A 115,343-nucleotide genomic window follows, 5' to 3' on the forward strand; every position below is an offset into this window, starting at 1 on the left:
CCAGGGTGATCAACGGGGTCTCGTACCACCTCGATCCCGGCGAGACGCTCGCCGTGCTCGGCGAGTCGGGCTCCGGCAAGTCGGTCACCGCCCAGGCGATCATGGGCATCCTCGACACTCCCCCGGCCGTGATCCGCTCCGGCGAGATCCTCTACCAGGGGCGGGACCTGCTCAAGCTGCCGGAGGAGCAGCGCCGGCAGGTACGCGGCAAGGAGATCGCGATGATCTTCCAGGACGCCCTCTCCGCGCTGAACCCCGTCTTCGGAGTGGGCTGGCAGATCGGCGAGACGCTGCGCCAGCGCGAGGGCATGTCGAAGGCGGACGCCCGTGCCCGGGTCGTCGAGCTGATGGACCTGGTACGGATCCCCGGCGCCGCCAGCCGGCTCGGCGACTACCCGCACCAGTTCTCCGGCGGCATGCGGCAGCGCGTCATGATCGCGATGGCGCTGGCCATGAACCCGAAGGTGCTGATCGCCGACGAGCCGACCACGGCCCTGGACGTCACCGTCCAAGCCCAGATCATGGACCTGCTGGCCGACCTGCGCCGCGGCCTCGACATGGCGATGATCCTGATCACGCACGACCTGGGTGTGGTCGCCGACGTCGCGGACCGGATCGCCGTCATGTACGCCGGCCGGATCGTCGAGCACGCCGACGTCCGCTCGCTGTACCGGGCGCCGGCCCACCCGTACACGAAGGGGTTGCTGGAGTCGATCCCGCGGATGGACGTCCGGGGTCAGGAGCTCTCCACGATCAGAGGGCTGCCGCCCAACCTGATGCGGATCCCGTCCGGCTGCCCGTTCCACCCCCGGTGCCCGTACGTGCAGCAGGTCTGCGTCGACGTGGTGCCGCACGACCTGGTCCTGGGCGACGGCCGGACCAGCGCGTGCCACTTCGCCCAGGAGGTCCGTGATGACAGCGCCCGCTAGCCCGACCAAGGTGCGCGGCGAGACGATCCTCGCCGTCGACAACGTGGTCAAGCACTTCCCGATCCGCCAGGGCGTGCTCTTCCAGCGGCAGGTCGGCGCCGTCAAGGCCGTCGACGGGGTCAGCTTCGAGCTGCGCCGGGGCGAGACCCTCGGGGTGGTCGGCGAGTCCGGCTGCGGCAAGTCGACGTTGGCCCGGCTGCTGATGCGGCTGGAGACGCCGACCGCCGGCCGGGCCACCCTGGAGGGCCGGGACCTGTTCTCCGCCTCCGGTGCCGAACTGCGCCGGCTGCGGCGCAACATGCAGATGGTGATGCAGGACCCGTACACCTCACTGAACCCGCGCATGACGGTCGGCGACATCATCGGCGAGCCGTTCGAGATCCACCCGGACGCCGCGCCGAAGGGCAGCCGGCGGGGCCGGGTGCGGGAGCTGCTCGACGTGGTCGGCCTGAACCCCGAGCACATCAACCGGTACCCGCACCAGTTCTCCGGCGGCCAGCGGCAGCGCATCGGCATCGCCCGCGCGCTCGCCCTGCGGCCCGAGATCATCGTCTGCGACGAGCCGGTCAGCGCCCTGGACGTGTCGATCCAGGCCCAGGTGATCAACCTGCTGGAGAAGCTCCAGGACGAGTTCGGCCTGTCGTACATCTTCATCGCGCACGACCTGTCGGTGGTCCGCCACATCTCGGACCGCGTCGCGGTCATGTACCTCGGCAAGATCGTGGAGATCGGCACCGAGGACGAGATCTACGAGCGCGCCACCCACCCGTACACCCAGGCGCTGCTCTCGGCCGTGCCGGTGCCGGACCCGGAGGCCCGCGACCGGCGCACCATGATCCGGCTCACCGGCGACGTGCCGAGCCCGGCCGACCCGCCGAGCGGCTGCCACTTCCGCACCCGCTGCTGGAAGGCCCAGGAGGTCTGCGCCACCCAGGAGCCCCACACGGTCCTCCGCGCGGCGGACCCCCACCCCTCGGCCTGCCACTTCGCCGAACTCCGCCCCACCCCCTGACCCTCCCCGGGAGGTCAGTGGAAGAAGTGGCGGGTGGAGGTCAGGTACATGGTGACGCCGGCCTGCTTGGCGGCGGCGATGACCTCCTCGTCGCGGATCGAGCCGCCCGGCTGCACGATCGCGCGGACGCCGGCGTCGATGAGGATCTGCGGGCCGTCGGCGAAGGGGAAGAAGGCGTCCGAGGCGCAGACCGCGCCCCGGGCCCGGTCCGCTCCGGCCCGGCTGACCGCGAGCTGCGCCGAGTCGACCCGGTTGACCTGGCCCATCCCGACGCCGACCGTCGCGCCGTCGGAGGCCAGCAGGATCGCGTTGCTCTTCACCGCGCGTACCGCCCGCCAGGCGAAGGCCAGGTCGCGCAGGGTCGCCTCGTCCGCCGGCTCGCCGGTGGCCAGCCGCCAGTTGGCCGGGTCGTCGCCCTCGGCGTCGATCCGGTCGGCCATCTGCACCAGTACGCCGCCGGTGACCTGCCGCCACTCGGCCGGCAGCGGGGCGTAGGCCGGCGCGTGCAGCAGCCGGATGTTCTTCTTCGCCTGGAGGACCTCCACCGCGCCCTCGTCGAAGCCGGGCGCCACCAGCACCTCGGTGAAGATCTCCGACACCTGCCGGGCCAGCTCGACCGAGACCGGCCGGTTGACCGCGATCACCCCGCCGTACGCGGACACCGGGTCGCAGGCGTGCGCCTTGCGGTGCGCCTCGGCCACGTCGGCGCCGACCGCGATGCCGCACGGGTTGGCGTGCTTGATGATCGCCACCGCCGGCTGGTCGGCGAAGTCGTTGGCCGCCCGCCACGCCGCGTCCGCGTCGACGTAGTTGTTGTAGGACATCTCCTTGCCGTGCAGCTGCTCGGCCTGGGCGAGCCCGGCCGGGCTGGACGGGTCGACGTAGAGCGCGGCCGGCTGGTGCGGGTTCTCGCCGTAGCGCAGCACCGCCTGCCGGCGCAGCGACAGCCCGGCGAAGTCCGGCCAGCCGTCCTCCTCGGGCGCCAGCGTGGCGGCGCACCACTCGGCCACCGCCACGTCGTACTCGGCGATGACGGCGAAGGCACGGGCGGCCAGCACGCGCCGCTGGGCCAGCGTGAAGCCGCCCTCGCCGAGCGCGGCGAGCAGGGCCGGGTACGCGGCCGGGTCGGTCACCACGGCGACCGAGGCGTGGTTCTTGGCGGCCGCCCGGACCATCGCCGGGCCGCCGATGTCGATCTGCTCGACGCACTCCTCGACGCCCGCGCCGGAGGCGACAGTGGCCTGGAACGGGTAGAGGTTGGACACCAGCAGGTCGACACCGGCGATGCCGTGCTCGTCGAGCTGGGCGACGTGGGAGTCCTTGCGCAGGTCGGCGAGGAGTCCGCCGTGCACCTTCGGGTGTAGCGTCTTGACCCGCCCGTCGAGGATCTCCGGGAAGCCCGTCACCGTCTCCACCGGGGTCACCGGCACCCCCGCGCCGGCGATGGCCGAGGCCGTGCTGCCGGTCGAGACGAGCTCCACCCCGGCCGTGTGCAGCGCCCGGGCCAGCTCGACCAGGCCGGTCTTGTCGTAGACGCTGACCAGCGCCCGCCTGATCGGGCGGCGTTCGTCCTGAGTGGAACTCACGGGACCGTGACCTTTCTTCCGGTGATCGTCCAACCTTCGCGGACCAGGCGGCCCACCTGCTCGACGAGCTGGCGCCGCTCGGCTTCCTTGATGCGCTCGGTGAGCGTCTCGACGTCGTCGTCGTCGTGCACCGGCACGGCGACCTGCGCGACGATCGGGCCGGTGTCCATGCCGGCGTCGACGAAGAAGAGCGTGGCCCCGGTGACCTTCACGCCGTAGGCGAGGGCGTCGCGCGGGCCGTGGATGCCGGGGAACGCCGGCAGCAGCGTGTTGTGCGTGTTCAGGTAGCGGTCGCCGAAGGCGGCCAGGAAGCGCGGGCCGACCAGCTTGAGGAAGCCGGCGGAGACGACCAGGTCGGGCCGGTGCTCGGCGACGCGCGCGGTCAGCGCGGCGTCCCAGTCCTCGCGGCCGGGGTGGTCGGCGACCCGCTCGACGAAGGTCGGCACACCTGCCGCGCCGGCCCGGTCCAGACCCGCGATGCCGTCGCGGTCGGCGCCGACGGCCACCACCCGGGCCCCGTACGCCGGATCGGCGCTCGCATCGAGCAGGGCCTGGAGGTTGCTCCCGGAGCCGGAGACGAGGACGACGATGCGGGCGACGGGCGCGGGCTCGGTCACCGGGCCACCCTATCGGGCCTGCCGCCGCTTCCATCCGCTGGGCATTGCGACATTCACCGACGACGCGAATGGTCCGGACCAGGTACGCTGCCGGTCGCTCGGGCCCGGCGCGCGTCGGCCCGCACCCGTCAGTGATCCGACGCCCCGCGGGGGTGTCGAGTGGAATGAGGAGTACGCCGAAATGCAGCCCGGATACCAGCCGCAGCAGCCGCAGGTCAACAACAACATGACGATGTCGATCGTCGCCATCTTCCTCTTCTGGCCGCTGGCCATCCCGGCGATCATCAACGCCTCCAAGGTGAACCCGCTGCTCCAGCAGGGCGACTACGCCGGGGCCCAGGCCGCCGCCGCCGAGTCGAAGAAGTGGTCCAAGTGGGCGCTCATCGTCGGCATCAGCTGGTACGTGATCGTGCTGGTGTGCTGCCTGCTCGGTGGGCTCGCCGGTGTGGTGGGCGGCGGCAGCTCCACCAGCAGCTACTGACAGATCGGACGAGGAGTCGCATGCAGCCCGGTTACCCCGGACAGGATCCGTACGGCCAGCAGCCGCACCACGATCCGACCGCCCCGCCGCCCCACGACCCGTACGCCCCGCCGCCGGCGGCGCCGTACGGTCAGCAGCCCGTCTCCGGGCAGCCGAACGACCCGTACGCCGCGCCGCAGGATCCGTATGGCCAGCAGAACCCGTACGGCCAGCAGGACCCCTACGGGCAGCCGCCCACCTCGGGCCAGCCCTACGGGCATCCGGCGCCGGGTCAGCCGTACGGGCAGCAGCCGTACCAGGACCCGTACGGCCAGCAGGGGTACCCGCAGCCGCCCATGTACCCCAACGCGGGGTTCGCCGCGAAGGGGCCGGGGCAGCAGCAGAACACCCTCGGTCTGGTGTCCATGATCCTCGGCATCGCCTCGATCCCGCTGGTCTGCTGCTACCTCGGCATCCCGCTGGGCATCGGTGCGCTGGTGACCGGGTGGATGGGCAAGCAGAAGGCCGCCCAGGGGCTGGCCGACAACAACGGTCAGGCCCTCGCCGGCCTGATCTGCGGCGCCATCGGCGTCGTGCTCGGCCTGCTCCAGATCGTCTTCCTGGGCTTCAGTCTGACGCTGCCCAACCAGCCCTGACCGTCATGCGACAGGGGCGTCCCGGCCCGTCCGGGGCGCCCCTTCGGCGTCTTCCGGCCCCTCAGTGGGGCGCGCGGGACAGCACCCGGGTCGCGGCGGCGCCGATCAGCGCCCCGACCGCGACGACCCCGGTCGCCACCGCCGCCACCTGCCAGGCGACGGGCCCCACCTGGACCAGCCGGCCGCCACCGAGCGATCCGGCGGAGGCCGCCGCGGCGGCGCCCAGCAGCAGGCCGGCCACCGGGCCGGCGAGCGCTGCCGCCCCGAGCAGCGGCCCCCAGCGCAGCGGTGCCCGGTCGTCGGCGGCGTGTCGGAGCAGCCGGCGGGCCAGCAGCCAGCCCGCGGCCATCCCGGCGAGGACCGGCACCGCGAGCAGCCCGGCGCCGAGCCCGTCGACCGGCCCGCGCGGCAGCCCGGCCAGCAGCGGTACGGCCGGCAGCGCCCCCACGGAGACCTCGCTGGTGCGTACCGCCGTGTCGGTGCCGACGGCGAAACCCGGGCCGAGCAGGTAGCTGACCGACCAGACCGTGGCGTTGGGCGCGTAGGCGAGGCTGACCAGCGTGATCCCGGCCTGGCCGGCGACCCCGGTGCGGTAGGCCCCGATCAGGTCGGCGGCGTCCCCGCCCCCGGTGGCCACGGCGAGCCCCGCCGCGCCGGCCCCCGCGCCGAACAGCAGCAGGCCGGCGACGAGCCCGGTGCGGATCCCGTCGCGCAGCGCCTCCGGGGACCGCGCGGCGAGCAGGCCGGCGACGCGCGTGGTCCGGGCCGAGCCCACCAGGGCCCCGAGCGTGCCGAGCACCACGAGGGTCAGCCCGGCACGCACCGGTGACGCGCCGGCCAGCACCGCGGCGAGCACCCCGAGCAGCGCGTACGCGACGCCGACCGCACCGGCGGCGAGGAGCGCCTGCCGGGGTGACCGGCCGCCCCGCGCGCCGATGGCCCGGCTGGCGTGCACGCCCGCCCGGGTCAGCCGCCAGACGACCAGGGCGGTCAGCGCCAGCGGGGCCAGCCCGAGCGGGCCGGCGGCGGTGTCCAGCGGCACGCCGTGCCCGAGCAGCCAGCCGGCCAGCCCGGCGCGCAGCGCGCCCGGCACGGAGGCGGCACCCTCGCTGAGCTGGAAGAGCCAGAGCACGACCACGACCGGCAGCCAGGAGGTGAGCGCCGCCCACCCGGCGGCGACCCCGGCGGCGACGGCGAGCGGGGCGCGGCTGCGGCGCGGCTCGCCGGCGCGCGGCGCGGGCACCCGCCGGCTCCGCCCGACGGGCGCGGCCGGCCGGGTGCCGGGGCCGACGTCGGCGCCGGGACGGCTGGGCTGATCAGGGGTGACGGAGGACATCGCGTCTACTCTGGCATGCCGGGCCGGCGGTGGCAGTCCGATACCGCCCCGCAGCGGCGACGAGTTCCGTGATCCACCATCTCGGGCCCCCGATCCGGTCTAGCCTCGGGCGCAGGGACGCGACCGCAGGGTCGCGGCACCGACGTCCTGAGGAGAGCCGTGAACACTCCGTATCCGCCGCCTCCGCCGGCGCCGTCCGCGGCCGGTCGCGACCGCACGACACTGTGGGGCGTGCTCGGCATCATCCTCGGCCTGCTCTGCTGCGGCATCCTGGGGATCGTCTTCGGTTACCTGTCGATCCGGGACGCCAAGCGCTTCGGCCAGTCGCCCGTGCTCGGCTACCTGGCGATCGCGTTCGGCGTGCTCAACATCATCGGCAGCGGTGTCCTCTGGGCCGGCGGCAACTACCCGCTCTACAACGACTGAGGCCACCCGCGCCACGGCGACCGGGGCCGCCGCGTCACGACGGCGGAGGGCCGACCGCGAACGGTCGGCCCTCCGGTCGTACGTCGGTCGGGCTCAGCCCGCGGACATGATCTCCCGCATGAGCTTGGCGGTCTCGGTCGGGGTCTTGCCGACCTTGACGCCGACCGCCTCCAGCGCGTCCTTCTTGGCCTCGGCGGTGCCCGCCGAGCCGGAGATGATCGCACCGGCGTGGCCCATGGTCTTGCCGGGCGGCGCGGTGAAGCCGGCGATGTAGCCGACCACCGGCTTGGTCACGTTCGCCTTGATGAACTCGGCGGCCCGCTCCTCGGCGTCGCCACCGATCTCACCGATCATGACGATCGCGTCGGTCTCCGGGTCGGCCTCGAACGCGGCGAGCGCGTCGATGTGGGTGGTGCCGATGATCGGGTCACCGCCGATGCCGACGCAGGTCGAGAAGCCGATGTCACGCAGCTCGTACATCATCTGGTAGGTCAGCGTGCCGCTCTTGCTGACCAGGCCGATGCGGCCGGTGCCGGTGATGTCGGCCGGGATGATGCCGGCGTTGGAGGCGCCCGGCGAGGCGATGCCCGGGCAGTTCGGACCGATGATCCGGGTCCGCTCCCCCTTGGCGACGTTGTACGCCCAGAACGCGGCGGTGTCGTGCACCGGCACGCCCTCGGTGATCACCACGGCCAGGTCGATCCCGGCGTCGATCGCCTCGACGACCGCGCCCTTGGTGAACTGCGGCGGTACGAAGATCACGGTCACGTCCGCACCGGTCTGCGCCATCGCGTCCGCGACGCTGGCGAAGACCGGCAGCTCGGTGCCGTCGAAGTCGACCGTCTGGCCCGCCTTGCGCGGGTTGACGCCGCCGACGACGTTGGTGCCCGCGGCGAGCATCCGCCGGGTGTGCTTGGAACCCTCGGAACCGGTCATCCCCTGGACGATGACCTTCGAGTCCTTGGTCAGCCAGATAGCCATTGTCAGACCCCCGCAGCCGCCAGCTCGGCGGCCCGCTCGGCCGCGCCATCCATCGTGTCGACCCGCTGGACCAGCGGGTTGTTCGCGCCGTCGAGGATCGCCCGGCCGGCCTCGGCGTTGTTGCCGTCGAGGCGGACGACCAGCGGCTTGGTGACCTGCTCGCCGCGCTGCTCGAGCAGGGCCAGCGCCTGCACGATGCCGTTGGCGACCTCGTCGCAGGCGGTGATGCCGCCGAAGACGTTGACGAAGACGCTCTTCACCGACGGGTCGGACAGGACGATCTCCAGCCCGTTCGCCATCACGGCGGCGCTCGCGCCACCGCCGATGTCGAGGAAGTTGGCCGGCTTGACGCCGCCGTGCCGCTCACCGGCGTACGCGACCACGTCGAGGGTCGACATGACCAGGCCGGCGCCGTTGCCGATGATCCCGACCTCGCCGTCGAGCTTGACGTAGTTGAGGTCCTTCTCCTTGGCGGCCTGCTCCAGCGGGTCCACCGCGGCCTGGTCGACCAGCGCCTCGTGGTCCGGGTGCCGGAACCCGGCGTTCTCGTCGAGGGTGACCTTGGCGTCGAGCAGCAGCAGCCTGCCCTCGCCGGTCTTGGCCAGCGGGTTCACCTCGACCAGCGTGGCGTCCTCGGCGACGAAGGCCTTCCACAGCCCCACGGCGGCCTCGACGACCTGGTCGGCGACCTCGGCCGGGAAGTTGGCGGCGGTGACGATCTCGCGCGCCTTCGCCTCGTCGACGCCGGTGTTGGCGTCGATCGGGGCCTTGACGACCTTCTCCGGGGTCTCGGCGGCGACCTGCTCGATGTCCATGCCGCCGGCGACGCTGGCGATGCAGAGGAAGGTGCGGTTCGCCCGGTCGAGCAGGTAGGAGAAGTAGTACTCCTCGGCCACGTCCGCGGTCACCGTGATCATGACCTTGTGGACGGTGTGGCCCTTGATGTCCATGCCCAGGATGTCGGTGGCGCGGGCCACCGTCTCCTCGGCGCCCTCGGCCAGCTTCACGCCGCCGGCCTTGCCTCGGCCACCGACCTTCACCTGCGCCTTGACGACCACCCGACCGCCGAGGCGTTCGGCGATCGCGCGGGCCTCCTCCGGGGTCGTGGCGACGCCGCCGGCGAGCACGGGCAAGCCGTGCCGCTCGAACAGGTCCCGCCCCTGGTACTCGTACAGGTCCACGTTTGCGCGTCCCGTCCCGTCTCCGCGGCGCGCCGTCGCGCCGCCACCAGCGTTATGGAAAACAGTTTGACGCCTGTCATCACTCGAAACAGGCCATTGGGCGCAGCCTAGCGAGGTGGACACCGCCGGCAACCGAGCGGGTGCACGTTGTGTGGTAATGCACAATCGGCGGCTTCCCGCGGCCTTTCCGCGACTTCGGCCCGATGTCAGCCGTCCGGGCGATGTTGCCGGGGGCGCGTAACCCGTCCGTGGGGGCGTCGTTGAGTCAGGTGTCGGAGCGCTGATGCAGCGCGGCGACGGGAGCGGCCGATGCCCTGTCGGTCGAGGGGTGGCGGCGGGGCATCGTGCATAGAGGGGCCGGACGTGTGAGGGGTGCGTCCGGCCCCTCCCCCTGTCCGGATTCGGCCGCCGAGCGGCCCCGAGCCCGCGACCGCCGTCAGGCGACCGGCTGGGCGACGTTCTGCCGGACCCACTCGACGATCGACTGGGTCGTCGCGCCCGGCGTGAAGATCTTGGCGACCCCGAGCCGCTGGAGCTCCGGGATGTCGGCGTCGGGAATGATGCCGCCGCCGAACACGACGATGTCGCGGGCGTCGCGCTCACCGAGCAGCTCCACCACCCGCCGGAACAGCGTCATGTGCGCCCCGGACAGCACGGAGAGCCCGACCGCGTCGGCGTCCTCCTGGATCGCGGTCTCCACGATCTGCTCCGGGGTCTGGTGCAGGCCGGTGTAGATGACCTCCATGCCGGCGTCCCGCAGGGCACGCGCGACGACCTTTGCACCACGGTCGTGGCCGTCCAGGCCCGGCTTGGCGACGACGACCCGTACACGAGAGCTCATCAGCGCATCCCTTTCACCGGCTCCGCGGCTTCACTGAACGAACGGTAACCCGCCCGACCCTGCCCGGGAAATCCGGGCGGCGAACCTCACGCGCGAACCCGGCCGGACTCCCGTCGGTGCCGGTACGGCGGACCGCGCCAGCCCTCGTCGTCAAGCCGGACGACTCCGCCGTTCGGTCACCCTGCGCGACGAACGGGCAGTTAAGGGGGCACCGTTCGAGGGGTACGACCCATGACAATCACGGACGGAAAGGGACAGAACGCGGTAGCAGTTCGGCGCTTCGGCTTGTGACGGGCCTGGTGGTTGGCTAACGTGTCCACGGTTGTCATCAGGTCCACGGACGGGTGACGACGCGGCCAGCCGGCGTTCACCCGAGCTTCACGGGCGTCGAGGAAGCCGCTTCGGATCCCCGACAACGGAGGGTGTGCGTGCGCCAGCGCCTGTCGTCTGAGCCCGATCGATATCGCGGTCGCCGCCGCGTACCCACCCCCCCGCGTAGCCGCTACGCAGCGGTGGTCACCACCGCGTTCGTCGGCGCCGGCATCGTCGCGATCGGCGCCGGCGCCCTGCCGGACGCCAAGAGCGTCAGCCCGTCGGTCCTCGACGAGCTCAAGGCCGCCTCGACCGTCAACCAGGACGCCGCGGCCCGTGGCGACAACGCCGACCGCGCCAGCCGCGACAGCGACCGCGCCGGAGGCACCGAGTCCGCCGAGCCCGAGGTCTGGCTGCTCCCCCTCCAGGGCTACGAGTTCAACTCGCCCTACGGCATGCGCTGGGGCAAGCTGCACACCGGCGTGGACCTGGTCGCCCCCGAGGGCACCCCCTACGTCGCCATCCACGGCGGCACCGTCACCAAGGCAGGCTGGTTCGGCGGCTACGGCCACACCGTGATCGTCCAGCACGCCGACGGCAGCGAGGCGATCTACGGCCACTCCTCGGCGCTGAGCGTCAAGGAGGGCCAGCAGGTGAAGGCGGGCGACCAGCTCGGCCTCGTGGGCAACACCGGCCACTCCTACGGCTCCCACCTGCACCTGGAGGTGCATGTCAAGGGCGAGCCGCTCGACCCGGTGCCGTGGCTCAAGGAGCGCGGAGTGGACATCAAGCTACAAGTCGAGGCGTACTACAGCGAGGTAGCCGCGTCCTGACGCTGCGCATCGCCCGTCAACCGCCCGGATCTACCGATCCGGGCGGTTTTTCGTGTGCCACCGGAGTCGAAAGTGAGCCGGGCCACAGGAGCGACTGTGACCGGCGCCATCTCCACACATGATCACTTTTACGGTCGAACAACCCCGAACGGGGACGCAAGGGGCGGACGAGACCGTCGCCGGTCCGCCCGGACCCCGTCCCACTACCCGTCACGCCGCGTGTCGACACCAGTATTTCGAGGTCAAGTGCCCCCTCGATCAGTGAAGGTCCGCCGTGCAGGAAGACATTCGGAACGAGAACACCCCCGACGCCCCCGTCCGGCCCCGGAGGCGGATCGGCGGCCGCACCCGCGTGATCATCGCCGCGGCGGCCCTGACCGGCCTCGGCCTCGGCGGCGCCGCCTTCGCGGCCACCGGGAACGACGAGCCCTCCGTCCCGGCCGCCGCCGTGGACGCGCAGGCCCGCGCGGAGGCCGCCGACCGCGCCGACCGCTCCGCCCGCGAGACGATCGCCCCGGCCACCCCGTCGGCGAGCCCGACGCCCAGCCCGGCGAAGGCCAGCCCGGCGGCGAAGCCCAGCCCGAAGGCGACCGCCGCCAAGCCGAAGCCGAAGCCGAAGCCGAAGAAGACCAGCAAGCCGAAGCCCAGTTGGGTCATCCCGATGAAGGGAGCGGCGATCACCTCCTGCTACGGCCCACGCTGGGGCACCCAGCACGCCGGCATCGACTTCGCGCTGCCCGCCGGCACCCCGGTCCGCGCGGCCTTCGGCGGCACCGTCACCAAGGCCGGCGACGTCGGCGACGGGTACGGCATCTCCGTCTTCGTCGACCACGGCAACGGCTACCTGACCCACTACGCCCACCTGAGCACCGCCAAGGTGGGCGTGGGCGACAAGGTCGCCGCCGGGGAGACCATCGGCCTGGAGGGCTCCACCGGCGACTCCACCGGCCCGCACCTGCACTTCGAGGTACACCAGGGTCAGATGTGGAACCAGATCGACCCCGCGCCGTTCCTGCGCGCCCGGGGCATCGACGTGGCCTGCTGACCCGCACCGACCGGTACGGCCCGGTCCGGCGTGCTGCCGGGCCGGGCCGCGCCGCCGCTCAGAGCTTGTCGATCGGGGCGTGCCGGAGCACCAGCCACATCGTCTGGTCGCCGAAGTCGATCTGCGCCCGCGCTCCCGGGCCGTGCCCCTCGACGGCGAGCACCCGGCCCAGGCCGTAGCGCTGGTGGTTGACCCGGTCGCCGGCGGACACCTTCGGCCCCTGCGGCAGCTCGCTCGCCGTGGTCAGGCGGCTCGCGTCGACCCCCAGCCGCTTCGCCAGCTGCGCCGCCTTGGGCGTGCCGCCGTTGAAGGCCCCACGCCCGCCGGACACCCGGTCCGCGCGGCCACCCACGCCGCCGCCCCCGCCGGCCCACGAGGTGTACGACCCCTCGGTGCGCTCCCAGCGGACCAGCTCCGGCGGCAGCTCCTCCAGGAACCGCGACGGCGGGTTGTAGGCCGGCTGCCCCCACGCCGAGCGGGTGACCGCCCGGGAAAGGTGGAGACGCTGGCGGGCCCGGGTGATGCCCACGTACGCCAGGCGACGCTCCTCCTCCAGCTCCCGGGTGTCGCCCAGCGAGCGCAGGTGCGGGAAGACGCCGTCCTCCAGGCCCGTCAGGAAGACCACCGGGAACTCCAGGCCCTTCGCGGTGTGTAGCGTCATCAGGGTGACCACGCCCTGGTGGTCGGGGTCGTCAGTGGGCACCTGGTCGGCGTCGGCGACCAGCGCGACCTGCTCCAGGAAACCGGCCAGGGTGGCCCGCTCGCCCTCCTCGCCGACCGCCTCGATCCGCTCGGTGTACTCCCGGGCGACGCTGACCAGCTCCTGGAGGTTGTCGACGCGCCCCGCGTCCTGCGGGTCGAGGCTCTCCTCCAGCTCGGTGAGGTAGCCCGAGCGGGTCAGCAGCGCCTCCAGCACCTCCTCCGGGGCACCCGTCTCGGCCAGCTCGCGGGCGCCGTCGAGCAGGGCGACGAAGTCGCCGATGCCGTTGGCCGCCCGGCTGGAGATGCCCGGGGCGTCCTTCGCCCGCCGCAGCGCCGCCCCGAAGGAGATCCGGTCCCGGCTGGACAGCGCCTCCACGCACGCCTCGGCCCGGTCGCCGATGCCCCGGCGCGGGGTGTTGAGGATCCGGCGCAGGCTGACCGTGTCGTCGTCGTTGACCACCGCGCGCAGGTAGGCCAGCGCGTCGCGGACCTCCTTGCGCTCGTAGAAGCGCACCCCGCCGACCACCTTGTAGGGCAGACCGACGCGGATGAACACCTCCTCGAAGACCCGGGACTGGGCGTTGGTGCGGTAGAAGACGGCCACGTCGCCGGGACGGGTCTCGTCGGCGTCGACCAGCCGGTCGATCTCGCGGGCCACCCAGTCGGCCTCGGCGTGCTCGGTGTCGGCCACGTAGCCGACGATCGGCTCACCGGCGCCCGCCTCGCTCCACAGCCGCTTCGGCTTGCGCGAGGTGTTCCGGTCGATCACCGCGTTGGCCGCGTTGAGGATGGTCTGGGTGGAGCGGTAGTTCTGCTCCAGCAGGATCGTCCGGGCGTCGCTGAAGTCGCGCTCGAACTCCAGGATGTTGCGGATCGTGGCGCCCCGGAACGCGTAGATCGACTGGTCGGCGTCACCGACCACGCAGAGCTCCGCCGGCTCGATCCCCTCCGTGCCGGAGACCAGCTCCTTGATCAGCGTGTACTGGGCGTGGTTGGTGTCCTGGTATTCGTCGACCAGCACGTGCCGGAACCGCCGGCGGTAGCTCTCCGCGACGTGCGGGTGGGACTGGAGCAGGTGCACCGTCGTCATGATCAGGTCGTCGAAGTCCAGCGCGTGCGCCTCGCGCAGCCGGCGCTGGTAGAGCGTGTAGGCCTCCGCCAGCGCCCGCTCGTTGGGGCCCTTGGCACGGCCCGCGAACGCCTCGGGGTCGACCAGCTCGTTCTTCAGGTTGGAGACCTGGGCGGCCAACCCGCGCGCCGGGTAGCGCTTCGGGTCGAGGTCCAGCTCCCTGGCGACCATCTGCATCAGCCGGCGGGAGTCGTCGGCGTCGTAGATCGAGAAGGTGGACTTCAGCCCGGCATGCTCGTGCTCGGCGCGCAGGATGCGCACGCACGCGGAGTGGAACGTCGACACCCACATCAGCCGGGCGCGGGGACCCACCAGGTGGGCCACCCGCTCCTTCATCTCGCCGGCGGCCTTGTTGGTGAAGGTGATCGCGATGATCTCGCCGGGGTGCACGTCCCGGGCGGCCAGCAGGTAGGCGATCCGGTGGGTGAGCACCCGGGTCTTGCCCGAGCCGGCACCGGCCACGATCAGCAGCGGCGAGCCGGCGTGGGTGACGGCGTCGCGCTGCGGCCCGTTCAGGCCCTCGACCAGGGCCTGCGGATCGAGATGGACGGCCGCCGGCCTGGGCCGGTGCGGCGAGGCCGGGGCGGACGCCGGCGCGGGCGGGGACGCGGGGATGTCGAAGAGAGGATGCATCGCACGGCGAGTCTATGCCGCCGGACGGACACTTCCCCCGCCGCGCACCGTCGAGATGTAAGGAAGGGCCCCTTCCTAACGCTAAGCGTTAGGAAGGGGCCCTTCCTTACATCCAGGTCGAGACGAAGATGTCACCCTGTCGTGTCTGGTGCCGCCGTCCCCCGTGCAGAACGATGACGGTGAAAATCCGGCTCCTCCCCCGTACACGACTGGGAGAACGACCATGACTCAGCCGCGTTCGCGCGGTCGGGCGGCGCTGCGCCACCTCGCCGCGCCCACCCTCGCGTTGGCCGTCGTCGCCACGCTGACCACCGCTTCCCGGCCCGCGCCGGCCCCCGCCGACGACCAGCAGGCCGGCCTCACCCCCGTCTCGGTCTCCTACGCCGTCCCCAGCGGCGGGGAGGTCAAGGGCAACTTCCTGAGCTACAACGACTTCCACGGCGCCATCGACCCGCCCGGCGGCAGCGGCGCGGCGGTCAACGGCACGCCCGCCGGCGGCGTGGAGTACCTCGCCACCTGGCTGAAGAAGCTGCGCGCCGAGGCCAGGGCCGAGGGGCGCGCCACGACCACCGTCGGGGCCGGCGACCTGATCGGCGCCACCCCGCTCGTCAGCGCCGCCTTCCACGACGAGCCGACCATCGAGCTGATGGACGAGATCGGCCTGGACGTCAGCTCCGTCGGCAACCACGAGTTCGACGAGGGCGTCGACGAGCTGATCCGGATCAACAAGGGCGGCTGCCACCCCGTCGACGGCTGCCAGGACGGGGACGGCTTCGCCGGCGCGAAGTTCACCTACCTGGCCGCCAACACGGTCAGCCGCAAGACCGGCCTGCCGATCCTGCCCCCGGTCGACGTGAAGTTCGTCGGCGGAGTGCCCGTCGGCTTCGTCGGCGTGACCCTGGAGGGCACCCCGGGCATCGTCAACCCGGCCGGCATCGCCTCCGTGCGCTTCACCGACGAGGTGCAGACCGCCAACAAGTGGGCCGGCGTGCTCAAGCTCTTCGGCGTCAAGGCGATGGTGCTGCTCGTGCACGAGGGCGGCGCCCAGTCGCCGCCGCCGGCCACCCCGGGCGTCTCGGACTGCGCCAACTTCTCCGGCCCGATCGTGGACATCGTCAAGGGCCTGCGGCCGGAGTTCGGGCTGGTCGTCTCCGGCCACACCCACCGCTTCTACTCCTGCTCCCTGCCGAACTCCTCGGGTGCCCACAGCGTGGTCACCAGCGCCGGCAACAACGGCCAGCTGATCACGGACGTGGACTACTCGCTGGACCGGCGTACCGGCCGGTTCACCGGGATCTCCGCCCGCAACGTGGTGGTCGAGAACGGCGTACGCAACCCGGACGGCAGCTGGCGGGAGAGCGCGCCGGGCACGTACGTGCGCAACCCCGACCTGGTGGACCCGGGCGCGAAGGCACTGGCCGACAAGTACCGGGCGGCCGTCGCGCCCATCGCCAACCGGGTGGTGGGCCGGATCTCGGCCGACATCGTCCGCGAAGTCCGGCCGAACGGGGAGAGCCCGCTCGGTGACGTGATCGCCGACGCGCAGCTCGCGTACACCCGCTCCAGCGGGGCACAGATCGCGCTGATGAACCCGGGCGGCGTCCGGGCGTCCCTGTCGTACGCGGCCTCCCCCGGCGACGAGGACCCTGGCGAGATCACCTACGGCGAGGCGTTCACCGTCCAGCCGTTCAACAACCTGGTGGTCACCCAGACGCTCACCGGCGCGCAGCTGCGCAACGTGCTCGAGCAGCAGTTCGTCGGCTTCAACGGGCAGACCACCCAGCGCATCCTCCAGGTCTCCGCCGGGCTGACGTACTCCTACGACAGCACCGCCCCGGCAGGCTCCCGGGTCAGCGCCCTGACGTTCGACGGCGCCCCGGTCGACCCGGCCGCCAGCTACCGGGTCACCACGAACGACTTCCTGGCCAACGGCGGGGACGGCTTCACCGAGCTGCGGGCCGGCACGGACCGGGCCACCGCCCCCGGCTTCGACGTCGACGCGCTGATCGTCTACCTGGGCGCCGGCGAGCCCGTCGCTCCCGGACCCGCGAACCGGATCACCCGCCTCGGCTGAGGCGGGGGCGGTCCCGGCGTCAGGACGGCACCGGGATCGCCCGTCCGGGCACGGGTCGCGCCGAATCCTTGCGCCGGCCGGTCCGAGGTCGGCATACTCGACGACATGTTCGGGCAGCGCTTCTACTTTTACTACGGCACCGGGAGTCCGGCAGCCGTAGGTCGCGCCTGATCGATCAGACCTACGAGAAAGCCCCGGGCTCCTGGAGCCCGGGGCTTTCTTCCGTCCCGGGATCCGGGCACCGGGCACCTGACGGCGAGGGGTACCCGATGATGACAGACGTGGTGGAGTCCAGCGGCAGCGTGACGCGACCCGAGGCGGGCCGGCCCGGCCCCGGTGTCCCCAGCTTCCCGGCCGACGTGCCGGGCGGTGACGACGGCGCGAAGCCGGCGGCGGGAACCGGCACCCCGGAGCCGGCCGCCGCCGCCCGGATCGTCGAGATCCGGGAGCGGATCGACGAGATCGACCGGGCGCTGATCGAGCTGTGGCAGGAACGGGCCCGACTCTCCCAGGAGGTCGGCGTGACGAGGATGGCCTCCGGCGGCACCCGGCTGGTGCTGTCCCGGGAACGGGCGATCCTGGAGCGTTTCCGGGTCGCGCTGGGCGCCGACGGCACGCAACTCGCGCTGCTGCTGCTCCGCGCCGGCCGCGGCCCTCTGTGAGGCGTACGCCGGCAACGGTCCCCCGCGCGGTCCACGCCCGGCACCGGCCCCCTGCGCGGGCGGGGGCCGGGCCGGGCGGAAACGACGGAACCGCCTGCCGTCGTCGCGATGACGTCGGCAGGCGGCTCCGTGGGGGTCACGCCTCGTGCGTCTGCACGATCTCGCGCTTCTCCGCGAAGTGGCAGGCGCTCGGGTGGTCCGAGCCCGAGCGGATCTCCAGCAGCGGGACCTGCTCGGCGCAGACGTCCTGCGCCTTCCAGCACCGGGTCCGGAACCGGCAGCCCGACGGCGGGCTGACCGGCGACGGTACGTCACCGGTGAGGCGGATGATCGCCTTGTTGTCCCGCACGGTCGGGTCCGGCACCGGCACGGCCGAGAGCAGCGCCTGGGTGTACGGGTGGGTCGGCCGCTCGTAGATCTCGTCCTCGGTGCCGATCTCGGCGATCTTGCCGAGGTACATCACCGCGACCCGGTCCGACAGGTGCCGGACCACCGACAGGTCGTGCGCGATGAAGATGTACGACAGGCCGAGCTCGCCCTGGAGCTTCTCCAGCAGGTTCATCACCTGGGCCTGGATCGACACGTCCAGGGCGCTGACCGGCTCGTCGCAGACGATGATCTCGGGCCGCAGCGCGAGCGCCCGCGCGATGCCGATGCGCTGCCGCTGACCGCCGGAGAACTGGTGCGGGTACCGGTGGATGTGCTCCGGGTTGAGGCCCACCAGGTCGAGCAGTTCCCTGACCTTCTCCCGGCGGCTGCCCTTCGGCGCCACCTCCGGGTGGATCTCGAACGGCTCGCCGATCAGGTCGCCGACCGTCATCCGCGGGTTCAGCGAGGTGTACGGGTCCTGCATCACCAGCTGGATCTGCCGACGCAGCCGACGCAGCGCCGGGCCGGAGAACTTCGAGATGTCCTGGCCCTTGTAGTGGACGCTGCCACCCGTCGGCTTCTCCAGGTTCATCAGGACCCGGGCCAGCGTCGACTTGCCGCAGCCCGACTCGCCGACCACACCCAGGGTCTCGCCGGCCTTGAGCTCGAAGGAGACCCCGTCGACCGCCTTGACGTGACCGATGGTCTTCTTGAACACCACGCCCCGGGTCACGGGATAGTGCTTGACCAGGTCACGGACCTCGAGGATGTTCTCAGTCACGGTTCACCAGCTCCTCGGCGAAGTGGCAGGCGCTGGCCCGGCCGGCGCCGACCTGCAGCAGCGGCGGGACCTTCTCCCGGCAGACCGGCTGCGCCATGGGGCAGCGCGGGTTGAACGGGCAGCCCGGCGGGATGTTCATGAGGTTCGGCGGGAGACCCTTGATCGTCCGGAGCTCCTGCCCCTTCTCGTCGAGCCGCGGGATCGAGTTGATCAGGCCGATCGTGTACGGGTGCGCCGGCTTGGCGTACAGGTCGTAGACGTTGGCTTCCTCGACGATCCGGCCCGCGTACATCACCGCGATCCGGTCCGCGACGTCGGCGACCACGCCGAGGTCGTGGGTGATCAGGATCATGCCCATCTGCCGCTCGCGCTGGAGTTCGGCGAGCAGGTCCATGATCTGCGCCTGCACCGTCACGTCGAGCGCGGTGGTCGGCTCGTCCGCGATCAGCACCTCCGGGTCCAGGGCGAGCGACATCGCGATCATCGCGCGCTGCCGCATGCCGCCCGAGAACTGGTGCGGGTAGCTGCTGAACCGGCCCTTGGCGTTCGGGATCTTGACCTGGTCGAGCATCTCGATCGCGCGCTTCTTGGCGTCGGAGCGGCTCATCCCGCGCCGCACCCGGAACTGCTCGGCGATCTGGAACCCGACGGTGAAGACCGGGTTCAGCGCCGAGAGCGCGTCCTGGAAGATCATCGCGATGCCCTCGCCGCGGATGCGGCGCCGCTCCTCGAAGGACATGCCGAGCATGTCCTTGCCCTGGAAGCGGACCTGACCGCCGGTGACGAAGCCGGGCGGCGTGTCGAGGATGCCCATGATGGTCTGCGCGGTGACGCTCTTACCGGAGCCGGACTCGCCGAGCACGGCGAGGGTCTCCCCCGCGTCGACGTGGTACGTGACCCCGTTGATGACCTTGGCGACGCCGTCCCGGGTGCGGAACTCCACCCGGAGGTCGTCCACCTCGAGCAACCTGCCCGAGGGGCGGCCGGACGCGCCGGCCGCGGACTGCTCGGACACCAGAATGTCGGACAACTGAATCTCCCCTAGCGGAGTTTCGGATCGAGGGCCTCGCGGACCGCCTCACCGAGCATCACGAAGCTCAGTACGGCGGCGACGAGGAACGCGGCGGGGAAGAAGAGCAGGTAGGGCGCGACGCGGAGGAGGTTCTGCGCCTCGTTGATCATGATGCCCCAGGAGACCACCGGGCTCTTCAGGCCGACGCCCAGGAAGGACAGCGTCGCCTCGGCGCCGATGTACGAGCCGACCAGGATCGTCCCGTAGACCAGCAGCGGCGCGAGGCAGTTCGGCAGCAGGTGCTTGAGGATGATCCGGCCGGTGCCGGCGCCCAACGCGCGGGCGGCGACGATGTAGTCCGCCTCCTTGGTGGCCAGCACCGAGGAGCGCATCAGCCGCATCACGACCGGCCAGCCCAGCACGATCAGCGAGATGCTCACCAGCGCCATGATCTCGGCCTTGCTGTTGCTCGTGCCCGACCCGTTGAAGGTCGTCAGGATGACGATGGCACCCAGCACGAACGGCAGCCCGAAGAAGACGTCGGCGATGCGGGAGAGCAGTGCGTCCACCCAGCCGCCCCGGTAGCCCGCCACGATGCCCATCGCGCCGCCGAAGAGCAGCACGCCGAGCACGGAGAGCAGGGAGACCACGATCGACGCGCGGGCGCCGTAGATCACCCGGGCGAAGACGTCCCGGCCCTGGAAGTCGTAGCCGAACCAGGCGTCCGACGACGGGCCGACGAGGCTGTTCTGCAGGTTGCCGTTCTCCGGGTCGCCGGAGGTGAACAGCGAGGGGAAGGCGGTCATCAGCATGAAGAGGACGATGAACCCTGCGGAGATCCAGAACAGCGGCTTGCGGCGCAGGTCACGCCAGGCGTCGCCGAGCAGACCGCGCGGCTTCTCCTTGCGGGCGTTCTCCGGCAGGCCCGCGTTGCTCGGCGCGCCGATCTCGTCGGGGGCGTGCGCGGGCGGGGTGCTGACGATCGAGGCGGCACTCGGGTCACTCATAGCGGATCCTCGGGTCCAGGGCGGCGTAGAGCAGGTCGACCAGCAGGTTCATCAGCAGGTAGACGAGCACCAGGACCACCACGATGGAGACAACGGTAGCGCTCTCCTTGGTGATGATCGCGCGGTAGACCTGTCGGCCGATTCCGTTGATCTGGAAGATGCCCTCGGTGACGATCGCGCCGCCCATCAGGGCGCCGAGGTCGGTCCCGAGCAGCGTGACCACCGGGATGAGCGAGTTGCGCAGCAGGTGGATCCCGACCACCCGGCGCATCGGCAGACCCTTGGCGATCGCCGTACGCACGTAGTCGGCCCGCCGGTTCTCCGCGATGCTCGTGCGGGCCAACCGGGCGATGTACGCCATCGAGGCGCTGCCGAGCACGAAGCCGGGCACGATCAGCTCGGAGAGCCGCATCTCGCTGGAGACCGTCGGCTTGACGATGCCCCACTGCACGCCGAGCAGCCACTGGGCCACGAAGCCGATGACGAAGATCGGCAGCGCGATCAGGAAGAGGCTGGAGACCAGGACCAGGTTGTCCAGGAAGCCGTTGCGGCGCAGGCCCGTCAGCACGCCCGCGGTGAGGCCGATGACCGCCTCGATGGCCAGCGCCACCAGGGCCAGCTTCAGGGTGTTCGGGTACGCGGTGGCGATGATGTCACCGATCTCCCGGCCACCGAACGTCTGCCCGAAGTCACCCTGGAAGAGGTTCTTCATGTAGTTGCCGTACTGCACGATGAGCGGCTCGTCGAGCTTGAACTTGTCGGTCATCATGTTGACGAAGCTGTCGGGGCAGGGACGCTCGCCACACTTGCCCGCGAACGGGTCACCGGGCACCGACCACACGAGCCAGTAGATCAGGAACGTCGTCCCGATGAAGACCGGGATGAGTTGGAGCAGCCGTCTCAACAGATAACGGCCCATGGGGTGGTCCTCCAGACAGGGGGCGCGCGTCGGACGGCCGACACGGGGATGACAGACGTGGCGAGGCGGCGTGGTGACACCACCTCACGGAACGGCCCGGGTCGGGCTCACCGGTAGGTGAGCCCGACCCGGGGTCAGACCGTTCGGATCAGAGCTCGACCGAGGTGAGGTCGAGTTCACCGACGTTGGAGAGCTCGATCTTCTTGATCTTCTCCGAGTGGCCGGACTGCTGACCACCGAAGTAGACCGGGATCGAGGGAACGTCCTGGTCGATGAGGGCGACAGCCTCGGCGTACTTGGCGTGCGACGCCTCCAGGCTCGGCGCGGAGGCGGCTTCCTTGGCCAGCGCGTCGACCTGCGGGTTGCTGTACTTGCCGTCGTTCGAGGAACCGCCGGTCACGTAGAGCGGGCCGACCCAGTTCTCCACGTCCGGGTAGTCCTGCTGCCAGCCGGCGCGGTACATGCCGGTCATCTTGCCGGCGTTGATGTTCTGGCGGAACACCGCGAAGGTCGGCACGCCCTCGGCGCGAGCGTTGATGCCGAGGTTCGTCTTGACCTGCTGCGCGACGGCCTCCATCCACTCCTTGTGGCTGGCGTCGGCGTTGTAGAACATGACCAGCTCACCGGTGAAGCCACCGGCCTCGGCGAGGAGCTTCTTGGCCTCGTCGACGTTGAACTGGCAGGCGGTGCAGTTGCCGGCCTTGGCGCCCGGGGTCAGCGGGTTGGCCCAGCTGTCGGCCGGCTTGCGCGAACCGAAGAAGATCTTGTCGCTGATCTCCTGGCGGTTGATCGACATCGAGATCGCGCGACGCAGCTTCGGGTTCTGGAAGCGCTTGTCGTAGATCGGGAAGGCGATGATGCCGGTCGACGGGGTGGTGGAGGAGATCGCCCGCTCGCCCAGGTCGTTCTTCCACTTGTCGCCCGCGATGGCGGAGACCGGAACCTGCTGCTGGAAGTCCAGGTTGCCGGCGAGCAGGTCGTTGTACGCCGCCGTGTCGTCCTGGTACAGCTTGATGTTGACGTCCTTGATCTTCATCTTGTCGTTCAAGGAGTAGTCATCGAAGCGCGTCAGCTTGATCTGGACGTCGTCTTCCCACGACACGAACTTGATCGGGCCGTTGCCGATCGGCTTCTTGCCGAACGCCTCGGCGCCCTGGGTGAAGAACGCGTCCGGCAGCGGCATGAAGGTGCTGTAGCCGAGCTTGGTCGGGAACACCGCGGTCGGCGCGGCCAGGGTGACCTCGAAGGTCCAGTCGTCGACGACCTTCAGGCCGGACATCTCCTTGGCGGCGGGCTCGGGGGCCTTCTTCGGGCCCTCGGCGCCGTCCGGGTCCTCGGTGTGGACCTGGTCGAAGCCCTGGATGTCGGCGAAGAAGCTGCCGTTCTGCGCGCCGTTGGGCGAGTAGGCGCCCCAGTTCCAGGCGTCCACGAAGTTCTTGGCCTTGACGACGGTGCCGTCGTGGAACTTCGTGTCCTTCTTGATCTTGATCGTGTAGACCTTGGAGTCGGACGTCTCGATCGACTCGGCGACCGCGTTACGCGGCGCGCTGCCGTCGTTCGGGTACTCGACCAGACCGGTCCAGATCCAGTCGATGATCGCCCCACCACCGGTCTCGGTGGTGTTCGACGGGACCAGGCCGACCTCCGGCTGAGTGCCGTCGATGGTGATCGCGCCGTCGCTGCTGGCGCCGGCGTCGCCACCGTCGCTGTCGCTGCTCGAGCAGCCGGACGCGACGAGCGCGAATGCCGCGCCCAGCGCGACCGCGCTACTTGCCCGCTTCGAGACTCTCATTCCGAGGGGCCTCCTCTTTCTGAACCTGGATCCGTCGTGGGTTTCACGCACGTATGGGGGGTGACACGTCCGGCGCCCGCAGTGCGGGAGCCGGTTTCACCGCAGTGAATTCGGGACAAGAATGATGTACCGATCCGCCGGGCCACCTCGCCCGTCGCGCTCGGCACCGCGCACACGAGACCACCACGGAGCACCGTCAACAGGCGGGTCCATGGTCGTCAGGCCGTACGGAGTGCCTCACATGAGGGGTGAGGTGCTGCCACTGTGACACCCACCGGCCCGTTCCGTGAAGGTGCCGTTATCAAGCCGTTAGTTGGTCGCCACGTTGCCGATACCCGAAAAAAGATCATGATGTACGCGGGTCGTACCGCTCTGAGCAGGAAAGACACGGTTCGGAGGGGGTCTGCCCCCGGCGTGGGGTCGGCGGCTGTGAGCTTCCCCGCGTCCGCTCCGGCGCTGCCCGACGTCGGCCGGGCGTTGGCCGTTTTTGCCCATCCGGACGATGCCGGCTTCGGCTGTGCGGGCACCATCGCCACCTGGGTGGCCGAGGGTGCCGACGCTTCGTACCTGCTCGTCACCCGGGCGACTCCGGAGGGTGCGGAGGCACCCGCGCCAAGGTGAGCCGGCCGCGGGGAGGAGCAGCGGGCGACGTACGACAGGGCGGGTTCCGCGACGGGCGCCCACCCATGCCCGAGGCGTGCACCGGCGGGCCCCCGGGGGCGAACGACTCCGGCCCCGGCACCGCGCGGGGCGGTACCGGGGCCGGGGCCGTTGAGCGGCGTCGATCAGGCCGTGAAGCGCAGCTTGCGACGACGGAACAGCAGCACGGCGACCGCGCCGGCGGCCAGCAGCGCCACGCCGGCGGCGATCGCGGCGGCGATCGGGGAGCCGGTCAACGGCAGGTCACCGCCGCTGCTCGCGGGCGAGGTCGACGGGGCCGGGCTGTCGACCGGGGCGCTGGGCGACGGCGACTCCGCCGGGGCGCTGGGCGACGGCGACTCCGCCGGCGCGCTCGGCGACGGCGACTCGGCCGGAGCGGCGGCGAAGGCGGCCTCGGCCTTGGCGCTCACGGTGGCGCCGGTGCTGCCACCGAGGATCAGCTTCTGCGCGGCACGCTGGCCGGTGAAGAGGAACACCCGGCCGAAGGAGACCGAGTCCTGGGCGGAAACGGTCACCTTCACCTCGCCGGCGCCGTCCGCGGCAAGCCAGAACTGGCCGCCGTTGGTGGTCTTGGTGACCGGCTTGCCCTCGGCGTCGACCGCCGAGCCGCCGTCGACCGCGACGGTGATCTCGCCCGCCGGGCCCTTGACGGTGAACGGGCCGGCCTTCTCGCCCACGGTGGCCTTGGCGCTGGCCGGGTCGACGCTCAGCTCGGCCTTCGGCTCGGGCTGGTCGGTGGCGTTGGCGACCAGGTAGTCGTGGACCTTCTTGACCACGTCGTACTGCTTCTTGCCGAGCAGCTTCGGGTCGTCGACCCAGTCACCCAGCTTGACGCCGTCGCTGAAGTTCCAGATGGCGGTCTGGGTGCCGAAGTAGAGCAGCTTGTCGGCGTCGGCCTTCGCCGGGGCGGTGGCGCCCGCGGCGGCCAGCAGCTTGGCGGCGTCGGCGTTCGGGTAGCCGTGGGTCAGCACCCACTGCACCTTGCCGAGGTTCTTCACCTGGGACTCGTCCCAGGTGCCCTCCTTGTACTTGCCGTCGATCGCCACGTTGGTGTGGTAGTCGATGCAGAAGGCGGGGACGAGCTTTCCGTCGATCTTGAGTGCCAGGGCACCGGTGCTCTTCGGCTGCCCGTTGAGCACGAGCGTGACGTTGCTGCCCTTGACCGACTTGGCGACGCCGGTCTTGTCGGCGGCGGCGGCCGGCGCCACCGCGCCGATTGCCAGCGCGCCGCCGGCGACGGTCGCCAGGGCGATCCGCGCCCAGCGCCGTCCTCGTTGTCCGAACATCAGATTCGTGCACCTCTCCCCAGGGGTGACCCGCGCACGGCGGGTTGCGTGAAGCCGCCGTTCCCGCGGGATGTGCACCACCCGCACGCGAGAACGCGACGGGGCATTATGTGACGGGAGTTGATCGCTTGTCAGCCCCTGTGGGCCGCATTCGTCGGTTCCGTCCCATATGACGGGGAAAAGAATTGGATCACACCAGCCGGCGGTCGGCCGCCCAGCGGGACAACTCGTACCTGTTGGACATCTGGAGCTTGCGAAGCACGTTCGACACGTGCGTCTCCACCGTCTTGATGGAGATGTAGAGCTCCTTGGCGATCTCCTTGTAGGCGTACCCCCGGGCGAGCAGCCGCAGCACCTCGCGCTCGCGGTTGGTGAGCTGGTCCAGCTCCGGGTCGGCCACCGGGGCGTCGGGACGGGCCGCGAACGCGTCCAGCACGAACCCCGCCAACCGGGGGCTGAACACGGCGTCGCCGTCGGCCACCCGGCGGACCGCGGCGGCCAGCTCCTCCGGGGAGATCGTCTTCGTGACGTAGCCCCGCGCGCCGGCCCGGATCAGCCCGATCACGTCCTCCGCCGCGTCCGAGACGCTCAGCGCCAGGAACTTGACCTGCGGGTGGGTACGCCGCATCGCCTCCAGCACCGCCCGGCCGCCGCCGTCGGGCATGTGCACGTCGAGCAGCACCACGTCGGGCAGCGTGGCGGCGATCCGGGTGACCGCCTCCGCGACGGTGCTCGCCTCGCCCACCACCTCGACGTGCGCGCCCAGCTCGGCGCGGACCCCCGCGCGGAACATGGCGTGGTCGTCGACGAGGAAGACCCGCAGCCGCTCGGCGCGGGCAGCCGCCCCCTCGACCGGTTCCATCGACTGCTCGGTCATCACTTGTCCCTCTCCGCCGTTGCCGGGTCGCGGGTGATCGGCAGGATCAACCGGACCTCGGTCCCTTCCCCCGGCTCGGAGCGGATCTCCGCCCGGCCGCCGTGCCGCTTCATCCGCCCGATGATCGAGCCCCGGACCCCGTGCCGGTGATCCTCCACCGTATCCGGGTCGAAGCCCTTCCCCCGGTCCCGCACGAAGACGCTGACCTGATCCGGCTCGACCTCGGCGTAGAGCGAGACGGTCTGCACCCCGGCGTGCCGGGCGGCGTTCACCAGCGCCTCGCGGGCGGCCGCCACCAGCGCGCCGACCCGCTCGTCGGTCTCCCGGTCGCCGACCACCACCGCCTCCACCGTGATCGCGAACGTGTCCTCGACCTCGGCGGCGGCCTGCTCCAGGGCGGCCGCGAGCCGCTCGGTGGGCGAGCCGGTGGGCTTGTAGAGCCAGTTGCGCAGCGAGCGTTCCTGCCCCCGGGCGAGCCGCTGGACGGTCTTCACGTCGCTCGCGTTGCGCTGGATCAGGGCCAGGGTGTGCAGCACCTGGTCGTGCACCATGGCGGCCAGCTCGGCCCGTTCCTGCTCCCGGATGCGCCCCTCGCGCTCCGACCGGAGCTGGTTGTACGTCCGCCACAGCACCGGCGCGGCCACCACGCCGACCCCGGCGAGCCCGACCAGGGCGAAGATCACGCCGTTGAGCACGGCGTCGAAGTTCTGCGCCGGGGAGTACACCGCGGCGACGCCGATGATGCCCACCGCGACCAGCACCCCGCCGCCGATGAACCGGAGCACGAAGGCCCGCCGGTCGCTCTCCTCCACCACCGCGCCCAGCCAGGGCACCGGCATGGAGTCGCCCCACTGCCGCCGCCGCTCCGGGGCCGACTGGTGCCAGATCACCCCGGCGCCGACCGCGATGATCGCGACCAGCCAGCCGGCGGTGCCGGCCGCCCCGACCGAGTCGAAGACCATCACCTGCACCAGCAGCACGCCGAGGCCGATCGCCACGAACGGCAGCAGCTGGGCGACGTCCCTGCGGGCCGGCACGGCGGTGTCGCCCGGGCGCAGCGGCACGACCGCCCAGAAGGCCGCGTAGAGCAGCAGGCCGAGCCCGCTCAGCCCCAGCAGCACCATGAAGGCGACCCGTACCCGCAGCACCGAGATGCCGAGGTGGTCGGCGATGCCGGCGGCCACCCCCGCGGCCATCCGGTGCTCGGGGGCGCGGTAGAGGCGGGGTGGCTGGGTCACGGCGCTGATCGGAGACTCCCTGGTCACGGCGGGCACGGAGCGGGCGACGGTCCGTCGCCGGCGTCGGATCGATCGTCACACGACGCACCGGGGCCCGACCACGGGGACGCCCCCGACATTCGGGCCGCCGGGATCTCAGGGTGGTGTCAGGGTCGGGTCCTGAGGCCGTCCGCCGGGTCGGGGCAGCAGGATCGAGGCATGACCGAGGAAGCTGCCCAGCCCGCCGACCCCGGGGCCGCTCAGCCGGGTGGGCCACCGCCGACCGCGACACCGCCCGCCGGCGCCGCGGCGCCGCCCCCCGTGGCCGCGCCGCCCCCCGCCGGGGACGCGGGTGGGACGCCACCGCCCGGCGCCGGGCCGGGCCCCGGACCACAGCCGTCGTTCGGCGGCGCCGGCTTCACCTCGCGGTACGGGCTGGTGCGCCCCCGCGACGGCCGCTACCTGGCCGGCGTCTGCGCCGCCATCGGCCGGGCCACCAACACCGACCCGGTCCTCTGGCGGGTGCTGCTGGCGGTGCTCGGCTTCTTCGGCGGCATCGGCATCCTGGTCTACGTCACCGCCTGGCTGATCATCCCGGGCGAGGGGGACAGCGCCTCCCCCGTCGAGTCCATGCTGGGCCGGGGCCGGTCCAGCATGTCCCCGGTCACGGTGATCGTGCTGAGCATCCTGGTCGCGATCAGTTTCGGCTACATCGTCACGGACGCGTTCCGGGCGGTGCTGCTCGGCGCCACGATCCTGATCGGCGGCGCGCTGCTGCTCAACCGCGACAACAGGGCCGCCCAGGGCGCGCCGGCCGGTCCCGTCCCGCCCGTTCCGCCCACCGCCCCGCCCGGGCCGGTGCCCCCGGTCGGCCATCCCGTCCCGGTCGCGTACCCGGCCCCGCCGACCGTGGCCGTGGCCCCCGGGGCGGGCCCGGTCCCGGCCCCGCCGGCGACCGTCGCCCAGCCCGCCTGGAGCGCCCCGGCCACCCCACCGACCGCCGACCTGCCCGCCTGGCCGCCGGCCGCCCCGGCCCCGCCCGCCCGTCCACCCGTGGGTACGCCTACCGTCGGCTGGCCCCCGGCACCGCCCACGTCCGGCTGGCCCGCCGCGACCTCGGGCGCACCGGGACCGGGCCACCCGGTGTCCCCGCCCCGGCCTCCGGGCTACCGCCCCCCGTTCGCCCCGCACGGCCCGTACGCCGGGCAGACCGTCGTGCCGCCCGCACCGCGCAAGCCGCCGAAGCCGCCGAAGCGACCGAAGGAGCGCTCCCCCCTCGGCGCGGTGACGTTCTCGCTGATCTTCCTCGCCCTGGGCGTGGTCGCCGTCGTCGACCTGCTGGACGTCTACGACATCGGGGCGTCGGCCTACTTCGCGGCCACACTGGCCACCATCGGGCTCGGCCTGCTGGTCGGCACCTGGTTCGGACGGGCCCGCTGGCTCATCGCGCTCGGCGTGGTGGCCGCCGCCGCGCTCGGGGTGGCCACCGTGGCCGAGTCCTACGACCGGATCCGGGGCGTCGACGGCAACGTCACCTGGGCGCCCACCGACCACCGCGACCTCGCCCTGCGGTACGAGAACAGCTTCGGCGACACGGTCCTGGACCTGCGCGCGGTCGACTTCGACAAGAAGAACACCGAGATCACCGTCTCCGTCAACTTCGGCGAGTGCACGGTGGTGGTGCCGCCGAACGTCGACGTCACCACGGTGGCCGACGTCAACGCCGGCGACGCGGTCGTCTTCGGCAAGCACTCCGGCGGGCTGGCGGGCGAGCTGCGGGAGACGACCGACCTGGGTCCGGACGGCCCCGGCGGCGGCACGCTGCGCCTCTACATCCACATCAACGCCGGCAACCTGGAGGTGACCCGGTGAAGGCCCACCGCACCGACATCGTGTCCTTCGCCTTCGGGCTGATCTTCCTCGGTCTCGCCGCGTGGTGGCTGCTCGCCCAGTTGCTCGGGCTCGCCCTCCCGCCGGTCGGCTGGTTCCTGGCCGGCGCGCTGATCCTGATCGGCCTGCTGGGCCTGCTGGGCGCGCTGCGCTCCGGGCGGTCCGGCGGCGCGCCCGCGCCCGGCGGCGCCCCCTCCGATGCCGCCCCCTCCGATGTCGCCCGCGCCGACGCCACCGCCTCCGACGCGGTCCTCCCGGACACCGTCGTGCCCGTCTCCACCCCGCCGGGTGCGGATCCGGCGGGCCGGGCGACGGACCGACAGGCCACCGGGATCGACCCGACCCGCTGGGACCTCGACCGGCCCGCCCCGGCCGACGAGCCGACGGAGTGGGGCGGCCGGCGCTCCGACTGGGGCGAACCGACCGACTGGGGCGCGCGGTCCGAGTGGGACGTCTCCGCGCCGACGACCGGTGCACCGACGACGGCCGGACGACCGACGAGCGGACAGACCGCGGAGGAGCCGACGATCGCCGGGGCGACGACGGAAGGGTTGACGACAGGCAGGCAGACGACGGGCGGGCCGACGACGGGTGGCCTGCGGGCCGGGGACGAGGCCGACGAGTGGCCGACGGAGGCCGTCACCGACGTCCGGCCCGAGGCGGTCGAGGACCGCGCCGCCGACGAGGACGCCCGGTTCCGGCGGACCGACGGGCCGCCGGCCGGTGGGGAGCACCCGCGCGGCTGACCACAGCGGTGCGGCCGGCGTCGGCGGCGGCCTATGCTGGCCGTGGAGAACTCGCCTCCGCCGGCCGGCCCGCGCCGACCTGGCCGCCGCACCGACCTGGTCGCCGCGCCGGCCGGACGCGCCGCCGTGGCGGTCCCGCCGCGATTCCCGTCTCTACCCGTCAGGAGTCCGTCCGACATGACGCAGTCCCCCGCCGTGCGCACCTTCGGCCGGTCCGGTCCGGTCCGCATCGGCGAGCGAGCCGCCCGTACCCTCGTCTCCGAGCTCGCCCGGATCAACGATCCGAAGGCCGCGCTGCTGGTCGGCGCGACGCCCGAGTCCGCGGTGCTGACCGCGGCGATCGACGCGCTGCTGCCCGGCGACACCCTCACCCTGGTGCCCGCCGGGTCGGCCTCCCCGGCGGCCCTCCGGGAGCACGTCATCGCCCAGGGTCGCTGGGTGGCCGACCGGGTCCGCGTGGTCGACACCCTCGCCGAGGCCGAGCCGGCCGCGGTGGTCGTCGCCGGGGAGCCGCTGACCGGCACGGCCGACGAGACCCGCGCCGCCGTCGAGGGCCTGACGAAGTACCTCGCCGACGGCGCGGTGCTGAGCGTGGCCACGACCGCGACGCCGGGACGTACCGCGGGCGCCGCCGCCGAGCTGGACCGGCAGGGCGCGCTGTACGGCGTCGGGGTCGACCTGGTGCTGCGCAACACGCCGCCGCTGCGGGTGTACCGGCTCCGCTACACCCCGGCCGACGCCGCGTCGGCGGCCCGGCTGGCGCCGGCGTACCGCCCGTCCAGCGTCCCGCTGACCCGTGGCATGCACATCGACTCCAACGGGGTGGCCGCGGCCGGCATCGCGCTGGGCCTGGCCGCGGTGGCCCGGGCGACCCGGCCGAAGTCGAAGCTCTGGCTGCTCCCGGCCCTGGCCGCCGCCCCGGTGGCCGCCTTCTTCCGGGATCCGGAGCGCGACGTGCCGGAGGACTCGTCGGCGGTGGTCGCCTCGGCCGACGGTCGGGTGCTGTCCGTGCAGCGGCTGCACGACGAGCGCTTCGGCGAGGGCGAGTGGCTGCGGATCGCGGTCTTCCTGTCGGTGCTGGACGTGCACGTCAACCGTGCCCCGGTGGCCGGCAAGGTGGTCGACTACTTCGTCGCCGACGGTGGCTTCGCCAACGCGATGAAGCCGGCGGCGGAGCACAACGTGGCCGCGTACACGGTGCTGGACACCGCGCGCGGCACGGTGGTCGTGGCGCAGCGCACGGGCCTGATCGCCCGCCGGATCGTGCAGCGGGCGCCGATCGGCGCGCTGCTGGCCCGGGGCGAGCGCTTCGGGCTGATCCGGTTCGGCTCGCGCACCGACGTCTACCTGCCGGCGGACGCGGCGGAGCCGCTGGTCGGCCCCGGGGACAAGGTCGTCGGGGGCTCGACCGTCATCGCCCGCTGGCGCTGAGGCCCGGCCGCACGACACGAAGAAGGGGCGCCGCGATCGCGGCGCCCCTTCTCTCGTACGTGTGTCAGGCGGTGCGGCGCTGACGCAGCCAGAGCACCGGGCCGCTGACCAGGTAACCGACCACGATCAGCGCGAAGGTGAGCCGGATGTCGATCAGCGCGCCGATCACCGGGGCCAGCCACAGCCACGGCGGCAGCTTCACCAGCCGGGCCAGCTTCGCGTAGGGGAAGCTGGAGACCATGGCGAAGGCGAGCAGCGCCACGCCGGCGACCAGGACGATCCCCGGCACCGGCAGCCCGATGGCGACGGTCAGCGCGAGCACTGCGGCGGCCATGGTGGTGGGGACGCCGCAGAAGAACCGGCCGTCCTTCGGCGAGACGTTGAACCGGGCGAGCCGGATCGCCGCGCACGCCGCGACGAGCGCGCAGGCCACCGCGGCGGCCGGCGTGGAGACCGAACCGGCCAGCGAGGCGTAGACCACCACGGGGGCGGCGAGGCCGAACGAGCACATGTCGGCCAGCGAGTCCATCTGCGCGCCGAACGGGCTGGCCACGCCGAACTTGCGGGCGAGCGCGCCGTCGAGGCCGTCGAAGACGACGCAGGCGATCAGGCAGAGTGCGGCGACGCGCACCTCGCCCTGCATGGCCAGGAAGATGGCCAGCATGCCGAGCATCAGGCTGCTGAGTGTGCAGGCGTTGACCACCGCGAACTTCATCCGGCGGGCGACCGTCCGCTCGCCCGGAAGCAGCGGGATCGACATCCCCGACTCGTCGTCGACCGGAGTCGTGGGGCCGAGCGCGGGGCTGACCGGGACGATCGAGGCGACGTCGGCGCGCTCGACCCGGGTGAGTCCGTAGCGGCGTCGCGGCCGGTCGGCGTAGCGGTGCTCGGGCATCGAGAGGTCGCTGGTCGCGTGCAGGTCGCCGTCGCGGCGCCCCACCCGGACCAGCAGCACCTGCCGGGCGAGCGTGCTGCTGCGGCGCAACGGGCCCGCCCAACGACGCCCTGCGGGACGCGGACTGTCAGTGGTACGACGCCGGCGCCATGGGGCTCTCGGCACGTTTCCTCCATCACCGGATCGGTTTACCGTCGCGAGGGCGGCCGTCCGGCTGTCTCGTGCCGGACCATTCTGGCCCGGCAGCCGTTTTGCGGAGTACACCATCGCATAGGGGAACGGGGGTTGGCGATAGCTGCCGGCGGTACTTATATCTGGTCTAACCGCGCGTACCGCTCTCTTATTCCCATCTCGGGCTCCATCGCCCGTTTCCTCCACCAACCCCACATCGAATGTACCGGACCCCGTCTCCGTCGGCTCGGTGAGCGGGTGCCGGGGACACCGATGTCCGGTTACGGACGCTCGTCGGCAGGGGCATTGGCCAGCGCCAGTGCGGCGATCCCGCTCAGCGGCAGCCCGGCGAGTTTCTCCGGGCTGAACCAGCCCGCACGGGCGGTGGAGCCGCCGGCGAGCTCGGTCACCCGCGGCTCCGTGGGCGCGTCCACCGCCACCCGGTAGAGCACCCGGATGCCGTGCCAGTCGAGCGGGCGCCCCTCCGGGCCCAGCGCGGCCGGGTTGTGCAGGTTGTCGACGCCGATCAGCTCGACCACCCGACCGAGCTGCCCGGACTCCTCGACCAGTTCGCGCAGCAGCGCGGCGACCGGCTGCTCTCCGTGGTCGGTCCCGCCGCCGGGCAGGTGCCACCGGCCGGCGCCCGGGTAACCGTCGGCGATCATCGTGAGCAGCACCCGGCCGGCAGGGTCGGTGACCAGGCCGTACGCCCCGAAGCGCTGCCTCCGGTCGGGCGGGGCGGCCGGCCCTTCCGCCGGTGAGCGGGGCAGCTCCGGCGGCAGGGGCGACACGGGCAGGCCGAGCAGCTCGGCGGTGAACGGCATCAGCGGGACCGTCGCCGCCTCGGCGGTCGTGAACCAGGCCACATCGTCGCTGCCGCCGGCCGGCTCCGGCCGGGGTTCGCCGCCCCGCACGGTGACGTCGAAGACCACGCGGTCGGTGTGCACCGCGACCTCGGCGGCACGGAAGGTCGTCACGTCGGCGGACACCGCCCGCAGCCCGGTCACCTCGATGAGGAGGCCGGTCTCCTCGGCGAACTCGCGGACCACCGCGTGCGCCGGATGCTCGGCGTGCTCGACCCCGCCGCCGGGAAGCTGCCAGACGCCCGGGAACGGGCACGGGCCGGAGCCCCGGGCCAACAGCACCCGCCCGTCCGAGCCCCGACACACCCCGTACGCGCCGACCCGCCGCCGCTGTTCCACCCGCCCGCACTCCCCCGCCCGCGCCGACCCGTTCCGTCGATCATGAGGTTAGCCGCACCGGGTCCGGCGTGCCGCCCGGTCAACCTCATGATCAACGAACAGTGGGGACGGGGGCGGTCAGGCCAGGCGGGCGGCCTGGACGGCTTCCGCCGTCACCTCGGTCAGGCGGTCGGTGGGGAGGGCGCCCAGTTCCTCGCGGCCGAACCAGCGGGCCTCGCAGGTGGAGCCGCCGACGTCGGCGACGGTGGGCGGGGCCGGCTTGTCGACCACGACGCGGTAGAAGGCGCGGACGCCGTGCCAGTCGATCGGGTAGCCCTCGGGGCCGAGGGAGGCCGCGTCCCGGTGGCTGGCCACCCCGAGCAGCTCGACGAGGCGCCCGGTCTGCCCGGTCTCCTCGACCAGCTCCCGGATCAGGGCGGCGCCGGGCTGCTCGCCGTAGTCGGTGCCACCGCCGGGCAGGTGCCAGCAGCCCGCGCCCGGGTAGCCGTCGGAGACCCGGGTGAGCAGCACCCGGTCGTCCGGGTCGGTCACCACGGCGTACGCGGCGAAGCGCTGGGCCCGGTGCAGCCCGTCGGGGCCGGGCACGGCGTAGAACGAGGGGAACTCCGGTGCCTCGTCCGGGACGATGTCGGCGGACGAGGCGGGCAGGCCCAGGGCCCGCGCGGTGAACGACCGCAGCGGCAGCTCGCGGGCCTCCGCCGGGGTGAACCAGCGGACCAGGTCGGTCGGCCGGTCGATCCGGTCGGCGAGCGTCCCGCCCCGGACCGAGACCTGGTAGATCAGGCGGTCGGTGTGGATGGTGATGCCCCGCTCCGGCAGCGCCCGCATGTCGGCGAGCACGTCGTGCAGGCCCGCGACGGTGACGGAGAGGCCGGTCTCGGCGGCGGTCTCCCGGACGACGGTGTGGTGCGGGTCCTCACCGTGGTCGACCGCCCCGCCGGGCAGCGACCACGTGCCGGGGGTGCCGGAGCGCTCCGATGCGCGGACCAGCAACACCCGGCCGACTGAATCAGCACAAACTGCATATGCCGCGATCCTGCGGAGCGGCTCCAGCATGGTGGTCACGGGGGCAAATTCTCCCCGGCCCGGGTTACCTCCATCGAAAAGAGTCAGATTCCTGACTGAATGCTCGCGCCTCAGGGGCGGGTCAGGGTAGGGATCCGGGCGGTCACCGAGGACGGCCCGACGACGGGCGCGGACCGTGGAGACATGACCTACACCGCTCCTCCCCAGCCCCCGTACAAGCAGCTCCGTCGCCCCGTCACGGACCGGATGATCGCCGGAGTGGCCAGCGGCCTCGGCCGGTACTTCGCCGTCGACCCCACCCTGGTCCGGGTGGTCTTCGCGGTCGCCGGCCTGCTCACCGGCGGGCTCGCGCTGCTCGCGTACCCGATCATGTGGTTCCTGATGCCCGAGGAGCCGGCCGACGCGCCCGCCTGGCCGCACCCGGCGCAGGCCCCGCCCACGGTGGCGCAGCCGACCGTGGCGCAGCCCGTGCCGCCGACCTATCCGCCGGCGGCGTGAGGCGGGATCACTCCCACTCGATCGTGCCCGGCGGCTTGCTCGTGACGTCCAGCACCACGCGGTTGACCTCGGCGACCTCGTTGGTGATCCGGGTGGAGATCCGCGCCACCACCTCGTAGGGCAGCCGGGACCAGTCGGCGGTCATCGCGTCCTCGCTGGAGACGGGCCGCAGCACCACGGGGTGCCCGTAGCTGCGGCCGTCGCCCTGCACGCCGACGCTGCGCACGTCGGCCAGGAGCACGACGGGGAACTGCCAGACGCCCCGGTCCAGGCCGGCGGCGGTCAGCTCCTCGCGGGCGATCAGGTCGGCCCGCCGGAGCAGGTCGAGCCGCTCCCGGTCGACCGCGCCGATGATCCGGATGGCCAGGCCGGGGCCCGGGAACGGGTGCCGCCAGACCATCGCCTCGGGCAGGCCGAGCTGGAGGCCGAGCGCCCGGACCTCGTCCTTGAACAGCGTGCGCAGCGGCTCGACCAGCGCGAACTTCAGGTCCTCCGGCAGGCCGCCGACGTTGTGATGGCTCTTGATGTTGGCGGTGCCGGTGCCGCCGCCGGACTCGACGACGTCCGGGTAGAGGGTGCCCTGGACGAGGAACTCGACGTCGCCGTGGGCGGCGACCTCCCGCGCGGCGGCCTCGAAGACCCGGATGAACTCGCGGCCGATGATCTTGCGCTTCTGCTCCGGGTCGGTCACCCCGGCCAGGGCGCCGAGGAACCGGTCGGCCGCGTCGACCACCTTGAGCTTGATCCCGGTGGCGGCGACGTAGTCCTTCTCCACCTGCTCGGCCTCGCCGGCGCGCAGCAGGCCGTGGTCGACGAAGACGCAGGTGAGCTGGTCGCCGACGGCCCTGTGCACCAGCGCGGCGGCGACGGCCGAGTCGACCCCGCCGCTCAGCCCGCAGATGACCTCCTTGTCGCCGACCTGCTCGCGGATCCGGGCGACCTGCTCGTCGATGATGTTCTCGGGCGTCCAGGTCGGCGCGATGCCGGCGATGTCGTGCAGGAAGCGGCGCAGCATCTCCTGGCCGTGCGCGGTGTGCCCGACCTCCGGGTGGAACTGCACACCGGCCCGGCGGCCGGCCACGTCCTCGAACGCGGCGACCGGCGCGCCCGCCGACTCGGCCGTCACCGTGAAGCCTGCCGGGGCCTCGGTCACGCAGTCACCGTGGCTCATCCAGACCGGCAGGTCGGCCGGCAGGTCGCGGAGCAGCACGCCCGGGTCGAGCAGGCGGGGGCGCAGCGGGGTGCCGCCGTACTCGCGGTTGCCGGTGCGGGCCACCGTGCCGCCGAGCGCCTGGGCCATCGCCTGGAAGCCGTAGCAGATGCCGAAGACCGGCACCCCGGCCTCGAACATGCCGGCGTCGATCTGCGGGGCACCCGGCGCGTAGACGCTGGACGGGCCGCCGGAGAGGATGATCGCCGCCGGGTCCTTCGCCAGCATCTCGGCGACCGGCATCGAGTGCGGCACGATCTCGGAATAGACGTTGGCCTCACGCACCCGACGCGCGATGAGCTGGGCGTACTGGGCTCCGAAGTCCACCACGAGGACGGGGCGAGGCGTGCTCATGGCAGCAGATCCTACCGACGGCACCCGCGCCTCCCCCGCCGGTCCGTCACCGCGCCGCCGCCGTGATCCCCCCGCGCGGGCGGGCGACGTCGTCCTCGACCGCCGGGGCGTACCCCTCGGCGACGCTGACCTTGCGCGCGATGACGCCGAGCAGCACGCCGTAGATCACCTTGGAGGTGATGTCGGCCACGGTGTAGGTGATCTGCCTCGCCACCACCCCGTCGGCGGAGTCCCACATCGCCGGCATCAGATAGGCACCCGGGTAGAGCAGCCAGGAGACGAGCACCAGCCACCAGACGGCGCGCGCGGGACCCCGGGCGGACTCCGGCAGCCGGGCCAGGCTGCCGAAGATCACCCGGGCGACCAGGAGGAGCAGGAACACGAAGAACGCCGTGCTGACCAGCCCCCAGACCCAGTACGGGGCCGAGCGGTCCACCTCGTGGAACTGCCCGGCGTAGCCGGTGTAGATCATCCCGAGGCCGCCGACCACGAACATCGCCCAGTTGCGGTGGAACGCCCGACCGGTGATCCCCAGCACGATGAGCAACTGGATCAGCAGGACGGGGACGTCGATGGACCAGTTCATGTACCGGTAGCCGTTGGAGAAGAGCACGTCCGACTGGACGTAGGCCGTCCCGTTCCAGGTGAACGCCTGGCGCCAGCGCTCCGAGAGCACCCACAGCTCGAAGAAGGCCGACACCATCACCACGGCGGAGAGCACCGAGGCGAGCTGGTAGCGCGGTGCCGCAGAGCCGCGGGTCGCGAGGAAGTAGACCAGCCCGGCAGCCATCACCCCGAAGCCCAAGGTGAGCACGTGGGACACCAGCGTGTACTGGGTGACGTTGTAACTGAACAGGTTCTCGAAGTTCACGCTGACCTCACGGCTTCCTGCGCGGCTTGAATCGCCGCTATTGCCCCCGTAGAGGGCTTTTGACGCGTATAGGTTATCTGTGCCAGCCGGCACCGGACCCCTGAACGCGATCTCCACCGGCGTGCCGGCAGCGGCGCCCCGGCGTACCCCCGGGTCGTCACAAGCGGCAGCCCGGCGGGCGCGGCGCCGCCCGGGAGCCGGCCGAGGAGCGGACATGACCGAGTGGTGGCTGTGGACGTACGTGGCCGCCATGGCGGGCGGGGTCCTGCTGTTCAGCCGGTGGCGCGCGGACCCGCGGGGAGTCCCGCGCAGCGAATACCGGGTGGCGATCGCGATCCCGCTCTGGTCCGGCTTCTGGTATCTCGTCATGGCGCTCGGCGGCGGGCGGGCGGAGGTGGCCGGCCACACGGTCTACTGGGCGCGCTACGTCGACTGGGTGGTCACCGCCCCGCTGCTGCTGGTGGCCCTGATGCTGACCGGGACGCATTCCCTGCCCGGACGCCGTTGGCGGCTGATGACCGCCCTCGTCGGGGCGAACGTGGTGGTGATCCTCAGCGGCCTGGCAGCCGATCTCACCGCGAACGCCACATCCCGCTACGGCCTGTACGCGATCGGGATGCTGTCCCTGCTCGCGGTCTACGCTCTGGTCTGGGGACCGCTGCGTGCCCACGCCCACCGCCAGCCGGAACGGATCGCGGCCGTCTACACGGAGGCCGCCCTTCTGCTCAGCGTGCTCTGGGCCGGTTACCCGCTGTTCTGGCTCCTCGGCCCGTCCGGGGTGGGCCTGCTCGGTTCCACCACCACGAGCATGCTCTTCGTCGGGCTGTCCATCCTGTCGAAGGTGGGCTGGAGCATCGTCGATCTCAGCCGGCTACGCACCCTGTCCGACCGTGGTCACCTCACCGTCGTCTGATCCGGCCAGGGGCGTCGCCCCTCCGGTGCCGGTGGCCCAGGACCGGGCCCGTCCCCGGCGCCGACCGTCGTCCGCGTACGGAACCAAGGCGCCGGCGCAGCAGCCGGACCGGCTGCTGCGAGGTGCCGGGACCGCCTCGCAGCTCGCGCTCGGCGGGCTGCTGGCGCTGGCACCGCTGATCGGCGCCGCCGGGCTCGCCGGCTCGCCGGGCTTCCTGATCGCGGGACTGCTCCTCGGGCTCCCGCACGGCGCGGTCGACCATCTCGTGCCCGCCTGGCTGGCGGCGCGCGCCCGGCCGCTGCCGGCGCGCGTGGCGCTGCTGGTGGTCTACACCGCCGTGGCCGGCGCCGGGCTGGTGGCCTTCCGGGCCGCACCGGACCTGGCGCTGGTCGGGTTCCTCGTCGTGTCCGTCGTCCACTTCGGCACCGCCGACGTGGCGTTCCACGCCGAGCGGGACCGCCGGCCCGTGCGGCCCGGGGTGACGGCCGTGCTCGCGTACGGAGGACCGCCCGTGGTCGTTCCGTTGGCGCTGTGGCGGGACCAGGTCGACCCGTTGCTGGCGACGGTGGCCCCTCGGGCACCGACGCTGCTCGCCGTCGAGGTGCGGGCACTGGCGTTCGCCGCCGTGCTGTGCGCGGTCGTGGTCACCGTGCGCCGGGACCTGCGCGCCGGACGCACCCGCGACGCGCATCAGCCCGTCCTCCTCGTCGGGCTGTTCGCCACCGTGCCGCCGGCCCTGGCCATCGGTGCGTACTTCGCGTTCTGGCACTCCTGCCGCCACGTCGCCCGACTGCTGCGGCACGACCCACGCAACACCGCCGACCTGGCCGCCGGGAGGGTCGGCCGGCCGCTGCGTCGCTTCGCCCGGCAGGCGGCGGCTCCCACGGTGCTCGCCGTCGCCGCCCTGACCGCCCTGATCACCTGGCCCGGCCACCGGGCGGACCCGCTGCCCGCGACGTTCGCCGTGCTGGCCGCGCTGACCCTCCCGCACGCGGTGCTGGTCGCCTGGACGGACCGACGCGGATCCGGGTCCCCGTCCCGGGCGGATGGCGGGCTGCTCCCCGGCCGGGACACCCGGCGCCACAGTTGACCGGGCACCGGCCCTGTCACGTCCGCAGGGCGCCGGGGGCGCCAGCCGGGACGGCCGGGTGGTGGGGCGGCACCGGGGGGAGGCGGCGGTACGGCGAGCCCACGGGCGGCCTCGGGTCCTGCTCGCCCTTGTTGGGCCAGAACGACATCGCCCGTTCCGCCTGGGCGGTGATGGTCAGCGACGGGTTCACCCCGAGGTTCGCCGAGACCGCCGCGCCGTCGACCACGTGCAGCCCCGGGTGGCCGAACACCCGGTGCCACGGGTCGATCACGCCGTCGGCCGCGGTGGCGCCGATCACCGCTCCGCCGAGGATGTGTGCGGTCATCGGGATGTCGAACGGCTCGGTCAGGGCGCCGCCGGGCGTACCGCCGATCTCCTCGGCCAGCAGGCGGGCCGCCTGGTTGCCGGCCGGGATCCAGGTCGGGTTTGGCGCGCCGTGGCCCGGCCCGGAGACCAGGTGCCGGCCGAACGGGCCGCGCCGCAGCCGGGTGGTCAGCGAGTTGTCCACCGACTGCATGACCAGGGCGATCACCGTCCGCTCCGACCAGCCGCGCACCGACAGCAGCCGGGCCGCCGTGCCGGGCTGGCGCAGCAGGATCCCCAGCCAGCGGCGGACCCGGCGCGGCCCGCCGTCGACCAGCAGCGACTGGAGCAGGCCCATCGCGTTCGAGCCCCGGCCGTAGCGGACCGGCTCGACGTGGGTCTGCGGGTCGGGGTGGAACGAGCTGGTGATCGCCACCCCCTCGGTGAAGTCGAGCCCCTCGGCGCGGGCCTGCCGGCGGGGCACCGAGGCGCCGAGGATCGCCTCCGAGTTGGTCCGGGTCAGCTCGCCGAGGCGGGGCGAGAGCGCGGGCAGGGCACCCTCCGCCTTCATCGCGTGCAGCAGCCGCTGGGTGCCGAGCGCGCCGGCCGCGAAGACCACCTGGTCGGCGTGGATCACCTGCCGCCGCGCGCGCAGCCAGGCCCCCGTGCGCACCGTGTGCACCGCGTATCCGCCGTCGCCGGTTGGGCGGACGGCCGTGACCGTCGTCAGCGGGTGCACCCGCGCGCCGAGTCGCTCGGCCAGCCAGAGGTAGTTCTTGACCAGCGTGTTCTTCGCGCCCTGCCGGCAGCCGGTCATGCACGCGCCGCAGTGCGTGCAGCCGGTGCGCTCCGGCCCGGCGCCGCCGAAGTAGGGGTCGGTGGCCCGCTGGCCGGGGCGACCGATGAACACGCCGACCGGGGTGGCGTGGTGGGTGTGCCCCACCCCCATCCGGTCGGCCACCGCCCGCATCGCCCGGTCCGCGCGGGTGACGAGCGGGTACGTGGTGGCGCCGAGCATCCGCCTCGCCTGGTCGTAGTGGCCGGCCAGCTCGTCACGCCAGTCGGTGACGTCCCGCCACTGCGGGTCGGTGTAGAAGGCGTCCAGCGGCTCGTAGAGGGTGTTCGCGTAGACCAGTGAGCCGCCGCCGACCCCGGCGCCGGAGAGCACCAGCACGCCGCCGCCGGCCTTCCGGTCGGCCGGGCGCAGCAGGGTGAGCCGCTGGAGGCCGTAGCAGCCGAGGCGGGGCGCCCACAGGAAGCGCCGCAGCCGCCAGGAGGTCTGCGGGAACTCGTCGTCGGCGAAGCGACGCCCGGCCTCCAGCACCCCGACCGAGTAGCCCTTCTCGGCCAGCCGGAGCGCGGTGACGCTGCCGCCGAAGCCGGACCCGATGACGAGCACGTCGTACCGCATGACCGCATCATTACCGCTCGGTAGCCATCGCGCCAGCGCCCGATTTCGCGGGATCATGCTCCGGTCCACGATCCCGGAGGCGCCCGCCCGCAACTCGGCGCCCCCGTCGACGCGTTGTCATCACCGGGGGTGTCGCATGACTCAGCGGACAGGGGTGCCACGCCCACGATGGGTGCTGGGGCTGGCCGCCGTGGCGGCCGTGGTCCTGGTGGCCGTGGGCGCCCTGGTCGTCACCCGGCTCGTCCGCGACGACGGGCCGCGGCGGGCGATCGGGCCGACGGGCGCCACCGCGACGCCGCAGGCGAGCCCCACCCCGAGCCCGAGCCCGACCGCGCCGCCGGGCGCCGGCGTCACCGGCCCGCTCAACCTCCTGCTCGTCGGGGTGGACACCCGGGTCAGCGTGCCGGGCTGGGAGCCGCACGGCGACGCCGTGCTCGTGCTGCACGTGCCGAAGGGACTCGACCGGGCGTACCTCTTCTCCCTCCCCCGCGACCTGCTGGTCGACATCCCGGCCTTCCCGAAGGCCGGCTACCGCGGCGGCAGGACCAAGCTCACCCACGCGATGAGCTACGGCAGCCGGGTGCCCGGCAGACCGAAGCAGCCGAGCACCGCCCAGGGGTACGAGCTGCTGCGCAGCACGGTCAGCGGCTACACGGGGCTGCGCTTCGACGCCGGCGCGGTGCTCACCTTCAACGGCTTCGACCGGCTCGTGGACAGCCTGGGCGGGGTGGACCTCTACGTCGACCAGCGGGTGGTCTCGCTGCACCGCCGCCCCGACGGCCGGCACCGGGAGCCCGCGCCCGGCGGTGGCGGCTACACCGGGCCGCAGATGGTCTACGAGAAGGGCGAGCGGCACCTCACCGGCTGGCAGGCGCTGGACTACGCCCGGCAGCGCTACGTCACCGGCGGCGGCTACGCCCGACAGCGCCACCAGCAGCAGCTGATCAAGGCGCTGGCCACGAAGATCCTCGGCGAGGACCTGGCCCGGCAGCCGGAGCGCGTCCAGCAGGTGGTCGACGCGCTCGGCGACACCCTGGTCTACGCGGGCGGGCCGCGCGTCGTGGACGTCGCGTACGCCCTCGGCGGGCTCACGCCGGAGAAGTTCGTGCTGGTCGACCTGCCCGGCGCGGGCGTCGGCCGGGGCAGCGCCTACCGGGGCGAGGAACTCACGCAGACCGGGCGGAAGTTCCTCACCGAGCTGCGCGCCGGCCGGGCCGACGCCTACCTCGCCGCCAACCCGAAGCTGCGCGTCACGCGCTGAGCGCCGTCACACCCGCCCGGGACGGTCCGGCCGCTGTTTGCCGTACAGCCACGCCTCGAAGAGGTCGCCGAGCTGCTTGCCCGAGACCCGCTCGGCCAGCGCGACGAACTCGGCCGTGGTCGCGTTCGCGTCGCGCTTCTGTGCCGCCCAGGTCTTCAGGATCTCGAAGAACGCCTTGTCGCCGACGGCCACCCGCAGCGCGTGCACGGTCATCCCGCCGCGCTGGTAGACCGACTCGCTGAACAGGTTCGCCACCCCCGGCTCGCCCGGCGGCGTCCGCCACAGCTGGCCCGAGGAGCCCGCGTACCGGGCGTCGAACTCCTGCTGGGCGGTGCGCCCGCCGTCGTGCTCGGCCCACAGCCACTCGGCGTACGTGGCCAGGCCCTCGTTGAGCCAGATGTCCTGCCACCTCGCCAGCGACACGCTGTTGCCGAACCACTGGTGCGCCATCTCGTGGGCGACCACGGCCGTGTTCTCGCCGCGGGAGAAGAAGCTCGCGGAGTAGACCGGGCGGCTCTGCGTCTCCAGGGCGTACCGGATCCGGGCGTCGGAGATCACCACACCGCCGTACGCCTCGAACGGGTACGGCCCGAAGACGCTCTCCAGGTAGTCGGTCACCTCGACCGTGTCGGCGATCGACCGGTCCGCCGCGCCCGAGGGCAGGTCGGTGGTGACCGCGTGGAACACCGGCCGTCCCTTGTGCTCGCCCTCGGTGATCCGGAACTTCCCGATGACCACCGTGCTCAGGTAGCTCGCCATCGGGCTGCGCTCGGCCCACTTCCAGGTGGTCCAGTCGCCGGTGGTGCTCTTTCCCGCCGGCACACCGTTGCTGACCGCCGTCAGCCCCTTCGGCACGGTGATCTCGAAGTCGTAGGTGGCCTTGTCCGAGGGATGGTCGTTGACGGGGAACCACGTGCTCGCCGACTCGGGCTGGCCGAGCGCGATCGCCCCCTCGTCGGTGTGCAGGAAGCCGCCGCTGCCCAGGACCTCGTTGCGCAGCGGCTCCGGCCTGCCGTCGTACGCGATCTCGACGACGAAGCCGTTGCCCGCGATCAGGCCACGGGCCGGAGTCACGACCAGCTCGTCGCCCTTGCGGCCGTGCTTCGCCGGAGCCCCGTCCACCGTCACGGACCGCACGGTCAGCCCGGCCAGGTCCAGGTTGAACGCGGACAGGTCGCCGGTCGCCGCCGCCTGCACGGTGGTGGTTCCGGTCAACCGGTCCTCCGCCGGGTCGTAGCGCACCTTGACCGTGTAGCGGCTGACGTCGTACCCGCCGTTGCCGTAGGTCGGGAAGTAGGCGTCGCCGGCGCCGGCCGCGCCGAGGAGGAACTGGCGCGGCGCGGCCGGCGCGGCGGTGCTCGGGGCCGGAGCCGGGTCCTCGGCCGACCCGCAGCCGGCCAGCCCCAGCATCCCGGCCAGCAGCAGGCCGGTGCCCGCGCACAGCGTCCGCCGCGACAGCGTCATCGCCTCTTCTCCTCCCTGCGTCGCCGGCTGCCCCACCGGCGAGCGTGGTGGACCCGGGCCGGCCGGTGCCGTCGGCCCCGCCGCACGGGGGCGGGCGGGCAGGCGGGGCCGCGCCGGGTCCGGCCGCAGCCTACCGAGCGCCGACGCGAGCCGCGTCAGGGCAGGGCGGGGGCGCTCCCGCCGACGAGCCAGGCGTCGAAGAACGGGCGCAGGGGCTGCCCGGCGACCCGCTCGGCCAGGGCGATCAGGTCGTCGGTGGTGGCGTTGCCGTCGCGCCGCTCGGCCGTCCAGGTCCGCAGGATGCGGAAGAACGTCTCGTCGCCGACCGTGCGGCGCAGCGCGTGCACGGCGAGCGCGCCACGCTTGTAGACGGCCGCACCGAACAACCGGGACCGTCCGGGGTCGACGGACGGCCGGGACCAGTCGGTTGCGGCGTACTCCAGCTCGAAGTTGCGCTGCGCGGTACGGCCGCCGTCGTGCTCCTCCCACAGCCACTCCGCGTAGCTGGCGAAGCCCTCGTTGAGCCAGATGTCGCTCCACCGGCTCAGCGCCACGCTGTTGCCGAACCACTGGTGGGCCAGCTCGTGCGCGACCACCCCCGGGTTGGGTCGCCCGGCACGAAAGAAGCCCGGCCCGTAGACCGGCCGGGACTGGGTCTCCAGCGCGTAGCCGATCCGGGCGTCGGTGACCACGACGCCGCCGTAGGAGTCGAACGGGTACGGCCCGAAGCGGCTGGCCAGGAAGTCGGCGATCTCGCCGGTGCGGGCCAGCGAGGCGGCCTCCGGCCCGTCCTCCGGCAGGCTCGCCGGCACCGCCGTGACCATCGGCTTACCGGCGTGCGTGCCGCTGCGCACCCGGTAGTCGCCGATCACCAGGGTCGTCAGGTAGCTGGCCATCGGCGACCGCTCGACCCAGCGCCAGGTGGTCCAGCCGGCGGCGCTGGTCCGCTCCCCCGGCACCCCGTTGCTCAGCGCGGCCAGCCCGTCCGGGACGGTCACCTCGATGTCGTAGGTGGCCTTGTCGGACGGGTGGTCGTTGACCGGGAACCAGGTGGCCGCCGACCAGGGTTGGCCGAGGGCGATCGCCCCGTCGGCGGTGTGCAGGAAGCCGCCGCTGCCGAGCTGCCCGTCGGCCTTGGCCGCCGGCACGCCGGAGTAGTCCACCTCGACGACGAACCGGGCGCCCCGGGAAAGGCCGTCGCGCGGGGTGACCACCAGCTCGCCGCCGTCGCGGGCGGACCCGGCCGGCCGGCCGTCGACGGCCACCCGCGACACGTCCAGCCCGGCGAGGTCCAGGTTGAACCGGGACAGCCCGCTGGTCGCGGTGGCCGTCAGCGCGGCCCGCCCGGAGAGCCGGTCGGTTGCCGGGTCGTAGCGGACCGCGAGCCGGTAGCCCGCGACGTCGTAGCCGCCGTTGCCGGCCCCCGGGACGTACGGGTCGCCGAGGTCGACCGCCCCGGGCCGGAAGCCGCCCCGCTCGTCGCCGCCGTCGGTGCAGGCCGCGAACACCAGGGCCGCGACGACGGCGACGGCGAGCGCGGGGCGGATCCGGGGGCGGGTACGACGCACCGGCCGAGCCTATCGGCGCGGCCGGTGCGGGTGGTGCTGCTTGCGCAGGTCAGCGGTCGAGGACCAGGCCGACCTTCTGGAACTCCTTCAGGTCGCGGTAGCCGCACTTGGCCATCGCGCGGCGCAGACCACCGAAGAGGTTGAGCTGGCCGTCCGGCTCGTCGGCCGGCCCGAAGAGCAGCTGCTCCATCGAGCCGAGCGGGTCGCCGGCGGTCTCGAACGCGCCCCGGGGCAGCGACGGGTGGCTGGCGGCGGAGTGCCACCAGGCGCCACCGGCCGGCGCCTCGGCGCAGAGCGACAGCGGCTCGCCGAGCATCACCGCGTCGGCGCCGCAGCCGAGGGCCTTGGCGATGTCGCCCGAGGTCTGGATGTCGCCGTCGGCGATCAGGTGCACGTACCGGCCGCCGGTCTCGTCGAGGTAGTCCCGGCGGGCCGCCGCCGCGTCGGCGATCGCGGTCGCCATCGGCACCCGGATGCCCAGCACCGACTCGGTGGTGGACCACTCGTCGCCGCCGATGCCGACGATGACGCCGGCCGCCCCCGTACGCATCAGGTGCAGCGCGGTCTTGTAGTCGGTGCAGCCGCCGACGACGACCGGGAGGTCCAGGTCGGCGATGAACTCCTTGAGGTTCAGCGGCTCGTCGGTGGTCGAGACGTGCTCGGCGGAGACGATGGTGCCCTGGATGACGAGGATGTCGACGCCGGCGTCGAGGATCACCGGGGCCAGCGCCAGGGTGTGCTGCGGCGAGACCCGCACCGCCACGGTGCCGCCGCCGGCGCGCAGCTCGCGGACCCGCTCGGCGATCAGGTCGGGGCGGATCGGCTCCGCGTAGACCTCCTGGAGCCGCTTGGTGGCGCGGGCGTCCTCGTCGAGCCCGGACAGCTCCTCCAGGACCTTGGTCGGGTTCTCGTAGCGGGTCCACAGGCCCTCGACGTTGAGCACGCCGAGGCCGCCGAGCTGGCCGAGCCGGACGGCGGAGGCCGGGCTCATCGTCGCGTCCGACGGGTGCCCGACGCAGGGGATGCCGAACTGGTACGCGTCGAGCTGCCAGGCGGTGGAGACGTCGTCGACGTCCCGGGTCCGGCGGCTCGGCACGATGGCGATGTCGTCCAGGTGGTAACCGCGCTGCGCGGTCTTGCCCAGCCCGATCTCGACCACGTCACGCATGGGGGACTCCAGTTGTCGCAGGGGGGATGGTCAGCGGGAGTGGTAGTTGGGCGCCTCGACCGTCATCTGGATGTCGTGCGGGTGGCTCTCCTTGAGCCCCGCCGCCGTGATCCGGATGAGCTGACCGCGGCGGTGCAGCTCGGGGATGCTCTCCGCGCCGACGTACCCCATCGCCGCGCGCAGCCCACCGGTGAGCTGGTGGGCGACCGCGGACAGCGGGCCCCGGTAGGGCACCTGGCCCTCCACGCCCTCGGGGACCAGCTTGTCCTCGGCGAGCACGTCCTGCTGGAAGTAGCGGTCCTTGGAGTAGGACTTGCCCTGGCCCCGGGACTGCATCGCGCCGAGCGAGCCCATGCCCCGGTAGGCCTTGTACTGCTTGCCGTTGATGAAGATCAGCTCGCCGGGGCTCTCCTCGCAGCCGGCCAGCAGGCTGCCGAGCATCACCGTGTCGGCGCCCGCGACGAGCGCCTTGGCGATGTCGCCCGAGTATTGAATGCCGCCGTCGCCGATGACCGGGACGCCGGCCGGCCGCGCGGCCCGCGCGGCCTCCATGATCGCGGTGATCTGCGGTACGCCCACCCCGGCGACGATCCGGGTGGTGCAGATCGCGCCCGGCCCGACGCCGACCTTCACGCCGTCGGCGCCCGCCTCGACCAGCGCCCGGGCGCCGGCGTAGGTGGCGACGTTGCCGCCGACGATGTCGATGGTGACGTCCTTCTTGAGCTGGGCGACCATCTCCAGCACCGCCCGCTGGTGGCCGTGCGCGGTGTCCACGATCAGCACGTCGACGCCCGCGTCCACCAGCGCCCGCGCCCGCTTGTAGGCGTCGTCGCCCACCCCGACGGCGGCGGCGACCCGCAGCCGGCCGGCGTCGTCCTTGGTGGCGTTCGGGTACTGCTCGCTCTTGGTGAAGTCCTTGACCGTGATCAGGCCGCGCAGCCGGCCCGAGTCGTCGACGATCGGCAGCTTCTCGACCTTGTGCTGGCGCAGCAGGTCGAGCGCGTCCTCCTTGCGCACCCCGACCGGGGCGGTGACCAGCGGGGTGCGGGTCATGATCTGGTGGACCGGGGTGGCCGGGTCGGAGACGAACCGCATGTCGCGGTTGGTGACGATGCCGACGAGCTGGCCCTCGCCGTCCACGACGGGCACGCCGGAGATGCGGTAGCGCCCGCAGAGGGCGTCGACGTCGCGCAGGGTGTCGTCGGGGCTGGCGGTCACCGGGTTGGTGATCATGCCGGACTCGGAGCGCTTCACCAGGTCGACCTGGAGCGCCTGGTCCTCCAGGGAGAGGTTGCGGTGCAGCACGCCGATGCCGCCCTGGCGGGCCATGGCGATCGCCATCCGGGCCTCGGTCACCGTGTCCATCGCGCTGGAGAGCAGCGGGATGCTCAGGCTGATGTTGCGGGTCAGCTTCGTCACCGTGTTGACCCGGCTCGGCACCACGTCCGACTCGCCCGGCTGGAGCAGCACGTCGTCGAAGGTCAACCCGAGCGGAACCACCCGGGCGGAGCCGGCGGGCAGCTCCGGCAGGTGGCCGCCCAGCTCGCCGCTGTCGGCGCCGGCCGGTAGATCGGTGCTGGGCGAAAATTCCACGATTGCTCCCCTGAGCTGCTCGGACGGGCTTCAGCGAGGTGGCGCGGGCGGGCACCGGCACACGCCGGGTGACGGGCGCGTCGTCCCATCGTACCCACCGGCACGGGCCGTTCCCGGGCGGTGGCAGCCCAGGTCACCGGCGGCGGGGGCGGACGCGGCCCCGGCGTTGGGTCTACGGTGAGGGGGTGCACGACGAGCCCATCGACCCCTTCAACGGCGACCCGGCTGATCCGGCCGCCGGCCTGCACGATCCGGGCGACGACGCCCCGCTCGACCCGCTGACCGACGTCGAGCGACAGGACGTGCTGGAGGATCTCGCCGACCTGGAGATCTACCAGGCGCTTCTGGCGCCGATCGGGGTGCGCGGGTTGGTCATCGAGTGCGAGGACTGCCGGGAGCCGCACTACTTCGACTGGGACCTGCTGCGGGGCAACCTGCGCCACCTGCTCAGCTCGGGGCGTCCCCGGGTGCACGAGCCGGCCTACGACCCCGACCCGGACCACTACGTCACCTGGGACTACGCCCGTGGCTACGCCGACGGGGTGCACGACACCCTGACCGAGGGCGCCGACGAGGAGCCCGACGCCGAACGCTGAGGCGGGCCGGGGCCGCACCGGCGGGGCCCGGGCCACCCGCCCGGCTCCGCGCGCCGAGGCGTCCCGGCCCCCGCTCCGCGCCCCGAGGCGTCCTGGGCGGCCGTACCGCTGGTTCAGGCCACCAGGCCGGCGCGGAAACCGGCCGCCACCGCGTGCGCGCGGTCCCGCGCGCCGAGCTTGCGGAACAGCCGCCGCGCGTGGGTCTTCACGGTGTCCTCCGAGACGAACAGCTCCCGGCCGATCTCGGCGTTGCTCTTGCCCTCCGCCATGCCCAGCAGCACCTGGAGTTCGCGTTCGGTCAGCCCGACCTGGGACCGGCCGCCGCGCGGGCCGGGCCCGGACCGCCGCCCGGGGGGCGTGGCCTCGGCCGGCTCGTCGGCGGGCTCGGCCGGGTCGTCGCCGCGCTGCGCCGGCACCACCGTCGGGGTGCCGCCCGGGCCGTCGGGGGCCGTCGCCTGCCAGCTGGATCCCGGTTCGGCCGGCGGCCGGCCGGCCGGGCCGGTACGGGCGGGACCGCCGACCGCCGCGGTGTCCCGGGCCGGGTCGGTGGCCGGGCGTCGGGCTGCCCGGCCGGGCGAGGAGAGCAGCAGCAGGGCCTTGGCCACCGCGCTGGTCAGGTCCTGGTCGACGCCCTGGATGAGGCCCCGGGCACCCGCGCTGATGGTGGCCGCGGCGGCCTCCGACTCCTCCGTGCCGAGCAGCAGCACGGAGGCCTGCGGCGCGCGGGCGAGCACCCGCCGGACGAAGCCCGCGCTGTCCGGCCGGGTGAGGGCCGTGTCCGCGAGCACCACGTCGGCGGGGCGCTCGGCCAGCCGCAGCATCACCTCGGGATCGGAGACCGCCGTCCGCACCACGGCGGACAGCCCGAGCCGTGCCGCCGCGGACGCGAGATGTTGCGCCGCGAGCGGCGTCCGAACGCACACGAGAACCGTACGCACAGTGGTCTCCTCTCCGTCCAAGAGCAGACCATGACCGGGTCGGGTCGCGAGGGGGTTCGGGCAATCCAACGAACTTTTCCGACAAGTGGGGCATATGCCGCCAGTTGCCGGAAGTTTTCGATCACAGGCGTGTGAGCCGGCGACGGCCCGGGTACGGAGGTCCCAGGCCGGAAACGGCGCGCCTGCGCGGACCGTCGCCCGGACGCCGATTCACCAGGATCTGCGCGGTGCCGCGCGGGAGGAGGGGTGCTGATGTCGAACGTACGCAGACTGCCCGGACCCATCGTCGACCTCTGGGACTGGCAGCGGCTCGGTGCCTGCCGGGGCCGGGACAGCGCGCAGTTCTTCCACCCGGACGGCGAGCGTGGCTCGTCCCGCCTGCGCCGGGAGTCCGGCGCGAAGGCCGTCTGCCGCGCCTGCCCGGTGCGGGCCGAGTGCGCCGCCCACGCCCTCGCCGTGCGCGAGCCGTACGGCGTCTGGGGCGGCTTCAGCGAGTCGGAGCGGCTGCGGCTGCTCGCCGTCGGCTGGGAGGACCTGGCCGACCGCCGCCAGAGCCGGGTCGACGTGGCCCGGCTGGAGGCCCGCCTGGGCCAGCCGCACCGGTCGACCGTCCCCGCCCAGCGCAAGATCGCCTGAGCCGGCGACCTCCTCGAGACCACACCGACGCCGCGTCCCCGCCCGGGGACGCGGCGTCGCGGCGTTCCCACCCGTGGTTGGCGACGCACCGGCCGGCCGATGGTCACGCCCCCGGCCCGCCGAAAGGCGTCGGGGCGCACCGTCACACGGACGGTGCGCCCCGACCGGGCGTACGGCGAGGGTCAGAAGCCCGGGCCGTGCTGGTGGCCGTGGCCGTGGCTGTGGCCGTGCCCACCGGCGGCGGCCGGCTCGGCCTTCTCCGGCTTCTCCACCACGAGGCTCTCCGTGGTGAGCAGCAGGCCGGCGATCGACGCCGCGTTGGTGACCGCGTTGCGGGTCACCTTCACCGGGTCGACGATGCCGGACTTCGCCAGGTCGACGTACTCGCCGGTGGCGGCGTCGAGGCCGTGGCCCCACTCCTTGCCGGCGACCTTCTGCACCACGACGTAGCCGTCGTGGCCGGCGTTCTGGGCGATCCAGCGCAGCGGCTCGACCAGCGACTTGCGCACGATCGAGACGCCGACCTTCTCGTCCCCGGTGAAGCCGAGGTCGTCGTCGAGCGCCGGCAGGATCTGCACCAGGGCGGCGCCGCCGCCGGGGACGGTGCCCTCCTCGACCGCGGCCTTGGTCGCGGCGATCGCGTCCTCGATGCGGTGCTTGCGCTCCTTCATCTCGACCTCGGTCGCGGCGCCGACCTTGATGACCGCGATGCCGCCGGACAGCTTGGCCAGCCGCTCGGCGAGCTTCTCCCGGTCCCAGTCGGAGTCCGAGGCCTCGATCTCCTTGCGGATCTGCGCGACCCGGTCGGCGACCTCGCTCGACTTGCCGCCGCCGTCGACGACCGTCGTGTTCTCCTTGTCGACCACCACGCGCCGGGCGGTGCCGAGCACCTCCAGGCCCACCTGGTCGAGCTTGTAGCCCAGCTCGGGCGCGACCAGCTCGGCGCCGGTGAGGATCGCCATGTCCTGGAGCATCGCCTTGCGCCGGTCACCGAAGCCGGGGGCCTTGACCGCGCAGACCTTCAGGGTCTTGCGGATCGAGTTGACCACCAGCGTCGACAGCGCCTGGCCGTCGACGTCCTCGGCGATGATCAGCAGCGGCTTGCTGTTCTGGAGGACCTTCTCCAGCAGCGGCAGCAGCTCCTCGATCGCCGAGATCTTCTGGGTCGTGATCAGGATGTACGGGTCCTCCAGGACCGACTCCTGCGACTCCATGTCGGTGACGAAGTTGGGCGAGATGAAGCCCTTGTCGAACTGGAGACCCTCGGTCACGTCCAGCTCGGTGTGCAGGGCGGAGCCTTCCTCGACGGTGATGACACCGTCGCGGCCGACCCTCTCCATCGCCTCGGCGATCAGCTCGCCGATCGTGGCGTCCTGCGCGGAGATCGTCGCGACGTGCGCGATCGACTTCTTGTCGGCGACCTCGACCGCGCGGCCGAGCAGCGCCTCGGAGACCTTGGCGGCTGCCGCGTCGATGCCCCGCTTGAGGCCGGCCGGGTTGGCGCCGGCCGTGACGTTGCGCAGGCCCTCGCGGACCATCGCCTGGGCCAGCACGGTGGCGGTGGTGGTCCCGTCGCCGGCGACGTCGTTGGTCTTGGTCGCCACCTCCTTGACCAGCTGCGCACCGAGGTTCTCGTAGGGGTTGGTGAGCTCGATCTCCTTGGCGATGGTCACGCCGTCGTTGGTGATCGTGGGCACACCGAACTTCTTGTCCAGGACGACGTTGCGCCCGCGCGGGCCGAGGGTGACCTTGACCGCGTCCGCGAGGGCGTTGACACCGTGCTCGAGCAGGTGCCGGGCGTCGTCCGAGAAGCTCAGGATCTTCGCCATGAATGTCCCTTCGAAGCGACGTCGCCCCGGCCCGGCGAGCCGGACCGGGGCGACGACACTGATCGGTTGCTTACTTCTCGATGACCGCGAGGACGTCGCGGGCGGAGAGCACCAGGTACTCCTCGCCGGCGTACTTGACCTCGGTGCCGCCGTACTTCGAGTAGAGGACGGTGTCGCCGACCTTCACGTCGACCGGCACGCGGTTGCCCTTGTCGTCGATCCGGCCCGGGCCGACAGCGAGGACGGTGCCCTCCTGCGGCTTCTCCTTGGCGGTGTCGGGGATCACGATGCCGGAGGCGGTGGTGGTCTCGGCCTCGTTCGCCTGGACCACGATGCGGTCCTCGAGCGGCTTGATCGCAACCTTGGTCGCGGTAGTCACGGGCATACCCTCCCGGGTACTTGGTTTCGTTACCGGCCGGCATGCCGACCAGCGTCAATCTGCCACATGCCACCGGGCGGGGCCGTCGTCGCGGGTGCCGGTCCGCCTGGCGTTCAGCAGCCGGACCATGGGGCCCGGAAGCTGGCACCCTCGGGGTGAGAGTGCTAATCGCAGGTTATTCCTCGGCTAGCACTCCGTCAAGGAGAGTGCCAACCCGCCGGCCGGCGCGTCGGGTCCGCCGACCACAATGACCGGGTGGATCTCGACCAGTTCGCCGCCCTGCGTACGCCCGAGGGGTCGGCCGCGCTCGCCGCCGCCGCGCGGGTGGCCGGCGGCGATCCGCTGACCGCGGCGGCCGCGCTCCGCTCGACGGGGCTGCCGGCCGACCTGGCGTCGGCCGCCCTCACCCAGGCCGAGCTGCGCCGCCGGGCGGTCGGCAAGTTCGGGCCGGCGGCGGCGGGGATGTTCCTCACCCGGGCCGGGCTGGAGCAGGCCACGCGGGGCGTCGTCGCGGCACGGCGGGCCGAGCGGCTGCGGGCCGCCGGGGTGCGCACGCTCGCCGACCTCGGCTGCGGCCTCGGCGCGGACGCGCTCGCCGCCGCCCGCGCCGGCATCCGGGTGTACGGCGTGGAGGCCGACCCGCTGACCGCCGCGATGGCCGCCGCGAACGCCGAGGCGGCCGGGCTGGCCGAGCTGTTCACGGTGGAGTGCGGCGACGCCACGGCGTTCGACGTGGACCGGGTCGACGGGGTGTTCTGCGACCCGGCGCGCCGGAAGGCGGGCACCGGGCGGCGGATCTTCGACCCGAACGCCTACTCGCCGCCCTGGGACTTCGTCGTCGGGCTGGCCGAGCGGGTGCCGCACACCGTCGTGAAGGTGGCGCCCGGCATCGACCACGCGCTGGTCCCGGCGGGCGCCGAGGCGGAGTGGGTGAGCGTCGACGGCGACCTGGTCGAGGCGGCCCTGTGGTGCGGCGAACTGGCGCAGGTCCCCCGCCGCGCCACCCTGCTGCGCGGTAAGGAAGGGCCCCCTGTTAACGCTTCCGGTAGAGGAAGGGTCCCCTGCCATCAGGTGACGGGCTCCGGGGACGCCGAAGCACCGGTCGGCCCGGCGCGCCGCTTCCTGTACGACCCGGATCCGGCGGTGGTCCGCGCCCACCTGGTCGCGGAGCTGGCCGAGACGCTGGGCGCGACGCTGGCGGACCCGAGCATCGCCTACCTCTACGCGGACGCGCCGACGCCGACGCCGTTCGCCCGCTGCCTGGAGGTCACCGACGTGCTGCCGTTCTCGCTCAAGCGGCTGCGGGCGCTGCTGCGGGAGCGCCGGGTCGGCCGGGTGGAGATCCTCAAGCGGGGGTCCGCACTGGAGCCGGAGAAGCTCCGCCGGGACCTGCGGCTGGCCGGGGACGAGGCGGCCAGCCTGGTGCTGACGCGGGTCGCCGGGGCGCCGACGGTACTGGTCTGCCGGCCGGTCGGGTAGCGCGGGGGCGTCCGGCCTTTTCGGCTCGCGGGTCGTACGGGGTCGGGTTAGCTTGACCGTCATGGCGGGACAGGGCACTCCGGCGACCGCGCTGCTGACCAAGCGGAAGATCGCCCACAGCACCCATCCGTACGACGTCTCCCCGGACGCGCCCCACTACGGTGCGCTGGTCGCGGCGGCCCTGGGGGTGCCGCCGGAGCGGGTCTTCAAGTCGCTGGTCGCCGAGGTCGACGGCACGCTGACGGTGGCGGTCGTGCCGGTCACCGGCGAGCTGGACCTCAAGGCGCTCGCCGCGGCGGTCGGCGGCAAGCGGGCCGCCATGGCGGACCGGGCGGTCGCCGAACGGGCCACCGGCTACGTGCGCGGCGGGATCAGCCCGCTCGGCCAGCGCCGGCGGCTGACCACGGTGCTCGACTCGTCGGCGCTCGACCATCCCACCGTCTACGTCTCGGCGGGCCGGCGCGGGCTCCAGCTCCAGCTCGCCCCGCAGGATCTCGTCGCCCTCACCGGGGCGGTCACGGCCCCGCTGTCGGCCCGCTGAGCTGCGCCGCTCCCCTCGGCCGGGAGAGAGCGCTCCCCGGTGGGCGACGGCCGGGTGTCAGGGACGTTGCTGAATTGTTACTGCCGACAACAAACTCGCCACCTCGGCGCTCTTGTGCCCACGGCGCGAACCGGAATACGTTGCCGGACACAACAAACCAACATCATCCCCCACCCCCGAAAGGACCCTGCTGATGCGCAAGGGCTTCCTCACCTTCGCCGCTGTGGGCCTGCTGGCCGCCGGCGGCCTGACCGCCTGCGGCGACGACTCCGGTTCCGATGCCGGCGGCTCCACCGAGAAGAAGCCGAAGATCGGCGTGATCCTGCCGGACAGCAAGTCCTCCGCCCGCTGGGAGGGCGCGGACCGCAAGTTCCTGACGGAGGCGTTCCAGGCGGCCGGCGTCGACTTCGACATCCAGAACGCCCAGGGCGACAAGACGGCGTTCCAGACCATCGCCGACCAGATGATCACCAACGGCGTCACCGCCCTGATGATCGTCAACCTGGACTCCGGCACCGGCAAGGCCGTGCTCGACAAGGCGAAGTCCCAGGGCGTGGCGACCATCGACTACGACCGGCTCACGCTGGGCGGCTCGGCCACCTACTACGTCAGCTTTGACAACGAGGTCGTCGGCAAGCTCCAGGGCGAGGGCCTGAGCAAGTGCCTGACCGACAAGGGCGCCAAGAACCCGGTGGTGGCGTACCTCAACGGCTCGCCGACCGACAACAACGCCACCCTGTTCAAGAACGGGTACGACTCGGTGCTCAAGCCGAAGTTCGACTCGAAGGAGTACACCAAGGGCCCGGACCAGAACGTGCCGGAGTGGGACAACGCCCAGGCGGCCACCATCTTCGAGCAGATGCTCACCCAGCAGCGCGGCAAGATCGACGGCGTGCTCGCCGCCAACGACGGCCTCGGCAACGCGGCCATCTCGGTGCTGAAGAAGAACAAGCTCAACGGCAAGGTCCCGGTGACCGGCCAGGACGCCACCCCGCAGGGCCTGCAGAACATCCTCTCCGGCGACCAGTGCATGACCGTCTACAAGGCGATCAAGGAGGAGGCGAAGGCCGCCTCGGACCTGGCCATCGCGGTCGCCAAGGGTGAGAAGAAGGAGACCGGCCAGACGGTCAAGGACCCGGAGGGCGGCCGGGACGTCCCGTCGGTCCTGCTGACCCCGAAGCTGATCTTCAAGGAGAACGTCAAGGACGTCATCGCCGACGGCTTCGTCACCAAGGACGAGGTCTGCGCCGGGGCGTACGCCAAGCTCTGCGCCGACGCCGGCATCAGCTGACCCGTACCCGATTCCACGCGCACGCCGCCCGGCACGGACCCTGTGCCGGGCGGCGGTTCGCGCCGGACGGGATCCGAGACCTCCCCTCCACCTGAAGGAGCCCCCGTGTCCGCAACCCCCCTGCTGGAGCTACGCGGGATCGACAAGAGCTTCGGTCCCGTCCAGGTCCTGCGTGACGTCGCCTTCTCCGCCCATCCGGGCGAGGTGACCGCGCTGGTCGGCGACAACGGCGCCGGCAAGTCGACCCTCGTCAAGTGCATCAGCGGCATCTACCCCACCGACGCCGGCGAGTTCCGTTTCGACGGCCGGCCGGTGACCATCAACAGCCCCCGCGACGCCGCCGCGCTCGGCATCGAGGTCGTCTACCAGGACCTCGCGCTCTGCGACAACCTCGACATCGTGCAGAACATGTTCCTCGGCCGGGAGAAGCGCAGCGGCATCGTGCTCGACGAGCCGACCATGGAGCAGATGGCCGCCGACACCCTCGCGGGGCTGAGCGTACGGACCGTGAAGTCGCTGCGGCAGCACGTCTCCAGCCTCTCCGGCGGCCAGCGCCAGACCGTGGCGATCGCCAAGGCCGTGCTCTGGAACAGCAGGCTCGTCATCCTCGACGAGCCGACCGCCGCGCTCGGCGTCGCGCAGACCGCCCAGGTGCTCGAACTGGTCCGCCGGCTCGCCGACAACGGCCTCGCCGTGGTGCTCATCTCGCACAACATGAACGACGTCTTCGCCGTCTCCGACCGGATCGCCGCGCTCTACCTCGGCCAGATGGTCGCCCAGGTGAAGACCACCGACATCACCCACTCGCAGGTGGTCGAGCTGATCACCGCCGGCCGCTCCGGCGGGCTCGGGCTCGCCACCGAGCCGGCCAACGGCGGCAACGGGCACGGCGCGGAGCCGGCCGGCAGCAACCCAGGAGGCGCCCGATGACCACCACCGTCGTGCACAAGGACGGCCCGGCGGCCGTCACACCGCCGGCCACCCTCGGCAGCCACGTCCGCAACTACCTCGGCCGGGTCCGTGGCGGCGACATCGGGGCGCTGCCCGCCGTGCTCGGCCTGGTCGTGCTCTGCACGGTCTTCTCGATCATGCAGCCGACGTTCCTCAGCGCCGGCAACTTCGCCAACCTGTTCACCCAGGGCGCGGCGGTCACGCTGATCGCGATGGGGCTGGTCTTCGTCCTGCTGCTCGGCGAGATCGACCTCTCCGCCGGCTTCGCCAGCGGCGTCTGCGCCGCCGTCCTCGCCAACGTGGTCACGGTGCTCGGCTACCCGTGGTACGTGGCCGTGCTCGCCGCGATCGTCACCGGCGTGGTGATCGGCACCATCCTCGGCTTCCTGGTCGCGAAGATCGGCATCCCGTCCTTCGTGGTGACCCTCGCCGGGTTCCTCGCCTTCCAGGGCATCGTGCTGATGCTGATGGAGGAGGGCGCCAACATCTCCGTCCGCGACGAGGTGCTGGTGGCCATCGCCAACCGCAACCTCCCGCCCGTCCTGGGCTGGCTGCTGGCCGCCGTGGCGGTCGCCGGCTACGCGGCCGTGCAACTGCTCCGGCACCGTACGCGGGTCGCCCGGGGTCTGGTCACCGACCCGATCGCGGTGGTCTTCGCCCGCATCGGCGGGCTGGCCCTCATCCTCGGCGTGGCGGTCTTCATCCTCAACCTGGAGCGCAGCCGCAACGTCGTGATCAGCTCGCTCAAGGGCGTGCCGATCGTGGTGCCGATCATCGCGGTGCTGCTGGTCTTCTGGACCTTCGTGCTCCAGCGCACCAGCTACGGCCGGCACGTCTACGCGGTGGGCGGCAACAAGGAGGCGGCGCGCCGGGCGGGCATCAACGTGGACCGCATCCGCATCTCGGTCTTCGTCATCTGCTCCTCGATGGCGGCCGTCGGCGGCATCGTCGCCGCCAGCCGGGCCAACTCGGTGGACCCCAACACAGGCGGCAGTGATGTACTGCTCTACGCGGTCGGCGCGGCGGTCATCGGAGGCACCAGTCTCTTCGGCGGCAAGGGCCGCGTGCTCGACGCCGTCCTCGGTGGCGCGGTCGTGGCGGTCATCGACAACGGGATGGGTCTGATGGGATACAGCTCGGGGGTGAAGTACGTGGTCACCGGCGTGGTGCTGCTGCTCGCCGCCAGCGTGGACGCGTTCTCCCGCCGGCGTTCCACCTCCACCGGCAACCGCTGACCGCGCGGCACCGGAAGTGACGACAGCGATGCGCGCAGGACCGAGCCAGGACGAGATCCGTCGGCAGAACCTGGGCGCGTTGCTGCGGTACGTGCACGTGCACGGGGCCACCACCCGTGCCGAGCTCACCACCACGCTGGGCCTCAACCGCAGCACCATCGGCGCGCTGACCGCCGACCTGGCCGGCGCCGGGCTGGTCAGCGAGGGGACGCCGAAGGAGACCGGTCGGGCCGGACGACCGTCGCTGGTCGTCCGGCCCGAGTCGGACCGGGTGCACGCGTACGCGTACAGCATCGAGGTGGACCGGCTGCGCGCCGCGCGGATCGGTCTCGGCGGCGCGGTGCTCGACCGCCGGGAGCTGGACCGCCCCCGGGGTCTGACCGCCGCGGAGGCCGCCCCGCTGCTGGCCGGGGCGGTCAAGGAGATGCAGCAGAGCGCGCCGGCGGACGCCGTCTGCGTCGGCGCGGGCGTCGCGGTCTGCGGCATGGTCCGCCGCGACGACGGGCTGGTCCGGCTGGGCCCCACCACCGGATGGGTGGACGAGCCGATCGGCGCGGCGCTCGGCGCCGAGCTGGGCTGCAACGTGCCGGTCACGGTGGGAAACGTGGCCGACGTGGCGGCCTTCGCCGAGCATGCCCGGGGCGCGGCGGCCGGCTGCGACAACGTCATCTACCTGTACGGGGACGTGGGCGTCGGCGCCGGCATCATCGCCGGTGGGCGCCGGCTGACCGGGCACGGCGGCTACGGCGGCGAGGTCGGCCACATGGTGGTCGTCCGGGACGGCGCGCCCTGCGAGTGCGGCTCCCGGGGCTGCTGGGAGACCGAGATCGGCGAGCACGCGCTGCTGCGCGCGGCCGGCCACTCCGACGCGCGAGGCCGCGACGCGCTGCTGGCCGTCTTCGACGCCGCCGACCGGGGCGACCTGCGGGCGCAGACGGCGGTACGCCAGGCCGGCGACTGGCTCGGCTTCGGGGTGGCCAACCTGGTGAACATCTTCAACCCGGAGATGGTCATCTTCGGCGGCGGCATGCGGGACCTCTACCTCGCGGCGGCGGCCCAGGTCCGCAGCCGGCTCAACTCGATGGCCCTGCCCGCCTGCCTGGAACACGTCCGGCTGCGCACCCCGAAGCTCGGGGACGACGCGGCGCTGATCGGCGCCGCCGAACTGGCCTTCGAGCGCCTGCTGGCGGACCCCCTCGACGTCGGCTGACCGGCCCCGCCCGCCCCCCGTCCCACCTGCCCCGCCCGTGCCGTGCCGTGCCGACGAATGGCGGACAGGTGCCGGCGCGGGCGGGCCGGGCCGGTGAACCGTTCGGGCGGTCCGTCCGTACCAGTGCGCGGACGGGCGAAGGCGGAGGCGTCGCCCGGCCCGGACTCGTTTCGGACCGGACCGAGGAGACACCACGGACATGACACCGCTCAGATCCGCCCGTCGCCGACCGGGACACCGCAGCGGTCGCCTGGCGGCGCTGCTCGTCACGATCGCCGCCGGGCTCGGGGTGCTGCCCGGCGTGGCCGTCGCCGCGCCGGGCGGTCAACAGCTCAACGCGGCCGACGCCGCCCTGCTCAACGGGGTACGCCTGGCCGGGCTCTGGGAGATGCCCGCCGGGCAGTTGGCCGCCGACAAGGGGCAGAGCGCGAAGGTACGCGAGATCGGCGCCGGCATCGCCACCGAGCACGAGGAACTGGACCGGCTCACGGTCGAGGCGGCCAACAAGCTCGGGGCGAGCATCCCGAGCGACCCGACGGCCGAGCAGAAGGGCTGGCTGACGGAGATGCAGAACGCCTCCGGCGCCCGCTTCGACCAGATCTTCGTCACCCGGCTCCGGGTCGCCCACGGCAAGATCTTCCCGGTCATCGGGGCGGTCCGCGCCAGCACCCGCGACCCGGTGATCCGCAAGCTCGCCGACGACGCCAACCGGTTCGTCCTGCACCACATGCAGATGCTGGAGAGCACCGGGCTGGTGCGCTGGCCGGAACTGCCGCCGGCCGCCCTGCCCGCCCCCGGCGACGACGGCCTGCTCGCCGCCGCCTCCGCCAACTCCGGCCCGCCGATCGGGGTCAGCAGCACGGTGGTCTGGCTGGTCTTCCTCGCCGCGCTCGGCACGGGAGGCGTCGCCACGTACCGTATCCTGCGCCGCACCTGAGCACGGCGTCCTCCCGGCGGCCACGGACCGGGAGGCCGTCGAACCGCAGGGGGATCCTGCCGCTGGCGGTGTGGCGGTGTGGCGGTGTGGCGGTGTGGCGGCTGGGCGGTGTAGCTGCCTGGCTGCTCGCGGCCCTGCTTTCTATGTCCTGCTGTTCGCGGCCCGGCCGACGACGTTACTTTCGGTAATCGTCAGGGGTGTCACGCCGTCGCCACCGGGTACCCGCCTCGGTCCCTTTGCTCTGCAGCCATCCATGCACCAGCAACGGAGGGTGGCTGGTGCGTCGGCGGCTGCAGAGCAAAGGGCACGTGAGGACAATCGGCCGGCTCAGTGACCGCGAGAAGAAACCGCTGGTCAGCAGCCTCAGTGCCGAAAACGAGTCCGCTCGCGCGTGGAATCCAGGCAGATTCGACTACCCTGCGTGACAATTGTGGCCCCTCGCGAGCATCGTCACGATGAGTTATCAGCGGCGGGTCTGCTCAGCGGTCGGCCGCGCGCCGGCACGTCGGTGCGGGCCCGCGGGCCCGCACGACCCGCGCACCCGGCACGCCCGGCGCGACGGGCGGCCATGGCTACTCGTTGACCTCCGGGCCCAGCAGGCGGATCTCCTCGATGTCGAGGACGGCCTGCAACTCCCGCAGGACGATGTCGTCGATCTCGTTCGTGTCCCGCAGCCTGGTGATTTCGCGCCGCTTGTGTTCGAGCACGGCCAGCCGCAGCCGCCGGTCGAGGTCCCGGGCCTGCTCCCCCGACCGGCTCTCGTCGTCGGTGGAGCGGACGTCGTCAAGGTGCTGCTCGTAGTCCGCCCGGATCCGGTCGACCACGTCCGGCGCCGCGCCGAGCCGGTCCGCGACCTCGGGCAGCACCGCCAGCGCGGCCTCGGTGGCCCGTATCCGGGCCAGCCGCAGCTCGCCGACCCGCCGGGTGTCGCCGACCAGGCCCGCCCACCCGACGACGGCGGGCAGCGTGGTGCCCTGGATCAGCATCGTCAGCAGGATGACCACGGCGGTGGCGAAGATGATCAGATCACGCTCGTGCACACGTGTGCCGGTGGGCGTGGTCACCGGCACCGCGAGGGCGGCCGCGAGGGAGACCGCGCCCCGGAACCCCGCCCACCCGGCCGCCGTCCGCACCCGCCAGTCGACCCGCTCGTCCTGCTCCGCCGCCCGGCGGTCGACGACCAGGAAGGCGAACGCCGCCAGGTGGACCCACACCATCCGGGTCAGCACGACCACGCCGGTCACCACCACCGCGATGACCAGCGCCCGCATCACCGACAGGCTGGTCACGTCGCGCAGGGCTCGCGGGATCTGCATCCCCAGGAGCACGAAGAGCCCGCCGTTGATCAGGAACGTGGCGAGGTCCCAGAAGCCGTACGCCAGCACCCGGGAGCGGGCCCGGATGACCCGGGGAGCGGCGTACGCCAGCACGAGGCCCGCGACCACCACCGCCAGGACGCCACTGGCGTGCACGAGCTCGGCGAGGAGGAACGCGACGAACGGCGTGAGGACGCTCAGCGCGCCCTCGCGCAGCGGGTCGTCGAGCCGCCGCCGGAGCAGGATCACCGCCCAGCCGACCAGCAGGCCGGCGGCGACGCCACCGGTCGACGCGAGGACGAACCGCTCGGTCAGCCCGAGCAACCCCGGCTCGGTGCCGCCCACGATCAGGCCCAGCCCGACGGAGAAGAGCACCAGCGCGGTGCCGTCGTTGATCAGGCTCTCCGCGTGCAGGGTGGTCAGGATCCGGCGCGGCATCCGCTTGGCCAGGCCGGCGACCGCCGCCGCGTCGGTCGGCGCGAGCACCGCCCCGAGCACCCAGGCGGCGGCCGGGTCGACGCCGAACCGCTGCACGACGAGCGACACCGCGACCATCGTCGCCACCACCAGCCCCACCGCGAGCAACGCGATCGCGAGCAGGTTCGTGCGGATCTCGCGCAGGCTGGTGGTGATGCTCTCCTTGTAGAGGATCGCCGGCAGGAACAGCAGCAGCACCACGTCGGGCTCCAGCACCACGTGGGACAGCGGCGGCAGGAGCGCGAGCAGCGCGCCCATCGTGATGAGCAGGACCGGGGGCGCCACGCTGTACCGTCCGCCGAGGGTCGTGCCGACCAGCACCGTGACGCCCAGCACCACGATCAGTTCGAGACCGCCCACGTCGCACCCCCGTCACCGGCCGACGGCACGGTGACGGGTACGCGCCGGTCGCCTGCCGCTCCACCATCGTGGTACGGCGGTCCGGCGCGGCACCCTCGAACCCGGAAACAGGCACCGCCCGCCGGCACCGACGGCGACGGCCTCGGACACGGCGCGCCGCGCGGCGCGTCAGGAGCCGGTGCCGTGCCAGGAGCGCCAGAGGGCCGCGTAGGAGCCGTCGGCTGCGACCAGTTCGTCGTGCGAGCCGATCTCGGCGATCCGGCCGTCCTCCACCACCGCCACCCGGTCGGCGTCGTGCGCCGAGAAGAGGCGGTGCGCGATGGCCACGACCGTACGGCCTTGGAGGACGGCCGCGAGGGACCGCTCCAGATGCCGGGCGGCGCGGGGGTCGATCAGCGAGGTGGCCTCGTCCAGCACCAGGGTGTGCGGGTCGGCCAGCACCAGCCTCGCCAGCGCCAGCTGCTGCGCCTGCGCGGGCGACAGTGGATGCCCGCCGGCACCGACCACGGTGTCCAGCCCGTCCGGCAGCCCGTCGGCCCACTCCAACGCGTCGACGGCGGCCAGCGCCGACCGCACGGCCGCCTCGTCGGCGCCCGGTCGCACCATCGCCACGTTCTCCCGCAGCGTGCCGATGAAGACGTGGTGCTCCTGGGTGACCAGCGCGACGTGCGTACGCAGCTCGGACAGGGGCAGCTCGTCGAGTCGCCGACCGGCCACCGTGACCGAGCCGGTACGGGGCGCGTGCACCCCGGCGAGCAGCCGGCCGAGCGTGGACTTGCCGGCGCCCGAGGGGCCCACCATCGCCAGCTTCTCCCCCGGTTCCGGCAGCAGGGTGACGCCGTGCAGCACGTCCCGGCCCTCCCGGTACGCGTACCGGACGTCCCTGGCGGCGAGCCGCCGCTTCCCCGGTGGCGGAGGATCGGGCTGGCTCGCAGGACCCGCGGCGGGCCGGGTCGGGGAGCCGGCCGGCGGGTCGGCGTCGGCCACCCCGAGCAGCCGCGCCATGGAGGCGCCGCCGACCTGCAACTCGTCCAGCCAGGAGAGCAGCCGGTCGACCGGGTCGATCAACGCCTGCACGTAGAGCGTGGCGGCGGTGACCTCGCCGAGGCTCACCCAGCCCTTCAGGTGGAACCAGCCGCCGATGATCAACGTGGCCACCACCGGCAGCACGTAGCCGATCTCGGCGATCGGGAAGAACACCGTGCGCAGCCGCAGGGTGTAGCGCTCGGCCGCGTACGACCGGTGGATGTCGGCGTCGGTGCGGGCCCGGCGGCGCGCCTGCTGCCGCAGCGCCTCCGTGGTCCGCGAACCCTCGACGGTCTCGCTGATGCCGTCGGTGATGTCGGAGTAGGCGGCGTTCTCCCGCAGGTAGCCGGCGGGGGCGCGACGCAGGTACCAGCGGGTGCCCGCCCACAGCAGCGGCACCGCGAGCAGGCAGGGCAGCGCGAAAAGCGGGTCGACGAGGAGCAGCGCGCCGACGATGAAGCAGCCGGTGACGATCGCGATCAGCGTCTCCGGCACCGCGAACCGGACCGTCCGCGACAGCGCGGAGACGTCCCGGGACGTCCGGGTGAGCAGGTCGCCCGTGCCGGCCCGCTCCACGGTGGCCAGCGGCAGCGCCAGGATCCGGTCGACGAACTCCTCGCGCAGCTCGGCCAGCACCCGCTCGCCGAGCCGGGCCGACGCCAGGTGGGCGAAGCGGACCAGCACCGACTGCACCAGCACGAACCCGGCGATCAGCACGGCGATGCGGTCCACGGTGACGCCGGACGTGCCCCGGGAGATCCCCTCGACCAGGTCGCCGAGCAGCCACGGCGCGACCAGGCCGGCCGCGGCGGCCAGCGCGTGCAGGCCGAGCGCGACCCCGAGCGCCCTCGGATGCCGGCGGGCCAGCGTGCGGGCGTAGCGGCGCACCTGGCGCCCGTCAGCGACCGGCAGTGCGGTGGCCATCAGTCCTCCCCCCGGCTGACCGTCGCCCGGTAGCGCGGCTCGCCGTCGAGCAGTGCGGTGTGCGTCCCCTCGGCCACCACCTTGCCGTCCTCCACGAAGATCACGTGGTCGGCGCGGTGCAGCACGAGTGGGCTGGTGGTGCAGACCAGGGTGGTCCGGCCCGCCCGGGCGGCGCCGAGCCGGTCCGCGATGCGGGCCTCGGTGTGCGCGTCCACGGCGCTGGTCGGCTCCACCAGCAGCAGGATCTCCGGGTCGGCGACCAGCGCCCGGGCCAGCCGCAGCCGCTGCTGCTGGCCGCCGGAGAACTCCCGGCCGCGCTCGGCGACCGCGCTGTCCAGCCCCGCCGGCAGGGCCTCGACGATGTCGGTCGCGCTCGCCGCCGCCAGCGCCGCCGCGACCGTCGCGTCGTCGACCCGGTCGTGCGGGTCCAGCTCCGCGCGGAGCGGGCCGGTGAACAGGTGCGCGTCGTTGTCGGCCACCAGGATCCGCTCCCGCACCGTCGCCAGCGCCACCTCCCGCAGCGGTACGCCGTGCAGCGTCGCGTCCGAGTCGACGTACCGGCCGAGGCGGTCCACGACCGCCGCCGCGTCCTCGGGGGCGGTGGCGGCGAGCGCGGTGAGCCGGCCCGGCCGTACCGTCACGCCGGAGGCCACGTCGACCAGCTCGCCGGGGCCGTCCGGCAGGGCGGTCGGGCGGGCCGGGTCGAGCAGTTCCGGGGTGAGCCGCAGCAGCCGCACCACCCGCCGGGCGGCGACGTGCCCCCGGGTCAGCTTGTCCACCGCCTCGGTGAGCTGCCGCAGCGGGCTGACCAGGAACGCCGTGTAGCCGTAGAACGCCACCAGCTCACCGGCGCTGATCTCGCCGCGCAGCGCGAACCGGGCGCCCAGCCAGGTGACCAGCACCAGGAACGCCCCCGGGAGCAGCACCTGGGCCGCCTCCAGCAGCGACTCGACGCGGGCCACCCGCAGGCCGTCGGCGCGCAGCGCCTGCGACCGCGACCGGTAGCGGGCGGAGAGCACCGGCTCGCCGCCGACGCCGCGCAGCACCCGAAGCCCGGAGACGATGTCGCCGGCCCGGGCGGTCAGCGCCCCCTCCGAGTCCCGGTACGCCTGCTGCTGCCGGTGCAGCGGCCGGATGAGCAGCCCGACGACCGCCATCAGCAGCGGCACGCCGAGCACCACGACCAGTCCGAGCGGCACGGAGGCGCCGAGCAGGATCACCCCGACGGTCGCGATGGCGACGATCGCGCCGGTGCCCCGGGCGGTGATGTCGATGGCCGCACCGATCTGGCTGATGTCGGCCGTACCGATGCTCACCACCTCGCCGGCGGAGACCCGGCGGGGCAGTGCGGCGCCGAGCCGGTTCGCCGCGCCCACGGTCAACTGCACCGTCCGGTACGCCCCGGCGAGGAAGTTGTGCACCGCGCAGTAGTGCCGCAGGATCCCCGCGCCGGCCTGGAACACGCCCAGCCCGAGCAGCACCAGCCCCCAGGTGAGCAGCGCCTCCTCGTCGCGGCGGGTGAGCCCGTCGACGGCCCGGCCGACGGCCGCCGGCACCAGCGCCTGGGCGACCATCCAGACGACGCCCAGCAGGATGCCGACGGTGAGCAGCGCCTTGTGCCGCCCGGCCAGCCACACGAGGTAGCGGGTCGCCGAACGGATGTCGGGTACGCCGGGGTCACCGGCCGGTGAGAAGCGCATGGCCCACCGACGCTAGGTGGCGGACCGGTCACCCCGCCAACCAATTACCGCCTCGGCGTGCCGTGGTTCACGTGCCCTCCGCCCTCGGCCGGCCGGCCCGGCCTCAGCGGTCGACCTGCGTGAAGTCCCAGGAGTGCGGCGGGCGGGCCAGCAGCGTCGCCGGGGGCTCCGGCAGCGGACGCGGGTTGCTGCGCCACTTCGAGATGACCACCACCCGGTGGTCGGTGGAGGAGAACACCTCGCTGGACAGGTGCATCGGGTCGTGCTCGAACTCCGGCAGGGCGGTGTCGCACACCCAGGTGATCAGGTCCGCGGCGCCGTACGGCTCCGCCCGCGCCTCCCACATCCGCACGATCACGTCAGCCATCCTCGGGGTTCAGACGCTGACTGTCGTCAGCGGCATGGCGGAGTCGGCGGGCAGGTCCAGCCGGCTCGGCGCGACACCCGAGGCGACCAGGTGCGAGCCGAGGGCGGCGACCATCGCGCCGTTGTCCGTGCAGAGCCCCGGTCGGGGCACCCGGACCCGGATGCCGTGCGCGGCGGCGCGGTCCTCGGCCATCGCCCGCAGCCGGGAGTTGGCCGCCACGCCCCCGCCGATCACCAGCGTCTCGACGCCGGTGGACCGGCAGGCGTCCAGCGCCTTGCGTACCAGCACGTCGCAGACCGCCTCCTGGAAGGACGCGGCCACGTCGGCGACGGGCACCGGCTCACCGGCGCGCTGCCGCGCCTCGACCCACCGGGCCACCGCCGTCTTCAAGCCAGAGAAGGAGAAGTCGTAGCGGTGGGCGGCGAGGTCCTTGGGGGCGGTCAGGCCGCGCGGGAAGCCGATGGCGGACGGGTCGCCGGCCCGGGCCTCCCGGTCGATGTACGGGCCGCCGGGGAACGGCAGCCCGAGCAGCCGGGCCACCTTGTCGAACGCCTCGCCGGCCGCGTCGTCGATGGTGGCGCCGAGCGGGGTGACGCCCCGGGCCAGGTCGTCGACGAGCAGCAGGGAGGAGTGCCCGCCGGAGACCAGCAGGGCGATCGCCGGCTCGGGCAGCGGGCCGTGTTCCAGGGTGTCCACGGCGACGTGCGCGGCCAGGTGGTTGACGCCGTAGACCGGCTTCTCGGCGGCGAGCGCGTAGCCCTTCGCGGCGGCCACCCCCACCAGCAGCGCGCCGGCCAGCCCCGGGCCGGAGGTGACCGCGATCGCGTCGATGTCGGCGAGGGTCACCCCCGCCTCCTTCAACGCCCGGTCCATGGTCGGCACGATGGCCTCCAGGTGGGCCCGGCTGGCCACCTCGGGCACCACGCCGCCGAAGCGGGCGTGCTGCTCGACGCTGGAGGCGAGCGCGTCGGCCAGCAGGGTGTGCCCGCGTACGATACCGACCCCGGTCTCGTCGCAGGAGGTCTCGATGCCGAGGATCAGGGGTTCGTCACTCATCGCTCACATCCTGCGTGCGCTGCATGACCAGCGCGTCGGTGTTGCTCGGTTGGTAGTAGCCGCGCCGCACGCCGATCGGCTCGAAGCCGTACGTCGCGTAGAGCTTCTGGGCGGGGGCATTGTCCGCCGCGACCTCCAGCAGGACGCTGCGGAGGCCGAGCCGGGCGGCCTCGGCGAGCAGCGCCTCCAGCAGGAGCCGCCCGACGCCGCGCCGCTGGGCGTCCCGGCGCACCGCGACGTTCTGCACCCACGCCTCGTCGGGCGGGGCCACGGCGAGCCCGGCGTAGCCGAGCAGGTCGCCGTCGTCGCCGGTGGCGACCAGGTAGAAGTGCCCGTTGGCCAGCTCGTTCCAGAACATCGCCGCCGACCACTGCTCGGCGCCGAACAGGTCCGCCTCGATCGGCAGCACCTCGTCGACGTGCCACCACCGGAACCGCTCCAGCCGAACCGTCACGGCAGCACCCCGGCTCGCGACTGCGGGGCTCGCAGGACCGGCTCACTCCTCGCGCTCACGGCAGGACCGGCTTGCGGGCCGTCGCCGCCACGGCGTCCGGGCGGCGCAGGTAGAGCGGGGTGAGCGCCTCCGAGGGGGCGCCGGCCCGGATGCGCTCGGCGGCCAGGGTCGCCAGCACGGCCGCGTCCGGGTAGCGGGGCTCGTCGCGCACGGGCAGGCCGAGCGCGTCCGCGTACCGGTGCGCGCCGTCGCCGACCGCGGCCGTGACGGCCAGGCCGCGGGCGCGCTCGGCGGCGACCGCCGGCACGGACACCTCCGGGCCGACGATCCGCTGGCCCGCGCCGTCGTAGACCGCCCAGTAGATCTCCCGGCGGCGCGCGTCGCTCGCCGCCAGCACCGGCTCGCCGGCGGCCGCCGGGTGACCGATGGCGTCCAGCGAGCAGACACCGTACGTCGGGACGCCCAGCACCTGGCCGATGGTGGCGGCGGTGACCAGCCCCACCCGCAGCCCGGTGAACGGGCCGGGGCCGAGCCCGGCGACGATCGCGCCCAGGTCGGCCGGGCGGGCGCCCGCCTCGGTGAGCACGGCGTCGACCTGCGGCGCGAGCAGTTCACCGTGGGCGCGGGCGTCGACCGTGCAGCGGTACGCGCGGGTCGCGACACCCTCCGCCGCGACCTCCACCAGCGCCGCGGTCACCGCGGGGGTCGAGCTGTCCACCACCAGTACGAGCACGGTGAGCCAGCCTAGTCGCCCCCGTGGTCACCCCCGGTCACGCCCCAGCCGGGTGGAGCGAGCGGCGAGGCCGGTGGCGCGGGCGGCAGGGCCTGGGACGGCGAGCGGCTGACGGGCGGCAGGGCCGGGGAGCGGCGGGCGGCGGGACGGACCGGCGGGCGGGGTCAACTCGGGGTGCGGAACTTGCGCAGGAAGGCCGGCAGCAGCCAGGGGCGCCGCCCGCTGACGCGCACCTTGCCGGTGAGCACCGCCCGGGCTCGGCTGACCCGGCCGAACATCATCAGGTTGAGCGTGCCGGGGTCGTGGTCGATCCGGGCGTCGGCCCGGGCTGCGGGGTCGGCGAACGTCATCCGCCCCCGGTGCAGCAGGAGCCGGACCGGGGCCGCGTACGCCGAGCGGAACTCGACCACGACGGGGCGTTCGCTCGGCGGCGCGCCGCCGTCGATGAGCCGCCCGTAGCCGTGCCGGACCACGCCGGCCACGAACAGCTCCATGAACAGCGCGGCGTCCCGGCCGGGGAGCGACCAGGGCCGCCCGGCGACGCGGGCGACGTCGTGACCGTGGATGAGCAGCTCGTTGACCAGGTGCGCGCAGAGGCCGGCGAGGGGCACCCGGGCGCCGCCGAGCCAGGGCACCGTCTCGTCGGGGCGCTGCCCCTCGCAGACGGCCAGGAGCCGCCCGACGTCGGCCCGCAACCGGTCGGCCAGGGCCTGCGGCTCGCGCTCGGTGAGGTGCCGCAGCAGCACGTCGTTGAAGTCCGCCACCGTGTCGACGGTGACGTCCGGGAGCTGCCGGTGCAGACCCGGCACCGGCAGGGGCGGATGGTCCGGGTCCACGAGGCACGCGTAGTACCACGCCAGGGAGCCCACGTGGGCCAACGTGTCGGCCACCGACCAGTGGGCGGTGGCCATGGCCTCGGGTGGGGTGGCGCGGACCAGGTCGAGGAAGCGGTCGGTCTGCTCCGCCAGCGCCGTCCGCGCCACCCGCCACCGCTGTTCGCTGACCGTCGCCGCCATCGCCGCCTCCCGGCTCGCGTCGCTGCTCGGCGAGGTCGGCACCGCCACGGAGTACGCGCCGACCGACCGCTCGCAGCACAGGCTACAACGGACGGTCACCGCACAGTGACCGCGAAAGTGCGCAGCTGTCAGCCGGCGGAGCGCTCCCAGTCGACCGTGGGCAGGCCGGCGTCGGCGAGCGCCTTGTTGGCCGCGCTGAACGGGCGGCTGCCCAGGAAGCCGCGCGGGTTCATCGGGCTGGGGTGCCCGGCCTCCAGCACCACGTGCCGCGGGTTGGTCACCAGGGCCGCCTTCTTGCGCGCGTAGCCGCCCCAGAGCAGGAAGACCACCCGCGAGTCCATCGCGTCGAGCGCCCGGATGGTGGCGTCGGTGAACTCCTCCCAGCCGCGGTTGGCGTGCGAGCCGGGCGTCGCCTCGCGGACGGTGAGCACGGCGTTGAGCAGCAGCACGCCCTGCGCCGCCCAGCCGCTCAGGTTGCCGCCCCGCGGCTTCGGCACGCCGAGGTCCTCGCCCAGCTCCTTGAAGACGTTGCGCAGCGACGGCGGCACGCTCACGCCCTCCCGCACGCTGAAGCTGAGCCCGTGGGCCTGCCCCGCCTTGTGGTAGGGATCCTGCCCGAGGATCAGCACCCGGCAGTCGGCCGGCGCGCAGAGCCGGTAGGCCGAGAAGAGGTCCTCGACCGGCGGGAAGACGGTGCGGGTCGCGTACTCGCCCGCGACGAACTCGGCCAGCGCGGCGGTGCGGGCCGGGTCGAGGTGCGGGGTGAGCACGGCACGCCAGTCCTCCGGCAGCAGCGCCAGCAGGTCCAGGGTGGGGGCGTCGTCGGGCATCGGCAACCTTTCGCCTGTCGGGTCCGTCCCGCGCACTCTAGGCAGCCGGTACGACAGCGCTCACCCGAGGGCGGTCAGGCGCTGCGCCCAGTCGCCGCCGACCGGCTCCAGCTCGACCACCCGGGTGTCGTCGTCGCGCCGGTCGACGCGTACCCGCAGGTGGGCGTTGACGAGCTGCTCGACCAGGCCCTCGCCCCACTCGACCACGGTCACCGACTCGTCCACCGAGGCGTCCAGGTCGAGGTCGTCGATCTCGGCACGCGGGTCGGCGGCGTCCCCCAGCCGGTACGCGTCGGCGTGCACCAGCGCCACCGTGCCGCCCCGGGCCGGGTCGGGCCGGTGCACGCGGGCGATCACGAAGGTGGGCGAGGTGACGTCCCCGAGCACCCCGAGCCCGGCCCCGACGCCCCGGGTCAGCGCGGTCTTGCCGGCGCCGAGCGGCCCGGTCAGCAGCAGCAGGTCGCCGGCGCGCAGCAGCCCGGCCAGCCGCCGCCCGAACTCGTGGGTGTCGTCGACGGTCGGCAGCTTCACGACGTGGCTCACAGCGCCTCCAGGAACCGGACCAGCGCCTCGTTGGCCTCGTCGGCGTGCTCCAGCATCACCACGTGCCCGCTGTCGGAGATCTTGACGAACTCGGCGTGCGGCAGTCGCCGGACGATCTCCTCGGAGTGCGTCACGGGGGTGATCATGTCCTTGTCGCCGACGACCACCAGCACGGGGGTGTCCGCCAGCGCGGCGAGCGCCGGGAACCGGGAGTGCGTGGCCAGCGTCCGCAGGTAGCGCGTCACCGTGTCGGCGGAGGTGCGGGAGTTCATCGTCTCGACGTACGACACCAGGGCCGGGCTGGGCTGGCGGGTGCCGAAGCCGTACTTGCGGGTGAGCAGCCAGGCCACGTTGGTGGTGGATCTGCGCGCCCGGTCGATCACCGGGCCGCCGTAGCGGGTGACGTTGCCGACCATGTGCAGCACCGGCGCGCCGACCCGGCCGAGCAGGGCGGGCGCGACCAGCTTGGTCTCGGCGATCAGGCCGCCCGAGGTGGCCATCAGCACGGTGCCCACGACCCGGTCGCCGAACAGCTCCGGGAACAGCTCGGCGAACGCCATGATGGTCATTCCGCCCATCGAGTGGCCGACCAGCACCAGCGGCCCCTCCGGGGCGGTCCGGTCGATCACCTCGCGCAGCGTCCGGCCGAGCGCGGTCAGGTCGTACTCGCCGGTCTCCAGCCGCCCCGACCGGCCGTGCCCGGGCTGGTCGTAGGCGACGATCCGGTGCTCGCCCCGCTCGGCGAGCAGCTTGCGCTGGAAGTGGAAGGTGCCCATGTCGAGGCAGAAGCCGTGCACCAGCACCACGGTCGGGTTGCCGGGCACGGGCCGGGTCGGCTCCACCACCTCGACGTGGATGTCGGTGCCGTCGGGCATCTCCAGCCGGAAGGAGTCGTCGTACCGCTGCTCGCCGAAGACCTCCCCGGCGTACCGGTCGGTGGGGTCGGCCTTGAGCTTGCGGACCAGGGCCCGTTCGGTGGCGACGCCGGCCGCGAGCCCGGCGGCGGCGACCCCGACGGCGGCCAACGCGCCGATTGCCGCCTTGGCGTGTCCGGTACGCGGCAGCGGGATGCGGGAACGGGTCGTCACGGGCGCTCGCCGTCGTAGACGCGGGGCACCCGGGTGCTGCCGAACCGCGTGACGATCTCGTAGTTGATGGTGCCGACGGCCTCGGCCCAGTCGTCGGCGGTGGGCCCGCCGTCGGCGCCGCTGCCGAAGAGGGTGACCTCGTCGCCGGCGGCCACCGGGTCGTCGCCGCAGTCGAGCACGAACTGGTCCATGCAGACCCGGCCCGAGATCGTCCGGCGCTTGCCGCCGAGCTGCACCGGGCCGCTGTTGGAGGCGTGCCGGGGCACCCCGTCGGCGTAGCCGAGCGGCACCACCGCGAGGTTCGCCGCCCGCTCGGTGGTGTAGGTGTGCCCGTACGAGACGCCGGAGCCGGCGGGGACGCGCTTGGTCAGCATCACCCGGGCGCGGGCGGTCATGGCCGGGCGCAGCCCGTAGCGCTCGCCGGCCACCGGGGAGAGGCCGTAGACGGCCACCCCGGGGCGGACCAGGTCGAAGTGGGTGTCGGGCCGGGTCAGGGTGGCCGCCGAGTTGGCCAGGTGCCGGTAGCGCGGCCGCAGGCCGGCCTGCTCGGCCATACCCAGCCCTTCGTGGAAGACGGCGAGCTGGCGGTCGATGGTCGGGTGGCCGGGCGAGTCCGCGTACACGAAGTGGCTCCACACCCCGACCACCTCGACCAGGCCGTCGGCCTGCGCCTTGGCGGCGGCGTCGAGCAGGGCCGGCCAGTCGGCGACGGTCGCGCCGCCGCGGGCCAGCCCGGTGTCGATCTTCAGGTGCAGCCGGGCCGGCCGACCGGCGGCGCGGCCCGCCGCGACCATCTCGTCGAGCTGGGGCAGGCTGGCGACGCCGAGGTCGACCCCGGCGGCGACGCCCTCGTGCAGCGGCAGCCCGGGCGCGAGCAGCCAGGCCAGCACCGGCACGGTGATCCCGGCCCGGCGCAGCGTGAGCGCCTCGTCGAGCGTGCAGACCCCCAGCCAGTCGGCTCCGGCGTCGAGGGCGGCGCGGGCGGCCGGGACCATGCCGTGGCCGTAGCCGTCGGCCTTCACCACCGCCATCAGCTCGGCGGCGGTGCCGGACCTCAGCCGGCTCACGTTCTCGCGGATCGCGTCTAGGTCCACGCGTACCTCGGCCTGCCACATGCCCCCAGCCTACTTTCCACGCCGGTCCCCCCGGCCGAGGCCGGCGCAGCCGGTGCCGCCGGCCCAGGAGCCACTACCGGCGCGGCCGGTTCCGCCGGTTCAGCCGAGGCGGGCGAGGACCGGGCGGAGGGCGTCGGCCACGTCGGGCGCCGTCACCGGCCCGCCCCGGGCCGCCTCCCGGCCGGCCAGCCCGTGCAGGTACGCGGCGGCGGCCGCCGCCCGCTCCGGGGGCAGCCCGGCCGCGAGCAGCGAGCCGAGCAGCCCGGCCAGCACGTCGCCGGTGCCGCCGGTGGCCAGCGCCGGGGTGCCGGTCGGGTTGACGTACGCGCGGCCGTCCGGCGTGCCGATCACCGTGCGGTCGCCCTTGAGCAGCACCACCGCGTTCATCCAGGCGGCCAGCCGCAGGGTGGCGGCCACCCGGTCGGCGCCCGGCTCCTCCCCGCAGAGCCGGGTGAACTCGCGGTCGTGCGGGGTGACCACGATCGGGGCGTCCCGCGTGCGCAGCCGGCCGGCGAGCGAGCCGTCGACCAGCAGCGTCAGCGCGTCGGCGTCGAGCACCACCGGCACCGGGGCGGCGAGCACCGCCCGCAGCTCCCCGGCGGCCTCCTCGCCGGTGCCCAGGCCGGAACCGCAGACCCACGCCTGCACCCGCCCGGCGTCGGCGACCCGGCCGGTCGCGATCACCGACGGGTGCCGGCCCAGCACGTCGGCCCGGGCCGAGCCGGCGTAGCGGACCAGGCCGGTCGGGCCGGCCAGCGCCCCCGCGACGGAGAGCACGGCCGCGCCGGGGTAGGTCGCCGAGCCGGTCGCGACGCCCACCACGCCCCGGCTGTACTTCTCCGAGGCCGGGCCGAGCCGGGGCCACCAGTCGACGACGTCCGACCACTCGGTCACGCCCAACGCCGGGCTGCCCCGCAGCCACGGCTCCAGCCCGATGTCGACCAGCTCCACCTCACCGGCGAGCGCGGCGGCCGGGCCCACCACCAGGGCGGGCTTCAGCCCGCCGAACGTCACCGTCACGTCGGCCCGCACCGCGCTGGGGCGGCCCGACGCGGTCAACGGCACTCCCCCGGTGTCGACCGCGACCCCGCTGGGCACGTCCACGGCGACCACGGCGGCCGGTGCGCCGTCGCGCCCCCGGTGCCGAACGAGGCTGGCGGCGAGCTGGTCGGCGGTGTCCCGCAGCCCGCCGCGCCCGCCGATCCCCACGATGCCGTCCAGCACCAGGTCGACGGTCCCCGGCGGCCGGTCGACGACCCGCCCGCCCGCCGCCCGCAGCGCGGCCAGCCCCTCCGCGTGCGCCCGGCCGGGGGCCAGCAGCAGCGCCGACACGGCGGCACCCCGCCGGGCCAGGTGCGCGCCGGCGAGGAGCGTGTCGCCGCCGTTGTCGCCCGAGCCGACCAGCAGCAGCACCCGCGCGGCGTAGACGCCGCCCCGCTCGGCCAGCAGCAGCGCGCAGCGGCGGGCCAGCCCGGCCGCCGCGCGCTTCATCAGCGTCCCGGGCGGCAGCGTGGCCATCAGGCCCGCCTCCGCAGCGCGTACGTCCGCGACCCGCCAGACCGATCTCATGCCACCCCGTCCCGTCCGACTCCCGGCGCGCCGCGACCCGGCACGCCCCCGATCACCGCTCCGCGACCACCATCGCCGAGGCGATCCCGCCGTCGTGCGACAACGAGAGATGCCAGCGGTTGACCCCGCGCTCGGTGGCCGCCGCCGCGACCGTGCCGGAGACGGTCAGCCAGGGCCGGCCGTCCGGGTCCGGCACGACCTCGCAGTCGTGCCAGCTCAGGCCCGCCGGGGCGCCGAGCGCCTTGGCGACCGCCTCCTTGGCCGCGAAGCGGGCGGCCAGCGACTCGGGCGAGCGCGGGTTGCCGGAGCGGGTGCACCGCTCGGCCTCCGTGAAGAGCCGGTCGGCGAGCAGCGGTGTCCGTGCCAGGGCCTTGGCGAACCGCTCGACGAGGACGACGTCGATGCCGACAGCGACGATCACCCGCTCACCCTACCGGCGCGGGCGGCCGCAGATTAGCCCTCGGCACCGCGCGCGGCAACGCCTGTGGACGACACGGCCGTACGCGGGCGGGCCGTCGTCCACAGGCCACGCGCGGGGGTGTGGACGACGCCTAGCGTCGCGGCCGTCGATGTTTTTCGCGAGGCGGGGGGCCGAGGATGGCCGAGGAGCCGTTGACCGTACGACCGGACGCGCTGCGCCGGGCGGCGCACGGGCTCGACGACGACGCGTACCGGCTGGCGCGCGGGCTGGCCGAGGTGTCCGGGCTGGTGGTGCCGGCCCCGGAATGGTCGACCGGGGCGGCGTCGACCAGGCTGGAGTCGGCCGTGCACGCCTGGTTCGGCGGGCTCGGCGCCCGGGTGGCCCACACGGCCGGGGCGGTCCGCTCCGCCGCCGAGGCGTACGAGGCGGTGGACGACCGGGCGGCCGGCCGCCTCACCGCGCTGCCCCGGTGAACGCGCCGGCACCCCCGGCGCCGGGTCGGTCGGCCCCGGCCGGGCACGCGACGCACCCGGTCCCGCCGGCGCCCCCGGCACGCCCGACGCCTCCGACGCGCCCGGTGCACCCCGCCGACCGCGCGGCGGACGTCGGCTACCGGCAGCTGTGGGCGGCCGATCCGGACGCCTGGCGGGCGGCCGGGTTGGCCTGGCGGGGGCTGACCGGCCCCGTGGCGCGGCGGGCCGACGAGCTGGCCGCCGGCGCGGCGGTGCTGCGGTCCGGCTGGTCGGGCGGGGCCGGCGTCGCCGCCGACGCCCGGCTCGCGGCCCTGTGCACCGAGCTGACCGCCGTCTCCCCCGCCCTGATCGAGGCCGACCAGGTGCTGGCCGAGTTCGCCGGCCGGCTGGCCGCCGCCAAGGCCCGGCTCGCCGCCGCGGTGGCCCGCGCCGACGCGGCCGGGCTGCTGGTCGACCGGCAGGGCCGGGTCACCGCCGACCCCGCCCGCGCACCGGCGACCACACGCCCCGGGGCGGGCACGGCCGGGACGGGCACATCCGGAGCCGGCGCGGGCGGAGCCGGGGCGGGCGAGGTGGCTGCGGCGATCCGGGCGGCGCTGGAGCTGGCCGGCGCCGTCGACCGGGAGGCCGCGGGCCGGCTGGACGCGCTGGCCGGCGCCGCCCGCGCGGGGTGGGCCGAGCGGCCGCCGCCCGGCCGCCCGAAGGCCGGCGCCGACCCGGCCTCGGTGCGGGCCTGGTGGGCCGGGCTCACCCCCGCGCAGCGCCGGTGGCTCGTCGCGTACGAGCCGGGGCTCCTCGGCCGCCTCGACGGGGTGCCGGTGGCCGCCCGCGACCAGGCCAACCGGCTGCTGCTCGGGGCGCGGCGGGAGGAACTGCTGGCCGCGCGGCGACGGCTGCTGGAGCGGGTGCCGCGCGGGCCGGTCGAGCTGGCCGGGCTGTCGCGGATCGGGAAGTCCCTGGCCGGGCTGGACGCGCTGGCCGCCCGCCTGGCGGGCGACGAGCAGCCCCGGGCGTACCTGCTGGGGCTGGGCACGGGCGGCGAGGGACGGGCGGTGGTGGCGCTGGGCAACCCCGACCGGTCTGCCCGGGTGCTGACCTACGTGCCGGGGATGACCGCCGGCCTGCACGACGTGCCCGGCGAGTTGGGTCGCGCGGCCCGGGTGCTGGCCCGCTGCGCCGCCCTCGCCCCCGAGGAGGAGGCCGCGGCGGTGCTCTGGCTGGACTACGACGCCCCCGACTTCCTGCACGAGGCGGCGTGGCCGGGCCAGGCCCAGAACGCCGGCCCGGCGCTGCACCGGTTTCAGGAGGGCCTGCGGGAGACCCACGACGGGCCGCCGGGCCGGCAGACCGTGCTCGGGCACAGCTACGGCTCGCTGGTGGTCGGCACGGCCGCCCGCGATCACGGGCTGGCCGCCGACGCGCTGGTCTTCGTCGGCTCGCCCGGGGTGGGGGTCGCGCACGCGGGCGAGCTGGGCGTGCCGCCCGGGCAGGTCTGGGCGAGCACCGCACCGGACGACGTGATCCGGTGGGCCCGGCCGCCGGACGAGCTGGCCCGCCGGTCCCTGCTGGGCGCGTCGCCGGTCGGCCCGGCGATCGGGGCGCTGCTCGGCGCGCCGGAGCGGGAGCTGTGGTTCGGGCAGGACCCGTCCCACCCGGGCTTCGGCGGGCGTACGTTCCCCAGCGGCCGGCACGGGCACACCGGCTACTGGGCGCCCGACAACCCGGCCCTCGACGGGATGGCCCGGGTGGTGCTCGGCCGCTGACCCGCGCAACGCGGCGGGCCCCGCCCACCGGCGCGGGTGGACGGGGCCCGTCGCGGGGCGGCGCGACCTACTCGACCGTGACCGACTTCGCCAGGTTGCGGGGCTGGTCCACGTCGTGCCCCCGGGCGGCGGCGATCTCGGCCGCCAGGACCTGCAACGGCACGGTGGTGACCAGCGGCGCGAGCAGCGTCGGCGTACGCGGCACGTAGATCAGGTGGTCGGCGTAGCGGACGACCGCCTCGTCGCCCTCCTCCGCGATCACGATGGTCCGGGCGCCGCGCGCGCGTACCTCCTGGATGTTGGAGACCACCTTGTCGTGCAGCATGCCCCGGCCGACCGGGGACGGCACGATGCAGATCACCGGGGTGCCCTTGTCGATCAGCGCGATCGGGCCGTGCTTCAGCTCGCCGGCGGCGAAGCCCTCGGCGTGCATGTACGCCAGCTCCTTGAGCTTGAGCGCGCCCTCCAGGGCCACCGGGTAGCCCACGTGCCGGCCGATGAAGAGCACGGTCGGCTCGGCCTTCAGGTCGCGGGCCAGCTCGCGGACGGGCTCGATCCGCTCCAGCAGCTCGCGCAGCTTGCCCGGCATCTCCTGGAGCTGGGCGACCACGGCGGCCACCTCGTCGGCGAACTTGATGCCGCGCACCTGGGCCAGGTGCAGGCCGATCAGGTAGCAGGCGACGAGCTGGGTGAGGAACGCCTTGGTGGACGCGACGGCGATCTCCGGCCCGCCGTGGGTGTAGAGGACCGCGTCGGACTCGCGGGGGATGGTGGAGCCGTTGGTGTTGCAGATGGCCAGGACGCGCGCCTTCTGCTCCTTCGCGTGCCGCAGCGCCATCAGGGTGTCCATCGTCTCGCCGGACTGCGAGATCACCACGATCAGCGTGGACCGGTCGAGGACCGGGTCGCGGTAGCGGAACTCGCTGGCCAGCTCCACCTCGCACGGGATCCGGGTCCAGTGCTCGATGGCGTACTTGGCGACCAGGCCGGAGTGGTACGCGGTGCCGCAGGCGACGATGAAGATCTTGTCGACGTCGCGCAGGTCCTGGTCGCTGAGGCGGACCTCGTCGAGCATGATCTCGCCGGAGTCGGTGAGCCGGCCGAGCAGGGTGTCGGCGATGGCCTGCGGCTGCTCCTCGATCTCCTTGAGCATGAACCAGTCGTAGCCGCCCTTCTCGGCGGCGGAGGAGTCCCAGTCGATGTGGAAGTCCTTGCCGCTGGCGGGCTGGCCGGCGAAGTCGGTGATCTCGATGGTGTCGCCGGTGATCAGGACGATCTGGTCCTGGCCCAGCTCCACCGCCTCCCGGGTGTGCTCGATGAACGCGGCCACGTCGCTGGCGAGGTAGTTCTCCCCGTCGCCCCGCCCGACCACCAGCGGCGAGTTGCGGCGGGCGCCGACCACCGCGCCGGGCACCGCGGCGTCGACGGCGAGCAGCGTGAACGCGCCCTCCAGCCGCTGGCAGACCACCCGCATGCCGGCGGCGAGCAGCTGCGGCCCGTCGGGGTGGCCGGCGGCGCGCAGGTCGGCCAGTGCGGCGGAGAGCAGGTGCGCGGCGCACTCGGTGTCGGTGTCGCTGGTGAACTGGACGCCGTCGGCCTCCAGCTCGGCGCGCAGCTTGGCGAAGTTCTCGATGATGCCGTTGTGGATCACGGCGACGCGACCGTCGGGGGCCAGGTGCGGGTGGGCGTTGCGGTCGGTCGGACCGCCGTGGGTGGCCCAGCGGGTGTGCCCGATGCCGGTGGTGCCGTCGCCGATGCCGATCGGGCTGGCCGCGCAGGAGGTGGGATCCTCGGCGGCCCGCTCGGAGAGCACCTTCTCCAGGTTGGCCAGCTTGCCGGCCTTCTTCTCGGTCAGCAGCGCGCCGTCGCAGACGATGGCGACGCCGGCCGAGTCGTAGCCGCGGTATTCCAACCGCCGCAGTCCGTCGAGCACGATGCCGAGCGCCGGGCGCGCGCCGGCGTAACCAACGATTCCACACATGTCCCGCAGCCTAACCTAGTTTCGCTCATCGTGCGTGCGCGAAAGCCGGGTAAACGATCACCCAACTTGAGCGATCGGAGGGGAAGCGGCACTCTCCGTGACATAGCTCCGCCGGGCGACGGTGCTGCCGGCGACGGTTCCGGGCGGTCGGGGCCACCCTCGGCAGGGGGTTGAAGCCGCGCCGGGAGTCCGTAGGCTGGCGGGCGTGACGACCGCCGACGTGGATCCGCTGGTGGCCCGGATGCGCCCGTTCGGGACGACCGTCTTCGCCGAGATGTCCGCCCTCGCCGTGCGCACCGGCGCGGTCAACCTCGGTCAGGGCTTCCCCGACACCGACGGGCCGCCGGAGATGCTGGCCGCCGCCGCGGAGGCGCTGCGCACCGGGCAGAACCAGTACCCGCCGGGCCCGGGCGTCCCGGCGTTGCGCGCCGCGGTGGCCGCGCACCAGCGCCGGTTCTGGGGTCTGGAGTACGACCCGGACGGCGAGATCGTGGTGACGGCGGGCGCCACCGAGGCGATCGCGGCGGCGATCCTCGGGCTCTGCGAGCCGGGCGACGAGGTCGTCTGCTTCGAGCCCTACTACGACTCGTACGCCGCCTCGATCGCCCTGGCCGGCGCGGTCCGGCGCCCGGTCACGCTGCGTCCCGCCGCCGACGGCCGGTACGCCTTCGACCCGGCCGCCCTGCGCGCCGCGTTCGGCCCGCGCACCCGGCTGGTGCTGCTCAACTCCCCGCACAACCCGACCGGCAAGGTCTTCACCCCCGACGAGCTGGCCCTGGTCGCCGAGCTGTGCCGGGAGCACGGCGCGTACGCGGTGACCGACGAGGTGTACGAGCACCTGGTCTTCACCGACGCGTCCACCCCGCACGTCCCGCTGGCCACGCTGCCCGGCATGCGGGAGCGGACGCTGCGCATCTCGTCGGCCGGCAAGACGTTCTCCTGCACGGGCTGGAAGGTCGGCTGGGTGAGCGGGCCGGCGGCGCTGGTCTCGGCAGTGCTACGGGTGAAGCAGTTCCTCACCTTCGTCAACGCCGCGCCGCTCCAGCCGGCGGTCGCGGTGGCGCTGGCCCTGCCAAACGACTACTTCGCCGACTTCCGCGACGGCATGCAGGCCCGCCGCGACCAGCTCGTCGGCGGGCTCACCGACGCCGGGTTCGAGGTGCTCGCGCCGGAGGGCACGTACTTCGTCACCGCCGACGTCAGCGCGTTGGGCGGGCGGGACGGGGTGGAGTTCTGCCGGTCCCTGCCCGAGCGGTGCGGGGTGGTCGCCGTGCCGACGCAGGTCTTCTACGACGACGCCGAGGCCGGTCGGCACCTGATCCGCTTCGCCTTCTGCAAGCGCCCCGAGGTGCTGACCGAGGCCGTCACCCGGCTGCGCCGGCTGTCCGCGACCTGAGCCTCCCGCGGCCGGCCGCGCGCGACGCCGTCCGCGCCGGGCCAGATCGGGTCGGGTCGGTCGACGCGTGCGCCTGGGCGTCAGCCGGCCGCCCGGGTCGGGCCGGTCTCCCGCTCAGGCGACGCCGCCTCGGAGCGGGGCGCCCGGAGCCGGGCGAGCGCCGCGCCGCCGTCGGCGAGCAGCACCTGCTCGGCGTCGTCGACGAAGGCCAGGTCGGCCTCGACGTGTCGACTCGCCGCCGAGAGCAGCAGGCCGACCACGGGGTCGTCGGCCCGGCGGCGCAGCCCGTCGAGGTTGCGCAGCTCCCGCATCAGGTGACCGCGCTGGTTGCCGAGCACCGTGCGTACGGTGGCCGGCTCGCCGGAGCGGGCCGCGGCGGTCACCTTGAGGAAGAAGTCGTCCCGGAACCCGCCGCTGCGCGGGCTGGGCTCGCCGAGCCAGCGCGCCAGCTCGGCCCGACCCTCCGGGGTGATCTCGTAGACCACCCGGTCGGGCTTGACCGGCTGGGGCTGCCGCTCGGCCACCACCAGGCCGTCCCGGGAGAGCCGGTCGAGGATCTGGTAGAGGTGCCCGATGTTGAGCGGCCCCCACTGCGGGCCGACCGCCTCCTCGAAGGCGCCCTTCAGCTCGTAGCCGTAGCTGGGGCCGCCGGCGAGCAGGGCCAGGACCGCGTGCTGTATCGCCACCGTCTACTCCGATCCGACCCGGGGGCTGACCGCCGCCGGGCCTTGCATTGTCACAATGTATCGCGCACAGTGTGCTCAGCACACGGGGAGGCGCGACATGCTCGACATCATCTGGAGACAGCTTCGCGGCCGTGCGGGACGGTCGGTGGCGCTGCTGCTCGGCGTACTGGTGGCGACCACCGGGTTCGTCGTGCTCACCGGCGCCACCACCACCTCCCGCCTCGACGTCACGGGCGCCGTCGAGCGGAACACCGACGCCGCCTACGACATCCTGGTCCGCCCGAAGGGCACGCGTACCCCGCTGGAGGCCGAACGCCGGCTGGTCCAGCCCAACTACCTCTCCGGCCTCTTCGGCGGCATCACCACCGCGCAGTACGACCAGGTGAAGGCGGTCACCGGGGTGGACGTCGCCGCCCCCATCGCGATGCTCGGCTATTCCACCGCCCCGGTGCCGACCCCGCTGGACCTGACCGACGCCGTCGACCGCTCGCTCGACCGGCAGGTCATCCGCGTCGATCCCCGGTTCGTCGCCGAGCGCGGCCTCTCCGGCGCGCCGGGCCGGCCCCGCTTCGTGTACGTCACCACCCACCCGCTGATCTACCCCCGCATCGACCAACCGCACAGCAGCGACGCCACCCTCTACACCGACGGGCGCAGCTATCCGTGGGCCGACGCGTGCGGGCCCGCGCCCCGCGAGGTGCTGCCCGACGGCCACACCCGGGCCGTCTGCGACCCCCGGTTCGCCCAGGGCAGCCCGGGCGCGTACTCCGAGCGCGAGGAGTGGTCGCTGGTGGCCGTACGGCTGCGCCCCGACGGCCGGTTCGAGGCCGGCGCGGGGGTCCTCGCCGACGGTGGGACCAGCTCCTCGTCCACCTCGGACCGGCTGCGGATCGCGGTCAACCTGACGGTGCCGCTCCTGCTCGCCGCCGTGGACCCGGCCGCCGAGGACCGCCTCGTGGGTCTCGGCGGCGCGGTGGTCGACGGGCGGGCGCTGGGACCGGAGGACACGACGACCGTCGCGCGGAAGGGCTCGGGGGAGTTCCTCACCGTGCCGGTGCTCGCGACCAGCAGCCCCCTCGTCGACGAGGTGCTGCACGCCACCTTCACGCGGCTGCCCGCGGCCCGCCCGGCCGGGATCGGCCTCGCCGAGCTGGAACGGGCCCTGGGGCGCGGTCCCGCGCTACCCGCCGGCGACGCCCGCCAGGACGTCGCCGCCGGCTGGCGTACCCGGCTCGCCGCCGGCCTCTCCCCGGCCGGCTGCTGCTCCGGGCAACTCCAGTCGATGGTGCAGGCCGGCCCGACGCGGTACGACCGGCTGCCCGACGGCACCCTGCGGGTCGGCGCACTGCCGGCGGCCGATCCGACGGTGTACGGCGACCAGTTCACGTTCAATCCCTACCCGCGCCCCTGGCTGGCCGAGGACACGGGAGCGCGGACGCTGCGCAAGCTCCCGCTCAAGAAGGAGACCTCGGGCAGCCCGTACCGGGGCTGGCGGGCCGTGGGGGTCTTCGACCCGGCGAAGCTGACCGGCTTCAGTGACCTCGGGCGGGTGCCGCTGGAGACGTACGAGCCGCCGTCGGCGCAGGGCGCGGACGCCGCCAGCCGGGACGCCCTGGGCGGCCGTGCGCTGGAGCCGGGCGGCAACCCGGCCGGTCACCTCTCCGCCCCGCCGCTGCTGCTGACCAGCCTCGCCAGCGTGCCGAAGCTGCTGGCGGGCGGCGGCAGTCCGCAGCTCGCCGCCCCGATCAGCGCGATCCGGGTCCGGGTCGCCGACGTGGGCGGCTACAGCGACCGCGCCGCCGAGCAGGTCCGGCTGGTCGCCGAGCGGATCGCCCAGGTCACCGGGCTCGACGTCGACATCACCCTCGGCTCGTCCCCCGCCCCGCAGGCCGTGGAGCTGCCCGCCGGGTCGTTCGGCCGGCCGGCGCTGCGGCTGACCGAGGAGTGGTCGGCGCTCGGGGTCGCCTCGGTGATCACGAAGGCGGTGGACCGCAAGAGCGTCGCGCTGTTCGTACTGGTGCTGGTGGTCTGCGCGCTCTTCCTCGGCAACGCGGTCGCCGCCGCCGTCCGGGACCGCCGGTCCGAGCTGGCGGTGCTCGCCTGCCTGGGCTGGCCGGCCAGGCGGATCGGCGCGCTGATCCTCGGGGAGGTCGCCGCCCTCGGGCTGGCCGCCGGGCTGCTCGCCCTGGCGCTGGCCGTCCCGCTCGGCGCCGCGCTCGGCATCGACGTGGGATGGCGGCGGGCGCTGCTGGCCGTACCGGTGGCACTGCTGCTGGCGCTGGTCGCGGGCCTGACGCCGGCCCTGCGGGCAGCGCGCGCCCACCCGGCCGCCGCGCTGCGCCCGGCGGTGGCGACGGCCCGGTGGGTACGCCGGCCGCGCACCCTGGCCGGCCTGGCCCTGGCCAACCTGGCCCGCACGCCCGGCCGCACCCTGCTCGGCGCCGGCGCGCTGGCCATCGGCGTGGCCGCGCTGACCCTGGTCGCCGCCGCCGGCTACGCGTTCCGCGGCGCCATCGTCGGCAGCCTGCTCGGTGACACGGTGTCGCTGAGCGTGCGGGGCGCGGACACCATGGCCGCCGTCGCGACGGTGCTGCTCGGCGCCGCCGCGGTCGCCGACGTGCTCTACCTGAACATCCGGGACCGGGCCGCCGAGCTGGCCACCCTGCGCGCGGTCGGCTGGAGCGACGCCGCGCTGGGCCGCCTCATCGCCTACGAGGGGCTGGCCCTGGGTCTGCTCGGCGCGGTCACCGGCGCCGCCCTCGGGCTGACCGGGGCGGCCTGGCTGGTCGGCGCCCTGCCCGGCACGTTGGTCGCGGTCGCCGCGTCGGTGGCGGCGGCCGGTGTCCTGGTCACCTCGGTGGCCGCCCTGGTCCCGGCCGCGCTGCTGCGCCGGCTGCCGACCGCCCGACTGCTCGCGGAGGAGTGACGATGGAGACGACGGTGGGCAGCACGGTCCGGGTCGCCGGGCTGGTCCGGCGCTTCGGGGCCGGCCCGCAGCAGGTGACGGCGGTCGACGACGTGTCCCTGGAGATCCCGGCGGGGGCGGTGGTGGCGCTGACCGGGCCCAGCGGTTCCGGGAAGTCGACGCTGCTGCACATGATCGGCGCGATCGAGCAGGTGGACACCGGCACGATCACCGTGGACGAGCAGGAGATCACCGCGCTCGGCCGCTCCGCCCTGACCCGGTACCGGCAGCGGGTCGGCTTCGTCTTCCAGCGCTACCACCTGCTGCCCGCGCTCACCGTGCTGGACAACGTGGTCGTGCCGGTGCTGCCCCGCCGGGGGCGGGCCGACCACGCCGCCCGGGCCCGGGAGCTGCTCGACGCGGTCGGACTGGCCGGGCGGGAGCGGGCCCTGCCGGCCCAGCTCTCCGGCGGCCAGCAGCAGCGGGTCGCGATCGCCCGGGCGCTGATGGGCTCCCCCGGGCTGCTGCTCGCCGACGAGCCGACCGGCAACCTCGACTCGACCACCGGCGGGCAGATCCTCGACCTGCTGCTGGACCTGCGCGACCGGCACGGCATGACGGTCCTGCTCGCCACCCACGAACGGGCGGTGGCCGCCCGGTGCGACCGGCTGATCCGCCTCGGCGACGGGCGGATCGTCGAGGACATGGACCTCACCGACGGCGAGGACCCGGCGGCCACCTTCCAGCGGGCCGCCGGCCTGCGCCTGTAGACCGGCCGGCCGGGGCAGGCACCGTGGCCGGTCCCGGACGTCGGCGGTGCCGTGCCCGGTGCCGGTGCCGCCGACGCGGGGGCTGCGCGGCACCCAGCCGCCGGACCGGTCCGGGAAAGGCGACGGCCCGGGCCCGCCGACGGCGGGCCCGGGCCGATGCGAAAGGTCAGGCGGTCGGGCTGGCGGTGCGGACCTGCTCGGCGATGCGCTCGGCGACGCTTCGGGCGACCTGCTCGGTGGAGGCCTCGACCATGACCCGGACCAGCGGCTCGGTGCCGGACGGGCGCAGCAGCACCCGGCCGGTCTCGCCCAGCTCCGCCTCGGCCCGCTCGACCTCGGCCCGGACGGCGGGTGCGGCCGCGCCGACCGTACGGTCGCCGACGGGGACGTTGATCAGCACCTGCGGCAGCCTGGTCACCACGGCGGCCAGCTCCGCGAGGGACTTGCCGGTGGCGGCCAGCCGCGACATCAGGTGCAGCCCGGTCAGCACGCCGTCGCCCGTGGTGGCGTACGCGGGCATCACGATGTGCCCGCTCTGCTCGCCGCCCAGCGCGAGGCCGGACGCGCGCAACTCCTCCAGCACGTACCGGTCGCCGACCTTGGTCTCCAGGAGGCGGATGCCCTGCGCGGACATGGCCAGCCGCAGGCCGAGGTTGCTCATCACCGTGGCGACCAGGGTGTCGTCGGTGAGCGTGCCGGCCTCCCGCATGGCGAGCGCGAGGATCGCCATCACCTGGTCGCCGTCGACCTCGTCGCCGTCGGCGGTCACCGCGACGCAGCGGTCGGCGTCGCCGTCGTGCGCGATGCCGAGGTGGGCGCCGTGCTCGACCACCGCGGCCCGCAGGGCGTCGAGGTGGTTGGAGCCGCACTCGTCGTTGATGTTGAGGCCGTCCGGCTCGGCGTAGATGGCGACGACCTCGGCCCCGGCCTCCCGGTACACCACCGGCGCCACCTCGGCCGCCGCGCCGTTGGCGCAGTCGACCACGACCTTGAGGCCGTCGAGGCGGTGCGGCAGGGTGCCGATCAGGTGCTGCACGTAGTGGTCCGCGCCGTCGAGCAGGTCGTGCACCCGGCCGACGCCGGCGCCGACCGGCCGCTCCCAGGCGGTCGTGGCGTTCGCCTCGACGGCCGCCTCGATCCGCATCTCGATGTCGTCCGGCAGCTTGTGCCCGCCGGCGGCGAAGAGCTTGATCCCGTTGTCGGGCATCGGGTTGTGCGAGGCGGAGAGCATCACGCCGAGGTCGGCCTTGGCCTCGGCGGTGAGGAACGCCACGGCCGGGGTGGGCAGCACGCCCACCCGGACCACGTTGGCGCCGGCGCTGGTGAGCCCGGCGACCACGGCGGCCTCCAGCATCTCGCCGCTGGCCCGGGTGTCCCGCCCGACCACGGCCAGCGGGGGATGGCTCCGGTCCGACTCGGCGAGCGTGTGGGCGGCGGCGACCGCCACCGCCAGCGCCAACTCAGGCGTGAGATCCGCGTTCGCCCGCCCGCGTACGCCGTCCGTGCCGAACAACCGGCCCATACCCGCCAACCTCCGATGAAACGGTCCAGGAAAGGCGAACGGCCGGGCCACCTCCCGTAGAGGGGAGGTGAACCCGGCCGTCCGTCAGAAGTACAACGCGCCGCTGATGATCAGCGCTTCGAGTACTGAGGAGCCTTACGGGCCTTCTTGAGGCCGTACTTCTTGCTTTCCTTGACCCGGGCGTCCCGGGTGAGGAAGCCGGCCTTCTTCAGCGCCGGACGGTCGTCCGGCTCGCTGACGATCAGGGCCCGGGCGATGGCCAGACGCAGCGCGCCGGCCTGACCGGTGGTGCCGCCGCCACGCAGGTTGGCGATGACGTCGAAGGCCTCCGGCTTCTCGGCGGTGACCAGCGGGTCCTTGATCAGCTGCTGGTGCACCTTGCTCGGGAAGTAGGCCTCGAGGTCACGGCCGTTGCACGTGATCTTGCCGCTGCCGGGGACGATGCGCACCCGGACGATGGCCTCCTTGCGCCGACCCACGGTCTGGATCGGGCGGTCACCACGCGGCGCGCGGGCGACGGGCGCCGGCGCCTCGGTGGCCTCCTCGGGGGCAACCTCGGTCTCGGTGATGTCGGTCATGCTGTTTCCTTCGCCCGCGCTCACTGCGCGATCTGCTTGATCTCGAACGGCACCGGCTGCTGCGCGCCGTGCGGGTGCTCGGCACCGGCGTAGACCTTCAGCTTCTTGATGAGCTGACGGCCGAGCTTGTTGTGCGGGAGCATGCCCTTGACGGCCAGCTCGATGGCCCGCTCGGGACGCTTGGTCAGCAGCTCGTCGTAGCCGACCTGCTTAAGACCACCCGGGTAGCCGGAGTGGCGGTAGGCGACCTTGGTGTGGCGCTTGTTGCCGGTCAGCGCGACCTTGCCCGCGTTCACGATGACGACGAAGTCGCCCGTGTCGACGTGCGGCGCGAAAGTCGGCTTGTGCTTGCCGCGCAGCAGCGTGGCGGCGTGGGTGGCCAGGCGGCCCAGCACGACATCAGAGGCGTCGATGACGTGCCACTGACGCTCGATCTCACCCGGCTTCGGGCTGTACGTACGCACAGGTATACCTTGTCTCGTCGTCGGTCTGGGGTCGCGCGCCGAGGTTACCGGGCGCGCACGAACGACCAAGCGTACCTCAGGCGGCACGCCTCTGGATGTCGTACAACAGCAGGCAACGATACCCGCCGCCCCGTCGGCAGGTCAAAACGGGGTACCGCCCCCGCCTGGCCCTCCGAGGATACATGGCGGCGGTCACACGCCGGTCAGCCGGCGCGGGCCCGGCCGCAGGTAGACCAGCCAGGTCACCCCGAAACAGAGCGCGTACGCGACGATGAAGGCGACGTACGCCGCGTCCGCGCTGCCCCCGGTCAGGAACGACTGCCGGAAGGCGATGTTCACCAGCACCCCGCCGGAGGCCCCGACCGCCCCGGCGATGCCGATCACCGAGCCGGTCATCCGCCCGGCCCGGTGCTGCGCCGCGACCGCCTCCCGCCGACCGGCGTCCACCTCCGCCGTCGCCCGGGCCCGGAAGATCGCCGGGATCATCTTGTAGGTCGAGCCGTTGCCGATTCCGGAGAAGACGAAGAGCGACAGGAAGCCGAGCAGATAGAGCCCGAACGACCGCTCCCGGGCGGCGTGGAGCACCAACGAGGCGCCCGCCGCCATCGCGACGAAGTTCCAGAAGGTCACCCGGGCCCCGCCGAGGCGGTCGGCGAGGTGCCCGCCGACCGGCCGGACCAGGGACCCGACCAGCGGGCCGAGGAAGGTCAGCCAGACGGCGTCGACCGGGGTCGGGAAGCGCTCGGCGAACTGGAGCTGGAGCACCTGGCCGAAGGCGAAGCAGAAGCCGATGAACGAGCCGAAGGTGCCGACGTAGAGCAGCGACACGATCCAGGTGTGCGGGTCGCGGGCCGCCTCGCGCAGCGCGCCGGGCTCGTTGCGCGCGCCGGAGATGTCGTCCAACCCGCGCGCCGCGATGAGCGCGGCCAGCACGATCAGCGGTAGGTAGACCGCCGGCACCAGCCGGGGGTACGCGGCCCCCGCCGTCGCCAGCACCGCCAGGCCGACCAGCTGCACCGCCGGCACGCCGAGGTTGCCGCCGCCGGCGTTGAGCCCGAGCGCCCGGCCCTTGAGCCGAGACGGATAGAACAGGTTGATGTTCGCCATCGAGGAGGCGAAGTTGCCCCCGCCGACGCCGGTCAGGCAGGCCAGCACCATCAGGGTGGAGTAGGAGACGCCGGGCTCCAGCAGCACCGTCATCGGCACGGCCGGGACGAGCAGCAGCAGCGCGCTGACGATCGTCCAGGTCCGCCCGCCGAAGCGCGCCACGGCCAGCGTGTAGGGCAGCCGCAGCGCCGCCCCGAGGGCGGCCGGCACGGCGGTGAGCAGGAACTTCCCCGCCGGGTCGATGCCGTACTCGGGGCCGAGGAAGAGCACCGTCACCGACCAGAGGCTCCACACGGAGAAGCCCACGTGCTCGGCGAAGATCGAGACCCAGAGGTTGCGGCGGGCGATCGGCGCCCCGGTCGTACGCCAGAACTCGGGGTCCTCGGGCCGCCAGTCGTCGATACGGTGCCGGCGGACGGCGGCCGGCGCAACGGCCTCGGCCGGGGGTGTGGTGGGGGCCAGTGTGCTCACGGCGACTCCTCCTCGTCAGGTGCGACGTGGAGGAACGCTAGGAATCGGGCGTTACCCGACGGTGCCCGTCGCGGGTCGGGCGGGAAACGGAGACCGCACCGGGGGCGGATGCCGCCGGTGAGATGTCAGAGTTCCTGGAGGATGCGCAGCGCCCGGCCGACCCGGAGCATGGTCCCGGTGTCGGCGACGTCCACGCACTCGGTGAACCACTTCTTCATCGGCGAGGAGATCCGGTCGGGCATCACCACGTACGCGCCCATCGGCACCGCCAGGGGCGAGTCGCGCAGCAGCGCCTCCTCGACCACCTCGACCACGATCACGATCGGCACGTCGGTGGAGTTGTAGACGTCGGAGCTGATCACCAGTCCGAGCCGTTCCCGGGCGCCGTCGATGCGCCAGACCTCGCCCCTACGCAGCACGCGGGCGCCCGCCGAAGAGCGCGTCGTCGACCATGCCCACCTCGCGGGCGTCGGCGAGGGCGGCGGCTTCGAGGTCGAGCCCGGCCCGGCCGACGGCGGCGGCGTGCGCGGTGAAGACCTCGCGCAGCGCCTTCTCCCGGGCCGCCTGGTCCATCCACGCCGACAGGGAGAGCCCCTCGCGCTTGGCGAACCGCCGGGCCTCCTCGATCGTCTCGTCCGAGAACGACAGGGTCACCTTGGCAGTCATGCCGTGGAGACTACCCACCGGTATGACCGGCAGTCATCCCGCTCACCACCGACCGCCCAACCCGACAAACCCCCCGCCTCCCGCTCTGAGGTGCAAGGAAGGGCACCTTCCTAACGCCTGAGGTAGAGGAAGGGCCCCTTCCTAACACCTCGGAGCCAGCCAGCGGACCGGTCCGGCGCCACGTCGGTTCAGCCCCGCGTCTGTCCTTCGCTCACCCGCGACGGCCGCCGAACACGGCGAACCGCCACTGCTTGAAGAAGCAGTCGACGTCGACCAGGCCCGCCTCGGCCAGCCAGCGGCACTGCGCGGCGACCGGCGCCGGCCGGTCGTACGCCATCCGGCCCTCGGCGGCGGCGATCTCGTCGGCGTCGGAGCCCAGCGCCGCGACCTGCCCCAGCCACACCTCGTGGTAGCGCCGGTCGAGCGCGGGGGTGGGGCCGGCGACCTGCTCGGCGTTGACGAAGACGCCGCCGGGGGCCAGCGCCGCCGGCACCCGCCGGTAGAGCTCGCGCTTGCCCGCGTCGTCGAGGTGGTGGATGGCCAGCGCGCTGACCACGGCGTCGTAGCGGCCGGCGGGCAACTCCCCCGCCAGGTCGGCCCGGACCGTCCGGTGCGCGACGCCGCGGGACCGCAGGTGGTCGGCGGCGACGGTGAGCATGGCCGGCGCGGCGTCGACCAGGGTCAGCCGGACCCCCGGCACCGCCGCCGCGAGCAGCAGCGACAGCAGCCCGGTGCCCGCGCCCAGGTCGAGCACCTCCGGGGTACGCCCCGCGGCGAGCGCGGCCCGCAGCGGCGGCGCGGCCACCTCGACGGCGGTGCCGTAGAAGGCGTCGAAGCAGGGCACCAGGCGCCGGCGGGCCTCGTCGTAGCTGCCCGCCACCGCGTCGAAGGCCTCGGTCACGTCCATCGCGTCTCCCATATGTCAGGATTGTTGTCCCACATTGTAAACACGCGAGCCGGCCCGGTGCCCGCGTGCGGTGTGAGCGGCTCTTGACAGGACCGAAACAAACGGGACCCGGACCGGAAATCGCCTCCCGGCACGCTTTGCCGACATGACAGACGGTGCACACGCGGCGACCGGACCGGGGCGGACGCCCCGGAAGGTGGCGACGCACTGCCCGTACTGCGCCCTCCAGTGCGGGATGACGCTGCGCGAGGAGGCCGGCCGGGCGACGGTCCTCCCCCGGCAGTTCCCCACCAACCGGGGCGGCCTCTGCCAGAAGGGCTGGACCGCCGCCGAACTGCTCGACCACCCCGAGCGGCTGACCACCCCGCTGCTGCGCGACCCGGCCGGCGAGCTGCGCCCGGCGAGCTGGGCCGCCGCCCTCGACCGGATCGTCACCGGCCTGCGCGCCGTCCAGCAGGGACACGGCCGCGACGCGGTGGCCGTCTTCGGTGGCGGCGGGCTCACCAACGAGAAGGCGTACGCGCTGGGGAAGTTCGCCCGCGTGGCGCTACGCACGAGGCACATCGACTACAACGGACGGTTCTGCATGTCCTCGGCGGCGGCGGCCGGGATGCGGGCCTTCGGCATCGACCGGGGCCTGCCGTTCCCGCTGGCCGACCTGGGCCGGGCCGACACGCTGCTGCTGGTCGGCGCGAACCCGGCGGAGACCATGCCCCCGCTGGTGCGCTGGCTGACCGAACAGCGCGAGCGCGGCGGCCGGCTGATCGTGGTCGACCCCCGGGTCACCGCCACCGCCCGGCAGGCCGACCTGCACCTGCAACCCCTGCCCGGCACCGACCTGGCGGTGGCCAACGCGCTGCTGCACATCGCGCTCACCGAGGGCTGGGTCGACCGGGAGTACGTGGCCGCCCGTACCACCGGCTTCGAGGCGGTCCGCCGCAGCGTGGCCGGCTGGTGGCCGGCCCGCGCCGAGGCGCTCTCCGGGGCGCCGGTGGCCGACCTGGAGGCGACCGCCCGGGCCCTCGGCACCGCCGAACGCGTGATCATCCTGACCGCGCGGGGCGCCGAGCAGCACGCCAAGGGCGTCGACACCGTCACCGCCTTCGTCAACCTGGCGCTCGCCCTCGGGCTGCCCGGCCGCCCCGGCTCCGGCTACGGCTGCCTGACCGGGCAGGGCAACGGGCAGGGCGGGCGGGAGCACGGGCAGAAGGCCGACCAGCTCCCCGGCTACCGCAGGATCGACGACCCGGCCGCCCGGGAGCACGTCGCCGGGGTCTGGGGTGTGCCGGCCGACGAGCTGCCCGGCCCGGGCGTGCCGGCGTACGAGCTGCTCGACTCGCTGGGCACGCCCGCCGGGCCGAAGGCGCTGCTGGTCTTCGGCTCCAACCCGGTGGTCTCCGCGCCCCGGGCCGCCCGGATCGAGGGCCGGCTACGCGATCTCGACCTGCTCGTGGTCGCCGACTTCCTGCTCTCCGAGACCGCCGCGCTCGCCGACGTGGTGCTGCCCACCGCTCAGTGGGCCGAGGAGGACGGGACGATGACCAACCTGGAGGGCCGGGTGCTGCGCCGCCGCGCACTGCGTCCGCCGCCGCCCGGCGTCCGTACCGACCTGGAGATCCTCGCCGACCTCACCGCCCGCCTCAAGGTGCAAGGAAGGGCACCTTCCTATACAGAAAACGATAGGAAGGTGCCCTTCCTTGCACCTCCTGGGCGGGGTGGGGCGGACGCCAGCGACCCGCGGGTCGTGTTCGCGGAGCTGCGGCGGGCCTCGGCCGGCGGGATCGCCGACTACGCCGGGGTGAGCTGGGAGCGGATCGACGAACGCGACGGGGTGTTCTGGCCCTGCCCGGCCGAGGACGGCCCGGACACCCCCCGGCTCTTCGCCGACCGCTTCGCGACTCCCGACGGGCGGGCCCGGTTCCACGCGGTCGAGCACCGGCCGGCGGCCGAGGAGGTGTGCGCCGAGTACCCGCTGCACTTCACCACCGGCCGGGTGCTCGCGCAGTACCAGTCCGGCACGCAGACCCGCCGGGTCGCCGCGCTGCGTCGGGCCGCCCCGGAGGCGTTCGTCGAGCTGCACCCCGACCTCGCCGCGCGGCTGGGCGTCGACGACGGCGAGCCGGTGCGGGTGGTCTCCCGGCGGGGCGAGTTCAGCGCGCCGGCCCGGCTCAGCACCGCGATCCGGCCGGACACCGTCTTCGCGCCGTTCCACTGGGGCGGCGCCGCGCGGGCCAACTCGGTCACCAACGACGCCGTCGACCCGGTCTCCGGGATGCCGGAGTTCAAGATCTGCGCCGTCCGGCTGGAGAGGGTGGACGAGCCGTGAGCGAGAGTGTCGTGATCGTCGGGAACGGGATGGCCGGTTCGCGGCTGGCCGGCGAGCTGCATGCCCGGGGCGGGGACCGGAAGGTGACCGTGCTCGGCGCGGAGCCGCACCGGGCGTACAACCGGATCATGCTCTCCACCCTACTGGCGGGCAAGGTCGGCGAGCCGGACGTGGAGCTGGCCGAGGCCGCCGGGCAGGGCGTCGACCTGCGTACCGGGGTGACGGTCACCGCCGTCGACCGCGCCGCCGGCACGGTCCACACCGACGACGGCGACCGCATCGCGTACGACCATCTGGTGCTCGCCACCGGCAGCCAGGCCGTGGTGCCGCCGCTGCCCGGGCTGGACGGGCCCGGGCTGCCGGCGCGGGTGGTGCCGTTCCGCACGCTTGACGACTGCCGACGGATCCTCGCCGTGGCCGGCGGCGCGCGCAGCGCCCTGGTGCTCGGCGGCGGGCTGCTCGGGCTGGAGGCGGCGCGCGGGCTCGCCGCCCGGGGCCTCGACGCGGGCGTGGTGCACCCGGTGCCGTACCTGATGGAGCGGCAGCTCGACCCGGCCGGCGCGGCCGTCCTGGCCGGCACGCTCGCGGGCCTCGGGGTCACCACCCACCTGGCCGTGTCGGCCACCGGGGTGGTCGCGGACGCCGACGGGGTACGCCTCGACCTGGCCGACGGCCGCTCGCTCACCGCCGACCTGCTGGTCCTCTCCTGCGGGGTACGCCCCGACACCGCCCTCGCCCGCGCGGCCGGGCTGGCCGTGGAGCGGGGCGTGCTGGTCGACGACCGACTGCGCACCAGCGACCCGCGGATCTCGGCGATCGGCGACTGCGCCCAGCACGACGGCAACCTCACCGGGCTGGTCGCCCCCGCCTGGGCGCAGGCCCGGGTGGTGGCGCAGGTGCTCACCGGGGAGGACCCGCAGGCCCGCTACCGGCCCCGGCCGGCGGTGACCCGGCTCAAGGCGGCCGGCATCGACCTCGCCGCGATGGGCGACCCGGGCGACGGCGGGACCGGCGAGGAGCTGACCTTCGCCGACCCGTCGCGGGGCACGTACGCCCGGCTGCGCATCCACGACGAGCGGTTGACGGCCGCGATCCTGCTCGGCGACAACCCGGCGGTCGGCACGGTCATCCAGCTCTTCGACCGGGGCCAACCGGTGCCGGCCGACCGGCGCTCGCTGCTGCTCGGCCGGGCGTTCGGCGCGGCGGCAGCGGCGCCCGCCGCGACGCCGGCCCTGATGCCGGACGCGGCGACCGTCTGCCAGTGCAACGACGTCAGCAAGGGAGCGCTGGTGAGCTGCTGGCGTGCCAGGGCCCGGACCGTCGACGCCGTGGTCGACGCGACCCGGGCCGGCACGGGGTGCGGCGGCTGCCGGGACGCGGTCGCCGGCATCGTCGGCTGGCTGTCCGAGGTGGATTCGGCGGAGGTGGCGTCATGAGCGAGCGAAGCAGCAGGTTGGTGGTCGTCGGCAACGGCATGGTGGGGCAGCGCTTCGTGGACGCGCTGCGCGCCCGCGACCCCGGGGGGCGGTGGCGGGTCACCGTGCTCGCCGAGGAGAGCCGCCCGGCGTACGACCGGGTGCGGCTGTCGGCGTTCTTCGACGGGGTCGGCGCCGCGGAGCTGAACCTGCACACCCCCGACGACGGGGTGGAGCTGCGCCTGGGCGAGCCGGCCACGGAGATCGACCGGGAGCGGCGACTGGTGCGCACCGCGACCGGCGAGCACCCGTACGACGCGCTGGTGCTGGCCACCGGCTCGTCCGCGTTCGTGCCGCCGGTGGCCGGCGCGTCCCTGCCCGGGGTCTTCGTCTACCGGACGCTCGACGACCTGGAGGCGATCCGGGAGCACGCACGCGGCCGGCGGACGGGGGCGGTGATCGGCGGCGGGCTGCTCGGGCTGGAGGCGGCGAACGCGCTGCGCCTGCTCGGGCTGGACACCAGCGTGGTGGAGTTCGCGCCCCGGCTGATGCCGGTGCAGGTGGATCAGGCCGGTGGCGCGATGCTCCGCCGGTACGTCGACGAGCTGGGCGTCGCCACCCACCTGGGCGTGGCCACCACCGCCGTCCGGCCCGGCCCGGACGGCACGGTCGCCGGGCTGGAACTGGCGGACGGGAGCGTGCTCGACGCCGACCTGGTGGTGGTCGCGGCGGGCATCCGGCCCCGCGACGAGTTGGCCCGGGCGGCCGGGCTCACCCTGGGCCCGCGCGGCGGCGTGCTGGTCGACGGCGCCTGCCGTACCGCCGACGAGCGGATCTGGGCGGTCGGCGAGTGCGCGGCGGTCGACGGCGTCTGCCACGGCCTGGTCGCCCCCGGGTACGCGATGGCCGAGGTCGTCGCCGACCGGCTGGTCGGCGGGGCGGCCACCTTCCCCGGCGCGGACACCGCCACCAAACTGAAGCTGCTCGGCGTGGACGTGGCCTCGTTCGGCGACGCGCACGGCACGACGCCGGGCTGTCTCGACGTGACCTTCACCGACCCGGCCACCCGGGTCTACGCCAAGCTGGTCCTCTCCGACGACGCGCAGACCCTGCTCGGCGGGGTGCTGGTCGGCGACGCGGGCGCGTACCCGACGCTGCGGGCCAGCGTCGGCGGCCCGCTGCCCGGGCCGCCGCTGGCGCTGCTCGCCCCCGAGGGCGCGGCGGGCGCGGGCGCCGGCGCGCTGCCCGCCGCCGCGCAGGTCTGTTCCTGCAACGCGGTGACCCGCGCCGACGTCGACGCGGCGATCGCCGGCGGCTGCGCGGACGTGCCGGCGCTGAAGGCGTGCACCCGGGCGGGCACGAGCTGCGGTTCCTGCGTGCCGATGCTCAAGCAGCTCCTCGACGCGGCCGGCGTGCGGCAGTCCACGGCGCTCTGCGAGCACTTCGACGCCAGCCGGCAGGAACTGTTCGACATCGTGCGCGTGCGCGGCATCCGCACCTTCTCGCAGCTCGTCGCCGAGCACGGCCGGGGTCGTGGCTGCGACATCTGCAAGCCGGTGGTCGCCTCGATCCTCGCCTCCCTCGGCACCGGGCACGTGCTGGACGGCGAGCGGGCGTCGTTGCAGGACACCAACGACCACTTCCTGGCCAACCTGCAACGCGACGGCAGCTACTCGGTGGTGCCCCGGATCCCCGGCGGCGAGATCACCCCGGAGAAGCTCATCGTGATCGGCGAGGTGGCCCGGGACTTCCAGCTCTACACGAAGATCACCGGCGGGCAGCGGATAGACCTGTTCGGGGCCCGGGTCGATCAGCTTCCGCAGATCTGGCGCCGGCTGGTCGACGCCGGTTTCGAGTCCGGCCACGCGTACGGCAAGGCGCTGCGCACGGTGAAGTCCTGCGTCGGCGAGACGTGGTGCCGGTACGGGGTGCAGGACTCGGTCGGGCTGGCCATCGCCCTGGAGCTGCGCTACCGGGGACTGCGCGGTCCACACAAGATCAAGTCGGCGGTGTCGGGCTGCGCCCGCGAGTGCGCCGAGGCGCGCAGCAAGGACTTCGGCATCATCGCCACCGAGACCGGCTGGAACCTCTACGTCGGCGGCAACGGCGGCTTCCGGCCCCGGCACGCCGACCTCTTCGCCACCGACCTGTCGACGGAGGCGCTGGTCCAACTCATCGACAGGTTCCTGATGTACTACATCCGCACCGCCGACCGGCTGCAACGCACCGCCGCCTGGATCGAGGCGATGGAGGGCGGGCTCGACCACCTCCGCGCGGTGATCGTGGACGACTCGCTCGGCCTGTGCGCCGAACTCGACGCCGCGATGGCCCGGCACGTCGACGCCTACTCCGACGAGTGGCGCGACGTGCTGGAGGACCCCGTCCGGCTGCGCCGGTTCGACTCCTTCGTCAACGCCCCCGGGGTGCCCGACCCGTCCATCACGTTCGCGCGCGAACGGGGCCAACCGGTCCCGGTGGGCCGGGTACCGGCCGGCGAGGGCCGGCAGCCGGTCACGCTGGGCATGCCGGAGGTGCGGCGATGACCACCACGACGCCGAGACTGCCGGAGGTACGGCGATGACGATCACGATGCCCCACCCGACGCGTACCTGGACGCCGGTCTGCCCGCTCGACCGGTTGGACCCCGACCGGGGCGTCGCCGCGCTCATCGACGGCGTGCAGGTGGCTCTCTTCCGCACCGCCGACGGGCTGTTCGCCCTCGACAACCGCGACCCGGTCGCCGGGGCGTACGTGCTGTCGCGGGGGATCGTCGGCAGCCGGGGCGGGGTGCCGACGGTCGCCTCGCCCCTGCACAAGCAGGTGTACGACCTGCGCACCGGGGTCTGCCTGGACCTGCCCGGCGTCGCCGCGACCCGGCACGACGTGCGCTGCCGGGACGGCCTGGTCGAGGTGCGGCTGCGACAGGAGGAGTGAATGCGCGACGAACTGGCGGGCTTCACCATCGGGGTGACCGCCGACCGCCGGCGGGACGAACTCGCCGCGCTGCTCCAGCGGCGCGGCGCCCGGGTGGTGATCGCCCCGGCCCTGCGGATCGTGCCGCTGGCCGACGACACCGACCTGCGGGAGGCCACCCGGGCCTGCCTGGACCGGCCGCCGGACGTCCTGATGGCCAACACCGGCATCGGCATGCGCGGCTGGTTGGAGGCGGCCGAGGGCTGGGGGCTGGCCGAGCCGCTGCGCGCCGTGCTGGCCGACGCGTACGTGGTGGCCCGGGGACCCAAGGCGCGCGGGGCCATCCGGGCCGCCGGCCTGCACGACCAGTGGTCACCCGACTCGGAGAGCTGCGACGAGGTGATCGAGCACCTGTGCCGGCGCGGCGTGGCCGGGCAGGTCGTCGCCATGCAGCTGCACGGCGAGCGGCAGCCCGAGTGCACGCTGGCGCTGGAGGCGGCCGGGGCCACCGTGATCGAGGTGCCCGTCTACCGCTGGGCGCCGCCGACCGACCCGGCCCCGCTGCACCGGTTGATCGACCTGGTCGCCGGCCGGCTGGTCGACGCGGTCACCTTCACCTCGGCCCCGGCGGCCGAGGCGCTGCTGCGCGCCGCCGGGGACCGCTCCGAGGCGGTGCTGGACGCGTTCCGGGGCGACGTGCTCGCCAGTTGCGTGGGCGCGGTCACCGCGGAGCCGCTGCTGCGGCGCGGGGTGCCGGTCAGCGCGCCGGCACGGGCCCGCCTGGGCGCCCTGGTCCGGACCATCGTCGACGAACTGCCGCGCCGGACGGTCACCCTGAAGGTGGCCGGTCATCTGCTCACGCTGCGCGGGCACGCCGCCGTGGTCGACGGCGAACTGCGTCCGCTCGCGCCGGCGCCGATGGCGGTGCTGCGGGCGCTGTGCGGCTCACCGGGTCGGGTGCTGTCCCGGACCGCTCTGCTGCGTACGCTGCCGCGCGGCGCCGACGAGCACGCCGTGGAGATGGCGGTGGCCCGGCTGCGCGCCGGGTTGCGCGCGCCCCGGGTGGTGCAGACGGTCGTCAAGCGCGGCTACCGCCTCCGGGTCGACTGACGCGACCCGGAGGCGGTAGCCGTCAGGCTCAGCCGACCGGCGCCGGGTAGCCCCGGCCCTGCTCGGCCTCGAGGCGGAGCATGGCGTGCTCCACGACGGTCACCAGCACCTGCTTGACCGCGTCCCGGTGCCGGGCGTCGGTCAGCACCAGCGGCACGTCCGGCGAGATGGCCAGCGCCTCGCGGACCTCCTCCAGCTCGTACTGCGGGGCGCCGTCGAAGCGGTTCAACGCCACGACGTACGGCAGCCGGCGGTTCTCGAAGTAGTCCAGCGGCGCGAAGGCGTCGGTGATCCGGCGGGTGTCCACCAGCACGGCCGCCCCCACGGCGCCCTTGATGATCTCGTCCCACATGAACCAGAACCGGGTCTGGCCGGGCGTGCCGAAGAGGTACAGGATCAGGTCCTCGGCCATGGTGATCCGGCCGAAGTCCATGGCGACCGTGGTGGTCTGCTTCCCCGGCACCTTGGACGGGTCGTCGATGCCGACACCGGCCGCGGTCATCACCGCCTCGGTTCTCAGCGGGGTGATCTCCGAGATCGCGCCGACCAGGGTCGTCTTGCCCACGCCGAAGCCACCCGCGACCACGATCTTCGCGGAGATGATTCCCCGGTTTCGGCGGGCCCCGGCGGGGTCATAGCCTGCGAAGTCCACTTAGCACCCTTCCAAGGATTTCCATCCGCTCCTCGAACCCCTCGGCGGGAGCGGCAGTGTGTAGCGTCAGCAGGCTCTCGGCCACCATGTCGGCGACCAGCACCCGGGTGACGCCCAGCGGCATCCGGGTGTACGCGGAGATCTCGGCCAGCGACTGCGCCCGGCCCTCACAAACGGTGGCGATGCGGTGCTTGTCGTGCCCCGCGAAGCGGGCCTCCGCAGCCTGGGTCGCGCTGGCCGTCAGGACCGCCTCCAAGGCGATGTCCATCCGGGCCTCGGTCCGGCCGCGGGTGACCGCGTACGGCCGTACCAGCGCACCACGTGGGTCCACGCGCCGTTGGTCCATCGACGATCACCTCCTCTCCCGGCCGGGCCCCTGGTCGGGCACCGGATCCTCTCGTTCCTGGCGACGCACGGTCCGCGCGTCGCGCCCGCTAGGACCGCACCGCGTCCCGGGGCAGCGGCACCAGCGCCGCACCCACGCGCTCGACCAGCAGCGCCATCTCGTAACCCACCTGGCCGACGTCGCAGCTGCGGGCCGCCAGCACGGCCATCGACGAGCCGTCGCTGATCGACATCAGGAACAGGTAGCCGCTGTCCATCTCGATGACCGTCTGGAGCACACCGCCGGCGCTGAACATCCGGGCGGCGCCCTCGGTCAGGCTGACCACGCCCGAGGTGATCGCCGCGAGCTGGTCCGCCCGGTCCGCGGGCAGGTCCCGCGAGGAGGCGAGCAGCAGCCCGTCGGCGGACACCGCCACCACGTGGGCGATCCCCGCCACGCTGTCGGCGAAGTTGGTGAGCAACCAACTCATGTCCTGCATGGCCGCTGGCCTGTTCATCGACTCGTCTCCTTGGTCGAGGTGCTGTCCTGGTCCGTGCCGGCCGCCCGGCCGCGCTGCACGCCGCGGTGGTAGGCCGACAACAGGCCCCGGACTTCGTCCGGGGTACGCCGGCTGCGGTCGCGGCCGCTCCGGGGCTCGATCCCGCCGGGCACGAGCTGTGCCTGCGGCTGCCGCTTGGGCAGCCCCGAGCGGGTGGTGCCGGCGGTGGCGGGGGCCGCCGCCCGGCTGGCCCGGGACCAGCCCTCGTCTGCCGCCGTGCGCCAGGCGTCCGTGTCGGACGCGGGTGCCGCCGGGGGCGGGTCCGCGACCGGAGCGGCGGGGGGCGCCGCGGGAGGCGCCGCCGGGGGTGTGTCCGGCGTGGCGGGTCGCGCCGCGGCCGGCGGGGTGTACGACGGCGGTGCCGGCTGCACGGGCAGCGGAGCGGTGTCGGTGCTGCCCGGGGTGCGCGTGGGCAGTCGGGGCGCACGGGGCTGTGCCGGTGCTGGCTGGGCGGCGGCCGGCTGGGCGGCGGGTGCTGCGGCGCTGGGCGCCCCGGCGGCCTGCTGGGCCGCGGCCGACTGGCTGAAGTCGGGGCGGGTGAAGATGGCCGTGGCGTCGTTACCGTGCGACCGGAACCACACCGCCTCCATCTCCCGGAAGATCGGCGCCTCGGCCGGCAGTTCGGCGCGCGGGGTGATCGGCGCGGCGGGGGCGGGCGGGGCCGTGGCGGCCAGGCCGGCCCCGAGGCCGCGGCCGGCGCCCGGGTCGGTGCCGAAGCCGGTCTCCCGGGCGGAGCCGGCGAATCCCGCCGACAGCCCGGTGGCCGGCGAGCCGGCGATCGGGCCGACCGGCAGCGCCGGCGCGCCCGGCGCTTGCGCGTCCCCGCCGGGGACGCGCTTGGGCAGCGCGTCGACCGTGGGGTACGCGACGGTCGGCGTACCGACCGAGGGACCTCCGCCGGCGAAGGAAGGCCGGGCCGGGGGCGGCGGCGTCAGGCCGCCGGCCTGCACCGGGGCCGCGGTGTCCCGCGCCTGCTCCGGGGCCTGCCACGGCGTCGGGGCGGCGGACCGCCACTGGTCGGTGAGGGTGGCCGAGGCGGTACGCCCCGCGCCGGCCGGCTCGCCGAGGCCGGCCGGGGTGAGCGGGTTCTGCTCGACCGCGAGCGGCTGCCGGGGCCGGGTGATCTGCTGGTCCCGGCTGTGCACGGGCGGCAGCACCACCGTCGCGGCGGGAAGCGTCACCTGGGCGACGGTCCCGCCCTCCACGTTGCGGCGCAGCTCCACCCGGATGCCGTAGCGGGAGGCGAGCCGGCTGACCACGGCCAGACCCATCAGCCGGAACGCCGCGACGTCGACGCTCGGCGGGGCGGCCAGTCGCCGGTTGAGCGAGTCGAGCTGGTCGTCGGTCAGGCCGAGGCCCCGGTCCTCGACCTGGATCAGGACGTAGTCCCGGATCCGCCGGCCGTCGGCGACCACGGTGGTGGTCGGCGGCGAGAAGCGGGTGGCGTTGTCGAGCAGCTCGGCGACGAGCCGCACCACGTCGTTGACCGCGTGCGCCGCGACCGAGATGTCGGTGTCGACGGTGCCGAACTCGATCCGGTTGTAGAGCTCCACCTCGGACTGCGCGGCCCGCAGCACGTCCACCAGGAGGGCGTCGTCGCGGCGCGGCACGGCCGAGTCGGCGCCGGCCAGGACGAGCAGGTTCTCGTCGTTGCGGCGCATCCGGGTGGCGAGGTGGTCCAGCTCGAAGAGCTGCGCGAGCCGCTTCGGGTCCTCCTCGCCGCGCTCGATCGCGTCGAGCTCGCCGATCATGCGGTCGACCAGGGTCTGACTGCGGCGGGCCAGGTTGAGGAACATCGCCGAGACGCTGGTACGCAGCGCGGCCTGCTCGGCCGCCACCCGGACCGCCTCGCGGTGTACGACGTTGAAGGCGAGCGCGACCTGGCCCACCTCGTCGCGGTTGTTGAGCTTGATCGGGTCGCGTACCTGCCGGACGATCTCCTCGACGCCGCCGTCGCCGACGTTGCCGACGTTCTGCAGCCGCTTGACCGCGTCCGGCAGGTCGTGGTTCGCCACCGAGAGGGCGCCCTCCCGCAGCCGGCGCAGCGAGTGGTTGAGCGAGCGGGCCAGCACCACGGCGAGGGTCACCGCGACGATGAGGGTCAGCAGCACCAGCGCCGTCTCGATGAAGGCCTGCCGGATGACGTCCGACCGGGCCTGGTCGGCCTGGCTGAGCAGCCGCTCCTGGAGCCGGATCTCGGCCCACCGCATGAGGTCGTTGACCGCGCCGATGGCGGCGGTGGCGTCCTGGGCGGTCACCGGCGCGGTCTGCCCGACCGAGCGGGTGATGTCGGCGGCCACCCGGTCGGCGAGGGTCACCGCGTCGCCGGAGACCGTGCTGTCGACCAGGGCACGCTGGGTCGGGTCGGCGGCCAGGGAGAAGGCGACCAGCGCCTCCTGCTGGCTGGTCAGCGTGGCCACGAAGGAGGAGAACTGCTCCTCGTCGAGCTGGCGGGTGAGGAGGGCGGTGTAGACGACCGACTGTTCCTCGGCGACGGCCGCCTTGGCGCGGGCGAACGCGGCGACCGCGCGCCGGGCGTCCGCGAGCCGCTCGTCACCGGGCAGCTGGGCCAGCCCGTCGCCGTACGCGACCAGGTCCGTGATGATGATCCCGTAGCGCAGCGCCGCCTCGGCAACCGCCATCTGCTGGCGGTCCAGCACCTCCTGCCGGGTGCTGGCGAGCGTCTCCAGGTGCTCGTCGATGGTCGCCAGCCGCTCCCGTACGGCGGCCGGCACCTGGTCGACCCGTCCGCGCTCCGCCCGGTACGCCTCGACCCGCTGGTCGGTGCTGCGCACCCGCAGGTTGTAGGCGTCGGCCTTCTGCTGCGGCGTCGACAGGAAGGCGGCGGCGGCCATCCGCTCGGCGTGCAGGTCCTGCGTCAGCGCGGAGACGTCGATGGAGAGCGCCGTCAGCGCCCGGGCCTGGTTGGCGTCGAAGGTGTTCTCACCGACGGCGACGAGTCGGACCGTGGCCAACGCGAGCACCGCGGCGACCGGCACGACCAGGATCAGGGCGAGCTTGGAGCGGATCCGCACGTCGCGGAGCCGGGGCAGCCGACGCCGCTTGGGCTGTTCGGTGTCGCCACTCGCGGGCAGGGTCGTCGGTCCGGTGCTCACGACATCGCCTCCGTCGTTTCTTCCACGCCTGCCCCGCCGACTCGCGCCCGGTGCAGCGGACTGCGCCACACGCGGCACGGCCGCGATTTCATCAGAACTGATCCTGTTTGGGAAGTCGCGGCGGGGTAGGAAACGGTCTGAGGGCTCGCATCCCGTGATCCGGTCAACTAATACCTTCAATTCTCCATGCCCGTGAACAGGGCATGTAACTCCAGAGTGGTCATCCGTGTCGTATTAGTAAGCGTTTGCAAACTTCCCGTTGCCCCACCATGTGGGATACGTGTCCCGAAACGCATCCGAGGCTCCGCTTGACCGCGGGGCCCGGCGTTGGCAAGGTTTTGCAGGCTTCGCGCACACCGTACGGCAGACCGATCCCGCTCCTCTACTGAGGACGGACAACCCGGCGGTGACCGGGTACCGCCCGGGCCGCATCTGGAGGACTGAGTTGAGCCCCATCCGCTCCGCGACCGCCGCGGCGCTCGCATCGGCCGTGCTGGCCACCACGCTCACCGGCTGCCAGTTCGGGGCGGACGAGCAGGACACGAGTCCCATCGTCATCGCCGCGGACCTCGAACTCTCCGGCGCCGCCGCGCCCGTCGGCAAGGCGTACCAGCGGGCGCTGGAACTGAAGGTCGAGCAGCTGAACTCCTCCGGCGCGCTCAACGGCCGGAAGGTCGAGCTGCGGGTGAAGGACAACCGGTCGGACGCGAGCGAGTCGCTGCGCAACATCGGTGACTTCAGCGCTGATTCCCAAGTCAGCGCCATCATCATGGGCGGCTGCAACGAATGCGCCGTCGGCGCCGTCCGCACCATCAACGAGAAGCGAATTCCCACCATTGCGCTCGCCGCCTCCAGCGCCGTGTCCACTCCGGTCGCCGATCGGCGGTACGTGTTCAAGCTCTCCCCGAACGCGGCCGACAGCGCCGCCGCCCTCGCCGGCGAGATGCGCCGCAAGGGCATGCGCAAGGCGGGCGTGCTGCACAGCGACGACGCCTACGGCCGCGAGGGGTTGACCGCCCTGCGCGCCGAGTTCGCGAAGGCCGGCGTCAAGCTGCTGCGCGAGGAGGCCGTGCGTACCACCGACACCGACGTCAGCAAGCAGGTCGAGGACCTGATCGGCAAGAAGCCGGACGCGCTGGTCGTCTGGACCCCGGCGGAGCAGGCGACGCTGGCCGCCACCGCCGCCCAGAAGGCCAAGTTCGAGGGCGAACTCTTCTTCGACGCGTCGGCGGCCGGCGACCTCTTCCTCGGCTCCGCGTCCGCGGCGACGGAACGCACCACGCTGGTCTTCACCCAGACCATGGTGATCGACGACGTCATCGCCACCACCCCGGCCAAGGCGGCCCGCCGCCAGTGGTTCCAGGACTACACCGCCCGCTTCGGCGGCTACAACGGATCCTCCTCGTTCGCCGCCGACGCGGTGCAGCTCATCGCCGACGCCGAGCTCCGCTCGGGCGGCGAGCCCGGCGAGGTCGACCGCGACGGCGTCCGGAACGTGCTGGAGACGACCCAGCTGGACGGTCTCTCCGGGCCGATCCGGATGACCCCGGACAACCACTCCGGCCTGATGCCGCAGGCCCTCACCACCCTGGTCGCGCGCAACGGGCGCTGGCGCCTCGCGGGCTGACCGGCCGGTCGGTGGTGGACGGGATCCGGCGCACGGGACCGCGTCGGACCAGCGCGTCGGTGTGGCCCGCCGTACCCCGGCGGGCCACACCGTCGACCGTTCCGACGGGTCAGCGGGCCGACGTGGTGGCGCGGACCCACGGCAGGGCGAGCCGCTCGACCAGGGACAGTGCGCTGTAGAGCAGGATGCTCATCAGCGCGATCAACACGATCGCCGCCCAGGCGGTCGCGGTGTCCCCGATGCCGTTGTACTGCAGGATCTGGTAGCCCAGCCCCGCCTTGTCGGAGTAGAACTCGCCGATCACCGCGCCGATCGCGGCCAGCGGCATCGCCACCTTGAGCCCGACGAAGATCTGCGGCAGCGCGGCGGGGAAGCGCACCTTGCGGAACGCCTGCCACCACGAGGCGTTCAGCGACCGGGCCAGCTCGGCCAGGTCAGCCGGGGTGGTGGTGAGGCCGGTCGCCGTGGAAAGCACGATCGGGAAGAAGCAGAGCAGGAACACCATGGTCAGGATCGGCTTCGAACCCCAGCCGACCGAGACCACCAGCAGCGGCCCGAGGGCGATCTTCGGCACCGCGTTGACCGCCACCAGCAGCGGCGCGAACATCCGCTCGACGCGCCGGGACGCGGCCAGGGCCATCCCGATCAGCACCCCGGCGACCGCCGACAGCAGGAAGCCGACCACCGTCATCGTGGTGGTCACGCCGAGCGACGGCAGCAGCACGTCGGCGCCCGCGACCAGCGCCTGCCACACCGCCTGCGGCGGGGGTAGCGACACCGGATGCACGAGTTGCAGGCCCGACGTGACCAGCCACCAGGCGGCCAGCGTGATCACCGCGCCGAGCAGCGGCAGCCCGGCGGCCGCCGGGCGTACGCCGGAGCGGCGCGGGGCCGCGGGCCGGGGCGCGGCCTCCGTCCCGGTGCGGACGGACCGGGTACCGGTCGTCTCCGTCACGGATTCTCCTCTCCTGCCGGCCGGGCCGGCACGCGACGGGGGGTGCGGTCCACCGGGTCCTCCCGGTCGACCGCACCCCCGTGCCACGGTGGGCGGCTGTCAGGCCTTCGGCGCGAGGCTGAAGTCGATGATCTGGTCGGGGGTGATGTTCTGCTTCAGCGCGCCGGCGCCCTGCAGGATCGCGATGCTCTTGGCGACCCGGCCGCTGTCCAGGGTGCCGAGCTGGGTGCCGGAGTTGCTGGAGCGCACGTAGCCGGCCATGAGCTGGAGCTCGGCGGCGGCCGCGGCGGGGTTGGCGGCGTCGACGTTCTTCTTCAGCAGCTCGCCCGCCTCCTGCGGGTTGGTCAGCGCGTAGTCCAGGCCCTTCATCAGGGCCGCGGTGAACCGCTTGACCATCTCCGGCTTCTCCTTGGCGATCTTGGAGGAGGTGATCAGCACGTTGCCGTAGAGGTCCTGCATCACGTTGCTGTAGGGCAGCATGACGGCCTTCTGCTTGGTCACCGTCTCGATCGTGGGCTGGCCGACGACGAACTGGCCGATGCCGTCCACCGTGCCGGAGCCGAGCATGCCCATCAGGTTCTGCGCGTCGCCGTTGACCCACTGCACCTTGCTCGCGTCGACGCCGGCCATCCGGGCGTACGTCGGGAAGAGGTTCCGTACGACGGAGGTGGGGGTGTCGGCGAGCTTCTTGCCCTCCAGGTCCTTGGGCGACGCGATGCCCTTGCCCTCGACGGTGGCGATGGCGGCCATGGTGCGCTGCTGGATCGCGGCGACCGCGACGAAGTCCTTGGCCTGGCCGCCGCCGAGCTGGAGCAGACCGCCGGTGAGGTCGATCGGGCCGAACTGGGCCTGCCCGCCGACAACCTGCTGGATCACCGCGCCTGTGCCCTGACCCGGCTTGATGTCGACGTCGAACCCGGCCTCCTTGAAGAAGCCCTTCTCCTTAGCGACCCAGGCGTAGGAGTCACGGCCGAAGTTGCCGAACGAGGTGAGGTAGGTCACCTTCTCCAACGCCGCGCCGTTGCCGCCCTTGGCGTCGGCGCCGGAGTCCGAGTCGCCGCTGCACCCGGAGACCAGGGCGAGGGCGGTGGCCAGCGCAGCGGCAGCGACCGTACGGGTCAGCCTTCTCATCAGTGCACCATGTCCTTTCCGACCGGAGCGGCGCGCCGCCGCCGGAGGGGGTTGTCTGGCGGGCCGGCCGAGGGGTTGGGCCGGCACCAACCGTCGTGAGGGGACTCTTAGCTGGCACAGCGTACGAGAAACCGGCCCTGACAATGCCCGGCGTATGGGTTTCGTTACGGAAAAATCCTCGCTTCCACCCCGGACGTCGTCTCGTCCACACCAGGCGGTTACCCTGGGCCGCGATCGCTGATCGCCGACTCAGGAGGTCCGCCGGAGATGATCAAGCTTTCCGGGGTGTCCCGCACCTTCGACGGCCGCAGCGGCCGGGTCGAGGCGCTGCGCGGCATCGACCTCGACGTGGCGGCGGGCGAGTTCGTCGCCGTACTCGGCCGCTCCGGTTGCGGCAAGTCCACGATGCTGCGCCTGATCGCCGGCCTGCTGCCGGTCAGCGAGGGCAGGATCACCGTGGCCGGTGCGCCGATCACCAAGCCCCGCCCGGACATCGCGATGCTCTTCCAGCGGCCGGCCCTGCTCCCCTGGCGCACCGTCCTGGACAACGTCCTGCTCCCGGTCGAGATGTTCGGCTGGAAGCGGGCCAAGCACCGCGACCGGGCCCGGCAACTGCTGGAACTCGCCGGCCTGGGGGGCTTCGAGAAGCGGCTGCCGCACGAACTCTCCGGCGGCATGCAGCAGCGGGTCTCGCTGTGCCGGTCGCTGATCGGCGAGCCCCGGGTGATGCTGATGGACGAGCCGTTCTCCGCGCTTGACGCGCTCACCCGCGAGGAACTCTCCGGCGAGTTGCAACGCGTCCACATGACGTCCGGGGCCACCGTCGTCTTCGTCACCCACTCGATCGACGAGGCGGTGCTGCTGGCCGACCGGGTGGTCGTACTCAGCCCCCGCCCCGGCCGGATCCGCAAGGTGGTCGACGTGAACATCCCGCGACCGCGCACCCTCGGCCGCAACGCGCACCTGGCGGACGTCGCCCGGGTCAGCGCCGACCTGCACGAACTCCTCATGGAGCGGGACCTGCCGGTGACAGCGGGCGCGGAAACACGATGAGCATGCGGGTCACCGTCTTCACCGAGCCGCACCGGGGCGCCAGCTACGACGACCAGCTCCGCTTCGCCCGGCTGGCCGAGGACGGCGGCTTCGAGGGCTTCCTCCGCGCCGACCACTACCAGGCGATGGGTGACGAGCCCGCGCCGCCCGGCCCGACCGACGCCTGGCTGACCCTGGCCGCGCTGGCCCGCGAGACCAGCCGGATCCGGCTCGGCACCCTGGTCACCTCCGCCACCTTCCGGCTGCCCGGCCCGCTGGCCGTGATGGTGGCCCAGGTGGACCAGATGAGCGGCGGCCGGGTCGACCTCGGCATCGGCGCCGGCTGGTACGAACGCGAGCACACCTCCTACGGCATCCCGTTCCCCGGCGTCGGCGAGCGCTTCGACCGGCTCGCCGAGCAGTTGGAGATCATCACCGGGCTGTGGCGGACGCCGCCGGGCGAGACGTACAGCTTCACCGGCGACCACTACCGGCTGGTGGACGCCCCCGCCCTGCCGAAGCCGGTGCAGGTGCCCGGCCCACCGGTCATCGTCGGCGGACGCGGCCCGAAGCGCACCCCCGACCTCGCCGCCCGCTACGCCGACGAGTTCAACATGCCGTTCAAGACCGTCGCGGAGACCGCCGCCGCGTACGAGCGGGTGCGGGAGGCCTGCGACCGGGCCGGCCGGGCCGAGTCGGGACGCGCCCCGCTCACCCTCTCCGCCGGCATCGTGGTGGCGATCGGCCGCACCGACGCCGAGGCGCAGCGCCGCGCCGCCCCGCTGCACGTCACGAGCGCGCTGCCGCCGGAGGACGCGGTGGTCGGCTCGCCCGCGCAGCTCGTCGACCGGATCGGCGAGTTCGCCGCCGTCGGCGCCACCCGGGTGCACCTGCGCCTGATCGACTTCGCCGACCTCGACCATCTGGAGCTCATCGCCGCCGAGGTGCTCCCCCGACTGGACGGAACCCGATGACCGACGCACACCTCGAACTCGGCCCGGTGGGCCAGGAGATCGTGTACGAGAACGACCGCGTCCGCGTCTGGCACATCCGGCTGGAGCCGGGCGAACGGCAGCCGCTGCACCGGCACGACCACCCGTACCTCGTGGTGGCGATCCAGGGCGCGAAGAACGTCGTACAGACGATCGACGGCACCCTCATCGACGCCGACGAGCCGACCGGCGGGGTGGTCTACCGGGATCCGGGTGCCGTGCACATGCTGACCAACGTGGGCGACACGACGTACCTGGCCCGGCTGGTCGAACTGAAGTAACCGCCGGCCGGCGGGTCGCCGCCCGCTCGCGGCGCGCCGGTGGCGGCCTGGTCACCAGGTGCGTAACGTGCCGGACATGGCCTTTCGGACCTGGGGCAGACTGCTGCTCACCGCGCTCGGGGTGAGCCTGCTGGCCGGGGCCGGTCAGCTCGGCATCGCCTTCGGCTTCGGCATCGTCCGGCTCTCCGGCACCTTCACCGGCGCCACCGTCAACCAGTGGCCGGCCCAGCTCGTCTGGGCAGGCTGGTTCGCGGCGAACGCCGCCGTGGTGGGCGCGGTGCTCACCGAACGCCTGGCCCGCCGGGACGGCGGGCTGGCCGGCACCGGGCGCCTGCTCGCCGTCGCCAGCGCCGCCGCGCTGGGCGCCACCGTCGTCGCGCCGCTCTGCATGCAGCCCGCCCGGGCGGCCGAACTCGTCTCGATGGACCCGGTCTGGGCCGTCGGCATCTGCGCGGTCCTCGGTGCGCTGGTGGGCGCGGGCGCCGCCGTCGCCGTCCTGCTCCAGCCGCCGGTGGGATGGAACGTGGCGGCGATCGCGGGCGCGCTCTGGCTGCTGGCCCTGGTCTCGGTGGCGCCGTCGCTGGTCTCGACCGGCCCGCTGGACACCGTACGACTGGGGGTGCTGGAGCCGGCGTCCCTCGACGCCGGTGCGGTGCAGGGGCTGGCCCTGGTGGTCCTGCCGCTGGTGGCGCTGCTGGCCGGCGCGGCGACCGGCGGGCTGGCCCGGTGGCGGGGCCACCCGCCGCTGGTCAGCGGCGCGACAGGGGTGGCGGGACCGGCGCTGGTCGCGTTCGCCTACCTGACCGCCGGTCCGGGCGACACCGCCGACCGCTACCAGCTCACGCCGTACTACGCGGCGCTGCTCGCGGTGGCCCTCGGCGCGCTCGGGTCGGCCGCGGCCGCGCTGCTGCGCTGGCCGCTCGTCACGCGCACCGCCCCCACCGGGGCCATCGAGCCGACCGACATCCTCCGGCCGCTGCCCACCGGTCCGGCCCTGCCGCAGACCCCGGCGCCCACCGGCGGCGGCGACGAGCCGGAGACGGTCGACCTGGCCGGCGCCACCCTGGTCGTCGCCGACCAGGCCGGCGGCGGTACGGGCTCCGGCGCGGTCACCGCCGCCGGGGGCGACGGCCCGGCGCCCCGGGCCGTGCCCCCGCACTGGGACTGGCCCGCCGACGGAGGAGCCGTCCCGGCTCCCGCCGCCGACGTCCGGGCGGGCGCGGTTCCCGCGTGGACGACCGAACCGCCGGCTTCGGATCCCGGCAACCCGCCCACAGTCGACCGACCGCGCGAACCGGAGCCCACCCGCACCCAGGACAGCGCCGACGAGCGCGCCCCGGGCACCTCGTCCGCACCGGGCACCCCGGCCCCACCGTTCGCGGCCGCAGCGGTCGCACCGACTGTCCCGGCTGCACCGGCTGCCCCGGTCGCGCCGCTGGCACCGACCGTCCCGACCGCACCGGCCGCACCGGTCGCCGACGAGGCGCCGCCGGCCGGGAAGGCGACGCCCGACGCGCAGCCCGCCGGGGAGGTGACGGCCGCCGCACGGTCGACCGAAGGGGCGACGACTGCGGCTCAGCAGGTCGGGGCTGCGGCGCCCGCAGGACAGCCGGCCGGAGCAGCGACTCCCACAGGCCAGCCGGCAGAGGAACCAACACAGCCGGCCGAGGGATCCGCACCCGCAGGGCAGCCGGCAGAAGCGGTCGCCGACCAGCCGGTCGTCCCGAACGCGCCCAAGCCCCGCCGCACCCGTAAGCCCCGCTCGACGCGCCAGCCCGCCGCCACGGCGGCACCGGAGGGTGCGGGCCCGGTACCCGTCGCCACGGGCACCCCCGAGACCGGGGCCACCGCGCCCGGCGCGGCGATGTCGTCGCCGTCCCCGGACGCCTCCGCCGCGCCCGACACCACGGCCGGCACGACCGCACCCGGCACGACGACCAGCCCTCAGCCCGGTGCCCAGGCCGGAACCGGGCCCGACACCGCGACCGGCCCCGCGCCCGGCCCCGCGCCCGACAACACGACCGGGTCCGAACCCGGCGTCACGACCGAGGCCAGGTCCGGCGTCACGACCGAAGCCACGTCCGGCGTCACGACCGAGGCCAGGTCCGGCGTCACGACCGAAGCCACGTCCGGCAGCACGACCGAAGCCGGGTCCGGCAGCACGACCGGTCCCGAGTTCGGCGCCACGGCCGACGCCGCGCCCGGTAGCGCTGCCGTGGCGGGTTCCGGCGTACCGGGGTCGCACGACAGCGGCCCTCGCCCGGTGCCGCTCTTCGCGGCGGACGGCGAGGCGGCTCCCGGCCGGGCCGTCGAGCCGGACGCCGGCACCGCGCCCCCGCCCGCCCCGGCCTGGCCCGTCTCGCCCCGGCCCCGGGCCGACGGCGCCGCCGATGCGGCACAGCCGGCCACAGAGCCCGCCCCCGACCCGACGCCCCGGCCCCGCCACCGGGCCCCGATGCCCGACCTGGCCCGGGCCGCGAACTGGGAGGCGCTCGCCACCGCACGCCGGGGCGGTCCTGTCCCGGCACCCGTCGACGCCGCGCCGGAGAACGGCATCCCCACCGCCCGGGCGGAGGTGCCGGCGCCCGGCTCCCCGGCGCCCGCCGAAGCTGAGCAGCCCACCGGGCGGGGCCGGGGCCGGCTGGGTCTGTTCCGCCGCAACCGGTCCCGTCCCGAGGACGCCCCGGCCGACCGGGGGTCCGAGCCGCTGCCGGCGCAGGACGAGGAGTACGTGGACTGGGTCACCGGCCTCAGCAAGCCGGTCCCGGACAACGAACCCGAGCAGGAGAGCGGCCGGCGGTCGTTGCGCTCCACCGGCCGCCACCACCGCGACTGACCCGATCGGGCGACGCCCGCCCCGCCCGGGGTGACCGGAGCCGGGGCGGCGTCCGCACTCTCTCCCGAACGTCGGCGGGGACGGGTGTCGTCGCCGGACGCCCGGTCGCGCCGCTCAGGCGAGCGGCAGGTAGACCCGGCCACCGGAGGAGAGGAACTCCTCCGACTTGTCCTGCATGCCGCGCGCCGCGTACTCCTTCAGCTCCTGGGTGATCTTCATGGAGCAGAACTTCGGGCCGCACATCGAGCAGAAGTGGGCGGTCTTCGCCGGCTCCGCCGGCAGCGTCGCGTCGTGGTACGAGCGCGCGGTCTCCGGGTCCAGCGACAGGTTGAACTGGTCCTCCCAGCGGAACTCGAACCGCGCCCTGGACAGCGCGTCGTCCCACGCCTGCGCGCCCGGGTGCCCCTTGGCCAGGTCGGCCGCGTGCGCCGCGATCTTGTACGCGATCACGCCGGCCTTCACGTCGTCGCGGTCCGGCAGCCCCAGGTGCTCCTTCGGGGTCACGTAGCAGAGCATCGCGGTGCCGAACATGCCGATCATCGCCGCGCCGATCGCCGACGTGATGTGGTCGTACGCGGGGGCGATGTCGGTGGTCAGCGGGCCGAGGGTGTAGAACGGCGCCTCGTGGCACCACTCCTGCTGGAGGTCCACGTTCTCCTTGATCTTGTGCATCGGCACGTGGCCGGGGCCCTCGATCATCACCTGCACGTCGTGCTCCCAGGCGATCTTCGTCAGCTCGCCCAGGGTGCGCAGCTCCGCGAACTGCGCCTCGTCGTTGGCGTCCGCGATCGAGCCGGGGCGCAGCCCGTCGCCGAGCGAGAACGTCACGTCGTAGCGCGCGAGCAGCGCACACAGCTCGGCGAAGTTCGTGTAGAGGAAGTTCTCCTCGTGGTGCGCCAGGCACCAGGCCGCCATGATCGAGCCGCCCCGCGACACGATCCCGGTGACCCGGTCCACCGCCAGCGGCACGTACGGCAGCAGCACTCCCGCGTGCACCGTCATGTAGTCGACGCCCTGCTCGGCCTGCTCGATCACGGTCTCCCGGAACACCTCCCAGCTCAGCTTCACCGGGTCGCCGCCGACCTTCTCCAGCGCCTGGTAGATCGGCACGGTGCCGATCGGCACCGGCGAGTTCCGCACGATCGCCTCACGGGTCTCGTGGATCCGCTTCCCCGTCGACAGGTCCATGACGGTGTCCGCGCCCCACCGGGTGGCCCAGGTCAGCTTCTCCACCTCCTCGGCGACCGACGAGGAGACCGCCGAGGTGCCGATGTTGGCGTTCACCTTCACCAGGAACGCCTTGCCGATGATGGCCGGCTCGCACTCGGGATGGTTGACGTTGAGCGGCAGCACGGCCCGCCCGGCGGCGATCTCGTCCCGGACGAACTCCGGCGCCATCCCCTCCCGGACCGCCACGAACTCCATCTCCGGCGTCACCACGCCGGCCCGGGCGTACGCGAGCTGGGTGGGGCGGCGGCCGTCCGCGCCCGCGAGCGGGGTGCCCGCGCCCCGCACCGGTGCGACGTCGCCGCGCTCCGCGATCCACCCCGCACGCAGCGGCGGCAGCCCCACCTCCGGATCGGAGCCGGGACCGGAGGTGTCGTAGAGCCGCAGCGGCGGGTTGTCGCCGGTCAGTTCCACCTCGGCGAACGGCACCCGCACGTCCGGCCGGGACCCCTCCACGTACACCTTGCGACGTGCCTGCATGACAGCCTCCCTGGTGATCAAGCGGACCAGCCGAAGTGGTCCAGCGGGCCGCGTCCCGCGCCCAGTTCCCAGTCCCGCGCGCCGGTCAGCGCGCGGAGGACGTACTCCTTGGCGGCGGCGACCGCCGTCGGCACCTCGTCGCCGAGCGCCAGCCGGACGGCGATCGCCGCCGAGAACGAGCACCCGGTGCCGTGGCTGTGCCGGGTGTCGACCCGCGGCGCGCGCAGCAGGGTGGTGACGCCACCGCCGTGCAGCACGTCGACCGCCTCACCGTCGGCGTCCACGTCGCCGCCGGTCACCACCACGTGCGCCGGCCCACCGGCGGCCAGCGCCTCGGCGGCGGCCACCATCTCCTCGACCGTGGTCACCGGGCGTCCGGTGATGGCCGCGGCCTCCGCGCAGTTCGGCGTCGCCACCAGCGCGTACGGCAACAGCCGCTCCACGGCGGCGACCACGCCCAGCCGGTGCCCGCTGGTGGCGACGAGCACCGGGTCGACGACGAGGTGCGGCAGCCGGCCGTCCCTGGCGGCGTCCGCCACCGCGTCGGCGACCGCCGGGGTGCCGAGCACCCCCGTCTTGACGGCGCGGACGGTGAAGTCGGCGAGCACGCTGTCGAGCTGCTCGGTGACGGTGCGCGGCGGCAGCGGCAGCACGGCGTCGACGCCCCTCGTGTTCTGCGCGGTGACCGCGGTGAGCACGCTGGTGCCGTACGCGCCGAGGGCCGCGAAGACCTTCAGGTCGGCCTGGATGCCGGCACCCGCGCCGGAGTCGGAGCCGGCGATGGTGAGCACGGTCGTCGGGGTCATCGTTCCTCTTCCGTGATGGCGTACGGGATCTCGCGCCGGGCCTGCGCGGTCGTCGCGCTCGCGGGCTGCGGCCGACCGTGCCCGGTCCGGCTCGCCGCGTCGGTGGCTGCCGTGAGGGTGGCGGCTGCTGTCTCGGGGTCGTCGGCGCGCATGATCGCGCCGAGCACCGCCACGCCGACGGCTCCCGCCTCGACGCAGGCGGCCACCTGGTCCGGGCTCTGCACTCCGCCGAGCGCCAGGACCGGCGCGGGGCTGTGCCGGATCAGCGCGCCGAGCCCGTCCGGGCCCAGGGGTGGGCCGTAGCCGGGCTTGGTGCTGGTCGGGTAGACGGGCGAGAGGGTCGCGTAGTCCTCCGTGGTCAGTCGCGCCAGCTCCGCCCGGTCGTGGCAGGAGCGGCCCACCAGGCCGAGGCGCGGCGGCGGGTACGGTCCCGCGGCAGGCAGGTGCACCGCGT

100 protein-coding genes and 1 pseudogene (2 of these 101 running past the window's edge) are annotated in these 115,343 nt (G+C 73.8%); 41 read left to right on the plus strand and 60 right to left on the minus strand.

Annotation, left to right across the window (positions count from 1 at the left end):
* Both RM555_RS05470 and RM555_RS05475 read left to right on the plus strand, forming a co-directional pair.
* On the plus strand, positions 1-929 hold the 3' portion of the coding sequence (locus tag RM555_RS05470; RefSeq protein ID WP_311410740.1) for an ABC transporter ATP-binding protein. It extends 109 nt beyond the left edge of the window; only the last 929 of its 1,038 coding nucleotides appear in the window; its start codon lies off the left edge, out of view; the stop codon is at positions 927-929.
* Complete coding sequence (locus tag RM555_RS05475; protein WP_311410741.1) at positions 913-1,941, plus strand: ABC transporter ATP-binding protein; 1,029 nt, start codon at positions 913-915, stop codon at positions 1,939-1,941. The genes RM555_RS05470 and RM555_RS05475 overlap by 17 nt, the downstream gene beginning before the upstream one ends.
* Before the next feature lie 14 nt (positions 1,942-1,955).
* Here RM555_RS05475 and purH read toward each other — a convergent pair whose 3' ends face one another.
* Together purH and purN are read right to left on the minus strand one after the other, a co-directional pair.
* Positions 1,956-3,527: a bifunctional phosphoribosylaminoimidazolecarboxamide formyltransferase/IMP cyclohydrolase gene (gene purH / locus RM555_RS05480; RefSeq protein WP_311410742.1), complete on the minus strand. Its 1,572-nt coding sequence runs from the start codon at positions 3,525-3,527 to the stop codon at positions 1,956-1,958.
* Entirely contained in the window at positions 3,524-4,144 is a 621-nt protein-coding gene (gene purN, locus RM555_RS05485) for a phosphoribosylglycinamide formyltransferase (RefSeq protein WP_311410743.1), read from the minus strand. The genes purH and purN overlap by 4 nt, the downstream gene beginning before the upstream one ends.
* Before the next feature lie 181 nt (positions 4,145-4,325).
* Here purN and RM555_RS05490 point away from each other — a divergent pair, with 181 nt between their 5' ends.
* On the plus strand, positions 4,326-4,625 hold the full coding sequence (locus tag RM555_RS05490) for a CD225/dispanin family protein (RefSeq protein ID WP_311410744.1): 300 nt from the start codon (positions 4,326-4,328) through the stop codon (positions 4,623-4,625).
* A 20-nt stretch (positions 4,626-4,645) separates the two neighbouring features.
* Positions 4,646-5,260, plus strand: coding sequence for a DUF4190 domain-containing protein (locus tag RM555_RS05495; protein WP_311410745.1), 615 nt, complete (start codon positions 4,646-4,648; stop codon positions 5,258-5,260).
* A gap of 61 nt (positions 5,261-5,321) precedes the next feature.
* Here the strand turns inward: RM555_RS05495 and RM555_RS05500 are convergent, their stop codons facing one another.
* Positions 5,322-6,596, minus strand: coding sequence for a cell division protein PerM (locus RM555_RS05500; RefSeq protein WP_311410746.1), 1,275 nt, complete (start codon positions 6,594-6,596; stop codon positions 5,322-5,324).
* A gap of 159 nt (positions 6,597-6,755) precedes the next feature.
* Between RM555_RS05500 and RM555_RS05505 the strand changes: the two genes are divergently transcribed.
* Positions 6,756-7,022 (plus strand): DUF4190 domain-containing protein, encoded by a 267-nt coding sequence (locus RM555_RS05505; protein ID WP_132230991.1) that lies wholly within the window; start codon positions 6,756-6,758, stop codon positions 7,020-7,022.
* A 93-nt stretch (positions 7,023-7,115) separates the two neighbouring features.
* Here RM555_RS05505 and sucD read toward each other — a convergent pair whose 3' ends face one another.
* The 3 genes from sucD to RM555_RS05520 form a co-directional block, all read right to left on the minus strand.
* Positions 7,116-8,003 carry a succinate--CoA ligase subunit alpha gene (gene sucD / locus RM555_RS05510; protein ID WP_132230990.1) on the minus strand — a complete coding sequence of 296 codons (888 nt, stop codon included), beginning with the start codon at positions 8,001-8,003 and terminating at the stop codon, positions 7,116-7,118.
* 2 nt (positions 8,004-8,005) lie between these two features.
* Entirely contained in the window at positions 8,006-9,184 is a 1,179-nt protein-coding gene (gene sucC / locus RM555_RS05515) for an ADP-forming succinate--CoA ligase subunit beta (RefSeq protein WP_311410747.1), read from the minus strand.
* A gap of 436 nt (positions 9,185-9,620) precedes the next feature.
* Positions 9,621-10,025, minus strand: coding sequence for a cobalamin B12-binding domain-containing protein (locus RM555_RS05520; RefSeq protein WP_132230988.1), 405 nt, complete (start codon positions 10,023-10,025; stop codon positions 9,621-9,623).
* A 428-nt stretch (positions 10,026-10,453) separates the two neighbouring features.
* On the opposite strand from RM555_RS05520, the gene RM555_RS05525 reads away from it, so the two are divergent.
* On the plus strand, positions 10,454-11,170 hold the full coding sequence (locus RM555_RS05525) for a M23 family metallopeptidase (protein WP_311410748.1): 717 nt from the start codon (positions 10,454-10,456) through the stop codon (positions 11,168-11,170).
* Positions 11,171-11,444: 274 nt separating this feature from the next.
* Positions 11,445-12,215 (plus strand): M23 family metallopeptidase, encoded by a 771-nt coding sequence (locus RM555_RS05530; protein ID WP_311410749.1) that lies wholly within the window; start codon positions 11,445-11,447, stop codon positions 12,213-12,215.
* A gap of 58 nt (positions 12,216-12,273) precedes the next feature.
* On the opposite strand, the gene pcrA is transcribed toward RM555_RS05530, so the two are convergent.
* Positions 12,274-14,679, minus strand: coding sequence for a DNA helicase PcrA (pcrA, locus tag RM555_RS05535; protein ID WP_311410750.1), 2,406 nt, complete (start codon positions 14,677-14,679; stop codon positions 12,274-12,276).
* A gap of 223 nt (positions 14,680-14,902) precedes the next feature.
* Between pcrA and RM555_RS05540 the strand changes: the two genes are divergently transcribed.
* The gene (locus RM555_RS05540; protein ID WP_311410751.1) at positions 14,903-16,753 is read left to right on the plus strand and encodes a bifunctional metallophosphatase/5'-nucleotidase; all 1,851 of its coding nucleotides are present in this window, start codon (positions 14,903-14,905) and stop codon (positions 16,751-16,753) included.
* Positions 16,754-17,022: 269 nt separating this feature from the next.
* Complete coding sequence (locus RM555_RS05545; protein ID WP_311410752.1) at positions 17,023-17,415, plus strand: chorismate mutase; 393 nt, start codon at positions 17,023-17,025, stop codon at positions 17,413-17,415.
* A 136-nt stretch (positions 17,416-17,551) separates the two neighbouring features.
* Here RM555_RS05545 and RM555_RS05550 read toward each other — a convergent pair whose 3' ends face one another.
* The 5 genes from RM555_RS05550 to RM555_RS05570 form a co-directional block, all read right to left on the minus strand.
* Positions 17,552-18,565, minus strand: a complete 1,014-nt coding sequence (locus tag RM555_RS05550; RefSeq protein WP_132230982.1) for an ABC transporter ATP-binding protein — start codon at positions 18,563-18,565, stop codon at positions 17,552-17,554.
* Positions 18,558-19,580, minus strand: coding sequence for an ABC transporter ATP-binding protein (locus RM555_RS05555; RefSeq protein WP_311410866.1), 1,023 nt, complete (start codon positions 19,578-19,580; stop codon positions 18,558-18,560). The genes RM555_RS05550 and RM555_RS05555 overlap by 8 nt, the downstream gene beginning before the upstream one ends.
* Before the next feature lie 26 nt (positions 19,581-19,606).
* Complete coding sequence (locus RM555_RS05560) at positions 19,607-20,584, minus strand: ABC transporter permease (protein ID WP_311410753.1); 978 nt, start codon at positions 20,582-20,584, stop codon at positions 19,607-19,609.
* The gene (locus RM555_RS05565; protein ID WP_311410754.1) at positions 20,577-21,503 is read right to left on the minus strand and encodes an ABC transporter permease; all 927 of its coding nucleotides are present in this window, start codon (positions 21,501-21,503) and stop codon (positions 20,577-20,579) included. The genes RM555_RS05560 and RM555_RS05565 overlap by 8 nt, the downstream gene beginning before the upstream one ends.
* Positions 21,504-21,651: 148 nt before the next feature.
* A complete protein-coding gene (locus tag RM555_RS05570; protein ID WP_132230979.1) occupies positions 21,652-23,295 on the minus strand; it encodes a peptide ABC transporter substrate-binding protein in 1,644 nt (547 codons plus the stop codon).
* A 351-nt stretch (positions 23,296-23,646) separates the two neighbouring features.
* Here RM555_RS05570 and RM555_RS05575 point away from each other — a divergent pair, with 351 nt between their 5' ends.
* Positions 23,647-23,916 (plus strand): PIG-L deacetylase family protein, encoded by a 270-nt coding sequence (locus RM555_RS05575; RefSeq protein WP_311410867.1) that lies wholly within the window; start codon positions 23,647-23,649, stop codon positions 23,914-23,916.
* Between the two features lie 164 nt (positions 23,917-24,080).
* Here RM555_RS05575 and RM555_RS05580 read toward each other — a convergent pair whose 3' ends face one another.
* The 3 genes from RM555_RS05580 to RM555_RS05590 all read right to left on the minus strand — a co-directional run bounded on the left by RM555_RS05580 (position 24,081) and on the right by RM555_RS05590 (position 27,383).
* The gene (locus RM555_RS05580; RefSeq protein ID WP_311410755.1) at positions 24,081-25,241 is read right to left on the minus strand and encodes a Cys-Gln thioester bond-forming surface protein; all 1,161 of its coding nucleotides are present in this window, start codon (positions 25,239-25,241) and stop codon (positions 24,081-24,083) included.
* 190 nt (positions 25,242-25,431) lie between these two features.
* Positions 25,432-26,118, minus strand: coding sequence for a response regulator transcription factor (locus tag RM555_RS05585; RefSeq protein WP_311410756.1), 687 nt, complete (start codon positions 26,116-26,118; stop codon positions 25,432-25,434).
* Positions 26,118-27,383 carry a PspC domain-containing protein gene (locus RM555_RS05590; RefSeq protein ID WP_311410757.1) on the minus strand — a complete coding sequence of 422 codons (1,266 nt, stop codon included), beginning with the start codon at positions 27,381-27,383 and terminating at the stop codon, positions 26,118-26,120. The genes RM555_RS05585 and RM555_RS05590 overlap by 1 nt, the downstream gene beginning before the upstream one ends.
* 171 nt (positions 27,384-27,554) lie before the next feature.
* Here RM555_RS05590 and RM555_RS05595 point away from each other — a divergent pair, with 171 nt between their 5' ends.
* The 3 genes and pseudogenes from RM555_RS05595 to RM555_RS05605 all read left to right on the plus strand — a co-directional run bounded on the left by RM555_RS05595 (position 27,555) and on the right by RM555_RS05605 (position 31,402).
* A complete protein-coding gene (locus RM555_RS05595; RefSeq protein WP_311410758.1) occupies positions 27,555-29,207 on the plus strand; it encodes a PspC domain-containing protein in 1,653 nt (550 codons plus the stop codon).
* Positions 29,204-29,387, plus strand: a pseudogene (locus RM555_RS05600) (hypothetical protein); the annotation flags it as partial. The gene RM555_RS05595 and the pseudogene RM555_RS05600, both read left to right, overlap by 4 nt.
* Before the next feature lie 761 nt (positions 29,388-30,148).
* Positions 30,149-31,402 carry a phosphatidylserine decarboxylase gene (locus tag RM555_RS05605; RefSeq protein WP_311410759.1) on the plus strand — a complete coding sequence of 418 codons (1,254 nt, stop codon included), beginning with the start codon at positions 30,149-30,151 and terminating at the stop codon, positions 31,400-31,402.
* Between the two features lie 64 nt (positions 31,403-31,466).
* Here RM555_RS05605 and RM555_RS05610 read toward each other — a convergent pair whose 3' ends face one another.
* From RM555_RS05610 to RM555_RS05620, 3 genes are all read right to left on the minus strand, one after another.
* Entirely contained in the window at positions 31,467-32,387 is a 921-nt protein-coding gene (locus RM555_RS05610; RefSeq protein ID WP_311410760.1) for a CDP-alcohol phosphatidyltransferase family protein, read from the minus strand.
* 362 nt (positions 32,388-32,749) lie between these two features.
* Positions 32,750-33,670 (minus strand): NUDIX hydrolase, encoded by a 921-nt coding sequence (locus RM555_RS05615; protein ID WP_311410761.1) that lies wholly within the window; start codon positions 33,668-33,670, stop codon positions 32,750-32,752.
* Positions 33,671-33,787: 117 nt separating this feature from the next.
* On the minus strand, positions 33,788-34,735 hold the full coding sequence (locus RM555_RS05620) for an NUDIX hydrolase (protein WP_311410762.1): 948 nt from the start codon (positions 34,733-34,735) through the stop codon (positions 33,788-33,790).
* A gap of 144 nt (positions 34,736-34,879) precedes the next feature.
* On the opposite strand from RM555_RS05620, the gene RM555_RS05625 reads away from it, so the two are divergent.
* A complete protein-coding gene (locus tag RM555_RS05625) occupies positions 34,880-35,194 on the plus strand; it encodes a PspC domain-containing protein (protein WP_311410763.1) in 315 nt (104 codons plus the stop codon).
* A 7-nt stretch (positions 35,195-35,201) separates the two neighbouring features.
* On the opposite strand, the gene guaA is transcribed toward RM555_RS05625, so the two are convergent.
* Both guaA and RM555_RS05635 read right to left on the minus strand, forming a co-directional pair.
* Positions 35,202-36,758 (minus strand): glutamine-hydrolyzing GMP synthase, encoded by a 1,557-nt coding sequence (guaA, locus tag RM555_RS05630; RefSeq protein ID WP_311410764.1) that lies wholly within the window; start codon positions 36,756-36,758, stop codon positions 35,202-35,204.
* Positions 36,759-36,804: 46 nt separating this feature from the next.
* Positions 36,805-37,629, minus strand: a complete 825-nt coding sequence (locus tag RM555_RS05635) for a bacteriorhodopsin (RefSeq protein ID WP_311410765.1) — start codon at positions 37,627-37,629, stop codon at positions 36,805-36,807.
* 214 nt (positions 37,630-37,843) lie between these two features.
* Between RM555_RS05635 and RM555_RS05640 the strand changes: the two genes are divergently transcribed.
* Both RM555_RS05640 and RM555_RS05645 read left to right on the plus strand, forming a co-directional pair.
* On the plus strand, positions 37,844-38,542 hold the full coding sequence (locus tag RM555_RS05640; protein WP_311410766.1) for a bacteriorhodopsin: 699 nt from the start codon (positions 37,844-37,846) through the stop codon (positions 38,540-38,542).
* Positions 38,520-39,632 (plus strand): Brp/Blh family beta-carotene 15,15'-dioxygenase, encoded by a 1,113-nt coding sequence (locus RM555_RS05645; RefSeq protein WP_311410767.1) that lies wholly within the window; start codon positions 38,520-38,522, stop codon positions 39,630-39,632. The genes RM555_RS05640 and RM555_RS05645 overlap by 23 nt, the downstream gene beginning before the upstream one ends.
* 16 nt (positions 39,633-39,648) lie before the next feature.
* Here the strand turns inward: RM555_RS05645 and RM555_RS05650 are convergent, their stop codons facing one another.
* Entirely contained in the window at positions 39,649-41,346 is a 1,698-nt protein-coding gene (locus RM555_RS05650; RefSeq protein ID WP_311410768.1) for a GMC family oxidoreductase, read from the minus strand.
* A 136-nt stretch (positions 41,347-41,482) separates the two neighbouring features.
* Between RM555_RS05650 and RM555_RS05655 the strand changes: the two genes are divergently transcribed.
* Positions 41,483-42,607, plus strand: a complete 1,125-nt coding sequence (locus tag RM555_RS05655) for an LCP family protein (RefSeq protein ID WP_311410769.1) — start codon at positions 41,483-41,485, stop codon at positions 42,605-42,607.
* Between the two features lie 6 nt (positions 42,608-42,613).
* Here the strand turns inward: RM555_RS05655 and RM555_RS05660 are convergent, their stop codons facing one another.
* The 4 genes from RM555_RS05660 to guaB form a co-directional block, all read right to left on the minus strand.
* The gene (locus RM555_RS05660) at positions 42,614-44,071 is read right to left on the minus strand and encodes a M1 family metallopeptidase (protein ID WP_311410770.1); all 1,458 of its coding nucleotides are present in this window, start codon (positions 44,069-44,071) and stop codon (positions 42,614-42,616) included.
* 155 nt (positions 44,072-44,226) lie between these two features.
* Positions 44,227-45,639 (minus strand): M1 family metallopeptidase, encoded by a 1,413-nt coding sequence (locus RM555_RS05665; protein ID WP_311410771.1) that lies wholly within the window; start codon positions 45,637-45,639, stop codon positions 44,227-44,229.
* Positions 45,640-45,688: 49 nt separating this feature from the next.
* Positions 45,689-46,807, minus strand: a complete 1,119-nt coding sequence (locus tag RM555_RS05670; RefSeq protein ID WP_311410772.1) for a GuaB3 family IMP dehydrogenase-related protein — start codon at positions 46,805-46,807, stop codon at positions 45,689-45,691.
* Between the two features lie 30 nt (positions 46,808-46,837).
* Positions 46,838-48,400 carry an IMP dehydrogenase gene (guaB, locus tag RM555_RS05675; RefSeq protein ID WP_311410773.1) on the minus strand — a complete coding sequence of 521 codons (1,563 nt, stop codon included), beginning with the start codon at positions 48,398-48,400 and terminating at the stop codon, positions 46,838-46,840.
* Positions 48,401-48,585: 185 nt separating this feature from the next.
* Between guaB and RM555_RS05680 the strand changes: the two genes are divergently transcribed.
* On the plus strand, positions 48,586-48,996 hold the full coding sequence (locus RM555_RS05680) for a DUF5319 domain-containing protein (protein ID WP_132230961.1): 411 nt from the start codon (positions 48,586-48,588) through the stop codon (positions 48,994-48,996).
* Positions 48,997-49,109: 113 nt separating this feature from the next.
* On the opposite strand, the gene RM555_RS05685 is transcribed toward RM555_RS05680, so the two are convergent.
* Positions 49,110-49,934 carry a helix-turn-helix transcriptional regulator gene (locus RM555_RS05685; protein ID WP_311410774.1) on the minus strand — a complete coding sequence of 275 codons (825 nt, stop codon included), beginning with the start codon at positions 49,932-49,934 and terminating at the stop codon, positions 49,110-49,112.
* A 252-nt stretch (positions 49,935-50,186) separates the two neighbouring features.
* Between RM555_RS05685 and RM555_RS05690 the strand changes: the two genes are divergently transcribed.
* The gene (locus RM555_RS05690) at positions 50,187-50,570 is read left to right on the plus strand and encodes a WhiB family transcriptional regulator (RefSeq protein WP_089003203.1); all 384 of its coding nucleotides are present in this window, start codon (positions 50,187-50,189) and stop codon (positions 50,568-50,570) included.
* A 182-nt stretch (positions 50,571-50,752) separates the two neighbouring features.
* Here RM555_RS05690 and groL read toward each other — a convergent pair whose 3' ends face one another.
* Positions 50,753-52,399, minus strand: a complete 1,647-nt coding sequence (groL, locus tag RM555_RS05695; RefSeq protein ID WP_151456655.1) for a chaperonin GroEL — start codon at positions 52,397-52,399, stop codon at positions 50,753-50,755.
* A 70-nt stretch (positions 52,400-52,469) separates the two neighbouring features.
* Entirely contained in the window at positions 52,470-52,784 is a 315-nt protein-coding gene (groES, locus tag RM555_RS05700; protein WP_088998427.1) for a co-chaperone GroES, read from the minus strand.
* A gap of 249 nt (positions 52,785-53,033) precedes the next feature.
* Here groES and RM555_RS05705 point away from each other — a divergent pair, with 249 nt between their 5' ends.
* From RM555_RS05705 to RM555_RS05735, 7 genes are all read left to right on the plus strand, one after another.
* The gene (locus tag RM555_RS05705) at positions 53,034-54,257 is read left to right on the plus strand and encodes a THUMP-like domain-containing protein (protein ID WP_311410775.1); all 1,224 of its coding nucleotides are present in this window, start codon (positions 53,034-53,036) and stop codon (positions 54,255-54,257) included.
* A 61-nt stretch (positions 54,258-54,318) separates the two neighbouring features.
* Positions 54,319-54,798 (plus strand): Cys-tRNA(Pro) deacylase, encoded by a 480-nt coding sequence (gene ybaK, locus RM555_RS05710; RefSeq protein ID WP_311410776.1) that lies wholly within the window; start codon positions 54,319-54,321, stop codon positions 54,796-54,798.
* Positions 54,799-54,991: 193 nt separating this feature from the next.
* Positions 54,992-56,089 (plus strand): sugar ABC transporter substrate-binding protein, encoded by a 1,098-nt coding sequence (locus tag RM555_RS05715; RefSeq protein ID WP_311410777.1) that lies wholly within the window; start codon positions 54,992-54,994, stop codon positions 56,087-56,089.
* 105 nt (positions 56,090-56,194) lie between these two features.
* Positions 56,195-57,019 carry an ATP-binding cassette domain-containing protein gene (locus RM555_RS05720; RefSeq protein ID WP_311410778.1) on the plus strand — a complete coding sequence of 275 codons (825 nt, stop codon included), beginning with the start codon at positions 56,195-56,197 and terminating at the stop codon, positions 57,017-57,019.
* A complete protein-coding gene (locus tag RM555_RS05725; RefSeq protein WP_311410779.1) occupies positions 57,016-58,275 on the plus strand; it encodes a sugar ABC transporter permease in 1,260 nt (419 codons plus the stop codon). The genes RM555_RS05720 and RM555_RS05725 overlap by 4 nt, the downstream gene beginning before the upstream one ends.
* 28 nt (positions 58,276-58,303) lie before the next feature.
* A complete protein-coding gene (locus tag RM555_RS05730; protein WP_311410780.1) occupies positions 58,304-59,485 on the plus strand; it encodes an ROK family protein in 1,182 nt (393 codons plus the stop codon).
* A 199-nt stretch (positions 59,486-59,684) separates the two neighbouring features.
* Positions 59,685-60,422, plus strand: coding sequence for a DUF4142 domain-containing protein (locus RM555_RS05735; RefSeq protein WP_311410781.1), 738 nt, complete (start codon positions 59,685-59,687; stop codon positions 60,420-60,422).
* Between the two features lie 572 nt (positions 60,423-60,994).
* Here the strand turns inward: RM555_RS05735 and RM555_RS05740 are convergent.
* The 14 genes from RM555_RS05740 to RM555_RS05805 form a co-directional block, all read right to left on the minus strand.
* Positions 60,995-62,575, minus strand: coding sequence for a Na+/H+ antiporter (locus RM555_RS05740; protein WP_311410782.1), 1,581 nt, complete (start codon positions 62,573-62,575; stop codon positions 60,995-60,997).
* 168 nt (positions 62,576-62,743) lie between these two features.
* Positions 62,744-64,525 (minus strand): ABC transporter ATP-binding protein, encoded by a 1,782-nt coding sequence (locus RM555_RS05745; protein WP_311410783.1) that lies wholly within the window; start codon positions 64,523-64,525, stop codon positions 62,744-62,746.
* On the minus strand, positions 64,525-66,225 hold the full coding sequence (locus RM555_RS05750) for an ABC transporter ATP-binding protein (protein ID WP_311410784.1): 1,701 nt from the start codon (positions 66,223-66,225) through the stop codon (positions 64,525-64,527). The genes RM555_RS05745 and RM555_RS05750 overlap by 1 nt, the downstream gene beginning before the upstream one ends.
* Before the next feature lie 103 nt (positions 66,226-66,328).
* A complete protein-coding gene (locus RM555_RS05755) occupies positions 66,329-66,583 on the minus strand; it encodes a hypothetical protein (RefSeq protein ID WP_091627865.1) in 255 nt (84 codons plus the stop codon).
* Between the two features lie 18 nt (positions 66,584-66,601).
* Entirely contained in the window at positions 66,602-67,648 is a 1,047-nt protein-coding gene (gene tsaD / locus RM555_RS05760) for a tRNA (adenosine(37)-N6)-threonylcarbamoyltransferase complex transferase subunit TsaD (RefSeq protein ID WP_311410785.1), read from the minus strand.
* Positions 67,641-68,102: a ribosomal protein S18-alanine N-acetyltransferase gene (gene rimI / locus RM555_RS05765; RefSeq protein ID WP_311410786.1), complete on the minus strand. Its 462-nt coding sequence runs from the start codon at positions 68,100-68,102 to the stop codon at positions 67,641-67,643. The genes tsaD and rimI overlap by 8 nt, the downstream gene beginning before the upstream one ends.
* A gap of 55 nt (positions 68,103-68,157) precedes the next feature.
* Complete coding sequence (gene tsaB, locus RM555_RS05770) at positions 68,158-68,835, minus strand: tRNA (adenosine(37)-N6)-threonylcarbamoyltransferase complex dimerization subunit type 1 TsaB (protein ID WP_311410787.1); 678 nt, start codon at positions 68,833-68,835, stop codon at positions 68,158-68,160.
* A 164-nt stretch (positions 68,836-68,999) separates the two neighbouring features.
* Entirely contained in the window at positions 69,000-69,950 is a 951-nt protein-coding gene (locus tag RM555_RS05775; protein WP_311410788.1) for a maleylpyruvate isomerase family mycothiol-dependent enzyme, read from the minus strand.
* A 29-nt stretch (positions 69,951-69,979) separates the two neighbouring features.
* Complete coding sequence (ung, locus tag RM555_RS05780; protein WP_132230946.1) at positions 69,980-70,681, minus strand: uracil-DNA glycosylase; 702 nt, start codon at positions 70,679-70,681, stop codon at positions 69,980-69,982.
* A gap of 60 nt (positions 70,682-70,741) precedes the next feature.
* A complete protein-coding gene (gene tsaE / locus RM555_RS05785) occupies positions 70,742-71,224 on the minus strand; it encodes a tRNA (adenosine(37)-N6)-threonylcarbamoyltransferase complex ATPase subunit type 1 TsaE (RefSeq protein ID WP_311410789.1) in 483 nt (160 codons plus the stop codon).
* Entirely contained in the window at positions 71,221-72,312 is a 1,092-nt protein-coding gene (locus RM555_RS05790; protein ID WP_311410790.1) for an alpha/beta fold hydrolase, read from the minus strand. The genes tsaE and RM555_RS05790 overlap by 4 nt, the downstream gene beginning before the upstream one ends.
* On the minus strand, positions 72,309-73,427 hold the full coding sequence (alr, locus tag RM555_RS05795; RefSeq protein WP_311410791.1) for an alanine racemase: 1,119 nt from the start codon (positions 73,425-73,427) through the stop codon (positions 72,309-72,311). The genes RM555_RS05790 and alr overlap by 4 nt, the downstream gene beginning before the upstream one ends.
* Before the next feature lie 99 nt (positions 73,428-73,526).
* The gene (locus tag RM555_RS05800; RefSeq protein WP_311410792.1) at positions 73,527-74,996 is read right to left on the minus strand and encodes an NAD(P)H-hydrate dehydratase; all 1,470 of its coding nucleotides are present in this window, start codon (positions 74,994-74,996) and stop codon (positions 73,527-73,529) included.
* 52 nt (positions 74,997-75,048) lie between these two features.
* A complete protein-coding gene (locus RM555_RS05805) occupies positions 75,049-75,417 on the minus strand; it encodes a holo-ACP synthase (RefSeq protein WP_132230942.1) in 369 nt (122 codons plus the stop codon).
* Positions 75,418-75,608: 191 nt separating this feature from the next.
* Here RM555_RS05805 and RM555_RS05810 point away from each other — a divergent pair, with 191 nt between their 5' ends.
* Both RM555_RS05810 and RM555_RS05815 read left to right on the plus strand, forming a co-directional pair.
* Entirely contained in the window at positions 75,609-75,890 is a 282-nt protein-coding gene (locus tag RM555_RS05810; protein WP_311410793.1) for a type VII secretion target, read from the plus strand.
* A 104-nt stretch (positions 75,891-75,994) separates the two neighbouring features.
* Positions 75,995-77,653 carry an alpha/beta hydrolase gene (locus tag RM555_RS05815; RefSeq protein ID WP_311410794.1) on the plus strand — a complete coding sequence of 553 codons (1,659 nt, stop codon included), beginning with the start codon at positions 75,995-75,997 and terminating at the stop codon, positions 77,651-77,653.
* A 67-nt stretch (positions 77,654-77,720) separates the two neighbouring features.
* On the opposite strand, the gene glmS is transcribed toward RM555_RS05815, so the two are convergent.
* Positions 77,721-79,634 (minus strand): glutamine--fructose-6-phosphate transaminase (isomerizing), encoded by a 1,914-nt coding sequence (gene glmS / locus RM555_RS05820; RefSeq protein ID WP_311410795.1) that lies wholly within the window; start codon positions 79,632-79,634, stop codon positions 77,721-77,723.
* A gap of 205 nt (positions 79,635-79,839) precedes the next feature.
* On the opposite strand from glmS, the gene RM555_RS05825 reads away from it, so the two are divergent.
* Entirely contained in the window at positions 79,840-81,030 is a 1,191-nt protein-coding gene (locus tag RM555_RS05825; protein ID WP_311410796.1) for a pyridoxal phosphate-dependent aminotransferase, read from the plus strand.
* 80 nt (positions 81,031-81,110) lie between these two features.
* Here the strand turns inward: RM555_RS05825 and RM555_RS05830 are convergent, their stop codons facing one another.
* Positions 81,111-81,716 carry a PadR family transcriptional regulator gene (locus RM555_RS05830; protein ID WP_311410797.1) on the minus strand — a complete coding sequence of 202 codons (606 nt, stop codon included), beginning with the start codon at positions 81,714-81,716 and terminating at the stop codon, positions 81,111-81,113.
* Positions 81,717-81,813: 97 nt separating this feature from the next.
* On the opposite strand from RM555_RS05830, the gene RM555_RS05835 reads away from it, so the two are divergent.
* A complete protein-coding gene (locus RM555_RS05835) occupies positions 81,814-84,642 on the plus strand; it encodes an FtsX-like permease family protein (RefSeq protein WP_311410798.1) in 2,829 nt (942 codons plus the stop codon).
* A gap of 2 nt (positions 84,643-84,644) precedes the next feature.
* On the plus strand, positions 84,645-85,391 hold the full coding sequence (locus tag RM555_RS05840) for an ABC transporter ATP-binding protein (protein ID WP_311410799.1): 747 nt from the start codon (positions 84,645-84,647) through the stop codon (positions 85,389-85,391).
* 166 nt (positions 85,392-85,557) lie between these two features.
* On the opposite strand, the gene glmM is transcribed toward RM555_RS05840, so the two are convergent.
* The 7 genes from glmM to RM555_RS05875 all read right to left on the minus strand — a co-directional run bounded on the left by glmM (position 85,558) and on the right by RM555_RS05875 (position 91,106).
* Positions 85,558-86,913: a phosphoglucosamine mutase gene (gene glmM, locus RM555_RS05845; RefSeq protein WP_311410800.1), complete on the minus strand. Its 1,356-nt coding sequence runs from the start codon at positions 86,911-86,913 to the stop codon at positions 85,558-85,560.
* A gap of 110 nt (positions 86,914-87,023) precedes the next feature.
* Positions 87,024-87,491: a 30S ribosomal protein S9 gene (gene rpsI, locus RM555_RS05850; protein WP_121399850.1), complete on the minus strand. Its 468-nt coding sequence runs from the start codon at positions 87,489-87,491 to the stop codon at positions 87,024-87,026.
* Positions 87,492-87,511: 20 nt separating this feature from the next.
* The gene (rplM, locus tag RM555_RS05855; RefSeq protein ID WP_088998398.1) at positions 87,512-87,955 is read right to left on the minus strand and encodes a 50S ribosomal protein L13; all 444 of its coding nucleotides are present in this window, start codon (positions 87,953-87,955) and stop codon (positions 87,512-87,514) included.
* 192 nt (positions 87,956-88,147) lie between these two features.
* Complete coding sequence (locus RM555_RS05860) at positions 88,148-89,533, minus strand: MFS transporter (protein ID WP_396888695.1); 1,386 nt, start codon at positions 89,531-89,533, stop codon at positions 88,148-88,150.
* Between the two features lie 125 nt (positions 89,534-89,658).
* Positions 89,659-89,952 (minus strand): hypothetical protein, encoded by a 294-nt coding sequence (locus RM555_RS05865; RefSeq protein ID WP_151454581.1) that lies wholly within the window; start codon positions 89,950-89,952, stop codon positions 89,659-89,661.
* A complete protein-coding gene (locus RM555_RS05870; protein WP_132230932.1) occupies positions 89,942-90,199 on the minus strand; it encodes a DUF6364 family protein in 258 nt (85 codons plus the stop codon). The genes RM555_RS05865 and RM555_RS05870 overlap by 11 nt, the downstream gene beginning before the upstream one ends.
* 211 nt (positions 90,200-90,410) lie before the next feature.
* On the minus strand, positions 90,411-91,106 hold the full coding sequence (locus tag RM555_RS05875; RefSeq protein WP_311410801.1) for a class I SAM-dependent methyltransferase: 696 nt from the start codon (positions 91,104-91,106) through the stop codon (positions 90,411-90,413).
* Positions 91,107-91,341: 235 nt separating this feature from the next.
* Here RM555_RS05875 and RM555_RS05880 point away from each other — a divergent pair, with 235 nt between their 5' ends.
* Genes RM555_RS05880 through RM555_RS05900 form a run of 5 tightly spaced genes read left to right on the plus strand, consistent with a single transcriptional unit; the run spans position 91,342 to position 98,870 of the window.
* Positions 91,342-93,432 carry a molybdopterin oxidoreductase family protein gene (locus tag RM555_RS05880; RefSeq protein ID WP_396888709.1) on the plus strand — a complete coding sequence of 697 codons (2,091 nt, stop codon included), beginning with the start codon at positions 91,342-91,344 and terminating at the stop codon, positions 93,430-93,432.
* On the plus strand, positions 93,429-94,868 hold the full coding sequence (locus tag RM555_RS05885) for an FAD-dependent oxidoreductase (RefSeq protein ID WP_311410803.1): 1,440 nt from the start codon (positions 93,429-93,431) through the stop codon (positions 94,866-94,868). Before RM555_RS05880 ends, RM555_RS05885 begins: the two co-directional genes overlap by 4 nt.
* The gene (gene nirB, locus RM555_RS05890) at positions 94,865-97,390 is read left to right on the plus strand and encodes a nitrite reductase large subunit NirB (protein WP_311410804.1); all 2,526 of its coding nucleotides are present in this window, start codon (positions 94,865-94,867) and stop codon (positions 97,388-97,390) included. Before RM555_RS05885 ends, nirB begins: the two co-directional genes overlap by 4 nt.
* A gap of 46 nt (positions 97,391-97,436) precedes the next feature.
* Positions 97,437-97,781, plus strand: a complete 345-nt coding sequence (gene nirD / locus RM555_RS05895; protein WP_311410869.1) for a nitrite reductase small subunit NirD — start codon at positions 97,437-97,439, stop codon at positions 97,779-97,781.
* Entirely contained in the window at positions 97,782-98,870 is a 1,089-nt protein-coding gene (locus tag RM555_RS05900) for a uroporphyrinogen-III synthase (protein ID WP_311410805.1), read from the plus strand.
* Positions 98,871-98,898: 28 nt separating this feature from the next.
* Here the strand turns inward: RM555_RS05900 and RM555_RS05905 are convergent, their stop codons facing one another.
* The 4 genes from RM555_RS05905 to RM555_RS05920 form a co-directional block, all read right to left on the minus strand.
* Positions 98,899-99,522 carry a GTP-binding protein gene (locus RM555_RS05905; RefSeq protein WP_121399860.1) on the minus strand — a complete coding sequence of 208 codons (624 nt, stop codon included), beginning with the start codon at positions 99,520-99,522 and terminating at the stop codon, positions 98,899-98,901.
* Positions 99,503-99,868, minus strand: coding sequence for a DUF742 domain-containing protein (locus RM555_RS05910; RefSeq protein WP_088998388.1), 366 nt, complete (start codon positions 99,866-99,868; stop codon positions 99,503-99,505). Before RM555_RS05910 ends, RM555_RS05905 begins: the two co-directional genes overlap by 20 nt.
* Before the next feature lie 88 nt (positions 99,869-99,956).
* On the minus strand, positions 99,957-100,364 hold the full coding sequence (locus RM555_RS05915) for a roadblock/LC7 domain-containing protein (protein ID WP_067359650.1): 408 nt from the start codon (positions 100,362-100,364) through the stop codon (positions 99,957-99,959).
* A complete protein-coding gene (locus RM555_RS05920; protein ID WP_311410806.1) occupies positions 100,361-103,522 on the minus strand; it encodes a sensor histidine kinase in 3,162 nt (1,053 codons plus the stop codon). The genes RM555_RS05915 and RM555_RS05920 overlap by 4 nt, the downstream gene beginning before the upstream one ends.
* 445 nt (positions 103,523-103,967) lie before the next feature.
* On the opposite strand from RM555_RS05920, the gene RM555_RS05925 reads away from it, so the two are divergent.
* Positions 103,968-105,149 carry an ABC transporter substrate-binding protein gene (locus RM555_RS05925; RefSeq protein ID WP_311410807.1) on the plus strand — a complete coding sequence of 394 codons (1,182 nt, stop codon included), beginning with the start codon at positions 103,968-103,970 and terminating at the stop codon, positions 105,147-105,149.
* Between the two features lie 109 nt (positions 105,150-105,258).
* On the opposite strand, the gene RM555_RS05930 is transcribed toward RM555_RS05925, so the two are convergent.
* Positions 105,259-106,104 carry an ABC transporter permease gene (locus tag RM555_RS05930; RefSeq protein ID WP_311410808.1) on the minus strand — a complete coding sequence of 282 codons (846 nt, stop codon included), beginning with the start codon at positions 106,102-106,104 and terminating at the stop codon, positions 105,259-105,261.
* A 99-nt stretch (positions 106,105-106,203) separates the two neighbouring features.
* On the minus strand, positions 106,204-107,235 hold the full coding sequence (locus tag RM555_RS05935) for an ABC transporter substrate-binding protein (RefSeq protein WP_311410809.1): 1,032 nt from the start codon (positions 107,233-107,235) through the stop codon (positions 106,204-106,206).
* 267 nt (positions 107,236-107,502) lie between these two features.
* Here RM555_RS05935 and RM555_RS05940 point away from each other — a divergent pair, with 267 nt between their 5' ends.
* The 4 genes from RM555_RS05940 to RM555_RS05955 all read left to right on the plus strand — a co-directional run bounded on the left by RM555_RS05940 (position 107,503) and on the right by RM555_RS05955 (position 112,376).
* Positions 107,503-108,288: an ABC transporter ATP-binding protein gene (locus RM555_RS05940; protein WP_151454592.1), complete on the plus strand. Its 786-nt coding sequence runs from the start codon at positions 107,503-107,505 to the stop codon at positions 108,286-108,288.
* A gap of 2 nt (positions 108,289-108,290) precedes the next feature.
* Positions 108,291-109,241, plus strand: coding sequence for an LLM class F420-dependent oxidoreductase (locus RM555_RS05945; protein WP_311410870.1), 951 nt, complete (start codon positions 108,291-108,293; stop codon positions 109,239-109,241).
* The gene (locus RM555_RS05950) at positions 109,238-109,540 is read left to right on the plus strand and encodes a cupin domain-containing protein (RefSeq protein WP_088998381.1); all 303 of its coding nucleotides are present in this window, start codon (positions 109,238-109,240) and stop codon (positions 109,538-109,540) included. The genes RM555_RS05945 and RM555_RS05950 overlap by 4 nt, the downstream gene beginning before the upstream one ends.
* Positions 109,541-109,616: 76 nt before the next feature.
* Positions 109,617-112,376, plus strand: a complete 2,760-nt coding sequence (locus RM555_RS05955) for a hypothetical protein (RefSeq protein WP_311410810.1) — start codon at positions 109,617-109,619, stop codon at positions 112,374-112,376.
* Positions 112,377-112,490: 114 nt separating this feature from the next.
* On the opposite strand, the gene thiC is transcribed toward RM555_RS05955, so the two are convergent.
* The 3 genes in view from thiC to RM555_RS05970 are tightly spaced (at most 17 nt apart) and all read right to left on the minus strand, a layout consistent with a single transcriptional unit that may run on beyond the window.
* Complete coding sequence (gene thiC, locus RM555_RS05960; RefSeq protein ID WP_311410811.1) at positions 112,491-114,083, minus strand: phosphomethylpyrimidine synthase ThiC; 1,593 nt, start codon at positions 114,081-114,083, stop codon at positions 112,491-112,493.
* A 17-nt stretch (positions 114,084-114,100) separates the two neighbouring features.
* A complete protein-coding gene (gene thiD / locus RM555_RS05965) occupies positions 114,101-114,889 on the minus strand; it encodes a bifunctional hydroxymethylpyrimidine kinase/phosphomethylpyrimidine kinase (protein WP_311410812.1) in 789 nt (262 codons plus the stop codon).
* Positions 114,886-115,343, minus strand: the 3' portion of a protein-coding gene (locus tag RM555_RS05970) for a thiamine phosphate synthase (RefSeq protein ID WP_311410871.1). The gene runs 229 nt beyond the window's last position; 458 of the gene's 687 nt are visible here — the last part of the coding sequence; its start codon lies beyond the right edge, outside the window — the gene reads right to left on this strand; it ends in the stop codon at positions 114,886-114,888. Before RM555_RS05970 ends, thiD begins: the two co-directional genes overlap by 4 nt.

The organism is Micromonospora reichwaldensis, assembly GCF_031845925.1.
Classification (GTDB): Bacteria; Actinomycetota; Actinomycetes; order Mycobacteriales; family Micromonosporaceae; genus Micromonospora; species Micromonospora reichwaldensis.

Coding starts and splice junctions, on each gene's coding strand:
- RM555_RS05595 (WP_311410758.1), top strand. CDS start 27,555: ATGACCGAGGAAGCTGCCCAGCCCGCCGACCCCGGGGCCGCTCAGCCG.
- RM555_RS05955 (WP_311410810.1), top strand. CDS start 109,617: ATGGCCTTTCGGACCTGGGGCAGACTGCTGCTCACCGCGCTCGGGGTG.
- RM555_RS05580 (WP_311410755.1), bottom strand. CDS start 25,241: ATGTTCGGACAACGAGGACGGCGCTGGGCGCGGATCGCCCTGGCGACC.
- RM555_RS05565 (WP_311410754.1), bottom strand. CDS start 21,503: ATGGGCCGTTATCTGTTGAGACGGCTGCTCCAACTCATCCCGGTCTTC.
- RM555_RS05560 (WP_311410753.1), bottom strand. CDS start 20,584: ATGAGTGACCCGAGTGCCGCCTCGATCGTCAGCACCCCGCCCGCGCAC.
- RM555_RS05660 (WP_311410770.1), bottom strand. CDS start 44,071: ATGACGCTGTCGCGGCGGACGCTGTGCGCGGGCACCGGCCTGCTGCTG.
- thiD (WP_311410812.1), bottom strand. CDS start 114,889: ATGACCCCGACGACCGTGCTCACCATCGCCGGCTCCGACTCCGGCGCG.
- glmM (WP_311410800.1), bottom strand. CDS start 86,913: ATGGGCCGGTTGTTCGGCACGGACGGCGTACGCGGGCGGGCGAACGCG.
- RM555_RS05655 (WP_311410769.1), top strand. CDS start 41,483: ATGACTCAGCGGACAGGGGTGCCACGCCCACGATGGGTGCTGGGGCTG.
- guaA (WP_311410764.1), bottom strand. CDS start 36,758: ATGAGCACGCCTCGCCCCGTCCTCGTGGTGGACTTCGGAGCCCAGTAC.
- RM555_RS05585 (WP_311410756.1), bottom strand. CDS start 26,118: ATGACCGAGCAGTCGATGGAACCGGTCGAGGGGGCGGCTGCCCGCGCC.
- RM555_RS05715 (WP_311410777.1), top strand. CDS start 54,992: ATGCGCAAGGGCTTCCTCACCTTCGCCGCTGTGGGCCTGCTGGCCGCC.
- RM555_RS05545 (WP_311410752.1), top strand. CDS start 17,023: ATGATGACAGACGTGGTGGAGTCCAGCGGCAGCGTGACGCGACCCGAG.
- RM555_RS05735 (WP_311410781.1), top strand. CDS start 59,685: ATGACACCGCTCAGATCCGCCCGTCGCCGACCGGGACACCGCAGCGGT.
- RM555_RS05945 (WP_311410870.1), top strand. CDS start 108,291: ATGCGGGTCACCGTCTTCACCGAGCCGCACCGGGGCGCCAGCTACGAC.
- tsaD (WP_311410785.1), bottom strand. CDS start 67,648: ATGAGTGACGAACCCCTGATCCTCGGCATCGAGACCTCCTGCGACGAG.
- RM555_RS05835 (WP_311410798.1), top strand. CDS start 81,814: ATGCTCGACATCATCTGGAGACAGCTTCGCGGCCGTGCGGGACGGTCG.
- nirD (WP_311410869.1), top strand. CDS start 97,437: ATGCCCCACCCGACGCGTACCTGGACGCCGGTCTGCCCGCTCGACCGG.
- ung (WP_132230946.1), bottom strand. CDS start 70,681: ATGCCCGACGACGCCCCCACCCTGGACCTGCTGGCGCTGCTGCCGGAG.
- RM555_RS05625 (WP_311410763.1), top strand. CDS start 34,880: ATGACCTACACCGCTCCTCCCCAGCCCCCGTACAAGCAGCTCCGTCGC.
- RM555_RS05900 (WP_311410805.1), top strand. CDS start 97,782: ATGCGCGACGAACTGGCGGGCTTCACCATCGGGGTGACCGCCGACCGC.
- RM555_RS05495 (WP_311410745.1), top strand. CDS start 4,646: ATGCAGCCCGGTTACCCCGGACAGGATCCGTACGGCCAGCAGCCGCAC.
- RM555_RS05570 (WP_132230979.1), bottom strand. CDS start 23,295: ATGAGAGTCTCGAAGCGGGCAAGTAGCGCGGTCGCGCTGGGCGCGGCA.
- groL (WP_151456655.1), bottom strand. CDS start 52,399: ATGGCGAAGATCCTGAGCTTCTCGGACGACGCCCGGCACCTGCTCGAG.
- ybaK (WP_311410776.1), top strand. CDS start 54,319: ATGGCGGGACAGGGCACTCCGGCGACCGCGCTGCTGACCAAGCGGAAG.
- RM555_RS05875 (WP_311410801.1), bottom strand. CDS start 91,106: ATGGACGTGACCGAGGCCTTCGACGCGGTGGCGGGCAGCTACGACGAG.
- rpsI (WP_121399850.1), bottom strand. CDS start 87,491: ATGACCGACATCACCGAGACCGAGGTTGCCCCCGAGGAGGCCACCGAG.
- RM555_RS05475 (WP_311410741.1), top strand. CDS start 913: ATGACAGCGCCCGCTAGCCCGACCAAGGTGCGCGGCGAGACGATCCTC.
- RM555_RS05575 (WP_311410867.1), top strand. CDS start 23,647: ATGTACGCGGGTCGTACCGCTCTGAGCAGGAAAGACACGGTTCGGAGG.
- RM555_RS05490 (WP_311410744.1), top strand. CDS start 4,326: ATGCAGCCCGGATACCAGCCGCAGCAGCCGCAGGTCAACAACAACATG.
- RM555_RS05910 (WP_088998388.1), bottom strand. CDS start 99,868: ATGGACCAACGGCGCGTGGACCCACGTGGTGCGCTGGTACGGCCGTAC.
- alr (WP_311410791.1), bottom strand. CDS start 73,427: ATGTGGCAGGCCGAGGTACGCGTGGACCTAGACGCGATCCGCGAGAAC.
- RM555_RS05520 (WP_132230988.1), bottom strand. CDS start 10,025: ATGAGCTCTCGTGTACGGGTCGTCGTCGCCAAGCCGGGCCTGGACGGC.
- nirB (WP_311410804.1), top strand. CDS start 94,865: ATGAGCGAGCGAAGCAGCAGGTTGGTGGTCGTCGGCAACGGCATGGTG.
- RM555_RS05605 (WP_311410759.1), top strand. CDS start 30,149: ATGACGCAGTCCCCCGCCGTGCGCACCTTCGGCCGGTCCGGTCCGGTC.
- RM555_RS05745 (WP_311410783.1), bottom strand. CDS start 64,525: ATGGCCACCGCACTGCCGGTCGCTGACGGGCGCCAGGTGCGCCGCTAC.
- RM555_RS05650 (WP_311410768.1), bottom strand. CDS start 41,346: ATGCGGTACGACGTGCTCGTCATCGGGTCCGGCTTCGGCGGCAGCGTC.
- RM555_RS05670 (WP_311410772.1), bottom strand. CDS start 46,807: ATGCGTGACGTGGTCGAGATCGGGCTGGGCAAGACCGCGCAGCGCGGT.
- RM555_RS05840 (WP_311410799.1), top strand. CDS start 84,645: ATGGAGACGACGGTGGGCAGCACGGTCCGGGTCGCCGGGCTGGTCCGG.
- thiC (WP_311410811.1), bottom strand. CDS start 114,083: ATGCAGGCACGTCGCAAGGTGTACGTGGAGGGGTCCCGGCCGGACGTG.
- glmS (WP_311410795.1), bottom strand. CDS start 79,634: ATGTGTGGAATCGTTGGTTACGCCGGCGCGCGCCCGGCGCTCGGCATC.
- RM555_RS05730 (WP_311410780.1), top strand. CDS start 58,304: ATGCGCGCAGGACCGAGCCAGGACGAGATCCGTCGGCAGAACCTGGGC.
- RM555_RS05915 (WP_067359650.1), bottom strand. CDS start 100,364: ATGAACAGGCCAGCGGCCATGCAGGACATGAGTTGGTTGCTCACCAAC.
- RM555_RS05870 (WP_132230932.1), bottom strand. CDS start 90,199: ATGACTGCCAAGGTGACCCTGTCGTTCTCGGACGAGACGATCGAGGAG.
- sucD (WP_132230990.1), bottom strand. CDS start 8,003: ATGGCTATCTGGCTGACCAAGGACTCGAAGGTCATCGTCCAGGGGATG.
- pcrA (WP_311410750.1), bottom strand. CDS start 14,679: ATGCATCCTCTCTTCGACATCCCCGCGTCCCCGCCCGCGCCGGCGTCC.
- RM555_RS05750 (WP_311410784.1), bottom strand. CDS start 66,225: ATGCGCTTCTCACCGGCCGGTGACCCCGGCGTACCCGACATCCGTTCG.
- RM555_RS05500 (WP_311410746.1), bottom strand. CDS start 6,596: ATGTCCTCCGTCACCCCTGATCAGCCCAGCCGTCCCGGCGCCGACGTC.
- RM555_RS05950 (WP_088998381.1), top strand. CDS start 109,238: ATGACCGACGCACACCTCGAACTCGGCCCGGTGGGCCAGGAGATCGTG.
- RM555_RS05880 (WP_396888709.1), top strand. CDS start 91,342: ATGACGCTGCGCGAGGAGGCCGGCCGGGCGACGGTCCTCCCCCGGCAG.
- RM555_RS05800 (WP_311410792.1), bottom strand. CDS start 74,996: ATGAGATCGGTCTGGCGGGTCGCGGACGTACGCGCTGCGGAGGCGGGC.
- groES (WP_088998427.1), bottom strand. CDS start 52,784: ATGCCCGTGACTACCGCGACCAAGGTTGCGATCAAGCCGCTCGAGGAC.
- RM555_RS05690 (WP_089003203.1), top strand. CDS start 50,187: ATGTCGAACGTACGCAGACTGCCCGGACCCATCGTCGACCTCTGGGAC.
- RM555_RS05725 (WP_311410779.1), top strand. CDS start 57,016: ATGACCACCACCGTCGTGCACAAGGACGGCCCGGCGGCCGTCACACCG.
- RM555_RS05640 (WP_311410766.1), top strand. CDS start 37,844: ATGACCGAGTGGTGGCTGTGGACGTACGTGGCCGCCATGGCGGGCGGG.
- RM555_RS05540 (WP_311410751.1), top strand. CDS start 14,903: ATGACTCAGCCGCGTTCGCGCGGTCGGGCGGCGCTGCGCCACCTCGCC.
- RM555_RS05940 (WP_151454592.1), top strand. CDS start 107,503: ATGATCAAGCTTTCCGGGGTGTCCCGCACCTTCGACGGCCGCAGCGGC.
- RM555_RS05935 (WP_311410809.1), bottom strand. CDS start 107,235: ATGAGAAGGCTGACCCGTACGGTCGCTGCCGCTGCGCTGGCCACCGCC.